Below are 115,343 nucleotides of genomic sequence, written 5' to 3' on the forward strand. Positions count from 1 at the left end.
GGCGCTCCTTTGGTCTGCGGGCTTTTCGACTGAGGCGCTTCTGTCTTATCTGATGGGATTGCACCAAATGTCGCCAATGTACGAAGCGGGCGATCTGAAAACATCGATAAGGCTAGCAATATCGTTAAGACCGCTAAAACTGTCACTTGAAATGCAGGTCCGAACAATGAGCGGCGTTTTCCGTTCTCTTGATAACGAGACACCTTTTCCGTCTTTTGTACGCCTTTTCTACCTTCTTTATGTTCCATTTGGTATTTTTGTTTTTCTTTCTTGGAAAGCTTGTTAAACCACTCAACAAACTCCTTATATTCCTTCACGACCTTTTTCGTATCATCAAACATACGAAGCTCACCATAATGCATCCAAGCCACCCGATCACAGATTTTTTGGATTTGGCTAATAGAGTGACTGACAAAAAAGATCGTCTTTCCTTGTTCCTTGAATTCTGTAATGCGGTCCACACATTTTTGATAGAAGGTTTGGTCTCCAACAGACAGTGCTTCATCAATAATCAGGATATCTGGATCGATATGCGCTGAAATGGCAAAGCCAAGACGTGATTTCATTCCACTTGAATAGCTCTTAACCGGCTGGTCAATAAAGTCGCCAATATCCGCAAACTCTACGATTTTTTCATAAAGCTCGTCTATCTCTTTATTCGTTAGTCCCATCATTAAGCACTTTAAACGAATGTTGTCTTTTCCGCTTAACTGGTTGTTCAGCCCTGCTGCAATGGCAATTAACGAAGGCTGGCCGTCCATATCAATTTCACCACTTGTCGGTGGAATGATTTTCGCTAGAAGGTTCGACATTGTCGATTTCCCCGATCCGTTAATTCCTACAAAACCAATTGTCTCGCCTTCATATACATCAAAGGACACATCACGAACAGCAAAAAAACCTTTTTCATTTTTATTAGGAAAAAACAGCCCTTTAATCTTATCTGACTGCTTTTTATATAGGACGTATTGCTTGGATACGTTTCGAAACGAAACCTTTAGTTTCATCGTATAATCTCCTTACTTTTTAAAGAAAATCGACAAATTTATCCCTAAATTTCATATGAAGCAATGAACCGACTGTTAAAAGAAGAAGCGTGATCAGCCAAAAATAAAGTGTGTATTTGACATCATGGAAGAACCATTCTCCCTTTAACAAACTATTTCTAAAACCATCAATAATGTAGAAAAGAGGATTCAATTTTAATATGTCCCCAATCCACGCTTTGTCTCCAGTGAGCTTCTCTGAGATATTCCAAAAAATCGGCAGCAAAAAGAAAAGTAATCGTGTCACAGATTGTAAAAGAAATTGATAGTCTCTCACGAGTACGCTAATCGTGGAATTAAACAAACTAAACGAAAACATAAACGCGATCATACAAATAAGATAGTATATATATTGCAGCCAATGTGCGTCAGGATAGATGCCATAGGAAATCAGCACAATCAGATAGACACCCATCATGACAAAGTAGCTGAACAAGTTGGACATAATCACCACAGACGGCAGCGCACTAATCGGAAAATTCATCTTCGATACCATATTAATGCGTTTAAACACACTGTTTGATCCATCAAGAATGGTCGGACTAATGAAAAACCACGGGATTAATCCGGCAAGCATCCAGATGATAAATGGAATCTCCACACCGCCAATGACAATTGGCTGTCCTCCGCGAATGCCCATACCAAAAACAAACCAGTAAGCCAGCATTTGAATCAATGGATTTAAAAACTGCCATAAAACACCTAAATAATTCATCTGATATTTTGATTTTGTTTCATAAACAGCAAGTCGCATAATCAGCGGAAATGAGCTGATTTGCTCCTTTAGTATCGTCAACATTGCGTTCATTGTTATCTTCCTTAACAAAAGTTTTGAGCACCAAAATTAAAAGCACCGCTCATAATTGTAACAGATGTTGTTTATTTTTTCACTTTAAAGACAAAACAAAGATGCTATCCTTCATAAGTATAGGAATTATTTGCTTGATCATAGGTTATAAGCAAATTTGGGATGATATTTACATTTCAGAATAATGTATGTTAAACTATCTTGACTATATAATCAGAGCATATTAATTGAATATCCATATTATAGTTATTCAGTATTATTTTTACTAATTAAAAGTAGATTATTAACTAGATTTTAAGGAGAGAGACTATGGTTTCTTTAGAAAGTATTTTAACTAGTAACTCTATCTTATCTTTGTTCATACATTCATATGATAAAAAAGACCTAAAAACAATAAATTTCATTCGTGATAATCAATCATTTGATTTTCCTCTACAGCAGAATAAAGATGGTTTTTACGTAGCAGAAATACGTGCTAAAGACATTCTCCCTCTAAAAGGTTCTTCTTTCAGTATCTTCGTAGCAGATCAAGGTGGAATACTCACTCCGCTGCAATATGCCGTTCATCACAAATGGCAAAGAAAGATTCTGCATAGAGAATTGGCTGTATTAATTAAAAGAACAAGCAATGAAAACTTACAAACAAAAATAACATTCGAAATTTTAAATGCTAAAAAAAGAACAAACTTATACAAAACCAATATGATTGATTTCATGCTTGAAAATTATACTCTCACAATAAATGGTGTTTCAAACATTTTAGACATTGATGCTCCATTAGATCAAAGGAAATTCTTTATTTCACTTCATAGAGTACCTTCAAAGGATAAAATATTATTTCCTGTTGATTCAATTTCAGAAGATGGAATTTGGTCTGCACACGCAGATTTAAGTTCACTTGGCCTTCATAATTTATATGAGGGTATCTGGCAAATGCATTTTTATGAAGAAGTAGAGGGTAAGTTACTAGGATCGTTTATAAAAGACAGAAAAAAATTGGTTTCTACAAATTCATTTAAGACTGCTGATCATCTCTTTCAATGTCAATTTAAAAAGAAAAATAGTGGCTTGATATTAGATGTCAAACAAGAGAGTCTACTCGTTTCTTTTAAAGAGAGCTATATTCAAAATCAAACGATGACTGCAAAAATATCTATAGCAAGTGAACAATTAGCATTAATAGATCATCATGTTTCTGAAATTCATATGATAAATAACAAAGACACAGAGAGTACTGTGTTAACTAGAATTAAACGTATAAATGATGAAGATTTTATTTTAAAGATACCTTTTAAACGCATCATCGAAGCCTTACAAGAAGGAAGTCAGAAACAATCTGACTGGCTCTTTTTGTTAACAAATAAGAAAAGCGAGAAGACTATTTTCGCCAAGGTCACAAATACCCCTTTGACTTTTGATGAGAATAACGTTCTGAATATATTTGAGAAAGTGCCTTTTGAAGTAGGACTACACCGAACTGCAAGTCAAAACTTGAGTTTTACAGTTAGGAAAGCTAGAACCGTAAGAAATCTCTATCAAGTCAAAAAAATACGCGGCCACTACTTAAAAGTTGAAGGCGCTGCTATCTTAAGAGGCTTAGAAATGCCTCATTCAGATTCTGTTAAGCGTTCATTAGTCCTAAAAGAACGCGCATCTTTAAAAGAAATAACCATTCCCGTACAAAATAAAAGAGACTTAACTTTTGCTTATCATTATAAACGGGACAAGAAAGACTATACGTACTGTGGGTTCAAAGTGTTATTTGATACATCCACACTTCCTGAAGAAAAAGGAGTTTGGGATTTCTTTATAAGATTCGATACAGAAAAATTTTCATTTAATAGACGTCTAGGGTTTGTTAAATATACTTATAAGAAAGACAAGTACCTTTCTATTATCAAATATAAAGGCAACGATAATAATAAGATTTTTAATTTTTCGTCAACGACACCTAAGGGAAATTTGAAACTAGAAGTGCTTCCCTTTAAATCTTCTATTTCAGAGGATCAAATTAGTGAAAGCAGAGAAGAAGTTTGGATTATAGGAGAAAGACCAGATACTGCTCAAGATACTGGTTATCACTTTTTCAAATATTGCAGAGAAAAGCATCCTGATAAGAAAGTTTATTATGCTATCGAAGAAGGAAGTAAAGATATTCGAAATATCGAACATCTTGGAAACGTTCTGATCATTGGCTCAGCTGAACATATTGAAAAAACACTGCAAGCTACACACTTTATCGGTTCTCATGATCTAGAATATTTCCTTCCATTTAAAATACCACAATATCAACATACGAAGAAAGCAAAAAGAATCTTTCTTCAACACGGTGTAATGGGAAGAAAATCAGCCGAATATCATCGATTTTTCTATCAATATCCTTTTCATATAGTTTGTGTCAGCTCGGTTTATGAAAAGAAAATGATGATGGATCATTTTGGTTACAAAGAATCAGAGGTTAAGGTGACTGGCTTATCAAGATTTGATCATTTAGCTAATTCTAAGACAACAGATCATAATGGTGATAGAGAGATTTTAATCATGCCAACATGGAGAGAATGGCTCAATACAGAAGAAACTTTCTTAAAATCGGATTATTACGAGAAGTATATTTCGATTCTAAAAGATGAAAAACTGCTTCAAGAATTAAAAAAACATAGAGTGAAACTCTTATTTTATCCACATTATCGAATGCAGCCATATATTTCTTATTTCAACAAATATAAGAGTGATGTAGTGTCTATTTTAGAATTGGGTGAAGTAAACGTTCAAGAATTATTAATGAGAGCCTCTCTCCTTATTACCGATTATTCTAGTGTGTCATTTGATGTCAGTTTTATGAAAAAACCAGTTATATATTATCATTTTGATTTTGAAGAATTTTTCAATAAGGGTATTTTAAGAAGTAAGGAAGAAACTTTCCTAGGTGAAATTGTAGAAGATCAAACAAGCTTAGTTAATGAGATTATTCATACGATTCATAATGGTTTCCGGGAAAAATTATTTGTTGAAGAAAGAAGAGATTTAATTCTAACGTATACTGATAACAAAAACTGCGAAAGAATTTTCAATGAAATATCTTCTTTAAAAGATGATGATTTCTCAATCATTGCTTCCTTAACAAGAGTTTCTAAAGAAACTCTTCAAAATATAAAAATAGCGACCATTCAAACACTAGTCCGTAACTATATTTTCACAATCAGTGTTAAAAAAGTAAAAGTGTTAAAAAGTAAATCTCGAAAAACGCTCAAAGCTCTTAAGACAATTAAAAGACATCTAAAAAGAAACATACACAAAAGAAACTTTTCTAATTAAATATTTATTTTTTGAAGATGCCAGTCCGAGACAATCGACTGGCTTTTTTTGTTTACTAATCGAGATAAAAAACACCTTTAAGTGAAATCAACTTAAAGGTGTTTGTCTCTTGATCAAAATCTTGTTCATACAATAATGCAAGAATTTTAAGCATTATGTTTTTTATCAAACACTACTTCAACGACCCGCTTCGAAGATTCTCCAGTCTCTAAGTAACAGAATTTCTCATAAAACGGTGCAAATGAAGCTGGTAGTGTAAAGTCTGGCTGTTCTGTTTCTCTCACACAGTCAATGACACTTGCTGTCTCTTTCACAAGTGGTCCAGGTGCTTCTTGTTCAAAGTCGAAGTAGAAGCCTCTGAGCTTGTCACGATATGTTTCAATGTCTGGCACATAGAACAGCATCGGACGTTTGAGGTTTGCATAATCAAAGAACACCGATGAGTAATCTGTGATGAGCAGATCTGAAATCATATAAAGGTCTCTAATGTCTTCGTAATGAGAGAAGTCATAGGCAAAGCCTTCATACGGCCCTAAATCAAAGTTTTCAGCAACTAGATAGTGCATACGCAGAATGATGATATATTCATCTCCGATTGCAGCTCTGAGTTCATGCAGATCAAGGTCTAAATCAAATTTGTACTGCCCTTTTTTATAAAATTGGTCGTCTCTCCATGTCGGTGCGTATAAGATCAATTTTTTATCGAGCGGCAGGTTCATTTTTTGTTTCAGTGCTCTCATCGTTTCTTCATTGTTTTGATTGTGAAGGAAGTCATTTCTCGGATATCCTGACTCAATCATGGTCTTTTGGAATTGGAACGCACGTGTAAAGATTTCAGTCGAGTAGGCATTTGGAGAAATGAGATAATCCCAATTCGATGCTTCTTTTGTGAAATTCTTTTTGTATTTCTTCGTGTTTGTTCCAGGCATATGCACCTCGTCCATGTCCATTGCCAGCCGTTTTAACGGCGTACCGTGCCAAGTCTGCAAGTATGTTGTGTGATCTGGCTTTGGAACCCATAGCGGCAAACGGCTGTTTACGACCCAATACTCGGCTCTTGCCATCGCAAAGATCCATTTTAATGACAGACGATTGATATAGTAGATGCCTTTTTCCTTAAACGGTGCTTCATGACCCTTTTTAACGCTCCAGATCAGCGTATATTCAGGGTGATGTTCTTTCATATACTCATAAATCCCACGCGGGTTACAACTGAATTGTTTTCCGTTAAAACTTTCAAAAACAACCGTTTTCTTTTTCACAGACAGCTTACTCGCCAGTTTAAAGGTCGTTTTAAACGTTCTTGTCACAAGACGGTTACGGACTTTTTTGATTTTACTGATCTTCTTTTTGAATTTCTTCCACTTGCTTTTGACGTAATACTTGGCACGTGTTTTCATTGTGTAATCATTAATACGGATGCCAAGCGTTTGTCTTTTTTTCTTTCGGTACACTTCATATCGAATCGGTACATCGTTTCGTTTATGAATTTGAACAAGTCCTTTGAGTTTGTTCGAGCGGTCTCCAAGCACTAAAGAAGTGGTTGTTAATGTTTCCTCTACTCCGTTTACATCGCAGATAAATTCAAGATAGAAGCGATATACAAAGCGTTTGTTTAATGAATAGGTCAATTCCTCTAAAGGGACTTCTGCTAAAAATTGATAAAGCTGTGGTACATGTTGATCATCACGGTATTCGATCACTTCGTCTTTTATATGGGTAATATTAACCGGAAAGCGATGTTCAATTGGTTCTTCACCATTTTTCTTCAATAGAAGCTTTGCTTCTTTGATCTCATACGGATGTTCTGCACTTAGAACGCCTGCATAACCAGACAAAGCTAACATACATCCTTTGTTGAGCTCGATATGATTGAATTTCACAACCTTTAGCTCACGCTTGATTTTCAAAGAAGCATTCCCTTTGTCTGTACGGTATGGAATGATACACAGCATGGCGTCTTTATTTTCTAAAAAGGTCAGCTCAGGCTTTTCTATTTCCATTTTTAAACGGCGTTTATAGTTTGACGTTTTCTCTTCAGATTCAATATCTGTATTGATATCCGCTTCTTTTACTTCTTCTTCCTCTTCTTCGGAATCAGAATCATAAGCTGAGTCCTCAAGCTCGTCCTCATCCTCTTCTTTGTTTGTGCTCAAATAGTCCGTGACATACAAGTTATATGTCTGGCCTTGCTCTAACGCAAGCGGCAGCGATGCTTCATTCAATACCAATTTGAATAGATTCTCTTCTTGATGAACAAGCGGAAGGAAAAGTTCTTGTTTCGAAACTCTCTCCCTCATAAACAAATAAAATTCTCTATCTGTTAATGGCATGTCATCGTTGATGCGAATCAGCATTTCTAGTTTCTCATGATGATTTTTTAACCCTTCAACGACACTCTTCTTATGAATTCCCTCTTCAATCATTAATCGTTAATCTCCTCTGTTCAGAAATCTTACCGTTATGTTATATCACTATTTCACTTTCCAAGAATAGTTGCCTTGTTTCGTTTGATATGACCATCCATCGATGGACGATGGTTTATTCGTAAGCAGCTCACCTTCTATTTCTAGACGCTGCAAAACCTCTTGAAGTTCTTCTGTTTTAAAACGAATGTAAAAATCCACAAATTTCGTTTGGTTGATTTCAATGTTTTTCTTTGTTTGAAAATGGCCGATTGGGAAGCTGACTTGATGGTTCTCATCGATTGTTTGAGAGATGATTTCAGCTCCATTCACTCGATCATATCCTGCGAAATCAATTTGCACATGATCCGCATGACTCATTTCACCTTTTAACTGGAGTTGAAGGTGAAGAACATGATGCTCAGAGCTTAGATCACGCAAGACCCATTTCATGCTGTCAACGATCCCTCTCAGTTCATCTTTATGCTCACGATTTTCGAGCATATGATGAATCGCCGTATTCCAAACAGTCTCTTCGTCAGAAGGAACAAGATAAAAATAGGCTTGTTCCCCCAATAGTTTTTCGACATCTTCTTTATGTTTAGTATCCCCAAAAAAGACAGCATCCACTTGCTGTTTTCTTATTTGTTTAAATAATTCTCCATATTGAGAATTGACTTGATGCAGGTCTTCTTCATAATGTGCGTGATGCACAAATGCAGCGTAATAGGTTGTTTCAGGCTGATCGATTTTAAACAGGTGGCGGTCCTGATCACGATCCTCTGTGATCATCAGTTTCAAACGGTCATTTTGTGATTGAATGCTGGATAGCCATAATTGTTTAATATCCGTCTTCTTTGTAAATGTTTGAATTCCTGTTTTTTTATACCAATTAATATGCCGAACTGGATTCTTTTTTGCATCACCAGGATAAATGATCTCCATATAGATGCTGCCTTCGTCATTGATTAATTCCTCTAAGTATAGAGCACCTGTATGTGGAACAAAGCTTTGTACTCTGCACAAAATGCCCTGCCAATTGTATTCTTCCCTCTTCACTAATTGCTGGATTTCATTATATTGATCAATATAACAAATGGGAGAAGAAGGCAATTCATATCTCGTCACTTGAATCGCGGACGTATCTTCTGGAAAAATAGCTTCATTGATCTGATGTGACGATTCACCAGCAATAAATTCTGAGTAACGTCTTTTACTTCCGCTTTCCGGTAAGATGTAGTGTTCAAATACATTCAAGATGTCCACTTGGCTAGGAAATGTCTCCTCCAAGCTGTGAATACGTTCCTTCACATTTGCATCGTAATTTAAAGTTAAAATTGCAGTACGTTTATGTTGATCAGCCAAAGGCTTAATCCTTGTCTTTAAAGACTTCGTTAAGCTCTCATCCTGTTTTGGCACATCACCCACAATAAAGTAATAGTCCATATCAGGCACGTCCATTGATGCCATCGTTTCATGTTGTTCAGATTGATCCAATGTGTCTTCAACTTTTTTCTTCATCCAATTTTGAAACAAAGGAAGCTCTCCTTAAAAATAATGATGACTTGCTCATTGTATTTTACATGAAAAAGTACTTCTCACCAAAAGATAAGAAGTACTTTTTTTCGATCTATTAAAGTCCCGCAATTTCTTCCTTAATTTGTGTTGTCGAGATGCCTTCTGTTCTCTTCAAGTATACGACTTCGCAATGTTCTTTTAAGAAATCGAATTTACCTTCCCAGTCATCTCCCATGACAAACACATCGATATCATGCTCTTGCACGTCACGGACTTTTTGATCCCAGCTGTTTTCTGGAATGACTTCGTCTACATAACGAATGGTTTCAAGAATCAGCTTTCTATGCTCGTAGCTGTGATAAGCTTTTTTTGATTTTTGTAAATTAAACTCGTCTGTAGAGATGGCCACCACTAAGTAATCTCCGAGCTGCTTTGCACGTTCTAGCAGCTTAATGTGCCCCCAGTGTAATAAATCAAATGTACCGTAAGTAATAACTTTCTTCATTGCAAACATAAACTCCTTTCTTCAATCCTTATTCGACTGCATTCGTGCAGTAATTTATCCGTAATTCTGTGATATTCGATTCGCTCTTCGGAACCTCATTATATCACAGCGCCCACCAAACGTTAAGCGGATGTAAAGACAAACTATTTCCAATTTATTGGGCGCAGGAGGAAAAGTCCGAAGAATCAATGTTTCACAAAGGATCGTCCAGATGAAATGATGAAAATGTCATGAAATTTAAAGGTTTGTAAAGTTATTGTTAATATTTCATGGAGCATCTGTGATAAAATGATGAGTAGGCGAAGAATGAATTTACAATGAACGTTCATAGATAACAAGTTAAAAAGGAGGTCTAAACAATGCAAACAGAAGTGGTCTCTAACCTTTCTTATGTAAACGGCGACTTAGATGAATTTATCAGCTATATGAACCAGCATCATATTTCTCAGAGAAGAGGCGCCATGATTGCGACTGTCAATCCAGAGATAGGCTATGCCGTCATGAAGGATCATGCGTACCATCAAGTCGTCTCATCTGCGGATTATGTACTGCCGGATGGCGTAGGCGTCGTATTGATGTCCCGCATGACCCAAAGTCCGCTTAAGTCTAGAATTGCCGGCTTTGATGTCTTCATGTCTATGCTTGATCTAGCAAACAAGCAGTCTAAAAGAATCTTTTTATATGGTGCGAAAAAAGAAGTGCTTGAGGCAGTGAAACAGCGAATTGATACGGAATATCCAAATGTGGTCCTTGCCGGAAGCTGTGACGGCTATCAAGCAGATAAACGTTTCGTAGCGAAGCAAATCGCGCGCTCGAAACCTGATATGGTGTTTGTTGCATTAGGTTATCCAAACCAAGAGAACTTTATTTACGAATACCGCCATTTATTCCCGCAGGCTGTTTGCATCGGTTTAGGCGGAAGCTTTGATGTATTTAGCGGAACGGTGAAGCGTGCACCACGCTGGATGATTAAGACAAATACAGAATGGCTGTACAGATTGATTGTGAATCCATGGAGATGGAAACGAATGCTCAATATTCCTAAGTACGCTTTTGCCGTATTAAAAGAAAGCAAAGGAAAAAAACGTTACTATCCTGAGCAAGTAAAGGATCAGACGAAGCAGCTGTGAGAGACTGAAAAATGATGAATATACGCTCAATGATGATTTCATGTTACGCAGCTTTTATTTCTTTCATTGGATGGCTGATGAGCGGCGTGAAGCCTCGTGAAAACCAGGTGACGCTGCTTGTTTCATTCCAAGAGAATGCGGCTGCTCTCATTCATACTTATCAACAACAGGCGAACATGACAATGAAGCTTACTGTCCTCTATACGAAGCATGCTTCTGCGATAGAAAAGGACGAGCCTCATCTGTCATTTCGCTATTTTCATGAAAAAAATCCTCTCCATCTCATTCAATGTCTGTATACGATGTTTAAAAGCAAGGTTGTCGTGACAGATAATTATTTTCTCATGACGAGTGTGCTCAGAAAACGGCCTTCTACCACCTGTATTCAAGTATGGCATGCCAATGGGGCTTTGAAAAAATTCGGGCTCGAAGATGCTTCAAATTCTGAACGAAGTCCCCGTGACATCGAACGCTTCAAACGTGTCTATGCGTCTTTCGATTACATTGTGACAGGCTCAGATCACATGCGTGAGATTTTCAAGACCTCGTTTGGGGTCAAAGATGATTGCTTTTTACCAACTGGTGTACCACTGACGGATGTGTACTACGAACAGCACCAGCCTTCCTTGAAGCTAAATGATATCCCAAAAGGGAAAAAGATCCTGCTCTATACACCAACTTATCGAGACTTTGCAATGGACGGTCTTCTGCTGCCTTTTTCAAAAGAGCAGTTGCAAACTGAGCTGAATGGCGATTATATTCTGCTCGTCAAGCTTCATCCTGCGGTCAAACATTTGGCGAAAGCAGAAACAGACGGTGAATGGATATTTGATGTGTCCGATCAGCCGCTCTATCCATTGCTTTGTGCTTGTGATGTCCTGGTGACAGATTATTCGTCCATTGTGTTTGAATATGCACTGCTCGAAAAGCCTGTGTTGTTCTTCACTTATGACTTAGACACTTATCGAGAGAAACGCGGCTTAGTCGATCGGTATGAAAATATCATTCCTGGTAAGGCTTGCGTCACTCAAGACATACTCTTGCAGGAGCTTTTGCGCCTAAACGGATCAACCAATAAAGAACGAATCAAAACCTTTGCTGAGGAATGGAACCAATATTCAAAGGGACAATCCAGTCAGCAGCTCCTCTCATTTATTGAACAGCAGCTGCTCTTACACAAAAAACGTCCGGCTTCTCATTAGGAAGCACGGACGTTTTTTTATTTGTTATACACCGGGATATCATAATACAGCGTATAGTCATCAAGCAGGTTATACAAACTATACATGCGAGTGACTTGCTTAGAAGCCCAGCCAATATCTGTTGCATATTGATGAGTCGCTGCAGCCGACCAGCGCATTTTATAAATTGTATCTTGCTTGTATGTGGCATTATTGATATAGCTGTTGCCAATGAATTTTGCTCCGCCAATAATGGCCGCCTCTGGCGTGAACCATTGTTGTTCATACGCATACTTTGCACCAAGATAATTTGGATTGCTGTCATATGCGCCAATGCCATACATGTTATAAACTTTCTTTCCATTATACAATGTACCATTCGCTAAAATGGAACTTCCGTTACCCGTTTCAAGCAGCGCATGAGAAATAAGATAAATTTCGTTGATATGATACGTTTTTGCTGCTGTAATAAAGGCTTGTCCTTTACCCGCAAGAATCCCTTTTCCTGCTAAAATCTTTGAATTGACCTCTGCTGGATTGAGATTCGCAGCTTCAGAGAGTTTCAGAAATTGAAAATAAGATTGCGTGCCTTCGGCAATATTAGCTGGATCTACATATTTTTGCACCTCTGCTGCACTTGCATTTCTCCAGCCGAGGTTGATCCTGATCCAGTTCCCTTCTTTCCCAAGCTGTTTCACTTTTGCTCCTTTATTGAGCTGTGCCACAATGTTGCTTGCAGAGCTAGAATCAGGTGTAGAACGGACATTTAAGCCATCCGTATTCACTGTCGATGTGGCTTGGTCTACATATGGTGCATAAACATAGGCCGCACCATCTGTCTGTGGTGATACCTTCATTTGTTTGTTGACCATCTCATTGACAGTAAGGTTGTAGTTCGTTTGCATGACCATTGGGCCATTTTTAATTTTTACGGCTGTGGCGGTCCAGCCATATTGGCTTTTCACAAATGCAATGGCTTCATTTACAGTTGGTAACCCTGTAAATTGCTGCGTAATGTTGATTTTGTAAGTTGGTTTCGTTGTTGTTGTATACGCAGCGGTTTCATTCCGTTTTTTGAAAAATGCCAAGCCTTGGTCACGCAGTGCAGCGGTGGAGATGACACCTGTTTTGATCTGATATTGAGCATAATCGGCTGCGCCTGTTTTTTGAGCAGCGGCCTTCATTTTTTGTTTCGTCAAATAGCTGAGTGCTTGATTCAGTTTTGTCTGATTCACTGTCGGCTCTGTCGTGATACGGTATTGCTTGACCGCTTCTGTCAGCGTTTTTGTACTGCTGGCAATGCCATTTTTCTTGATGATCTCTTGAGCCTGCTTCACTTTACTTTGTTCATATACAGGCGTTGTCTTGAGACTATACGTTTTGCTGACAGCTTGTCCCTTACTTGTCTTGATGCTGCTTGTCAGCTTCTGCGTTTTTAAGTAGGCGGCACCTTTATTCACTTTCGCTTGGTCCACTGCTTGATTGACGACGAGTCGATACGTGCTGTCTGATACCTTGCCTGTTTTTTTCGTTGTCGCAGATACTTTTTTCTTTTGGAAGAAAGCCGCTGCTTTTTTCGCCTCGTCATCTCCTAAAAGGTTTCCCGTCACGACTTGATATGGCTGTGTGGAAGAAATCTTTTTGGACGTGTAGCGCCATTTCTTTTTCTTGAAAAAGGCTACCGTTTTGCCGTAAGCTGTATCGTTCAATTGATTGAGCTTCACGATATAATTTTTTGTTTTTCCCACTCGCTGGACAGCACCTGCAGCACCGGTTTGTTTCTTAATCTGAGCTGCAGCTGAAGCTGCTTGTTTGTTGTCTTTAAAATAGCCTGATTCCAAGCTGTAGACATTTTTTAAGGCACCAGTCTTTTGAATCTTCCCGCTGATCTTTGCTTCTTTTTGCAGCTGGGTAAGGAGCGTCTGTGCTTTCGACTGGTTCGCTTGTGCAGCGGATGTGACGATGTAATACGGCTTACCCGCTGTCACCGTTTGAAGCACTGCTGTTAAGCCGGATGCCTTTTGAAAGCCTTGCAGAATGGTATTCGCCTTACTTTGTCCAACAATACCGCTTGAAATCAGCTGATACACAGTGCCAGCTTTCGTTTCGGTTTGGTATGTACTGGTGACACCTGCCTGCTTTTGCAGCTCAGTTTGAATATTTTTCACTTTCGTTTCAGAATCAATGGTTCCTGATATGACCTGATAAGAAGGTTTGCTTTGATTGATGACTTCATAGGAGCTATTGAGCCCTGATGTTTTTGTTAGCTCAAGTGAGAGCTTTTTCGCCTGACTTTCATCATTGACTGGGTCAGATACGACCTTTTGTAAAGGAAGGCGGTCACCTACTGGAGACACCGTACCACTCATGCCCACTTCTTTTTTTAATGCAGCTGCACTTGCATTCGCTGCTGCTTGCGACTCATATCCTGAAGCAGTGAGCTGATAGGTCGACGTAGTTCCTGAGGTTTGATAAGTGGCTGTCCACTTTTTGTCTTTCTTTAGTGTTTCCACTGCTTTTTTCACTTCTGCTTCTGTTGTAAATACCTTTGAGGTGTTCATCGTATAAATGGATTGATCGACATAGGAGGCTGCTTGCGCTTCTTTACCCGTGTGTAATGTCATACCAAAGGCAGCTGCGAGTAACATAATCTTGATGGTTTTTTTCACGTTCCCTGTCCCTCTCTTAACTTTGCATAATAGTCTACTAATCTCTTTATCGACAAAAACAAGTACTCTTTCAAGTCATTTATGCAATAGAAAAATAGAGGACCCTCTCGAAGTCCTCTTTTCCTTATATATGCGACACAATCAGTTCACAAGATCCTTCAATTGAGAAGCTTCCTGTTTCAGCCGGCAGAATAAAATGAGCGCCCTTTGGCAGTGGATATGTGTGTCCGTCATGCTCTAAAGACCCTTCTCCATGAATCACACTGCATAGCAAAAACGGATAATCCTGCGTAAGCTCTACTTTTTGATCAATTTCCCATTTATACACAGAGAAATATTCTGCTTCGACAAATGTACGAATGGTCACTCCCCGGCGTGTTTCAACTGATTCATCTGCATACCCGTCTACATGAGGAACTGTTGTGACATCAATCGCTTGCGCAAAATGAAGTTCACGTTCGTTGCCATCCTGGTCTTTTCGTTCATAATCATATACGCGATAGGTTGTATCTGAGCTTTGCTGCGTTTCAAGGACAAGCGTTCCTTCGCAAAGCGCATGGATGGTACCGCTTGGCACATAATAAAAATCACCAGGCTTAATCTTCACCCGCCGCAAAAGACCTTCCCAATCTCCACTATTCATCATGGTGACTAGCTCAGTTCTTGTTCTTGCATTGTGCCCATAGATCATTTCTGCTCCTTCTTTGCAGTCAATGATATACCAGCACTCTGTTTTTCCAAGCTCGCCATTTTCATGTCTTTCCGCATAATCATCATCTGGATGAACTTGAACGGACAAGTCTTGGTTTGCATCTAATATTTTAGTTAACAGCGGGAAGCGGTCGCCTTCTATCCCCCCGAACAATTCTCTATGATTGTCCCAAAGTTCGATCAGCGTTTTCCCTTTATATGGACCGTCTTGCACGACACTTGGTCCGTTTGGATGAGCAGAAATTGCCCAGCATTCTCCCGTTTGATCAGAAGGAATATCATAGCCAAATTGATCCCTTAAGGCTGTACCTCCCCATATTCTCTCCTTCAATTCAGGCAGTAAAAAAATTGGTGACTGCTTCATTCAGGATGACTCCTCCCTTTGCTACCCTTTGATAATCCTTACCTAGCTTGATGAAAACTAGTAAGTCTCAACTTTTATTATGACGCTATCTAAAGAGAAGTCAATCCTTTCAGTACACCGAATGAAAACGATAACACAAAAAATATTTTACCCTTTGACAGAGCCTGCGAGAAGCCCTTTGACAAAGTATTTTCCAAGAAGAATATAGACGAGTAGTGTCGGCAGCGCAGCCAATATCGCTCCTGCCATTTGGACGTTCCATTGCACAATTTGACTGCCTGATAGATTTTGCAAGGCAACCATCACCGGCTGATGCTCCGCAGTGGTCATTGTGACCGCAAATAAGAATTCATTCCACACATTTGTGAACTGCCAAATGGCCACCACAACAAATCCTGTGATCGAAAGCGGAAGAATCATATGTCTGAAAATCCCGATAAACCCTGCACCATCCATTTTCGCCGATTCAATCATTTCATCTGGGATGCTCAAATAGAAATTTCGAAACATGAGTGTTGTGATCGGAAGTCCGTATACGACATGGACAAGCACAAGCCCTGGAATTGAATTATACAATCCGACTTCACGCAAAAATTGAATGAGCGGGATCAGGATACTTTGATATGGAATAAACATCCCAAACAGCATCAGCGTAAAGACGACTTCTGATCCTTTGAAACGCCATTTTGATAGGACATAGCCATTCATTGCACCTAATACAGCTGACAGTAAAGTAGCAGGAATGACAAGATAAAGAGAATTCATTAAATTGGGCGCCAGCTTTTCAAACGCGATTTGATAGCTTGAAAAATCGATAGTAGATGGCAGTGACCACATTCGCTCAAGGGTGACTTCACCTAATGGCTTCAAGCTTGTGACGAGCATGACATAAACAGGCATCAGAAAAAAGAGACTGCACAAAATCAATAAAGCATAAAGAACTGGACGGACAAACCATCTGGCTGTCATGATGAAGCCCCCTTCCGGCTCGACAGGAGATATGGCACGATAAAGACCGCAACAGAGATCAGCATGACAACCGCAATGGCGGCACCGCCTGCATAATGGTTTCCTCTAAAGGTCATTTCAAACATATACACGCCCGGAACATCCGTGACAAAGTTCGCACCCGGCCCTGTCATCGAGTAAATCAAATCGAAGATCTTTAAAGAAATGTGAGCCATGATGATAACAACACTTGCAGTAATCGGTTTTAAAAGAGGGAAAATGATTTTCCAGTAAATCTGCCACTCCGTTGCACCATCCATTCTAGCAGCCTCTCTTACTTCCTCTGGAATTCCTCTTAGACCCGCCAAATACATCGCCAGAGAGAAACCTGTCATTTGCCAAACAGCTGCAATGACAACAGCAATCATGGCCGCAGGTACACCAAACTCAATTTTCCCCCAGACAAATCCGGCCAATATGTTCGTATCCGTGTACCATTTAGGCTGGATACCGAGCGTTTTCAAAAATAAATTCACCCCAGTTGACGGGTTTAAAATCCATTGCCAGACGACTCCTGTCACAACGAAGGAAAGGGCCATCGGAAAGAAGAATAAATTCCGAAAAAGAGATTCCCCCTTGATCTTCTGGTCTAGTAAAATCGCAAGTGCGAGACCAGAGACAATGACCGCTCCAATAAAAAATAAAGTGAAAAAGACCGTGTTTCGAAGATCTGATTGAAAGCGGAAATCTTGAAACAGCATGACATAATTGCGAAGACCTGCGAAAGAGAAATCAGGAACAAGTGTGGTCCAGTTTGATAATGACACATATCCTGTCCAGCCAATAAAACCGTAAACAAAGATGAATAATAAAACCGCTGACGGGGCTAAAAAGAGCAGCGCCAGCAGCTGGTCTCCATTCCATTTTTTCCGCATACGTTTGACTTTGGGCACAGGTGTTTTTGTCATCGGCGATGTGTCTATGCGCATGAAACTGCACTCCTTTTTAAAAAAGAGGCGGTGCCTAGCCGCCGCCTCCTTCGTCTTTATTTCATTGCATCTTTTAAAGATGAAACAAACTGACTGCTGTCTTTTTGTGTCACGAAGATATTGACGGCTTGATTTGCTTTTGTCACAAACCCTTCTTCAGCAGCTGAGCCATGAGCAAGAGACGGCGCCAGTTTTGACTCTTTAAATGCCTTCATCGCCGATTTTCCGTATTCATCATATTTTGATACATCTGCATCCACACGTGCTGGAATCGATCCTTTTAGCGGATTAAACGCATCCTGTCCTTCCACAGATCCTAAAACGGATAAGAATTTCTTCACGTTTTCTGGCTGTTTCACACCCTTTGGCAGTCCAAATGTATCGGTGATCACCATAAAGCTTCCTTCCGTTCCAGGAGTCGCCGCGTATCCAAAGTCTTGATTCACCTTCAAATCAAGATCATTCACAAAGTACCCCTTCGCCCAGTCGCCCATGACATTCATTGCCGCTTCTCCTTTTGCCACGAGCTGTGAGGCATCCTGCCAGTTACGTGAACTGTGATCGTCATTGACGTATTCGAGCATACGTCCAAAGATGTCTGCCGCTTCCTTCACTTTCGGGTCATCCATTTTCATGTCGCCAGCCCAAAGTTTTTGATAACCATCTGCACCTAATACACCCAGCAAGACACTTTCAAACAAATGAGTCGCTGCCCAAGGCTCCTTATCTCCAAGTGCAAGTGGTGTGATTCCTTTTTTCTTTAATGCATCTGCTGTTTTGAAAAATTCATCAAATGTCGTTGGCGGCTCTAAGCCTGCATCATCAAATACCTTCTTGTTATACCAAAGCACATTGCCCCTGTGAATGTTCACTGGCACGGAATAGATTTTCCCATCTTTGCTGACAAGGTCAATCAGTGATTCTGGAAATTTGTCTTTCCAGCCTTCTTTTTCATATAAATCATCCAGAGGCTCCATTTTGCCTGCCGCGACCCAGCTCTCATTCAGCTCCGCCCCGCCATGCACTTGAAACGTAGCAGGCGGATCATTTCCCTGCATACGGCTAGTCAGGACAGCCTTTGCATTCGTACCAGCACCACCTGCGACGGCTGCATTTTCAATTGGAATGTCTTTATTCTTCTCTTCAAACAATTGGATGAGTGCCTTCAGCCCGTCTTCCTCACCTGCTCCTGTCCACCAAGAGAAAATTTCGAGTTTTTCCGCTCCGCCTTCTTTTTTTGCCTCTGAGTTCGTCGATGAGCTGCAGGCAGTGACGATAAGCATACAGAGTGCCAGCAGTGTAAAGCCTAATTTAAACTTCATAATTGATCCCCCTATCCCCATTTTGTAAGCGTTATCAAAATAAGTATAATGGAAGATCCTTGCTTTTTTTCAGGCAAACTTCTTCACTTTTTTATGAAATTCTTCATTTTTTTACGGCCCGTTTTCGATATTCCTTCGGTGAACAGCCGACCATCTTCTTAAACACACGGCTGACGTAATTAGGATCTGTATATCCTGCCTGAAAGGTAATTTCTTTTAAGCTAAGCGTGCTGTCTTTGAGGAGCTTTTTGATCTTATCCAGCCGGCAGGCTGTCACATACTCTTTAAATGTCAGACCCGTCTCGTCTTTAAATCGTTTTGTGAAATAGGTGGGACTTAAATCAACATAAGCCGCCGTTTGCTCAAGCGTGATCTGTTCACAATAATATGTTTTGATGTAACGTTTTGCCCGCTCGATGTCATTGATGGTCTGGGTTCTCGCTTCATACACATCAAATAGGTGTTCACAGCACTGGCGGCATTCAGCTGCGGTGCTGATTGTCAATATCGATAGGTCTGTACGGAGTCGTGATTTGAAGAGAATCAGCAGTTCTTTTACCTGCGAAATCGTCGCCCCCTCTAATTGAAAGGCATCAAATAAAGCCAGCGCATCCTCTCTTCTTCCTTCCTCGAGCGCCTGCATCATGCTGTCTGCAAGCTCCGGCAGATGAATCAATGGACCGGGCTTCACCTCTGTTTGGTAAAAGCCATAACGAACAACGCCGCCACTCTTTTTTCGCTGATAATAGGAAAGCTTCGCCTCTGCTGCACTTTTCTGAAGATGAAGCGGGTTTGAGACTGGGTGCCCTATGCCAACGACAGGTGAAGGCTGACCGTTTGTCATGGCAGCTCGAATGGCTTGCAGCACCTCTGCCTTTAGCTGACCTGGTCCCTGCTGACTATAAATGAGGCATGTAAACAGTTCTCCCCCCATCTGAATAGGCACCGTATGAAATCGTGCAGATTTCTGTAAATCGATCAACAGCTGGTCTCCTTCTGTCCGCTGAACAGCAATGATAAGACCTGCTTCATATTCGGAGAATAGTTGTTGAAACTCCATGGATGTATAGGATTGACCGTTCATGACATGCGCTTCAAGCCACTTTGACTGCTGATCGGCCGCTGCCGCCTGCCGCAGAGTCGCCTCCTGCTGAATCTCTGCTGCTACAAATCGAATGGCTGCGATGGTTTCATCTTTGTCAGCTGGTTTGACGAGGTATTGTTTCACCCCTTCCTGCATCGCTTGCTTGGCATAATCGAATGTATCGTAGGCTGTCAGCATAATGAATTTTGTATGAGGACTGATTGCTTTGATCTGTTTGATCGCTGTCAGTCCATCCATGCCAGGCATCTGAATATCCATGAGCACAAGATGAATGGACTCAGATCGCACGAATTCAACCGCCTTCTTTCCATTTTCCGCTTCTCCTGCTATATGACACTCTGGAAGCCATTCGGTTAAGAACTTCCTCATCGCTAGCCGTTCTATTTTTTCATCATCGACAATCAGCACGTTCAGCATGCCGGTCCCTCCTTCATCGGAATAGCCAATTGTATGGTGGTGCCTTCGTTTGGCTTTGAATCAATTTGAAGGGCATCTTGCACCCCGTAAAACAAGCGCAGTCTTGACATTACATTTCGAAGACCGATTCCTGTCGAGTGGCCTTTACTCAGTATGTTCGGATCTTCCTCTTCTTTTTCTGACAGCAATCTTCTTTTCTCCTGTTCATTGATGCCCATCCCATTGTCCCGAATCCGAATCATCACATAGCCGCCTTCTTGATAGATCGAGAGCTCGACAAGTCCCTCTTCCTCCTTTGGCTCGACGCCATGAATAAAGGCATTTTCAACAAGCGGCTGTAAGGTAAGACTTGGGATATGCACAGATAAACACGATTCATCGATGGACATTTTGCACGTAATTCGATCGGCAAATCTCGTTTCTTGTATATGAAAATATTCTTTCACCACTTTCACTTCTTGTTCCAATGTAACGGATGTACTAAGAGCAGACAGCGAATACCGCATCAGCGTGGAAACGGATTGAATCAACCTCGATGTGGCTTCTGCTGATTCTAAGTAAGCCATACGTGAAACGATGTTTAATGTGTTAAATAAAAAATGCGGGTTCATTTGGTTTTGCAGCGTTTTTAGCTTCATGTCTTTGATTTTTTGATCCAATGCTGCCTTTTGTTTGATCTCTTCAATCATCATTTTCATCTCTTGCCGCATTCGCTGAAAGGCTTCATTTAAAACAGAAATTTCATCCTTTGAGGTGACATGCAAATTCGCTCCATCAAAATTTCCTTCTGATACTTCTTTTACGCTTCGGGACAGATGAACAATGGGTCTTGATATCCCGCCAGCAATCATATAAGCCATCCATAAGGCGACCCCGATTGATAACGTAAACAGGCACAAGGTAAAGAGCGCATAGGTATGATGCCTTTTTTGAAGAGATTGATAGAGTACTTGGTATTCAGATAATTCATCATCAAGCAGGGTCATCGTCTGCTCTTGTATATAGGAGGAGACGGTTCTCACTTCCTTCACACTTGCAGCATATTCTTCGATTTTCCCTTCTTTTACATGCGTCATGGTCGCATCACTTTCATTGATGAGCGTCCGCATCATATATTGATATTTTTCAATAGAAGGAATCGCCGCATGAAGCCCGGCATCCTTTCGCAGCGCTTGATCGTATGATTTCATTTTCTGCTTTGACGTAAGATATTCTTTGGCAAACTTCCGATCCTTTTCAATGGCATAGGCATTGACCTTTTCATACATCGTTTTCGCCTCTGTCGAGATATCATTGAGCAGGAGAAAAGAACGAAAGCTCCGGCTATATTCTGATGTGATTTTTGAACTGCTCCAGTAGACAAAAAAAGCGGCTACGTTGCCAAGAAGCACAAGGATTAAAAATGCCAATAACAGCTTACTTCGAATCCTTCTCATGGCTGCATCCCCTGCTTTCTGTCTGTTTGCTGAAGAGGCAGATCCCCGCGCCGGATCACACTCGTTCCCGTGTACTGAAGCGGTTCTTCTTTTTCACCTTTCTGCAAACGAACAAGCGATTCAACCGCTTGATAGCCCATTTCATAAGGATGCTGCACGACCACAGCATCAATTGTCCCATCATCAAGCGCCTGAATCGTATCAGGCAATGTGTCAAATGCAAGCACATAAAAATCAGTGGATGATCGATACTGTGCGATTGCTTGAATGATGCCTGCACCATCTAACGCACTTGTACCATAAAATGCGGTGAGCTTCGCATGATCGTTTAATAGTTTATAAGCCGCACCTGAGGCGCCTGACTTCGTAATGGCTGATTCTTCTATTCCAGCAATATGAATGCGTTTTTCAGCAGAGACTGCATCTCGAAAGCCTTTGACACGCAGCTTTTGATGAATGGCATCCAGCCTGCCTGTGACAATTCCTACATACTGTTCACCTTTTGTATCTGCGATGAGTGCCTGTCCTGCGATAAAGCCTGAATAGTAATTGTCCGTCCCTACATACACTTGTCGCTTGCTCCCCTCTGCATCTGTATCGACGGTGACAACATCAATTCCTTTTTCCCTCGCCTTCTGAAAAAGCGGTTTGTATTTTTTCGCATCAAGTCCCTGTGTCATAATGCCGTCAACATGTCCAGCGATTGCCATATCAATAGTTTTCAGATGATCGTCTACATCCGCTTGCTTTGGGCCCAAATATTCTAGATACACGTGATGAACGTCTGCCGCATCCGCAGCTCCCTTTTGTACAAGCTGCCAATATTCATTATCAAGTTCCTCCGGTACAAGGACAAAATGATATTGATACGTTGACTCCGCTTTATCGGAAGCGCTTTCAATTTTAAATAAATCTTGACCTAATAACGTTAAGAAGATGACAGATACCACACAAAATGTGAGAAATGCGCTCATTCCAATCCACTTAGATAATTTCACCGAGTCCTCCTCCTTTCCACTATTTCCGCATAAAAAAAAGAGCTGCTTATAAGCATACTCTCTCGACCTCTATAATTCCTTTGTCATAAATAAACTGTTTGGATCTTCTTGATATGTACCAAAAGGCGGACAATACTGAAACCCAGCGCTCTCATATAGTTTTCTTGCTGGTTCAAAGAAAGCCATTGCGCCTGTCTCTAAGCTGACACGTGTGTAGCCGCGCCGTTTTGCCTCTTGGAGAAGATGATTCAGCATATATCTCGCTACACCTTTTCGCATATGGAGGGCTGCGGTTCTCATCGATTTGATTTCCCCATGTTCACTTGACAGTTGCCTTAACGCTCCGCAGCCAAGAAGCTCCTCTCCATCTCGCACACTCCACACGGTGACATCTTGCTTTTTTAAATCAGTTAATGGAAGGGCATGAATGCTTTCTGGCGGCGAATGCTCCTTCATCTCTTCTATATGTGCGGTAATCAGCTGGTCAATTCGTCCATCCGTGAGTTCATCTTGTAGAATGTACATTCAATCACTCCTTCATGATCATTGTACGTGAAGAGTTAAATGTTTACCTGCTGTTATGTCAGATAAACGAACAAACAACCGGCATCAACGAGCCAGTTGTTTGTTCGTTTGACAAGTATTTATGAAGAAAGAACGGCTTGTAATTCCTCTGCTGTACTGCTTTCAAGCTGACTTCCGACACCAACAGCCACCGCGCCTGCTTTGAGCCACTTTGGAACATCAGCTGGATGAATGCCGCCCGTAGGGATAAATTCAATTTCTGGAAATGGACCTTGTAAGTTTTTCATATAGGATAAACCGAAAGAGCCGCTCGGAAAAAGCTTGAGCAAGCAATAGCCATCTGCTTTTGCCTGCATGATTTCACTCGGGGTGAGAACCCCTGGTACATAGAGTGTGTCGTAAAATGAAAGATGTTCTCCAATCATAGGAAGGTATCCTGGACTAACGATAAACTGCGAACCTGCCTCAATGGCTGATTGCGCCTGCTCCAGCGTCGTAATTGTTCCCGCTCCTACTATGAGGTCCTGCTCCTCCTGAAAGGATGCGATGATGCGTTCAGCATTTGGCGTGGTATACGTCACTTCAATGGCACGAACTCCTTTTTTCTTTAAACGCTCAATCATTTCAATACCTTCTGCTTCACTACCCGCTCTCACAACTGCGATCAATTTACAAGACGCGAGCTGCTTTTTAACGCTCAAACTTGCTGACTTTCCCATATCTCTCATCCCCTTTCATGTACTCCCGCCTTTGATATCGTTTGGCTTCTTTCATAAAAGCCTGAAGCTCCTCCCGGGTAGGCAGTCCGTCCTTATCGCCAGGAGACATCACTGCAAGTGCCCCGACCGCATTGCCTCTTGTCACGGATTTTTCATGTGATAAGCCGTCAAGCAAGCCGCTGATGACCCCCACTGCAAATCCATCACCAGCTCCAACTGTGTCTACGACATCCTGCACATAAAACCCATTCACAATTCCCTGACCGGCTGCACTTTTATAAAAGGCACCTTCTGCCCCTAGCTTAATGACCACTAGCTTGACACCTTTTTGCAAATAAACATCTGCAATCTCTTCTGGCTCGTGATAACCTGTGAGCCTTTGCCCTTCTGCAAGCCCTGGAAAAAACCAATCCGATTGTGAGGCGATATGATTCACCGTCTGAATCATATCTTTCTCCTCTTTCCATAGCTGAAGCCTTAGGTTTGGATCAAATGAAATGGTTTTGCCCGCTTCCTTCATTTCTTGAAGAGCATGAAAAGAAAACGCTCTCATTTCACTGGATAGGGCAGGCGGAATACCAGTCATATGAAGATGGCCTGCCTGTTTAAAATAGGCGGCGGGAAAGTCGCTTGGACTCATTTTGCTCGCAGCAGAGCCTTTCCGATAATACGTGACGTCAGGGTCTCCTTCCGTCACTTTTGATTTAAGTAAGATTCCCGTTTGAGACCCATCATTTGAACGGAGCACTGCACTTGTATCGACCCCTTCTTTTTGAAGCTCTTCTAAAATAAATGTGCCAAGTGAATCTGCTCCGACTTTGCTCACCCATCCCACATGAAAGCCCAGCCTCGCCAAGCCGACAGCCACGTTACTCTCTGCACCAGCAAGCGCCTTTTGAAATGTATGCACTTGATGAAGCTCTCCAACTTCTTTTGCATAAAACATCGCCATTGATTCCCCAAATGTGACCGCATCCAACGCTTTCACTCATTTCTCCCCTTTCTTGGTACCGGTTTCAAATCGGTTGAAAAAGAGAGAGCATGCACGTATGTATACTCTTCTCTGCCTATCATTTATAAAGATTTCCTCACAATGATTTCTCCATCAAGCTGAATCGTTTGGGGCGCACTTTCATCCCCTTCTAGCCGCGACTTGATTTTTTGCATGGCTGCTTTCCCCATTTCATGAGATGGCTGGGCAACCGTTGTGATTCCAGGTCCAATCAGCTTATACCATTCTGTATCATCAAACCCTGCAATGCCTATCTCTTTAGGTATCTTCACCCCAAGCTCTACAAGTTCACTAATCAGCTTCAGCATGAGTAATCCATTACCGGCTAAAATCGCTTTTTTCTGTTCGTTTGATTGTAAAAAACGGACAATCTCTTCACGCATTTGTTCCTTTTGCTTTAAATCAATTTCTGCAATGATCGGCTTCTTATGTTTACTCAAAGCTGTCTGTTCATATGCTTCCTTTCGTTCTTCACGAGGGCTGATTCCATCGACAGGCTCAGTAAAGAAAGCGATGTGATCATAGCCTTTCTCATACATTTTTTGAAGCAAACGGATGGTGATATCACGGTTGTTCGTGGTCACTGTGTCGACTTTCAGTTCAGGCAGCTTCCGGTCCACAAGAACAATCGGTACACCGTTTTTCTTAAAATCCTCCAGAATGTCATTGTTCTGTCCTGTCGTATTGATGATGAGCCCTTCAATATAATGTGCATTCAGCTTTAGGAGCATTTCCCGTTCTTTTTCTGGACGATTATCTGTGTTGCACACCATGATGCTGTATCCATTTTCATCACAAATCTCTTCGACCCCGCGAAGTGTTGCCACAGAGAATGGATTCGTAATGTCGGCTACAATAAACCCAATGACCTTGCTTTTTCTGACCTTCAATCCTTGAGCAAGCTGACTCGGACGATAATGGAGTTCTTCAATGGCTTTCTTGATTTTTTTTACCTTTTCTGAAGAAATTTCATTTGTTCTGCCATTGATATATCTTGATACAGTTGATTTTGAGACCCCTGCATAAGCTGCAACTTCATTAATGGTGACTTTCGTTTGCTTTTTCTCTTTCATTCAAAAAAACTCCCACAATTGATCTTCTCATTTGGTTCGAAACCGATTTCAAATAAACTCAAAAAGAGCATATCATAATTGAACGCATTTCAGAAGATTTTTTTGCATGATGATAGAAAAAATTCGTTTAATCAGAGGAAAAGAAAGCGATTTCAAAATAACGGTTGACGACGCTCTCTTTTTCCTCTAAAATTTTCCTTGAAACCGATACCAAATAAAATATCAATATTTGTTTCAGATGGAAAGGGAGGCTTATCCAAATGGAAAATCGTTATGCTGTACATCCTGAGCAGGTCAAACGTTTTACTACAGAGGAACTTCGTCGTCATTTTCATATTCCTACGCTGTTTGTCAGTGGTGAATTAAAGCTCTATTACTCGCATGAAGACCGCGTGGTGATTGGCGGAGCGATGCCGGCAGCTGAGCCAATCACACTAGATGCCGGAGACTTTTTACGGACGGAGTATTTTCTTGAAAGACGAGAAATCGGGATTGTGAATGTCGGCGGACAAGGAACGGTCACTGTTGATGGTGAGGCCTTTGTGCTGGAGCATAAAGATTTCTTATATATTGGCCTTGGTCACGAAGATGTACAGTTTACTAGTTCATCAGGCGAGCAGGCCAAGTTCTATTTAGTATCAGCCACGGCTCACAGGGCGTACCCTACGCAAAAAGCAGCCATCGCTGAATTAACACCAAACCACTTAGGGGAAGCAGCTGCTTCCAACGTACGAAACCTGTATCAAGTCATCCATGCAGACGGCATCCAAAGCTGTCAGCTCATGATGGGCATCACTCAGCTTGAAACCAATAACACATGGAACACGATGCCCGCTCATATTCATGATCGCCGGATGGAAGTGTACTTATATCTTGATATCGAAGAGGATGCACGGGTCTTTCATTTTATGGGGGAGCCATCTGAAACGAGACATCTTGTGGTGGCAAATGAGGAAGCAGTCATTTCACCTGCCTGGTCCATTCATTCAGGCTCAGGAACAGCGAATTATTCATTTATTTGGGCAATGGCGGGCGAAAACTATACGTTCAAAGATATGGACTTTGTCCCAATGGATCAGCTGAGGTAACGAGGATGATGACAACTTCATATGCAGCGTCCCTCTTTTCCCTTGAAGGAAAAACAGCCCTTGTGACAGGTCCTGGAACCGGCATTGGGCAAGGCATTGCCGTCGCGCTTGCCAAATCAGGTGCAGATATCATCGGTACGTACCATCACACACCGCTTGAAGAAACAAAGACACTTGTCGAACAGGCAGGCCGATCATTTCATGCGGTTCAGGTTGATTTTTCTAATCCTCAGTCTGCAAAGCAGGCTGTCGATGCCATATTAAAGAAGCATACGATTGATATTTTAATCAATAATGCTGGAACCATTAAAAGAGAGCAGGCGGCTCACTATTCAGAGGAAGATTGGCATACGGTCATGGATGTGAATATCAACAGTCTCTTTTTCCTCACGCAAAAGGTTGGACAGCAGATGCTGAAAAATGGGCAAGGGAAAATCGTTAATATCGCCTCCCTTCTATCGTTTCAAGGCGGCGTCTTTGTCCCTGCTTATACAGCAAGTAAGCATGCTGTCGCTGGGCTGACGAAAGCTTTTGCCAACGAATGGGCAAGCCAGCATATTCAAGTGAATGCGATTGCGCCTGGGTATATTGCGACTAATAACACACAAGCCATTCGTGACGATGAAAATCGAAATGAAGAGATTCTGAAACGAATTCCCGCCGGGCGCTGGGGAAAGCCTGAGGATCTAGCCGGTGCTGCTGTTTTCCTTAGCTCACCAGCTTCTGATTATATGAACGGCCACATTTTAGCTGTTGATGGCGGATGGCTTGCAAGATAAACAAACGAGAGAATTCCTATCCAGGATTCTCTTTTTTCTATTTGTATAATTCTCCACCTTCCGAGTCACTCTATAAAAAACATGTGATGAGGGTGAGGTATTATGAAAAGTCGTATTGAACAAGATATAGCGTCCGTCATTAAGCGTGTCAAAAGCTTTGCCGGAAGAAGTGATGATATCGTGTTCCACTCTTTTTCATTTGGTCCTTCCACTATTTCTGCATGTCTCGTGTACGTTGAAGGACTCACAGAATTTGAGATGCTTTCTAAGCAAATCATTTCACCAATGCAAAAGGAACTCGACATCACTGAGGTTGGTTCTACTACACTTTCCTCCCTTTCAAAAACGTTCTTTGGCATTCAAAATGATGTGCTGGATGATATGAACCTTGCCATCGAGCAGTTATATAGCGGCAAGGCTATTTTATTTGTAGATGGAGCGGCTCAAGCGCTTGCGCTCCATACAAATCTTTTTCAATTTAGGGAAGTAGAAGAGCCGCAATCTGAAGTTCTAGTGAGAGGACCACGGATCGGATTTATTGAGAATCTTGAAAAAAACACGGCTTTACTCCGTGAACGGGCAAACGACCCAAATCTTGTGATTCAAAAGGTGAGTATCGGTACTCGCAATAAAAAATCCGCTGCTCTTGTGTATGTTCGCGATATTGCTGATCCTAAACTAGTAGAAGATGTTCTATCACGCATGACCGAAATCAAAATGGATGACATCCCTGAAACCGGCTATATTGAACAGTTGATTGAGGACAGTCACATCTCCATTTTTCCACAAATTCAAAACACAGAACGTCCTGACCGGGTGATTGCATCTGTGCTTGAAGGAAAAGTCTCCATTTTGCTCGATGGGACTCCTTTTGCCCTTATTTTACCTATGACACTTACAGCTTTAATGCAATCTCCGGAAGATTATTATCAGAGGTGGACAAGCGCGACTCTTTTGCGTTTACTTCGTTATATTGCCGTGCTCCTCACGATTTTTTTACCCGGGCTTTACATTGCACTTGTCTCTTATCATCCCGGTTTATTACCGACAAGAATGGCACTCACCATCGCAGGCAGCAGGCAGAATGTTCCCTTCCCTCCTGTTGTCGAAGCCATTCTCATGTCTTTTACGATAGAGCTGCTGCGTGAAGCTGGACTACGGCTTCCAAGAGCCATCGGACAGACAATTGGGCTCATTGGCGGCGTAATTATTGGTCAGGCAGCTGTCCAAGCTAATATCGTCAGTGCCTTAATGGTGATTATTGTGTCACTGACTGCATTGGCTGACTTCACGGCGCCGTCATATGACTTTAGTTTCCCACTGCGTATTTTGCGGTTTATGGCGATTTTTAGTTCAGCATTGTTTGGATTATACGGCTTAATCATGTGTTATTTATTTGTGCTTTGTCACTTGATGCAATTAAAGACCTTTGGTTTTGACTATTTCACACCAGTGTTGTCTTCACCGTTTTCAGATCTAAAGGATACGTACGTTCGTTTACCAATCGGGCTATTTAAATCCAGACCAAAAACAGCAAAAATAAAAAATCTCAAAAGACAAGGAGATTAAACGATGTACAGACCTGAAAGGCTATCATTGTTACAAGTCACCATCCTCTGCAGCTCTACAATGATAGGCGCTGGAATTTTAACCATTCCACGCAGTTCTGCCAATTCAGGATACCCTGATGGCTGGATCATTGTATTAATACAGGGCGTCATCTTTGCTTTCGTTGCTTTTTTGTTGGGGTGGATTGCCGAAAAAAATGCACCAGACACCATTTTTGAGTCAAATACAAAAGGAGCAGGGGCATTCTTCGGGACGATCTTTAATTTAATGCTGGTCGCCTATTTACTAGGCATTGTCGGCTTTGAGGCACGTGTTCTTGGCGAAGTGGTCCAGTTTTTCCTGCTGCAATCGACTCCCATGGCAGTGATTGTAATGATTTTTCTACTTGTGGCGATCTATCATTTGAAAAGCGGTATCTTTCCAGTTGTCAAAATGGTGACCTATATTTATCCAATCACCATGGTCATTTACATAGCGCTCATGCTGTTTTGTTTGAAAATATTTGATTTTGATTATTTGCGTCCTGTGATGGCGCATGGTTTTAAAGATTTTAGTAAGCTGTTCTCTCAAACCTTTATTCAATTTACAGGCTTTGAAGTGATTTTGTTTATCGTGCCACTCATTTATAAAGACAAATGGTCGAAGGCAAAATGGGCAGCTGCCATCGGCGTTGGCATTACGTCTCTCGTGTACTCCCTCACACTCTTTATAGTGATTGGCTCCATGACCGTGGGTGAAACGAAATCTCTCACCTGGCCAACCGTGTCCCTCATTCAAGCGCTTGAAATTGAAGGGGTGTTTATCGAACGATTTGATATTTTCTTACTGACGATCTGGACGTGTCAGCAGTTCATTTGTATGCTGGGCTTTTTCCAGTTTGCGATTAAAGGCTGTTTCACCGTTTTTAAAACAACCAATTTAACGAGACTGTTATGGCTGCTATTTTTGATTACATCAGCACTCTCACTTTTCCCTAAAAATATTAATGAAGTCTTTTACTATTCTACTTTACTCGGCTACGCATTGTTCGCGGTTTTAGCCATTCCTTTTATTACTGCTATCCTGCTGATGATACGCAAAAAATGGGGAGGTCGTTCTGCATGAAAAGAAGGCGTATACTGTTATTCTTTTTTTCCTGCTGCCTTATCCTTTTATCAGCAGGCTGCTGGGACTTAAAGGATATTGAAAAACTATCGTTTGTACGCGGTGTTGGCATAGATGAGGAAGAAGAGAATGAAGTTAAGCTGACCTACCAAAACCTTGTACCGAAAACGGGTGGAACACAAGAAGCCGATTCTCCCGGCTATGTGAATGTCGTCTCGAGGGGAAAAAATGTGCTTGAGGCTGTCAGTAATGTCGCCTTGAAGGACCCGCCGATCTATAGTGATCACCTGAAAATCTTCTTGTTTGGCAGAAATCAAGCGGAGCATCACGATATTCAAGGAACACTTAATCATTTTATTCGAGATGATGAGGTTCGGCGCAGCAGCTATCTCCTCGTGTCACGAGGAGATGCGTCAAAAGTCATCAACCAAAAATTGAAATCACAGCAAAAGGTTCCGGTTGAACATATCTTCGAAACATCCAAAAACCGAAGCTTTAACGGAAAAATCGCACTGCCAACACGTATTGGCCGGGCGTCTGATTACTTTCAGATGGGCGTTAGCTTCCTTGTGCAAAGTGTAGATGCGGTAGACGGTGAACTTATTTATGATGGGGCAGGTATCATTCACGGAAAAACAAGAAAGCTGATCGGTTTCATCTCTTCAAAGGATGTCCAATATTTAAACTGGGTAACGAATCGGATCTCAGGCGGAGTTGTACCTGCCACCTACAAAGGTTACCCGATAACGTATGAAATAAAAAAAGCTAAAACGAAGGTCGAGCCCTATCTGAAAGATGGAAAGGTTTCCTTTAAAATTAGCGTACAAACAAATGGAAAATTGTCAGAAGATCAATATCCCCCTGAAAACTCATACGATGAACAGTACATCAAACGATTTGAGAAGGTTTTTTCTCGTAAAATTAAAGAGCGCATACAAAAAACGGTCAGTCATATGCAACATGAAGTAGGTGTTGATCCTATTTTTTTAAGCCGGCAGTTTCGTATTAAGTATCCTGAATATTGGGATCAGCATCGAGATGAATGGGACAAACTATTTCAAGAAGCAGACATAACGTATGACATCAAAGTGAGCATCTTGAACTTTGGCGCAGAAGGCGCAACAAAAAGCTTCAAATGGTAATACCAAAAGGCGGTTATCCCGATGAGGAACCGCCTTTTTTACGTACAACGATTAGAAGCTGGTATAGCGTCACTTGATCAGACAACTCTTTTGTTTGAAAGCCAAGTGATGCTCCTATCCTCGCCACCTCGTCAAAAAACAATTGGACGTTTTGATCAATCTGTACATTGATCGGCTGCTCGATCACGCGTTCAAACAATGGGTCTGGAAAAAGCGCACGCATCGTGTTTGGTGTGAAGAACCGTATATGGGTTCGGTCTAAAATTCCTACATCTTGATACGTAAAATCCCCTGTCATCAAAGGAAGAAGTACCTCTGCATGCATCATGTTAGGCAAACAGCAAATGATGACACCGCCTGGCTTTAAAGATGCGTGGGCTTGCTCAATGATGTGCCAAGGATCTGACACATGCTCTAAAACATCTGAAAAAATGACCGCATCAAAAAAGGCCTCTTTCTCTGACCATGGGTATTCATCTGCATTTGCCTCGATGACTTCTTCATAATACGCCTTTGCGACCGCTGCTTTTAACGTATCCGCCTCTACCCCGTACATGTGTACAGACTGACGTTTCATTAGTTCAAGCCCGGTAGCCCCTGCGCCGCACCCAACATCCAGCACGCGAGCAGCGTCCTCAGGGAGTAATTCCGCAAAATACGGATGAGGGGTGATCAAATTTAGATCTATGCCCCACTTATCTAAAAATCGAAGTCTATTCTCAGTAAACAGTGTAGAGATGTTCGTTTCTTGATTGGCATTGAAGGTAGCATGGCCATGATGATGCACAAAGGAATCATGCACAATTTGCAGCTGATATCCTTTTAGTAATGACCGCAAACATAGATCGTCATCCTCAAATGATCCATATACAAACCGCTCATCAAATAACCCCACATCCTCGATCAGCTTTCTTTTCACGAGCAAGCAAAACCCTACAAGCCGGTGCACATAAGTTCTCTGACCTTTTCTCTTAGACGTATACTCTTTAGCAAAGGCTGGGAGCTCCTTCACATCTGTATACGACGGCTGGACCATCTGAGGGCCGCTCACATAATTAGAGACGGGCCCCACCATCCCAATCCGTTCTGATGCAAATAACGCCTCTTTTAATGGAGGCAGCCAATTTTCCGTCACGATCGTGTCATTATTTAAAAAGAGAATGCTGTCTCCTGAAGCTTTTTTTGCTCCTTGATTACATCCCTTTGCAAAACCTTCATTCTCTTCATTATCAATGAAAATCACATCATCCAGCTCTCTTACATATTCCTTCGTGCCGTCAGTTGACGCATTATCGACAATGATGAGTTCATATTGGTCGCTATCCGTATGCTGTTTCATGCTATCGATACATTTTTTCGTCAAATGCAGTTCATTGTACGTCAGCATGACAATGCTTGTTTTCCCTTTCATCTCATTTCCACCTTTCTCCCGCCTGTTCCATATGTATGTGATAGGCAGCACGTTCAGAAGATGAGGGAATGTCCTTTCTTGATTAAACGTTTGTTTAACATAGAAAAGCCAGCTGCACACGCCAGCTGGCCATTGTTCATACCGTTTTTCCTTCGCCACTTGCGACGGCACGATTTCTCTTTTTTAAATCTTCTTCGATTTCTTCAAGACTTTTTCCCTTCGTTTCGGTCACCAAGTATTTCACAAATAAGAAGGCGCCTACGCCAATGACCGCATAGATGAGGAAAAGATTACTGATACCAATCGCGCTTAATAAAGCTGGAAATGTCAGCGAGATGATTAAATTTCCTGTATGAAGAAGGAAGGTGGAGACACCTGTACCGATTCCCCTGACGTGTACTGGGAACAGCTCTGGGAGCATCACCCAAACGACTGGCCCCCAGCTGACAGCAAAGATGACGATAAAGAGACCTAAACAAATAACGGTTGTCCATCCTGCAGCTGTCGACCCTTCAAAAAATCGGTTGACCACTGACAGGACAATTAAACTAAGGACCATTCCTGCATTCCCAAATAGGAGCAGCGCTTTACGCCCTACACGGTCAATGATTTTAATGGCAACAAACGTCATAATGACATTCACTGCACCAATTCCAACAGTTCCTAAAATCGCTGCTGAATTCCCAAAACCAACACTTGTGAATGTTTTTGGCGCATAGTAAATGATCGTATTTGTACCGATAAACTGCTGCAGAAAGGCTAGGCCGACACCGGCAATCAATGCTGGGCGTACCCACGGCTCAAATAATTCCTTAAAACCGCCTTTCTCTTCACTTTCCGCCTTTTGAATATCTGAAATTTCTTCTTCCACTTCTTGCTGACTTTTTCTGAGTTTCGATAATATCTCCTTCGCACGGTCAGCCTGTCCGTGCACAAACAGCCAGCGGGGACTTTCCGGCATAAACAAAATCCCGAATAATAATAGAACAGAAGGAACAACCGCAATTCCAAGCATCAAGCGCCATGCCTCTGCATCCGCTAAAGCGTAGTTCACAATATAGGCAAGAAGAATACCAAATGTGATCATGAGCTGGTTTAAAGAGGACAGTGCCCCTCGTGATTCCTTTGGCGCAAGTTCAGATAAATATAATGGAACAATCGTTGTCGAGCACCCGACAGCGAGCCCTAGCACAATTCGGAATAAGACCATCACTTCTGTATTCGGTGCAAGAGCTGTACCAAATCCGCCGATAATAAACAAAATAGCTGCGGCGATGATGGCTTTTTTCCGCCCAAATTGGTCTGTCAGCTTTCCAGAAAGAGAGGAACCGAGCATCGCCCCGATTAAAATCGAGCTGACGACAAGCCCCTCTGTAAACGCATTTAAACCTAAATCCTCTTTCATAAATAAGATGGCGCCAGAGATGACACCTGTATCATAGCCATATAAAGCACCGCCAAGGGCGCCGAAGAAATAAAGCCATCCATTCCGATTTTTCATATACATAACCCCACTTTTGTCTCTGTACTCTTATGAAAAGTCATTTTCCTCACTTCCTGTCATTTCAAACATTTCGATGTTTTATGACAAATATATTTCATTTGTGTATCTTTGAAACTTTTTACGAGAAGAAAACGTCAATTAAGCGTTAGTGAAAAAAATGTCGCACTATATCCCGTTTTAAGGTATATTTGTTTTAGTTTGTAAGCATAAAGAAGGACATCTTTACTATAAAATCATAGCGAGGGTTTAAAATATATGGATCAATCACGAAGTAAACGCAAAGGAAAAAAGCGTTTAAAACCATGGGTGAAAGTCACTCTTTTTATCATTAGTATTCTTTTACTGACAACTGCTTCAGTCACAGGCTATGCCTACTACAAAATAACAAATGCTGCCAAAAAGGCTCAAGTATCTCTTGATCGCGGCGCACAATCTGTGAAACGAATTGAAGCATTCGATCCAGGAAAAGACAGCTTTTCTGTCTTGCTGCTTGGAATTGACAGCAGACCGGGCGAAACAGTGAAACAAGCACGAAGTGACGCAATGGTTTTGGCAACCATTAACCGCACAAATAAAACCGTTAAATTATTAAGCATTCCTAGGGACTCATACGTTAATATTCCAGGCCACGGTTTTGATAAAATTACTCACGCACACGCATTTGGCGGTGCAGATTTAACAGTGAGCACAGTCGAAGATTTACTAGATATTCCGGTCGATTTTGTCATCCAAAGTAATTTCGTAGCGTTTAAAGAAATCGTCAACGAATTAAACGGTGTTCCTATTAACATCAAGGATGAGTATCTTGTGAAACAGATTAAAAAGGATACAAAAGGCAAGGTTGTGCTTCAAACTGGAACTCATACACTAGATGGTGATCAAGCGCTCGCATATGTGAGAACGAGAAAAGCAGATAGTGACTTAATGCGTGGACAGCGACAAATGGAAGTATTAAAAGCCATTTTTGATAAATCAAAATCATTAACATCTATTCCGTCATACGACAATATCATTGATACACTCGGTGATAATGTGTCAACCACTCTTTCTATGAAAGAGTTAGTCGGTCTTTTCCCGCTTCTGACTTCATTGAAATCGGTTGATACCATTCAGCTTAAAGGATCTGATTACCAGCCAAACGGCATTTATTATTTCCAATTGGATCAAAACCAGCTGAACGAAGTAAAAACAGAATTGAAGAAGCAGCTTGAATTATCATAAATAAAAGCGTCCCTTTGGGGCGCTTTTTCTTATTTCCTTGATCATTCACTCATTTTTGTTTAGCCTTGATAGTGAGGAATCAACCATCCTTTTTTTATGAGAATGAAGGAAATCGTACATACTTTGAAGAGGCTATTGCATGAATGAAGGAGGATTTGACAGCGATGAAAAAAATGATTGCGATTGATTTAGACGGTACACTCTTAAATACAAAAAGTGAAATATCCGCTCAAAACCGAGAGGCATTGATTCGTGCGAAGGAAGCTGGATATATTGTGACGATCTGTACAGGGCGGGCAACTTTTGATGTCAAGGAGCTGCTTGGCGATTTGGACATCCCCATTATTGCGGCAAACGGCGGGACTGTCCATACAGAAGGATACGAGCTCTTCAGCCGAATCACACTGGATCAAGAAGCAGGCAAGCGGGCTGCAAAGGCATTAGTGGAACGAAACATTTACTTTGAAGTCTATACAGATGATGCTCTCCTCTCTCCTTTTGATGGAAAAGAGAAGCTGAAAGCAGAATTTGATCTGATCAAAAGTGCAAACCCAAATGAGGATCTCGCTGATCTATGGGAAGGAGCCATGACGCAATTTAAACAATTTGGCATCAAACCAGTAGATGATATCCGTGAGATTTTTGAGTCGAACGAACCGACCTATAAATTACTCTGCTTCTCTTTTGATATGAACAAACTGAACGAAGCACGAAATCTTCTGGCAGACATGCCCGAGCTTTCATTGACCTCGTCTGGAAAACATATTATTGAGGTGCTGCCAAAAGAGTCTGGAAAAGGACATGCCCTGAAAAAGCTCGCAGCCCATTATGGTGTAGACCGCTCACATATTTATGCAATTGGTGACAGCCCAAACGACCTTTCTATGTTTGAAGAAGCAGGCCACCGCATTGCAATGGGGAATGCTGTTGATGTCATTAAAGAAAAGAGCACCTTCATCACAAAAGGAAATCATGAAGACGGTGTCGCTTATTTTATTGATCTTCTTTTACAAAATCAATTCCATGAAAAAAAGACGCTTGTCTGATCAGCGCCTAGAGAGAAGTCCAGAAGTCCGATACAAGTATTGATCGGGCTTTTTCTTTATTTTTTGATTCTAACAGCCGTTTCATATTTGTCCTTCCAGTACGTACTTGTTTTCATATTGGTTAAGACAACACCGTTTGAGACAGTCACATGAATGACTTGATTGGATCCTGCATATATCGCCGGCATCAATGATGTTCCGCTGAAGAAGACAAGATCTCCCGGCTGAAGTTCAGAACGTTTCACAGATGTACCTGCTTTAACTTGACCTGATGCATAGCGGGGCAGCTCAATGCCAAGCACTTTTTGATACACGTACTGCGTGAATCCTGCTGTATCAAATCCTTCCTTTGGGTTCGTACCGCCTTTGACATAAGGGACTTCACCAATATACGTAGCGGCTTTTGATACGATAGGGTCCTCTTTCGCAAGCTCCAGATCTGTTAACCGTTTCGCACCTGTCCATTTTTCGCGCCAATACGATTCAGACAAATAAGAAATTGTCACACTTTCAGAACGGCTCGCATGAATAAAGCGGTCGCCTCCAATATACATACCTACATGAGAAATTCCGGGCTTATATGTGTTGCTAAAAAAGACAAAATCCCCAGGGCGGATATCGTCTAATGCCACTTTTTCTCCAACGATCCACTGCTGTTCAGCACTTCGAGGTAAATAAATCCCAAGCGATTTTTCAAATAAATACTGTAAAAATCCTGAGCAGTCGAATCCAGTCTTTGGATCTGCTCCTCCAAATTCATAAGGAATTCCTAAATAGGTCAGCGCATCTTTCACAAGAGGATCATCAGAAATTTCTTGCGTGCCGGGCAGGCGTTTGACCGCATAAAATCGGTCTGTCCAATATTTGCTTTTGCTGACATCCGTTTTCACCACACCTTGACTAAGCGTGATGTGGATGACCTGATTGTTCCCCGCGTACAACGCCACATGTGTTGGGATATCCTTTGTTTCTTCAAGGCTTCGGAAATACACAAGGTCACCGGGCTGCGCTTTATCCCATGATACCTTTTTTCCAATCTGATATTGGTCGATTACCTTCCGTGGCAAATCAAATGTTTCGGATGTCTTGTACACATATTGAATAAACCCAGATGCATCAAAGCCCGTTTTTGGATCGGTTCCTCCTTTATGATAAGGTGTTCCAATCAGCTTTTCCGCTTGCTCCAAAAGAGATGGTGTTTGAGCAGATACCGCTGATTGAGACATGAACATCAGCCCTACAAGCGCACACCCTCCTATCAATATTCCTTTCCATTTCATGATCCTTTCCCTCCAATCTTCTATAGTTTCGGCATGACACCTTTCATTTTACACCCTTTTTCGACAAAAAAAAGAGCACGCGATGTGCGTGCCCTTTATCCTTTTTAGGTTATTTACCTGCTTCCGCTTTTGACTGCTTTTGCTGTTCAATTTTCTGCATTTCAACCGAAATCTTTTGTTTTTCGTGATCTGTCAGACTGTCACTAAATTTAAAAGCAGACATAAAGACAAAGACTAAAATTAACGCAACAAACGGCCAGCTTGCTTTTAGGAATTTCATTTCTTCTCTTTCCCTCCGTTTTCTTTTAAGTTTTTAACTTTATCAGCGTGATCTACTTCAAAGAAAATGTGTCCGTCTTTTTCTTTCCAATCCGCATTCGTTCCATTGGTCAGCATACGGATAATGGCTTTTGATTCTAGAGATCCTGCTTTTACTGGAGCAGGTGTTGCTTCTTTGATGTACATTGGGACAACTTCAAATGTCGCTTTTCCATCTTCATTCAGATGATACTGAACAAGTGCAGAATCACGTGTTCTTGACCAGCCTTGGTCAAAAATAAAGTTGCCTAGGCTATAGAAAATCGCTGTTCCGTTATAGACTTCCATTGGTTCAAGGACGTGCGGGTGGGCACCGATAATGATATCAGCTCCGGCCTTAGACATCGCTCTTGCCAATTCTCTTTGTCTGTCGTTTACTTCATTGTTGTACTCCTGTCCCCAGTGAGCATGAACAACGACGAGATCTGCCTTTTCAGCAGCCTGCGAAATCATCGGAATAAAGATAGATGGATCGGCTGGCAGAATACCCGCCTGGCGATTCGTTGCTTTGAAATCTTTCCCATACACATCTGTAAAACCAAGTGTAGCAATTTTGACACCATTTACTTCTTTGTACGAAATGTTCTGCTTCGCATCTTGGAGGTTACGGCCTGCACCTGTATAATCCATGCCATTTTGTTCAAAGGCATTGATCGTGTTGTTCAGCCCTTTTTCACCATAGTCTGCCGCATGGTTATTCGCAAAGTTTAAGACAGAAAAATTTAAATCCTTCAACGCTTGGACAGAATCTTCATCTGTTTTTAAATGAATATTCTTTTGGGCTGCCTGTTCCTTATCTGATGCGACAGGATGCTCAAAGTTACCTGTCACATAATCTGACACATCAAAATATGGCTTGGCATAACGAAAGAGATGCTCTTTTCCATAGCGTTCTGTTACTTTCTCTACATTTCTTCCAAACATAATGTCACCGACAAACGAAGCGGTCAGGATGTTTTCTGGATTCTTTTGTACAGTTGGCACTTGTGCTTTCCCGATAAACGTAAATAGAAATGTACAAGCAATGACGATCGGTAAAGCAATGAGTACGTGTTTATTCGTCTTTTTCTTTTGATTCTTTGTGATTTTCAGCAGCTTTTCCTGAAAGCTCAATTTTTTATTCATCATTGGACACACCTTATCTTAAAATAGATAGTAAACATACATGATGGCAAATGTTGCACCACTTAGAAGTAACGTGCTTCCAAGGGTAATCGTAAGACCTTGCTTTTGAATCGTATTTGCAATCAATCCAGGGACGATGATTCCGATTCCGCGGAATTCTGCTATTTCAAATGGGACCACTGGATAGAAGAAATCAAATATCAGCTTTAAGGCAATTCCTGTAATCAGCATCGCAGCAAACTTTCTGCGTCCGTATAAAATCATGAATTTTGATAAGCCAAAGCGAACGATCACATACGTAAGCAAGCTGACAGATAAGACGATTAAAATGAAGACTGGCTGGTTAAATACGAGCGCCAGATAACCCGGGACAACAAGTCCAGCTGGTACGATTCCTGTTTTTTCTGCAAAGATTAAACTAAGTAGAACACCTAAAATTAACGAGATATAAAGATCTGATCCGAACATTTTCTATATTTCCTCCTAGCTGACAAGCTGCTTAATTTTGTATTCTTGAATTTTTTCGATTAACGGTTCAGCGGCACCATGGATATTGCCGACTCCATAAACCACTCGATTATGAAGCTTTTTCTCAAGCATATTCATAATTTCTTCTGTAGATTGATATTCAAGGTTGTGTAAGTGGTCAGCCGGAATTTTCCCTTCCTCATATGCCTTCACAATTGGATCAGTTGTTTCACCAATTAAGACAAGATCACTTGCTTCAATATATGGAAGTACATCCTCCGCAAACTGGATCGTTCTATCTACCCGATCTGCACGACAGTTCATAATAATAATCGGTTCATCTGTTGGATATCCAATTTCTTTCACACGCTTCCAAATGTTCAATGTAGATGCTGCGTCATTTGCCGCAAATCCATTTACAAAGTGTCCAGGTGTTTTCGCGTCCATTAATGGGAGAATTCTCATCGCTCCTGGATCAGGCGGCGCATTTAACATTCCTCTGAATGCCGTATCTTCATCAATCCCTAAAGCTTGGGCAACCCCAAGTGCCAGTGAAGCATTATCTGGGAAAACCATGTACTCAAATTTCCGCAAAAACTCATCAGAAATCTTGGAATTATCCGCAACAATGACTTCTGTGTTGCGTTTTTTCGCAATCTCTTTAAAGAAATCTGTATATTCACTATCCGTAATAACCAAGTGTCCATTGTAAGGAATTGTCGCTGTAAAGGCTTCTGCTATTTCATCAAGTGTCGGTCCCATAACGTCCATATGGTCTTCAAGAACGTTTACGATCACGCCAATATTTGCTTGAAGCAGCTCTTCCTGAAAGATAATTTGGTAATCTGGATTTACCGCCATACATTCACTGACGATGGCATTTGCTCCTCTTTCAACTGTTTCTCTCATAACTTCTTTCTGCTCTCCGATATTCGGTCCTTGCGGTTTCCTTTTAATCGGTTTCTCCTCTGGCGTATCCCAATAAATCATTCTTGCATCCGTTCCCGTTGTTTTACCGACAGTTTTATAACCTGCCTCCATTAAGATACCGGTTGTCAATCTTGTGACGGTAGACTTTCCGCGAATACCATTAATATTGACGCGCACCGGCAGGGCATCGATATTTTTCTGATGACGCTTCTTTTCAATAAAGCCAATCCCTAACATGATGACACAGGCTATAACGATTAACCACATCGCTATCTACATCTCCTTTTTTTATGAGTGTGATATGTAAATTCAATCAACAGTATATCTGTTCAGCATAAAATCACAATCGGTATTATGTAACATAATCTTTCACTTCCTCGTATGCCAAATTCCTCTAATCAGAAGGCTTTTTTGCCTACCCATCCTTTAAATGAAAAGGCCAAAAGGCGGACAAAAATCAATCTGAATTTCTGCTGAATTCATGAGAAAGCGTTACCATCAATGATCCGAAAATCTTTTGTCCTTTTCTCCCTAAATTTTTTGACAATTATTAAGATGTATTTTGAATCAATGTTTTAAAGCCCGCTCTTCTCTATAACATCAGTCATATCAGCGCTTTAAATGAATAGTGCGTGTTTTAGAATATTTTATATTTTTGAACGAACAGGTTAGAAAGTCATCCTCATTGGTCAGATTGCTATGTGTTGACCTATGACAAAGGTCACCTCTAAAAAAATCAAGTCATATGCTTATTTTTAGGTCACGAAAAATTGGGATAAGATGTAAATATTTGATCATTTCGGTGTACCTTCTCTTTACGATATTCGCACCTTATGACCTAAACAATGAAACATTATTCATTTGTTTTTATCAAGATTCATCATTTCTTAACATTTTTAATGTGAATTTAGTTGAAAGTTGTCAGCTTATGTCATGCTTTCCCCAATGAAGACGAATAAAATCCGCTTCTCCGCTTACACTATGGGTAAAAAATCTGTGAGAGGAGGCTAAAGATGCCAAACACCAATGAGCAGACACGCCTGCATTTTTTATCAGGCAGCTTCGAGGAAAAAATCCGTATCCTAAAAAAAACATTTCAGCAAAGCGGCGATTTTGAATACCGAGAGTTAATGGTGAATGAAACAAAATCTGTGCTGTTCTTTATTAAAACAAGAATAGATGAAGGCAAATTAAATGATTTCATTATCGGTAACTTGTTAGGCTCTCCTGGAAAGCAGAATTATATAAAGTCTCTTAGCACACTTGAAACAGGCGACTTGACGCTGATCACAGACAGTATTATTGCGGGAAGTATTGCCTTTCTTGATGAAAACTCCTCGCAAATCAAGCTGTTTGCTGTCGGACAGCCGCCGCTGCGCTCTATTACTGAACCGTCTTCTGAAAGTATTATCGCGGGTGCACATGACGGGTTTGTTGAAAGTCTTGATACCAATATCTACTTACTGCGTTCGCATTTAAATGATCGGAAGCTCGCCATTCAATATCATAAGGTCGGTACAAAATCGGAAACAAGGCTTGCAACGGTTTATATATCTGATATTGCCAATCAAGAAAAGGTCGAAGAAGTCAACAGACGGATTTCTTCTATTAAAGTAGACACACTGATAAGTCCCGGCTCTATCGTTGAGGCAATTGAGGAAGATTCATATTCTATTTTCCCGCAGCTGATTGATACAGAACGTCCGGACAAGGTAAGATCTGCGATTCTTGAAGGCAGAATAGTCGTACTCATGGATGGCAGTCCAATGGCCATCATTCTGCCTATCACGTTCTTTAGTTTTTTTCAGTCGCCGGATGATTATAACAGCCGCTGGATTCCTGCTACGTTTATTCGTATTCTTCGTTATCTTGCCTGCATCATCGCAGTCATATTGCCATCTTTTTATATTGCTGTTATTGCGTTTCATTATGAGGTTGTCCCAGATGAACTAGCTATTACGATGAAAAACTCTATTATTGGCATTCCCTTCCCTCCATTGATTGAGGCTATGCTGATGGAGATCACAATTGAACTTATACGTGAGGCTGGGGTGCGTCTGCCTAAACCGATCGGGCAGACCATTGGCATCGTAGGAGGTTTGGTTATTGGGGATGCGGTTGTACAAGCAGGACTTATTTCGAATGTCCAAGTGATTGTAGTCGCTGTGACGGCTGTAGCTTCATTTGTACTTCCGTCGTTTGAAATGACGTCCACCATCAGGATGCTTCGTTTCCCGCTCATGTTTATGGCATCGATGTTTGGATTTATTGGCATTTCATTTGGACTCGCCATTATGCTCATGAATTTATGCCGCCTAGAATCACTAGGGGTGCCATATTTATCACCTGTTGCTCCATTTAACTGGCAGGACTTAAAAGATACGGTGGTTCGACTCCCAATGTGGATGTACAAAAACCGCCCTGTTTATTTAAATCCGCAAAAGAACAAACAAATTGAACAACTGAGAGGGTGGAAAAAGAAAAATGAAAAATAAAATATCTCCACCTCAAGCTGTTTTTTTTATCATCCAATCTCAAATTGGTGTTGGTATTTTAGCGCTCCCCCACTTGCTGATGAAAGACATGGGACACGATGGCTGGATGGCAATAATTGTCGCGTGTTTTTTTATCCAGATCATCAATACCATTTTTCTTTATATCATCTACAAATATCCAGAAACGTCATTTTTCCAAGCGCTGATTGAGGTCTTTGGAAAATGGATTGGACGCACCTTGGTCGTGCTCTATACGGTATACTTTGCTTCGGTTTGCATTGTTGTCCTTTCTATATTCACAAGGATTCTTGGCATATGGGTGCTCCCGCTCACACCAAACTGGGTGATTAACCTATTACTGATGATATGCATTGTCTATATCGCAAAGGAGCAAATTACAGCCATTGTCAGGTTTAATTTTATCTTAACTCCCTTTTTGCTCATGCTCTCTCTATTGATGTTCTATTCATTGAAAGGAACCAATATTGATTACCTCCTGCCTTTTTTTCAAACGGATATCTCTCAATTTCAGCTTGGATTGAAGGACGTGGTACTGTCAATGAATGGATTCGAGATGATTTTGATCATCTCTCCACTGATGAAGGGCACCATTAAGCAACGATATAAAGTGATGACCATTTCAAATATATGCACGACGCTTTACTACCTATTTATTACATTAATTTGTTTTATGTTTTTCAGCCCGGCTGAGCTTGATGTCATCCCGAATCCTGTTTTGTATCTATTAAAAACCATTACATTCGGTGTCATTGAGCGGACAGATTTAATTTTCCTAAGCTTTTGGGTCTTTGTCATTTTAGCCACACTGAGTAATTATCTGTACTTTTGTGCAAATGGTGTGTCCAGTATGCTGAAGAAAAAAAATCACAAAAAATATGTCTACTATTTTGCCATTTTGATTTATGCTGCAAGCTGTTTTCTTTCAACTGATAACTTTAAAATTCAGCGCTTCAATGACTTTACCACCGCTGCACAATATTCATTTATATACACACTTCCGATCATGATGGCCGTTATCATCTTTATCAAACACCGCAAAAAGAAGGTGAAATCACATGCATCATAGGTACATATTGACACTGCTTATGTGTGTTTCCCTCATTTTCATGCCTGGCTGCTGGGATCAAAACCTATTAAAAGACATCTCTCTCGTATTAACTTCAGCTGTTGATCAAGGAGAGGATGACAATGCGAGATATTCGATTACCTATCGAAAGGTGCAGCAGTCTCAAAGTATGCAGCAAGGGAATTCAGGCAGCTATTTAACCACTGTTCTCACAACCGATGCGCCTACTTTAAGAAAAGCAAGAAGCAACTTTAGCCGGAGTGTAGACCAAAAAATTGATATGTCTAAAATGAGGGTCCTGCTGATCGGTGATGAATTTGCCCAAAACCGGCTGCTCCCTTACTTAGATATGTTTTATCGCGATCCCAAAAGCCCTTTGCTCGCAAACTTGGCAGTGGTGCAAGGCGGGAGTTGTGTGGACTTAATCAATTCTCTGCTCAAGGAAAAACTCATTGTGAGCGACTATTTAAACAACCTGATCACTTCTGCATCACGCTCCTCACAAGTTGCACCTAAGAACATTCAAAATATCCGGTCCAAAATGCTGCAAACCGGCGAGGATTTCACACTGCCATTACTCTACTACGATAAATCAAAAAAGTTAACGAGTGTAAGGGGGGTCGCCTTATTTGATAATGAGAAAATGAAAGGAGAACTTTATGCGCAAGATGCCATTCTGCTCACCATCATGGATGGAAAAATGGGCAGTTATGCAAACTTCACAAAAAAAGTAAGAAGTGATATGAAATCAAAAGAGAACAATTACATCAGCATTCAAGTTACCGATACAAAAAGAGACATTAAAATCGTCAATCCTGATCATCGAAACGTAACCTTCTCTCTTGAGTTTGAATTCAATACCTCTGTTATTGAATATCCGAAAGATAATTTAGATACAGACAAGAAAATTAAAATGCTAAATAAAAGGCTGTCAGCTATTTTGACTAAAGATGCCGAAAGAGTCATTGCGGCCCTGCAAGAAGCAAATTCTGACGTCCTAAGCCTTGGCAGAAAATATAGGGTAAAACACTATGATGAATATATGAAAATGAACTGGGTCACCGATTATCCGAAGGTGAAAATCATTCCAAAAGTGAAAGTGAACATTACACAAACAGGTATTATTAGTTAAGAAAAGGAAGAAGCCTTCTTTCTTTTCTTTTTTTATTTTTTTTAGATTGTCATTTCGATGCTTTCGTGATAATCTATGTGTGTAAACGGTTACACATTCATGAAGGGAGGCTCTCCATTGGCTACAATTAAAGATGTCGCAAAAGCTGCACAAGTGTCTGTTGCCACTGTTTCACGCGTGCTCAATGATACTGGATATGTTCATTCAGATACGAAAACCCGCGTGACGCAAGCGATGCAGGAGTTGAACTACTTTCCCAATGAAGTGGCTAGATCCCTTTTCAAAAGAGAATCACGCTTAATCGGCTTAATCTTGCCTGATATCACAAACCCCTTCTTTCCTCAGCTTGCTAGAGGCGTTGAGGATGAGATTCATGCGCACGGTTTTCGGTTATTATTCGGAAACAGTGATGAAGATCGAGAGAAAGAAATGGCATACTTGCAAACCTTTAAACAAAATCAAGTGGTCGGTGTCATCGCGGTCACAAATGAACCTGAGTCAGATATATACAATGATGATGATCTGCCTGTTGTGTTTTTAGATCGAACAGTTCCACATGCACCTTCTGTTTTTGCAGATGCTGCAGCTGGCGGGAAAATGGCGGCAATGGAATTAATCAGACGCGGCAGCCGGCAGATCACACTGTTAAAAGGACCTGCCCATCTGCAAACAGCGCGGCAGCGATTCAAAGGCGCACTCGATGTTCTCACGGAAACAGGTGTCGACTTTCATGTGATGTCTAATGCCTCCTTTTCCTTTCAAGAAGCCCGAAAAAGTGCCAAGGCCCTTTTCCAGCTGTACCCAGAAACAGATGGGATCATTGCCAGCAATGATATCGTCGCAACAGCGGTCATCCATGAAGCGCTTCGAATCGGAAAAGCGATTCCAGGAGACGTTCAAATCATTGGATTTGATGATATTCCGCAAAGTGAGCTGCTCTTCCCTTCCTTATCGACCATAAGGCAGCCCGCCTATGAGATGGGAAAAGAAGCGGCACAGCTGTTAATCAAAGCGATTCAGAAACAACCGATAGATCAACCAGTTATTCAAATGCCCGTCTCTTTTATTGAACGAGAGACCACAAGAAAGGTGGATTCACAATGAGTCATATTGTTGTAGTAGGAAGCTGTTCAATGGATTTAGTCGTCACTTCAGATAAACGGCCAAATGCCGGTGAAACGGTTTTAGGCGAATCGTTTAAAACGGTCCCAGGCGGGAAAGGTGCCAATCAGGCAGTCGCAAGCGCCAGACTCGGTGCAGATGTATATATGGTCGGCCGAGTTGGTGATGACGCTTATGGCCATGATATTCTCAGCAATTTACAAGCACAAGGTGTCCGTACCTCATATATGAAACCGGTTACCGAAATGGAGAGCGGCACAGCTCATATCATTTTAGCAGAAGGTGATAACAGCATTGTAGTGGTCAAAGGGGCAAATGACGAGGTTACTCCTGACTATGTAAGTACTGCTCTTTCTACAATTGATGATATTGGGATGGTTCTCATCCAGCAGGAAATACCTGAAGAAACGGTCGAAGCGGTCTGCGCCATTTGCAGTGAAAAAGAAATCCCTGTCATTTTAAACCCTGCACCAGCCCGTAAAGTATCGAAGCAGGTTTTAGATCAGGCTGCTTACATTACACCGAATGAACATGAAGCTGTTCTGATGTTTGATGGTCTGCCAATTGAAGATGTCTTGCGTCAATACCCCAACAAATTACTAGTCACAGAAGGTAAAAATGGGGTTCGATACTTTGATGGAACGAAAGACGTGTTGGTTCCAGGCGTTCCTGTCGAAGCAGTCGATACAACAGGAGCTGGCGATACCTTTAACGGAGCGTTGGCTGTCGCTCTAACAGAAGGCAAATCCCTCTATGACGCACTTGCCTTTGCCAACCTTGCAGCATCAATGTCCGTCACAAAGTTTGGCGCACAAGGCGGCATGCCAACAAGAGAAGAATTGGAGAAAAAGAAATGAAAAAAAACGGCATCCTAAACAGCCATATCGCCAAGGTGCTTGCTGACCTTGGCCACACAGATACAATCGTTATCGCAGACTGTGGTCTCCCTATCCCAGAAGGTCCAGTCAAAATCGACCTGGCGTTATCAATCGGCACACCATCCTTTCAGGAGGTCACCTCCCTCCTTCTTCAGGAAATGGCCGTTGAAAACATCACTGTAGCTAGTGAAATCAAAGAAGCCAATGAACGAGATCATTTATTTCTTAAGAAAGCGCTCTCAAAACCGTTACATGAAGTAGACCACGAGACGTTCAAAGACATGACCAAACAGGCAAAAGCAGTCATTCGAACGGGTGAAGCCACCCCATACGCAAACTGCATTCTTCATGCCGGTGTCATCTTTTAAAAGGAGGAGCCAGATATGAACATAGAGATGCATAACATCCATAAGGCTTTTGGAAAAAACACCGTTCTCTCCGGGGTCTCCTTTGACCTCGTCACAGGTGAAGTCCACGCACTCATGGGTGAAAATGGTGCGGGAAAATCAACTTTAATGAATCTGCTTACAGGTCTTTATTCTTTAGATAAAGGAACGATACAAATCGACGGAAAAGAAACCGCTTTCAAAAATCCGAAGGAAGCGGAGCAGCACGGCATCGCCTTCATTCATCAGGAGCTCAACATATGGCCGGATATGACCGTCTTGGAGAATCTATTCATCGGGAAAGAAATCTATACGAAACTCGGACTGCTAGATACTAAGAAAATGAAGACCCTCGCCCAAACGCAGCTGGACCGTTTGTCTGTGAATCTCTCACTTGAACAAGAGGCAGGCAGCTGTTCTGTTGGACAAAAACAGATGATTGAGATTGCAAAAGCATTAATGACCGATGCAAAGGTCATCATCATGGATGAGCCGACAGCAGCTCTTACGGAACGGGAAATCGAGAAGCTCTTCCAGGTCATTGAATCTCTCAAAAAAGAAGGCGTTTCCATAGTCTATATTTCTCACCGTATGGAGGAAATCTTTGCCATCTGTGACCGGATTACGATCATGCGTGATGGGAAAACGGTCGATACGAAAGCCATACCTGAAACGAATTTCCATGAAGTCGTCAAAAAAATGGTCGGCCGTGAATTGACAGATCGATATCCTGAGCGAACGCCTTCTACAGGAGACATTGTCCTTGAGGTGAAACAAGCAACGAGAAAAGGACAATTTCAAGATATCAGCTTCTCAGTTAAAGCTGGAGAAATCGTCGGTGTTGCAGGCTTAATGGGTGCTGGCCGGACTGAAATGATACGGTCGCTGTTTGGCCTTGACCCTCTTGATCAAGGAGAAATATGGGTTCATGGAAAAAAGGCTGTTATTAAAAAACCAAGTGATGCCGTCAAGCTCGGCATCGGCTTTATCACAGAGGATCGCAAGGATGAAGGATTGATGCTTGATGCATCCATCCGTGAAAACATCGGTCTGCCAAACTTAAAAAGCTTCTCTCCAAAGGGATTGATTGATAAGAAAACAGAACAGGATTTTGTCGACCTTCTCATCAAACGACTGACGATTAAAACGGCTTCCTCTGACATCTCTGCCCGAAGCTTGTCTGGGGGAAATCAGCAAAAAGTCGTCATTGCCAAATGGATCGGCATACAGCCGAAGGTCTTGATTTTAGATGAACCGACACGAGGAGTCGACGTCGGAGCGAAACGAGAAATCTATCAGTTAATGAATGAGCTGACCGATCGAGGCGTTGCCATTTTAATGGTCTCCTCTGAGCTCCCAGAGATACTCGGGATGAGCGACCGGGTGCTCGTCATTCATGAAGGAACCATCAGCGGAGAATTAGACAAAGCAGAAGCAACGCAGGAACGAATTATGACACTAGCTACAGGAGGGAAGTAACATGAAACCACTTACTTCAAATGGACGATTTGATCACATCATGCAAAAGCTTGGGCCATTCTTAGGACTCATCATCCTTGTCGCCATTGTTTCTATTTTAAACCCAGCCTTTTTAGAGCCATTAAACATCTTAAACTTACTGAGACAAATCTCCATTAATGCCCTCATTGCCTTTGGCATGACGTTTGTTATTTTAACTGGAGGTATTGATTTATCAGTCGGTGCTATTCTTGCACTGTCCAGTGCCCTGACTGCCGGCTTTATCGTTTCTGGCATGGATCCGATTTTAGCCATTATCGTCGGCTGTATCATCGGTGCCGTTCTTGGGATGATCAACGGTCTTTTAATCACAAAAGGCAAGATGGCTCCATTTATCGCAACGCTTGCCACAATGACAATTTTCAGAGGTTTGACACTCGTTTATACAGACGGAAACCCGATTACTGGGCTTGGCTCTAACTATGCCTTTCAGTTATTCGGCCGCGGATATTTCTTAGGCATTCCTGTTCCAGCGATTACGATGCTTCTCACCTTTATCGTACTTTGGGTGCTGCTTCATAAAACACCTTTCGGCAGAAGAACATATGCCATCGGCGGGAATGAAAAAGCGGCTCTCATCTCAGGAATCAAAGTACCACGCGTGAAAATTATGATCTATTCATTAGCAGGCTTCATGTCTGCCTTAGCAGGTGCGATCTTAACATCTCGCCTAAATTCAGCGCAGCCAACAGCTGGTACGTCCTATGAGCTTGATGCCATTGCTGCCGTCGTACTTGGCGGGACAAGCCTGTCCGGCGGAAGAGGACGAATTGTCGGCACACTCATCGGGGTGCTCATTATCGGTGTCCTGAACAATGGTATGAACTTACTTGGCGTTTCATCATTCTATCAATCTGTTGTGAAAGGGATTGTCATCTTGATTGCAGTCCTATTAGACAGAAAGAAATCTGCTTAAGGAGGCAGCCGCTATGAAAAAACATCTTATTCTCATCCTGACTCTTTCATTGTTCATGCTTTCTGCCTGCTCACTTGAACCGCCGGAGTGGGCCAAGTCATCAAAGGATGGCAAGAAAAAGGACATCAAAATTGGGCTGTCGATCTCGACGTTAAATAACCCATTCTTCGTTTCTCTGAAAAACGGTGTGACAAAAGAAGCGAAAAAGCTAGGCATTGAAGTCGTGATTGCAGATGCACAAAATGATTCAGCTAAACAAACAAGTGATGTTGAAGACCTTATTCAGCAAGGCGTCGACGCATTGCTCATCAACCCAGCGGATTCATCTGCCATATCAACCGCTGTCGAATCAGCAAACGCTTCAGATATACCTGTCATCACATTAGACCGCTCAGCCGAAAGTGGAAAAGTAGAAGCACTTGTCGCCTCAGATAACGTCAAAGGCGGTGAAATGGCAGCTAAATTTATCATCGACAAGGTTGGCAAAGGAGCAAAAGTCGCTGAATTAGAAGGCGTACCAGGCGCTTCCGCTACACGTGAGCGTGGAAAAGGATTCCATCAAATAGCGGATAAAGATCTAAAAGTGACAGCAAAACAAGCTGCCGACTTCGACCGGACAAAAGGACTGAATGTCATGGAAAACCTCCTTCAAGGAAACCCTGACATCAAAGCCGTTTTTGCCCACAATGATGAAATGGCACTTGGCGCACTAGAAGCGATTCAAAGCTCTGGGAAAGACATTCTTGTCGTTGGCTTTGATGGAAACGAAGATGCACTCAGCTCAATCAAAGCAGGAAAGCTCTCTGCAACAGTCGCGCAGCAGCCTGAGCTGATCGGTCAACTGGCAGTCGGTGCTGCAAACGACGTATTAAAAGGGAAAAAGGTACAAAAGAACATCGCAGCTCCACTCAAACTAGAACAGAAGAAATAAACAGAAAACCCCCGATTTCCCTCGGGGGTTTTCCTATTACTGTGGTCTTTTCAGCACAAATGACGTGCCTAAATGGGCATAATCATTACCTGCTAGGCGAGCAACTGGTTTCAGTTCATTAGTAGAAACATAGCCTTTTTCTGCATCATAAACACCCTCATCTAAATGTGCACATACAACCCGGCCAATGATATGATCAACTGTGATCTCCCCTTCATCATTTTGAAAGGTCAGATGTTTTTCCAGCTGACATTCAAAACGAATGCGCGCTTCCTTGATTCCCGGCACTGAAATGACATTACTCTCTACTTGATGAAGTCCGGTGCGATCCAGCTCACTCTCTTCCCGAGGCAATGTAGCAGCTGTTTCATTAATATCTTCTATCATGTCTTCATCACTCACATGGACGACAAACTCTTCCCTGTCAATGATATGCTGCGCAGTATCTTTCATCTGACCATCACGTCGTCCGATAGAAACCGCAATGAGCGGCGGGTGTCCGCTGATGACATTAAAGAAACTAAATGGTGCGGCATTGACAACATCTTCTTTAGACAGACTTGTAATAAACGCTATCGGTCTTGGAACGATAGAACCAGATAATAATTTATATGCCTCTTTTCGTGACAGCTGATCCATTTGCAATGTAATCAATTCAAGTACGCCTCCTTTTCATGTAACGACATCATACCATAACCCTTTCTCTATACCTCTTATTCCAGCTCGGTGCGATGCAGGATATGGTGGACCAGATGAAATAAAGCAGGATTATGATTTTCACGTCTATAGGAAATCGTCCATTCCGCCAGAAGCTGTTCATCCTCAATGGCCCGATATACAACATCCAGATTAAATAAACGCCGGGCTGATTTTGGAATCACTGCAATACCGATCCCTGCTGTGACGAGGCCAATGATCATTTGATATTCCGCCGCTTCCTGCACGATATTTGGAGAAAACCCGTACTTTTCACATAGCAGGACAAAGTGCTGATAAAGAGACGGCCATGATTCCTGTGATAAAGAAATAATCGGTTCATGACGGATATCTTCAATCGCGACCGTCTCTTTATTAGCCAATCGATGATTTTTTGGAATCGCAAAAATACATTCACTTTGCTTCATCAAACGACTGACTAGTTCTTCATGCGGCGGTGTAGGATGTAAAAAACCGATATCAATCTCACCATTTAAAAGTGCCTCTAGCTGCTGCGGAACAGAAAGCTGCTGCAGCTCAATACTGACAGAGGGATACAGCTCCCTGAATTCACGTACAACGGGCGGCAGAATATCATACGTCGCCGTTCCAACAAAACCTATGATGATTTTCCCCAGCTCTCCTCTTGCTGTATGACGGGCATGATCAACGGCTTTATCAAGCTGCTGCAGCACTCCCCGAACCTCATGTAAAAAGACCTTTCCAGCTGCTGTTAGCTCCACCACCCTCTTCGACCGGTGAAATAAAGGAAAACCCAATTCTTCCTCAAACTGCTTAATTTGCTGACTAAGTGGAGGCTGTGTCATATTCAACCGCGCGGCTGCTCTGCCAAAATGCAGCTCCTCCGCTACTGTGACAAAATACTGCAAATGTCTCAGTTCCATCCTTTCACTCCTCACACACTTATTCGTGAAACATATCAAAACCACGTTAAACATATATTGGAAAATTTATTTTATGAAATGTATAGTAAATCATATCATGAAAATATATTTTCATAAAAAATTTTACTTGCCGAAAGGAGTGCGGGGTAAATGAAATCTCAAGCACAACCCCTAACAAGACGAGGAGCAGAGTTGATTGTTGATACGCTGATTGCTCAAGGTGTGACCCATGTTTTTGCGATTCCAGGTGCAAAAATTGACGCTGTATTTGATGTATTAAAAGACAGAGGTCCAGAGCTTGTCCTATGCAGACACGAACAAAATGCAGCCTTTATGGCAGCTGCTGTCGGACGTTTAACCGGCAAACCAGGTGTTTGTCTCGTCACATCAGGTCCTGGTGCATCTAATTTAGCAACAGGTCTATTAACAGCCAATACAGAAGGTGATCCTGTTGTCGCAATCGCCGGAAACGTCAATCGTGCAGATCGTCTGAAACGAACACATCAATCACTCGACAATGCGGCATTATTCAAACCAGTCACAAAATATAGCGTTGAAGTACAAGACGTTCATAATATACCAGAAGCATTAACGAATGCTTTTCGCGCGGCACAAAAAGGGCAGGCTGGAGCAGCATTTATCAGCTTTCCACAAGATGTCGTGACAGAACACACCACACAAACACCAGTGTCTGCTCACCCTTCTCCAGAATTAGGTCCTGCACCAGATGCTCTCATCAGTTCGGCTATCGCCAAAATTCAAAATGCACACTTACCTATTGCGATTGTGGGAATGAAAGCTAGTCGTCCAGCTGCTGCAAATGCCACAAGAGCATTATTAAAAACACTTGGTATCCCATTTGTTGAAACGTATCAAGGAGCCGGCGTTCTCTCAAGAGAGCTCGAGTCTCAATATGTAGGCAGAATCGGCTTATTCCGTAATCAGCCGGGTGATCTTCTCATTGAACATGCAGATGTCCTTTTGACCATTGGCTTTGATCCAATTGAATATGATCCGAAGCATTGGAATCTTCAGCCGCAGCAGCGTCAGATCATCCATGTTGATGACATGCAGGCAGATATTGACCATTTTTATGAGCCAGCGCTTGAGCTTGTAGGCAATATTTCTGAAACCGTCAAACATCTAACGCATGACAGTGTCCCCCTTTCTCTAAGCAAAGAGAACATAGAATTCGTCACTGAATTACAGGAACTATTAAGCGACATCGAAAAGACACCAGAAAGAGAAAGTCATCGATCTCACCCTCTGGATGTCATTCATACATTGAGACGTCTGATTCCTGATGACACGAAGGTCACGTGTGATATCGGATCTCACGCGATTTGGATGTCCCGTCACTTCCGCGTCTATGAACCGAACTCATTCCTGGTGAGTAACGGCATGCAAACATTAGGCGTCGCATTACCATGGGCAATTGCGGCCTCTATCATGAATCCAGATGAAAAGATTATCTCGGTCTCAGGTGATGGCGGTTTTCTCTTCTCCGCAATGGAGCTAGAAACAGCAGTCCGAAAGAAAACAAACCTCGTTCACCTTGTTTGGAACGACAGCACATACGACATGGTCGCGTTCCAGCAGGAAATGAAATATGAGCGTACATCCTGCGTTGAATTCGGGCAGATCGATTTAGTGAAATATGCGGAAAGCTTTGGAGCAACTGGACTAAGGGTCAACTCACCTGAGGAGCTTTCAACCGTCCTTCAAAAGGGTATAAACATAGAAGGACCCGTGATTATTGATATTCCGATTGACTATCAAGACAACCCTGACCTCGCCAGTCAAAAATGGCCAGAAGTCTTTCGCAAAAAACATGCAATGAACGTTAGATAAGACTTCGATACATTACATTAAAGGAGTGAGCGGTTATGGGTATGATGCACCCAATGAATCAACAGAATGACACAAGACAGCATGACAAACAGCAAGAGGTCTATCAAGTATCGACAATGACCTCCCTGCTGGAAGCCGTATATGATGGAGATTTCTCCCTCGCACATATTCCTGAACACGGTGATTTTGGCATCGGTACATTCAATCAATTAGATGGAGAACTGATCGGCTTTGACGGCGCATTCTACCGGCTGCGCTCGGACGGAACAGCGACACCGGTCACCAATCAAGATTATTCACCATTCTGCTCTCTAGCATTCTTTGAAACAGATATCGTTCATCGAATTGATGCACCTATGACGTCCAAAGAACTTGAAGAAGAAATCGATCGCATTTTACCAAGTAAAAATATCTTTTATGCGGTCCGCATTGATGGATCATTCAAAAAGGTTCAAACACGTACGGTTGAAAAACAGGAAAAACCTTACGTTCCAATGGTAGAAGCAGTCAAGTCTCAGCCTATTTTCGACTTCGAGGATATTCAAGGTACGATCGCAGGCTTCCGTACACCGCAGTATGCACATGGCATTGCGGTGAGTGGATATCATCTTCATTTTATTGATGAAGATCGAAGTGTTGGCGGACACGTATTTGATTACACCGTTGATCAAGTCACCATCCGCATTTCTCAAAAACGCCATATGAATTTACACCTGCCAAATACGCAGGAATTCTTCCAAGCAGACATTGATCGTGCTGATCTTGCACAGCAAATTGCCAGTGCAGAAAGCAGCCCGGATCAATAAATGAAGACACCCCGATGATTCCGGGGTGTTTTTTTATGCATAAAGATAATTTCTTGCATACAATGTTTTCGTTTCGATAGCAAATGATAAATTATCCATTCTATTCGTAATAAAATATGATAGAATATCAACAGAAGAAAGGTGGTTATACGGTGTCAAAAGACTATAGCATTCCAAACCTAACATTAGACGAAAGAGATAAACAAATTTTATCCCTATTACACGAGGACGGGCGCATGTCTTATACAGATCTCGGCAAACAGGTCGGTCTGTCACGTGTTGCCGTACAAGCCCGCATTCAGCAGCTCGTTGAAGCAGGGGTCATTGAACGATTCACCGCTGTAATTAACCCCGCGAAGGTCGGCATTCATGTCTCTGTCTTCTTTAATGTAGAGGTAGAGCCGAAATTTTTAGAAGCGGTAGCCCTTCAGCTTGAAAAGGAAACGGCTGTCACAAGCCTTTACCACATGACAGGACCAAGCAAGCTGCATATGCATGGCATTTTTCAACATGAACAGGAAATGGAGACTTTCCTGACAAAAAAGCTATACCCGCTAGAAGGCGTTGTCAGTGTGGACTGCCAAATGCTCATTAAACGATACAAAAGCCGCATGGGCATGAAATTGTAGACAGGAGTTGAACCACTTGCAATCATATATCGAACTCATTATCGCTATGGTGCGAACCGGTATTCTCGGTTTTGGCGGAGGCCCTTCCGTCATACCGCTTATTCGCCATGAAGCGGTGGTGAAATACCAATGGATCAACGATGACGAATTCGGAGAAACACTCGCCATCGCCAATGCATTACCAGGCCCAATCGCAACGAAAATGTCAGCATACCTCGGCTATCGATTAAAGGGCGTATCTGGCGCAATTGTCGCCACAGCTGCTCATATTTTACCAACATGTCTCGCCATGGTAGCCCTTGTTACACTTGTCAGCGTTTTAAGCTCCTCACAAATCATTCAAAATATGATTGGCGCTGTGACCCCTGTCATTGCTGTTCTGTTAGGTATCATGGCATATGAGTTTGGACAAAAAGCGCTGAAAGGCTTCGGCATGATCTTCGGGATCGTTCTATTTCTTCTTGCCTTTATTGGGCTGCAAGTGCTGTCCATTCATCCAGGAATTATTGTCATGATCTTTTTACTTTATGGCGCCTTTCATTTTAAACTGAAAAATCGCTGGAATCGGCCAAATAAAGAGAAAGGAGTGTCTTCATGATGCTGATTCTCTTTTTATTCTGGGCATTCTTTTTATCCAATCTATTAGGATATGGCGGTGGCCCTGCATCCATCCCGCTCAATTATGAAGAAATCGTCAATCATTTTCATTGGATGACGAACGAAGGATTCTCCAATATGCTGGCTTTAGCCAATGCACTGCCGGGGCCAATCGCTACGAAGATTGCAGCATATGTCGGCTATGACGTCATGGGCTGGCCAGGCTTTATCGTGGCACTGCTTGCAACTGTCCTGCCGTCCGCTGTTGGGCTGATTTTATTGCTCAAGCTCATTAACCGCTTTCGTCAATCTCCCGTCGTAAAAGGCATGACCTTATCCGTTCAGCCTGTCATTGCGATGATGATGCTTTTATTAACATGGGAAATCGGCGGAGATGCAGTGAAAGCCATCGGCTGGACACAATCGCTCGCCATTGCTGCGATCTCCTTTTTCTTGATGACCAAATTCAAGCTGCACCCTGCTTTTCTGATTGTGGCTGCATTTTTATATGGCGGATTCATTCTGCCGCATTCATAAAAACCGATAACATTCACTGTTATCGGTTTTCTTTTACATATAAATTGGAGAAACTGATCTGCGCCCAATCGAATGATACTCGACCCCCGCTTGTTCTGCCGCTTCAAGTGTATGACAGTTTCTTCCATCGAAAATAAGCGGCCGCTTCATCCATTTCTTATAGGAAGCGAGTGGAAACGACTGAATATCCGCCCACTCTGTTAATAGACAGACCGCATCGGCATCCTTGATCGCTTCCTCAATCGTTTGAGCAAATAAGACTTGATCCGGCAGCTCGCGAGCTGCATGCCGGGCAGCAACAGGATCATATGCCACAAGCTCCGCACCTAATTGATGGAGCTCATGAGCGATCGGAATAGATGGCGCCTCCCTCATATCATCTGTATTCGGTTTAAAGGACAGACCAAGAAGCGCAATTCGCTTCCCTTCAAGAGCTGCCCCCAGCCGCTCCTGAATATTGCGGATAAAACCTGCTCGCTGCTCATTATTTACTTTGATGACAGCCTTTAACAGCTCAAAATCATGGGACACATGCCCTGCAATTTGGACAAGGGCATTTGTATCCTTTGGAAAACAAGAACCTCCATAGCCAATGCCCGCTCTGAGAAAGGAAGAACCGATCCGCTGATCAAGCCCCATTCCCTGCGCCACCCATTCAACATCAGCCCCTGTTTTTTCACAAATGGAGGCAATCTCATTCATAAAGCTGATTTTTGTCGCAAGAAATGCATTTGATGCGTACTTGATCATTTCAGCACTTTTACGGTCTGTTTTCACCAACGGAAGGTGGAAATCAGCATACATGTCCTCTAACTTGTCTAATACGGCTTTTGTTTCAGCTCCAATCACTAGCCGATCCGCCCTCAATGTATCTGAAATGGCAGAGCCTTCCCGTAAAAATTCTGGGTTAGATGCAATCGCTAATGGTTCCTTCCGTCCTAATTCTTGATGGATCAATTGATCGATTTGATCACCCGTTCCGACAGGCACCGTACTTTTCACCACAAGAATCGCCCCTGACTTTGCTTTTAAGCCCATCTCTTTTGCAGCCTGAAACACATACTGTAAGTCAGCTTGGCCATCTGCCTGCTGCGGGGTGCCGACTGCAATCATTAACACATCAGCCCGCGGGTAGACTTCCGCTCCATTTATGTGAAAATGAATTCGTCCCTGCTCAAGGTTGCGTTTCAATAACTCTTTTAACCCGGGCTCATACATTGGGGGGGTTCCCTGTTTCAGCTGCATGACCTTTCGGCGGTCAATATCAATACACGCCACATCATGACCTGCCTCCGCTAAACACACACCTGTCACAAGCCCCACATACCCACAGCCTGCAATTGCAATATTCATGACACCATCAGCTCCCCATACTCCTTATGCTTGTAATGACATCGTATGCCGGGAGCTTTCATTCCATTCTTAAAAGCATACAAAAACCCCCTGCCATCACTAGCAGGGGGTTACTTTTATGAAACAAGACCATTTCGAATATGAGCAATCAGATTTTCAAGCATTTCTTTTGTTGTGACATCATTTGAATTTTCACCAATATCATGAGCGTACATCAAAATCTTTAAAAATTCTTCTTGATTTAAACCCTTATTATCCATGTCTGTATCCTTTCGATTCCACTAATTTCATTATTATATGCTGTAAGGTTGGTTTATGCAATACTCTATTACATCATTCGACAGCTTTTGAAATTTATGACCATTTTCATGAAAAACTTTTTTATAAATCCCCATTGAGCTATAATAAAAGAATTGGAATCTTTTACTTGGTTAGGAGCGGATCAAATGCTTCAGCACAACATCAACGAAGAAGAAATCAAACAAACAGCCGAACAGATCAAAGAACTTCTTCCTGCAACAGATGAAAACAAACAACTCATCAAAAAAGCATTGATTACTTATAGACAGGACAGCGTATATCGGCTCAAGCAAGAGTCTGATACCGAATGGTCAGCTTATGTACATGACGTCGTGGCAGCAAAGGTCCACCTTCATGTGCTGTTTCCAGTGAGAAGCAGCTGTTCATGTCCAGCAGATGGACTTTGCAAACACATTCTCGCTGTCTTCTTTTCGCTATACGCTCAAGTAGAGAGTGTGACCGGATTTACAGAAAATTGGTCAGAGAAGGATGAATTACAGCGCAGCAAAGAACTGATTCGCCAGCACTTCCAAGTGAAGCGCCCAGACGAACAATCACTCCAAAGCTGGCTGACTTTTTTCCAAGAGGAATTTAACCTCTGGCTGAAACGGACACCGAAGCACCAGCAAACACCGCAGCATTTATATTACGGCTATTTATCGATCCTAAAAAAACACGCACCTGCTTCACCTGAATTCAAGAGCTTGTATGCGATTCATACGTCGATCGATGTATGGCTGAGGCTTCATGAACTCGTCGACCTCGGCCGGCTTGATGCCGAAAAAGACTTTTATTCCATGAATCCCTATGTAGAACAGCTCATGAACACCATTTTCGATTCAGTGGATCATTTGAAGACATACGCCCTTTCCTTTTCCCTCGATCCGTTTCTTGAAAACACACCAACTGCCGTTCGCACACTTCTTCAAATCAATGGACCTTTCCAGCATGAACGAGTAGCGGTCTTTATGGAGATTTGGGGCACCATATTAAATAGAGGGAAATGGGTCAAAAAAGAAACAGAATTACTAAAGAACGCCCAGAAGAAAGAACAAACGGTTGAACGTATCATCGGGCTGATGCACATGGATTATTTACTGAAAGAAGACGACAGCCTCTTTCAGCAATTACAGCTGCTCAATGCGGATATGCTGCCAAATGTGCTCAATTGGCTGAAGGATCTCACAAACCGAAAGGACTGGAAGCGGCTCAAGCTCTGGTATCATGAAATCACCTATATATTAGAGGAATATTGCCAGCTCGACCTTTCCTACAGAGAACTGCGGGGAGCTGTCAGTGATTTCTTCTTTTATTTAGATGCATACTTTAAGCAGACGAAGGATCATCATTTATATGAACGTTATCTCCAAATCTGTATGCCCTATGCGTTTACAGAATACAGTCAGCTCTTGTATGCACAGCAGCGTTATGCGGAATGGATTGAGATTCACAGCCTTGTTGGTTTCTCCATTAGTGAACTGGAGAAGGATTTGATCAAACAGATTGCAAAAGAGGAGCCAGAAGCCCTCATTCCATCGTACCACCGTGAAATCTCACTGCTTCTCGATCAAAAGAATCGAAGTGCTTATCGAGAGTCTGTGAAGATGCTGAAAAAACTGCGCACGCTTTATCATAAAACGAAAAAAACCGCGATCTGGGAAAGGTATGTAAAGCAGCTGCAAGATTCAACAAAACGGCTGCGTGCGTTCCAAGAGGAAATGAAGAAAGGAAAATTGATTGATGACACGCCATAAACAAATTGTCATTCATGCAGAACAAACTGAAGATTTCTCTTTCACCATTTCAGCGCAAGCAGAGGACGGACACCCTGTTCCGCTTAATGAAATGAAGAGGCAGCTTTTCCAATGGCACGAATCTTCTTTCTACGGAACATTTTTAGAAGATGTCAGCTTTATTGGCACTCCTGCCTTTCTGTTAAGCCCTTGGATGACCGTTGAATTGCTAGGAAAAAATTCATTTAATACGTTTAGTCATGTGACATTAACGGATGAAACGGAACCACTGATGAAGACAGCCTCCACCATTTACGAATTCATCGAGGACGAAGATTACGTTCCCGATTACGAGGCGTGGACAAAAGGCGAACTTCGATTTAAAGACAAAGAAGGCCTATTAGATGGCTATACGGCTGATTGGTTCTCCTTTGCTGTACAGGATTACATTCAGTATGATGATGCCTTGCAGCACAAATGGAACCGTATGACTGCACAATCGCCTGCGCTCTCATCCTTCCAAGGACATTTTTTAGATGAGCAGGATTTCCTGGAGACGATTGGCTGGATTGATGACGAGACGCCGTTCACTGTCGGCTTGCGCTTAAACGAGCCTGATTTTGACGGTGATGATTGGAAAATCGAATTGTTTTTACGTGATAAGAAAAACAGCGACCTTCACTTTTTTGAAGGCATTCGTTCATTGAAAAGGTCTTGGCATCCGTATCAAGATAAAATTTCAAGAGAGCTGGAACGATTCAGTCAAATCGTCCCTTGGCTTTCTTTCACATCTGGCACCACACTTATGTCAGAAGAAGAAGCATGGCTCTTCCTATCTGAAGCAAGTGAAACACTTGTCAATATGGGCATTGAGATTCTGCTCCCATCATGGTGGCAAATTGTTAAAGACAGCACGATGATGTTAAAAGCAAGGATTTCTTCTACACCGCGAGGCGAATCGCATGTCGGAATGGACGCATTAATGGACTTTAATTGGCGCTTTGCTACAAACGGCATTGAACTGACAGAAGATGAGTTCAACGAGCTTGTCCAAAGCAAACGGCGCCTTGTCAACATTCGAGGACAATGGATCAAAATAGACCCGACCTTCATTCAGCAAATGAAAAAGTGGATGGAGCGTGCCGAAAATGAAGGGCTTCACATGTCTGATATTTTGTCACGCGAACTGGCAGATCAAGAAGCTTCCTCTGAATCGATTCCAGAACTACTAGACAGTTCAGCATTTGCCCATATTCAATTTGAACTTTCATCGCAATTAAGAGGGCTTGTCCACTCATTAAATGATTCGCACGAGCTGCCTTCTTACGAAATGAGTGAGTCCTTCAAAGGCACACTGCGTCCGTATCAGCAGCATGGCGTGAATTGGCTTTTATTTTTAAGATCTCATGGATTTGGGGCTTGTTTAGCAGATGATATGGGACTTGGAAAAACGATTCAAATGATCGCGTATTTCACGTATTTGAAGGAGCAGGAGCAAAATGCCGCTCCATCTCTCATCATTGCGCCGACCTCTGTTTTAGGAAACTGGCAGCGAGAGCTCGAAACATTCGCACCACATTTGAAGGTTGCCCTGCATTATGGCCCATCGCGTCCACAGGGAGAGGACTTCACAAAAGCATACGAGTCAACAGATATTGTTCTAACGTCTTATGGACTCTCACATTCTGATCGTGATGAATTAACGGCAGCAAAGTGGAATACCATTTGCTTAGACGAAGCCCAAAACATCAAGAACGCCCATACGAAACAATCGAGAGCGATTAGACAGCTCAAAGGACAACATCACATTGCCCTCAGCGGGACACCAATGGAAAACCGTTTGACAGAGCTTTGGTCCATATTCGACTTCGTCAACAAAGGATATCTCGGCAGCCTGACCAGCTTCCATAAAAAGTTCGTCCTTCCGATTGAAAAAGACCGTGAAGAAAAAAGAATTGAACAGCTCCAGCAGCTGATCAAACCATTTTTATTAAGACGAACAAAACAAGATGAAGAGGTTGCCCTAAACCTGCCTGAAAAACTCGAAGAAAAAGAATTCATTCCGCTCTCAGCTGAGCAGGCGTCTTTATATGAACAGCTCGTGAAGGATACATTTGAACACATGGCATCATTAACAGGGATGCAGCGAAAAGCCATTATTTTAAGTATGCTTGGCAGACTCAAACAGATTTGCGATCACCCTGCGCTCTATTTAAAAGAGAGCGGAACAGATGTGAAACTGCTGAAACGCTCGTTAAAAATGGATAAACTCGCAGAGCTGTTAAAAGCGATACATGAGCAAGGAGAAAGCTGCCTCATATTTACGCAGTATATTGAAATGGGCAACATGATCAAGCAACTGGCAGAAAAGATGTTTGGAGAACCGGTCCAATTTTTAAATGGCAGCCTCTCAAAACAGGAGCGGGACAAAATGGTGGACCGCTTCCAGAAGAAAGAATTCAACATCTTAATTCTCTCTTTAAAAGCAGGAGGAACAGGACTCAACCTAACCGCCGCAAATCATGTCATTCACTACGATAGATGGTGGAATCCTGCTGTGGAGAATCAAGCGACAGACCGAGCTTATCGGATTGGACAAAAACGATTTGTTCACGTCCATAAGATGATCACAACGGGCACAATCGAGGAAAAAATCGATCAAATGCTCGAAACAAAACAAACATTAAATGATCAAATTATCCAAAGTGAAAGCTGGATTACAGAGCTATCGACAAACGAACTAGAAGATTTATTTACCTTAAGTGCCGCCGCTCAATCATCTTAATCACAGCAAAAAGAGGACTTTTCTCAAACTTAATGAAAAGTCCTCTTTTTTCATTTCATATAAACGTATGCTAAATGTTTAATTTTTTCAATGCAGATTTCACATTCATATACGTATTTAATTCACGGAAGTCCTCTCTCATTTCTCCCATTTTCATTGCAAGATTCGGTTTAATTCCTGTCACAATGAGTTCAGTACCTGTCATTAAAATCAAATCGTTCAGCTTAAAGATCGCATCTGCCACAAATGAATCCACTTCTAATAATCCGGACAGATCGACAATAAAATAATCATCCTTGGATTGAGAGATATAGGTGGAGACCGTTGAAATGATCTTATCAAATCTAGGCGCTGTTAACGTACCAATGATCGGTAACACAGAGATACCATCTTTCACCGGAACGATTGGGACAGAAATATTCAGCACTTCATCAATTGATTGCTCAAGAAGCTCCTGCTGTTCCTTCTCTTTCGTGACATCCTTTTGCAGACCAACGAAATAAAGACGTTTTCCTTCCTTTTCGTCAATCCAAAGAGGAGCGACACTTAACTCGTTCCAAAACATTTGTCCAGATTTTTTATAATTTTTCAGCTGAACCGTGACAGCCTCTTTGTTCTCAATGGCTGTTCTAATTTGCTTGAGAGCGATTTGTTCAGTTTCATCTCCCTGAAGGAAACGACAATTCCTCCCCAATACTTCGGTTTCTTGATAGCCTGTCATATCTAAAAAGCCCTTGTTCACATATATTAAAGGATTATCAGGTAAAGACGGGTCCGTCACCGTCAGGCCAACCTGAGTATAGTCCAAGGCTTCCTTGATTAAATGCAGATTTTCGGACTTATAAGATTCCAGCGCCATTCGTTTACTCTCCTTATTTTCCTTACAAGCGGGTTATATTCATAATTAAATTATATGATGTTCCACATCATGTGTAAATAGAAGTGGTTCTGAATTCCTCTTTTGTAGAATGCGCTTCATCCTATGTGATTTATACCACGACATCTGATTCATCTATTTCAAAAGGTGCCGGATCATATGCGCGACTCCGTGTTCATCATTTGATAACGTCACGTGATCAGCGATTTCTTTTATATCCTGTCTCGCATTCCCCATTGCAACCCCAACACCAGCAGCTCGAAGCATTGATTCATCATTTAAACTGTCTCCTACAGCCGCTGCCCTACTTAAAGGAATACCTAGTCTTTCTGCCAGCCTTGTTAATGCCTGCCCTTTAGACGCGTCCTTTGAACCAATTTCAAAGTTATGATCAGCCGAACTGACCAATGTTAAATCTGAATCATTACCAAACATATCCCATCCGGCTTTCAATCTATCTTGAAAAAAAGAAAAACCTAAGATGTTGTAAAATGAAAGCTTTCGATCCTCACGAAACAATTCTTTATATGTATCAATATAAGAAAAACCCGACTGGCTGTATTGAACTTCTGCCGCTTGTTTTAAAACATTTTGATCCGTTTCTGGATTTGCACTTTTTAAACGGTCCATTTCAATCGCAAGAAGCTCTCTGCCGCGATTTGGTGTGAAAATGGCTTCGTTTGTAAAGACTTCATAATAATAATCACGTTCTTCAAGCCATGACAATATGTGTTTAGCCTTTTCTGCTTGTAAAGCAGCTGAATGGTACACTTGTCCAGTTGGATCATGAATCACAGCTCCATTGGCACTAATCACCCATGTATTCATACCAAGCTGGTCAAAAATAGACCTCACATCAAAATACGCTCTCCCTGTTGACACGACAACCTCAATTCCATTCGCAGCTGCTTCCTTTAATGCCTGCTCGTTTTCCTGACTCACTTTGTGTTCACTGTTCAATAAAGTTCCATCTAAATCCGTTGCGATTAATTGAATGTTTGTCATCGTTCTCTCCTTTTTGTCTTTATTTTCAACCGACATACCGTTAACAAAATCCATCATCATTATGAAATGAGTATCCACTATTTGCAAGAGCTGATCGGTTAAACAGTGAATAAAAGGGTATCCGGCCACGCAAATATGACCGGATACACACATAGGGGATTCACAAGGGGACACATGACCTATACAAAGAAGCATTGGTTCTATATTACGCAGTGTTCATATGAACAAGGCAGCATCTATCAGCTTTAGCTAGAGGGGGGCTGTCAGATGATAGACGTTACCTTTTGATTTGGGACTTGCCTCCTTTCCTTTCAGCTACCCCTAGTCTACGGAGAAAGGCCGTATGTGACAAAACAGGAAAATAGCAAAATAGGTCTTCAAATTCTCTATATCCTCATTAATTTCTGTTTTTTACGGCTTGCGTATAAAACATCATCTTGTTTTGTTTGATGAAATACTTATTTTTCATAAATTGATAAAAAATATCTGAATGAATCCAATTACTAGAAGGCATGTGAATATAATCAGATCCGTCCCACGCAAACCAATAAAAACAAAGCCGGCCATCATGAATCGACAGCTGAAACTCAAAACAGTCCATTTGATCCTCGGTGACATATTGAAACGTGAGTGACTCTCCTTCTTCCATATACACATCACAAAATGAAAGAATGTCTCCCCACGAATAAACACGTATATCACTCTTTGCCTTGTCGTCGCCAATATGAATGTTTCTCAATTGATAGGACTCCATAAAACATCTCCTTTCACTCATGTGCAGCTAGTTCTAAGCAGGCAGCGGTTTCATTTATACAGATGTTGTATGCTATAATAATACTTACGAATAATGAACGCTTGTGAGGTGATAAATATGAAAACCTTTAGGCTGATTGATTTAAAGATTGAACTTGATCCACAGCAAGATAAAATGTCCAGCATTCCCCTTCGTGACGGTTTAATCATTAATAAAGAAGACGGTGAAAATCACTGGATGATTGAGGCACTCATTCCAAAGAAACATAGACAGGTGTTTGAGGTACTCTTTCAGCAGCACACAGAAGTGAAGATTCTTGTAACGATCACTAAAGAAAACAACCGCCCTGTTCATCTATCTGTCCAAGTCAAAAACATCGTTGCCTTAGAAGAAAACATTTCTGTATTACTCGATGGTAAAATGATTACAAATCGTTACAGAACAGAAACTGAAGAAGTATTAAAAGACCTCGTCAAAGAGGGGCTGTCAGGAGAAAAACTACTGGATGCTTTTAAACAAAACACATAAAAAAGAGCGGGATCAGCCGCTCTTAGATTGTTGACAAAGGGCTAAAATGAACTTGATTTTAGCCCTTTGTCTTCTTTTCAGCGTGTTTGAAAACCTTTGAAGTCTAGGAAGGGCGAGCACTGGAACGGAGCGAATTTAACATTCGTGAGTACCGGAGCGCAGACCTGACACCGAATGCAAGGGTTTGTCTACACGCTGAGAGCGGGATCAGCCGCTCTTTTTCTATTGCACATCTTTAGACTGGCTTTGATTTTTCAATAAATCTCTAATTTCAGTTAGCAGAACTTCCGTTTGATCCGGCGTTTCCACAACCTCTTCTTCCTCAACCTTTTTCCGTTTTAACTTATTCAAATAACGAATAAAGATAAAAATGGAAAACGAGATAATTAAGAAATCAACCACTGTTTGAATAAAGTTCCCATATAAAATTTGAGCAGCTCCGATTTTAATGGATAAACCGCTAAAATCATGTCCTCCAATAATAATACCGACAAGCGGCATGATTAAATCATTCACAAGAGAAGTGACAATTTTGCCAAATGCTCCCCCAATGATGACACCTACAGCCAAGTCAATGACATTGCCCTTGACGGCAAACTCTCTAAATTCTTTCAGCATCCTTTATCACCTTCATCTTTTTTTGTCTAATATGACGTTTTTTTGTCAAAATTGCAAGTCCTTATCCGTTCTAACTGAACGTTTCTAAATAAAAAAGCGATTCATGCTTAATGAACCGCCAGGAAAATCATGATACTTTAGGACCGATAGAAAATGTCAGTTCTGCTTCACATGCAACTTCGCCATCTACTGTCGCTACTGCTTTTCCTTTTGCAACCGGCCCGCGGAGGCGCGTCACTTCAACCTCTAAACGAAGTTGGTCACCAGGCTTGACCTGTCTTTTGAAGCGGCATCCGTCAATCCCTGCAAACAAACCAATCTTTCCTTTGTTTTCTTCCTTGCCTAACATAATCACACCAAAAACCTGTGCGAGTGCTTCTACTATAAGCACACCAGGCATGACTGGATAACCAGGGAAATGGCCATTAAAAAATTCTTCATTCACTGTAACATTTTTAATTCCAACCGCTCTTTTTTCTCCCTCAACCTCTAAAATACGGTCGACCAATAAGAATGGATAACGGTGTGGAATAATGTCTTGAATTTGCTGAGCATCAAGCATATCTTGATCTCTCCTTCTTTTCTATATCGCTGATCTTCATTTGATTCCTATAGAAGTATATTATGAATGCTGGCATTTTTCAATATTCGCCTTATGCATATGGTAAAAAATAGAATATACCATTACCAATTGTCATCAAATATAATCCACACTACACTCATTGTTTTTTCACAAATATGGTAATATATATTACAACATTGATTGAATAAGAGGGTAAAAATGAATTTTATGAGCGATAAATCCATAAAAAAACTTCTCCATTCCTGGTATACAATGCTAAAGCATCGACATTTTTCGAAGGCTGAAGAAATCAAAAAAACACTGCTAAAATATAAACGCAAATTATCAAAAAAACAGGAACTCTATTTCCATTATCAGCTGATGCTTTTCCGTCATCAGCTCTGGATGAATCAGACAGAGGACTTAGAAAAACTCAAACATGAACTGCTGCCTCACAAAGATGATATGAACGAAGAACTGCAATATTATTTTTATTTCTTTCTCGGATTATATGAATCTTTAAAAAGTGATCAAAATGATGCGATTCATTATCTCGAAAAGGCAGAGGAACGACTGCCATTACTTGACGATGAGCTGGAGGAAGCAGAGTTCCATTTCCGTACAAGCGGTGTTTATTATAACAACCGTTACTCGTTGTTATCGATTCGTCATGTTCAAAAAGCCATGGATATTTTTGCAAAGCACGGAGATATCCATAGCATCTATCGGTGTAAAATTGTGCTCGCTCTTAACTATAGCGACCAAAAAAAATATAAGGAAGCAGAAGATATTTTCATTGAAATTATTGATTATGTGAAAAAGATTGATGATCAAGAGCTGCTCGGTATCGTTTATTATGATGCTGGCTTTATTCAGTCAAGACAAAACCGTCATAAGGAAGCGCTAGAATACTTCAAAAAAGCGCTTCGTCTTCCAGCATACCGAAAGTCAGCACACTCCTATGTATCGTGCCTATACGAAACTGTGCGTTCCTGTTTTAAAGAAAATTTAACCGATGAAGGGATGAAATATATTCAAAAAGGACTGAAAGAAGCCGTTGCTTCCCAGTTTGATATATTAAGAATGAAGTTTCAAATCTTATCTCTTCTCTACAGCCAAACGCCAAAGGCAGATGAGCAGATCGCCACACTCGTCACATGTCTTGAACGAAAAGAAGCCTGGATTGATCTTGAGGATCTGCTTGCTGATGTCTCAGATTTTTATAAAAAAAAGGGCGACTTTGAGCGAGCCGCCTTTTTTATCATGAGAGGCTGATACCAGCCTGCTGATTATCGAATTGTATTAATTAATCCCAGCATTTGATCGCCCATCGTGATCGTTCTTGAGTTCATCTGATAGGAACGCTGTGTTGTCATGAGGTCTGTTAATTCTTTCGACATGTCCACATTTGACGTTTCCAGTGCACCTTGCTGGAGCTGAATCGCCTCTCGGTTTGCTCCATTTAGTGCTGTTAATGCATCTTGATAGGTTCCGTCGACTGAGAACAAATTATCTCCTTCAGAGGCAAGTGCTGAAGAATTATTGACTTGTACAACGCCTAGATTCACTTGCTGATTCGGTTGATTATCTCTTGAAATCGCCGTAAGCCGTCCATTTTTATCGATTGAAATATCACGGAAATTCGCATTTAAGACGATTGCATTTCCGTTTTCATCAAGAATCGGATAGCCTTCGCTCGTGACAAGCTGCACTTGGTTACGGTTATTGCCCGGCTGTAAGTAAAGTGAACCATCTCTTGTATAACGGATATTACCGCCGGCGTTGACCTGTAAATACTGCGACGGCGCTCCGAATGCAACATCAAGATCACGTCCTGTTTCTTTAATCGAGCCTTGCAGCGAGTTAATGGACGCATTGACCATTGTCCCCGTACCAAGCCTTAACCCAGCAGGTGTCAGACGACTGTTTGCCACCTGCTCATTTTTTTCATCTACCTGATTAAACTGCTGTCTGATCAGCTCTGAGAAACGGGTGTTTTTCGCACGGTATCCTGTTGTTTCACTGTTCGCGATGTTGTTGCTGATGATGTCAAGCTGCTTTTGCACTTCATTCATCGATACAGCTGCATTTATCATCGTTCTAAGCATAATTTTCCTCCTTTCTTTTTCATTTCTTGATTAGTACACTCTGCCAATTTCATTCACTGCTTTTTCTAAGCTTTTATCATACGCCTGAACCACTTTTTGGTTTGTTTCAAATGCTCGGTAAGCCGTTGTCATATCTGTATATGATTTCGTCACATCCACGTTCGACAGCTCCGATACGCCTTGGCTTAACGTATAGGATATTTGACCGTTATTGACTGCACTTGGCAGGGGCTGGTTATCAGCTGTACGGTATAAATCATTTCCTTCACGCGCTAGGTTTCTTGTATCCATCGCAACACGCACATCGATTTGACCAAGATTTTGGCCATTTTCAGACACAGTACCATCTGCATTCACTTTGAAGTTCTCACTCTGAACCGTAATCGGCTGACCCGTCACGGAAAGAAGAGCGCGTCCATTAATCGTCAGCTGCTTTTGTGCGTTCAATGTAATAGAGCTGCTTTTCGTATAACGAACGCCTTCTGGTGTGTTGACCGCATAAAATAGCGCTGATTTCTGATTGGTCTCCGGATTGGTCGGCACATTATTTTCAACTAGTGCTACATCTGTTGTTTGATCTGTTGTTTTTAAAGTTCCCTGTGTAAATTGAGGGATTAATTCCTGCATATATGTCCCAGTATTGATTCCACCAATCGGCGATTGCAGTGGAACACTAAAGCCTTTGCCTGAAGATGTTTGGAAACGTCCTGATTCCATTCGGCTCAGCAGCATTTCTGGAAATGCACGCATTGCCCCTTCATCCGCTTTATAGCCTGGGGTATTCGCATTTGCGATATTATTTGAAAGCATTTCTGTCCGCCGCTCTTGAGCGATCATGGCAGATGTTGCGGTGTATAGTCCTTTTAACACGTGCTCACCTCATTCAAATTCTTTCACATGACCTAAACACAATCTTCTATGAAATATATCGGCTGATTAGCAGGGTTCTTTAATAAAAATCCCCCATTCTTTCTAAAAAGAATGAGGGAAATCATTAGCTGAGTTTACGCTTTGGCAGCTTGTCCATATTATCAAGCATCACGCCCGTACCAACTGCTACACAGTCCATTGGATTTTCAGCAACGAAAACTGGTACTTTCAGCTCTTCTGCAAGCAATTGATCAAGCCCGTTTAGAAGAGCTCCGCCACCTGTAATGATGACGCCGCGATCGATAATATCAGCTGATAATTCAGGCGGTGTTCTCTCAAGAACTTGCTTCGCAGCCTGAACAATCGCAGATACGGATTCACGCAATGCTTCTTCTACTTCTTTGCTTGTGACGGTAATCGTTCTTGGTAATCCTGTCACCATGTCTCGTCCACGAATCGAAATCTCTTCGTGACGTGCGTCTGGGAATACCGTTGCAACTTGGATCTTAATATCCTCAGCCGTGCGCTCACCGATCAACAGCTTGTACTCTTTTTTAATGTAGTTTAGAATTTCCAGATCAAATTTGTCTCCAGCCATTTTAATAGAAGAGGCGGTTACAATGTCACCCATTGAGATGACAGCGATATCTGTCGTTCCGCCTCCAATATCTACGACCATGTTTCCACTTGGCTGAAAAATATCCATACCAGCACCAATCGCTGCTACTTTTGGCTCTTCTTCAAGAAATACATGCTTACCACCGCTTTTTTCAGCAGCTTCTTTGATCGCCTTCTGCTCAACAGATGTAATATTTGTCGGGCAGCAGATGAGCATACGCGGCTTAGAGAACAGCCCTTTCACATTTAATTTGTTAATAAAATGCTTGAGCATCGCTTCAGTTACTTCAAAATCAGCGATTACGCCGTCTTTTAATGGACGAATCGCAACAATATTCCCAGGTGTACGTCCAACCATACGTCTAGCCTCTTCTCCAACAGCCAAAACTTTCCCGCTGTTTTTGTCAAGAGCTACCACAGATGGTTCATTTAACACAATTCCTTTTCCTTTGACATGAATCAGTACATTGGCAGTACCAAGATCAATTCCAATATCCCTAGCAAACATCTATATATATCCTCCTTGAAAATCTGTTTCCATAGCAAATACCACATTCTGCCCTAATTATATATTCTATCATAATTTGCAGAAAAAAAGATATTTCTTTACAAAAGTCTTTACAAAATTTGTGGTTAGAAACTACCGATATGAGGAAGATATATATATTATGTTTATGAACAAAGAACTAAGCTTACTGTTTCACAGGTTCGCCTTCTAAAATTTCTTCTTTTTTATACTTTAACTTGGTGGCTTCTCCTCCTCGCAAGTGGCGGATTGATTTATGATAATCCAGTATCTCCTTTACTTCATTAGCCAGATCTGGATTAATTTCTGGCAGTCTTTCTGTTAGATCCTTGTGTACAGTACTTTTAGAGACTCCAAATTCTTTCGCAATAACACGAACGGTTTTCTTTGTCTCCACGATATACTTTCCTATCTTGATTGTTCGCTCTTTGATGTAATCGTGCACACCACTCGACCTCCCTAAAATGGATGTGAGAAGTGTGAAATGAGATCCGTATGAAGATTATCCATTTTCAGCGGCGCTTGTTCGTCGTAATTTCTCATCCATTAGGTAGTAAATGCCAAACACGATCCCTCACCTCAAACACTCTCTTTGTCAGGTTTGTAACAGTGTATTAGCATTGAATAGGGAATATGCTAAAAATGAAGATGGGACAAGGGATTTATCAGAAAAGGCAAAACAAAAAATCATTTCGGGGCGCGAAAATTTCTACTTTACAAGAAAGGATTCAGCACGTAAAATAGAAAAGGTGAATTTATTTACCTAGCTAAATATTTAAAAAAGGTGAGCATATGGATACGTTAAATAGAGAGTGTTTACATCAAATACATCAAGGCGCGCGGCTGCTGTCTAAAAAGGCGAACGAAGCGCTTGCTGCTTATGACTTGTACATGTCCCAGTGGACTGTGCTTTTTTGTTTGGATACATTCGGCCCAAAAACCCAAAAAGACATCTGGACATATTTAAACGTCGAAGCACCGACCATTACCAGAACCGTCACCCGCTTAGAAGCAAACGGCTGGGTGAAACGTGTACAAGGCAAAGACAAACGTGAGAATCTGATCGTGATGACAGATGATGCAAAAGCCCGATTTGAAGAAATCAAACGCACGATGGAACAATTTGAAGAAGAATGTCTTTCAGATTTTACCTACGAAGAAAAACAACTCCTCCATACACTTTTACACAAATTATCTACTGAATAGGAAGTGACATACATCATGAACGAACGCATATGGACAAAAGACTTTATCATGATTGTCCTGGTGAATTTATTTACGTTCACCTCTTTTTATGCCCTTTTGACATTACTGCCCATTTACACAATGGATGAACTAAATGGAACAGAATCACAGGGCGGTCTCCTTGTGACGGTCTTCTTATTATCTGCTATTGTGACAAGACCGTTTTCTGGCGCCATTATTGAAAAATTCGGCAAAAAACGGATGGCGATTTTCTCTTCTACAGCCTTTGCCTTACTCACTTATTTATACATTCCGATTGATCAATTCCAAACGCTCCTTGTGCTGCGTTTCGTACAAGGGATCTTTTTTAGTATTTTGACGACAGTTGCCAGTGCCATTGCGGCTGATATGATCCCGAAACATAAACGCGGGGAAGGACTCGGATACTTTGTGATGTCCATGAACCTCGCTGTTGTCATCGGTCCGTTTATCGCACTGAATCAAGTAGGAAAAATAGGATTTCATTCCTTATTTCTTCTCTTTTCCATTATCGTGACGATCGGAGCTGCTTTTACGATGCTGATTAGACAGCCAGAGCCTGAAAACGGTGGAAGCATCGTCTTCCGATTCACGTTTTCTCACCTGTTTGAAAAAGGCGCATTAAAAACAGCGGCCGTCGGCATTATTATTTCCTTCTGTTATTCGCCGATTATTTCATTTATTTCAGTTTATGCCAATTCACTCCATTTGATGGGTGCAAGCAGTTATTTCTTTATTGTGTTTGCGGCTGCAATGCTTGGATCACGTCCATTTACAGGCAGACTTTTTGACCGGGTTGGAGCTCACGTTGTGATCTATCCTTCGATTGCCCTTTTTGCCATTGGTTTATGGATGCTGACAGCGACACATTCAGCCACAATGCTTCTTCTATCAGGCGCTGTGATTGGACTTGGCTACGGTTCGCTCGTGCCATGTTTACAAACACTTGCAATTCAGCACTCACCAGCTCACCGTACGGGATATGCGACGGCTACTTTCTTTACTCTGTATGATACAGGCATTGCGGCTGGCTCATTTGTCTTTGGACTTCTTGTCAGCTTCACAGACTTTTCAAATGTGTACCTCATTGCGGGTATTGTAGTCTTACTGAGTATGGGCGTTTTTTATTGGAGCGAACGAAAACCCCAAGAATCAAAAGCACAAAAGGTCTCCCTTTCAGAATAAAAGGGTACTATTTTAAACTTCGCCGGAAACATGCTAATATATAGGATATTCCAAATAGAGCATACAAGCTTTGTTGAAAAATAGTTAGCATTAAGCGAAAGTATAGGTGATGTTTTGAATTACGAATTGTTTAAAGTCATACACGGGATGGCTCACCATTCTGAGTTTTTAGATCAGGCCATGATCTTTATTACGAAAAAGGCCATTCTTGTGTACGCCCTTGTCTTATTGATTTGCTGGTTTTTAGGGAATCACAAATTTAAGAAGCATGTCTTCTTTTCCGGTGTAACAGGCATTGCAGCACTTATCGTCAACTTTGCCATTACATTGTTTCATTATGAAGAGCGGCCGTTTGTGGCGCATAAAGTCGACACACTCATCCCGCATTCAGCAGACGCTTCCTTCCCAAGTGACCATACAACAGGTGCATTGGCTCTTTCACTAGCCATTCGATCCCGTAATAAAAAGCTCGGCAACATATTGCTCGTCTTTGGATTACTTACAGGATTCTCCCGCATCTGGGTCGGTCATCATTATCCATTTGATGTTTTAGGCAGCTTGGTCGTATCGATTGTGGTTGTCTTTATCATGAATAAATTATGGAAGTTCTTTGACTCTCCAATTGATCGCATCGTGACATTTTACGAGACAATTGTAGGGAAAATTTTCAGAAGGAAGACAAAGGATCAGGGCTCAGACCTGTCCAACTCTTAAGCGGCCTTGCGATAACGTGATGAAGATTCTTCTCTCACTTATCGCGCCGCTTTTTTTATTGGCTGTCTCCCTCTAACCATATTTGAAAAATAAAGACTGACGCCAATGCCAATAAGAGAAATGATGATCAACGTCCAGCCTAATTGCGCAAAATGAGCACCAGCAATTTCATCCCCAAACAGCATACCAAGCACAGCAGACGATAGAATAGAACCAAGGTAGCGGCATGTTTGAAAAAGTCCAGAGGACGTGCCAATCATTTGCTGAGGACTTTCCTTGAGCATCGCAGCTTGAAGCGCAACATTCCCAATCCCATAACTGAGCCCAAGCAGCGCCAGAACCAATCCTTTTCCCCATAATGGCGCAGGAATAAAAAAGAAAGTCATAGCAGACGCTCCAGCCAGCATCAATACAGCACTCGCTAAAACTGGATGGCGTTCATCCCCGCGATCCACCCACTTTCCTGTCAGCGGCGACACAATAATGCTCACCCCTGACATACACAGCATAAAAAGACCCGTCATCTCCACACGCCAGCCTAACTCATCCTGAAAATAACTCGGCAAACCAAAAAAGAGACAATAGAAAAAGATATTTAAAATGATAAATTGCACATACACAAGTGACAGCCGCTGCTCTTCTCTGAACATCCGTATTTGAATAAACGGTTCATCCACCTGATACTCCCACCAGATAAAAGCGCCTGCACTCAGGAGACAAAGAATGCCTTGAACATATTGAATGCCATCACCCAGTGATAATAAAAATGAAAGCAGGAGAACAATGCAGACGGTAAAAAGAAGCATCCCTGGCAAATCGAGTGTTCGCACAGTTTCGCCTATGCGCAGCTTTCTCTTTTTCTGCTCCTTCGGAAACAACAATAGACCAAGAAAGAAACTGATCAAAATAAACGGCAGATTCACTAAAAAGATAGCCGGCCAGCCGCCAATGGTCATCAGAAATCCGCCAAGCGTCGGTCCAAGCGCCGTCATCGCTGAAGCAAAAATGGATAATACCGCTAACGCCGAAGCCTGTTTTTCTTGAATATGATCCCGAATAAGTCCAACCCCAGAAGGATAAATGGCACTGCTTCCAATCGCCTGCAACAAACGGATCACAATCAGCACCGCAAACGTTGGGGCAAACGGCGCGCAAATGGCTGAGACTGCGACAAGAACGAGACCGAATAAAAATAAGGTTCTCCGGCTCATCACATGATCCCCAATCCGGCCGCTCACTGGCTGCGTTACTGCACTGGCTAAATAAAAAGAAGAAATAAGCCAAGATACGGTCGTAAAAGACAAACCGAATTCATGCTGAATTTGATGCAAGGCCAAAGAAATCATTGATGAATTCAGCGGATTCAACATCGTTCCAAAGGCAATAGCGGTTAAAAAAACTTTTCGATTGTCTCTCCACTTGTTCATACACTGACCTCCTTTTTGCAACCCTTTCGTTATTATGAGATTCATTTCCCTTTTTTACCCTAATCAATTCAAGTTCTCTCTTAGAAAAGCAAGACATACATTCTAAAAAGGACGATTGTTGGAATAACACATATAAAATTGAGAATATGAGGAACAAATGGTAAGATGCTACACATATTGAAAAGCCTACTTTCTCCTTATATGGAGAACGGCTGAAAAGGAGGAGAAGCTTATTATTAAAAAAAGACGGTTTTGGGTCCCAGCCCTTTTCTCGGTTGCAGTATTACTTCTGTCTTCGTGTGGTTCAAATGAAACAAATGGGAACGGAGATAAACGTAATTCTACAGCGAAAGGGTCGCCAATTTTGGAGGATGGAAAATTTATTTTTGCAGCATCAGGTGAATTTCATCCGTTTAGTTACATGGATGGAAATCAGATGTCCGGCTTTGATATCGATGTAGGCAATGCGATTAGTGACAAACTAGGTCTCGAACCTATACAGAAAAAATATAAATTCGCAGGCATCGTCGAAGGCGTGAAAGCAGGTAAATTTGATGCGGCAGTTGCAAGTCATACCATCAATGAGGAACGAAAAAAACACGTCCTTTTTTCTAAGCCCTATTACTACTCTGGACCGCAAATTTTCACAAGACCCGGGTCAGACATTCAGCATGCTAATGACTTAAAAGACAAAGAAATTGCTGTATCCAAAGGATCGTCCTACGCTGATATTGCTAAGGAACATAGCGGGCAAGAACCAAAATATTATGATAGTGATGTCGTCGCCTTAGAAGCACTGGCCAACGGAAAACACGATGCAGTCGTAACAGATTTCGCCACAGGTGCAGAAGCGATGAAGAAAAAATTGAACATCACAGCGCAAGAAAGACTCGGACAAAGTGAGCAGGCAATTGCTGTATCAAAAGAAAATGAACAGCTCATAAAAGAGATCAACGATGCGATTGACGCACTAAAAAAAGACGGAACATTAAAACAAATTAGCGAAAAGTACTTTGATGAAGACATCACGGTCAAACAAGATTAAAACCACGATTGTGCGCCCTTTTTATAGGCGCACTTTCTTCAAATGGAGATGATTGTTTTGCCTACCCTATCACACTTTTTTCAGACGCTGATTGATTCTAGAGGTATTTTCTTAGAAGGAATGCTGATCACCTTACAGCTGACGGTGATCAGCATCTTCATCGGTATGTTCATCGGGCTTTTCTTTGCTTTATTGAAAATATCCCGCATAGCCGTTTTCGGTTATATCGCCAATGCCTATATCTTTCTTGTACGCGGAACACCACTGATTGTTCAAATTTTCATCCTATACTTCGGCCTCACAGAATTGAATATACCCGACTTCTGGGCTGCTTCCATTGCGCTCGCCTTTCATAATGGGGCCTATATAGCCGAAATATTTAGAGGTGCTATCCAATCCATCGATCAGGGGCAAAAAGAGGCAGGACGCTCTCTTGGCATGGGTCGTTTTTTAACAATGAGGCGCATCATTCTCCCGCAAGCGATGCGGCGTGCCCTCCCCCCTCTTGGCAACCAGTTCATTATCGGCTTAAAAGATTCATCACTCGCCGCCTTTATCAGTGTCAATGAACTATTTAACGTCGCCACCACGCAAGGCTCCAACAGTTTTGATAATATGACGTATTTACTTGTTGTCGCCGTCTATTACTTAGTTCTTGTCCTGCTGTTAACATTCGCTGTCCAAACCTTTGAGAAGAAACTATCAGCCAGTGACCAATAGGAGGAGAAGCATGACAGAATCAAAGGAAATCATTCGTGTTGAAAAACTCAATAAATACTTTGGAGAGCTTCATGTTTTAAAAGATATCGATCTCACTGTTTATGAAAATGATGTGGTCGTCTTAATTGGCGCAAGCGGTTCTGGAAAAAGCACCTTGCTCCGCTGTATGAACTTTTTAGAAATAAAAAATGATGGAGATATTATCATTGATGGCAGTCCTGTTCATCCAAAGCGCGATCAATTAAACGAAATGAGACAAAAAATAGGAATGGTGTTTCAGCATTTTAATCTTTTTCCGCACAAAACTGTTCTTGAAAATATCATCGAAGCGCCTGTTATGGTGAAAAAAACAAAGAAAGCACAAGCCAGCGCTGAAGCCAGCGCCTTGCTAGAAAAAGTCGGACTTGCGGATAAAGCCAACGTATATCCTTCTAAACTATCAGGCGGCCAAAAACAGCGTGTAGCCATAGCCAGATCTCTCGCCATGAAGCCTGATGTCATGTTATTTGACGAACCTACATCTGCCCTTGATCCAGAGCTTGTAGGCGAAGTGCTGCAAACGATGAAAAGCCTCGCAAAAGAAGGCATGACCATGGTCATTGTCACACATGAAATGGGCTTTGCGAAAGAAGTTGCCGATCGTGTCGTCTACATGCACGAAGGCCGCATCGTCGAAAAAGGCGTCCCTTCGGAATTGTTTGACTCTCCTAGGGAGGAACGTACAAAACTGTTTCTCAGCTCCATTTTATAGGTCAAACGCCCTTCATTTTTAGTGCTTAACTTACGTTTTTGCTCATTTTTTACGAACTTTTCATCCATTTATATTGAACTTAACCAAAAAACCATGTCAGATAAACTTACATGTATATGTTATATATGACTTTTCTCTCTATAATGAAGAATTAAGAAAACAATAATTCTGAATGATTCGGGGGAATGCAGCATGCAAATGGGTGATACAGTATTTATGTTCTTCTGCGCACTACTCGTGTGGTTAATGACACCGGGTTTAGCTTTATTCTACGGAGGACTCGTGAGAAGTAAAAACGTGTTAAGCACAACCATGCACAGCTTAACGTCACTAGCGATCGTTTCAATCGTATGGATCGTATTCGGTTATTCCTTAGCTTTTGCACCAGGCAATGCATGGATCGGAGGATTAGACTGGGTGGGCCTGAAAGGCGTAGGTTTTGAGCCTGGTTCCTATAGTGAGACCATTCCACATTCATTGTTCATGATGTTTCAAATGACCTTTGCCGTCTTAACAACAGCCATCATCTCAGGGGCCTTTGCTGAACGAATCCGCTACTCAGCAGTCGTTGTATTTACACTCCTTTGGGTCACATTTGTATACGCTCCAGTCGCACACTGGGTATGGGGCGGCGGTTGGATTGGCGAGATGGGTGCACTTGACTTCGCAGGCGGAAACGTGGTTCACATCTCATCCGGTGTTGCGGGTCTTGTCGTGGCGATTGTGCTCGGGAAGCGTAAAGAAGCGGCAAGCTCTTCTCCGCATAACTTGATCTACACCCTTCTTGGCGGAGCAGTCATCTGGTTTGGCTGGTTTGGTTTTAACGTGGGTAGTGCTCTTACATTAGACAGCGTGGCCATGTTTGCCTTTATTAACACCAATACAGCTGCTGCTGCAGGAATCATCGGCTGGCTGCTAGTAGAGTGGATGATCAACAAAAAACCGACCATGCTCGGCGCGATCTCTGGAGCCATCGCAGGTCTTGTCGCCATTACACCTGCCGCAGGTTTTGTTACACCGTTTGCTTCTATTATAATAGGAATCATTGGCGGGATCGTCTGTTTCTGGGGAGTCTTTTCACTCAAAGCCAAATTTGGCTATGATGACGCACTAGATGCATTCGGCCTTCACGGAATTGGCGGTACTTGGGGAGGAATTGCAACAGGACTTTTCGCCACAACTTCTGTCAATGACGGCGGAGCCAATGGTTTATTTTACGGAGATCCCAGCTTACTTTGGAAGCAAGTGATCGCGATTGTCGCCACGTACGCTTTTGTTGCCGTTGTGACATACGTGATCATCAAAGTGGTCAATGTCTTCTTCAAAATTCGTGCAACCGAAGAAGAAGAATCAGTGGGTCTTGATTTAACCATGCACGGTGAAAAAGCTTATCAAGATTAAAGAAAAAGGGGTGTCTCTATGAGCAAAATGTATAAAGTGGAGATTGTCACACGTCCAGCTAATTTTGAAACATTAAAGGTGGAGCTTGGAAAGATTGGTGTCACCTCGATTACCTTTTCAAATGTACACGGCTGCGGCTTACAAAAGGGACATACAGAGCTATACCGCGGCGTCAAAAAGGAAAGCAACGTGTACGAACGATTAAAGATCGAAATCGTCCTAAGCAAAGTACCTGTCGAACAGGTCGTTGAAACAGCTCAAAAGGTACTTCGTACAGGCGAACCAGGGGATGGGAAAATTTTTATATATGAGGTAGCGAATACAATCAACATCCGGACAGGTGAAGAAGGACCTGCCGCCCTATAGTGTATCCTCCGCCGAGTGGCGGAGGATCTTTTTAAGCAGAAAAAACCTCTGCATATTCATATACACAGAGGACCTTGTAAGACATTAAGATTGTTTTGTTTCTTCTGACTGACTGCTGTCTTTAGAGGAATCAGAAGACTTTTCTTGATCAGAGGATTTACCCTTCTCATCAGACTTTTCTTCAGATTTTTCTCCAGCTGGCTCTTTGGCTTTATCTTCAGCAGCAGGTTCTTTCGTTTTTTCCTCAGTCTTTGGCTGAGCAGGTTCTTTTGCTTGTTCCGTCACTTCTTGCGCTGCTTTTTCAATTGTAGAAACAGGCTTGTCAATGAAGCTAAGCGGATTAAGCGCTAAACCTTCCATACGAATTTCAAAATGCACATGGTTGCCGCTTTCAGCACCATATAGATTTTTACCAGAAGCACCAATGACATCATTCTGCTTGACTTCATCGCCTTCTTTGACACTCACATGTGACAACGATTGATAAACAGTCGATAATCCATCTTCATGTTCAATTTCAACAACGTGACCAAGAACTGGATCTTTTTTCGCTTGAACCACTGTTCCACTAAGAGCAGCTGTGACATCAAACACTTTGCCATCTTTATCTGCAAGATCAATACCTTTGCTCAAGGTATAGGTGTTATTATAGTTTACAAGTGCTGCTTCTTTTTCTTTTTGGTCAGCATCTGCTTCATAGAACTTTTTCACGACAGAAACATTATCAGAATTCTGGACCGGCATTGCGACATTTTCAATTGGCTTTCCAACTTCAACGGCATCATCGCGCTGTTCTTGCCCTGTTTGATTTCCATCAGATAGTTGGTCTTTCACATCTTTTGATACAGCTTGATACCAAAGAACGGCTGTTAACACGACCGCTGCGCTGACCAAGTAAATAGCAGGGAATACCCAGCGCTTACGGAAAAATTGCTGAACTTTTGTGATTTTGGAAGTACGTTTCTTTTCTTCCTCTCTCATTTTTCATCACCTCAGCAACATTCTGAACACTTTTCAAAAAATATATACACACGAAATCATTTTTCTTTTTATTTTGCGCAATCGCATCAATAATATGTATGATAAATGAAAAAAAGATGGGAGACTTAATTGTGAAAACTTTCAACCGTATAGCAACAGAAGATGACCTCAAAGCGATCGTTGATATCTACAATTCAACCATTGCTTCAAGAGAAGTGACCGCAGATACAGAACCAGTTTCTGTCGAGGACCGCCGGCAATGGTTTTTGAATCATTCCGAGAAAAGACCTCTCTATGTGAAAACAGATGAGGATGGAAATATCTACGGCTGGCTCAGCTTTGAAACCTTTTACGGAAGACCTGCATACAACGGGACCGTTGAAATGAGTATCTATTTAAACCAAGAATATCGAGGAAAAGGCTTAGGATCACTTTTCTTGCAAGAAGCCATTGATTTAGCACCCTCATTAGGCATTCGAACGTTACTTGCCTTTATTTTCGGGCACAACGAAGCTAGCATTCGACTATTTAAAAAGCACGGCTTTGAGACATGGGGCCACCTGCCACGTATCGCAGAAATGGACGGCAGCAGATACGATTTAGATATCCTAGGAAAAGAATTATAAAACAAGCGTCTCCCTGAAAAAGAGACGCTTTTTATGACGCATGTAACAGCTGTTCAAACTGTTTCGCATTTTGAAGAGATTTTCTTTGCAGAATGATACCATGTTCATCAATGAGAATCGCTTGTGGAACAACCGTTACCCCGTATAGCTCCATGATTTGTGAAGAACGAGTATACACAGCCTGGGACGGCAGCAATTCAAGGATCTGCGTATCATCCGCCTGTTCATCCCCATTAATAAAAATGAATTGAGTATCATCAACAGCGATTTGCTGCTGCAAGTCTGCTAAAATGCTTTTGCACGTCATACAAGTAGAGTTCACAAAGAACAGCATCACAGCACTCCCGCTTTGAACATATTCCTTCAAAATGACCTTCTCGCCTAAATGGGAATAGCTTCGAAATAACGGTGCAGGATCCCCCACATCCGCTTCCTTTAATTCAATTCCATCAAGGGTTTTGATCTTATTTATAAATTTTCCGATAAAACGAGCGAGCAAAAATATCACAGCCAGCTGAGCAATGACAATGAATAACACAATAATCAATAGAATATCTGTCATTTCACATCGTCTCCTTCTATAAATAATTCAAATTGATTGATCCATTTTCTTTTAAACATTAAGACTTCTTGACCCACCGCTATTATGAAAGAGACAGCCACGGCAATGAGAAAACAAATGATGTTATATTGCCATGGAATGGTTTCTGCATAGGGATGCACATAAAACAATCCGATCACAAGAGCCAGCATCGACACATTGCGAATCACAATTCCCCAGTGAAGGCGTTCATTATCAAGCAGTCCACCACAGCCGCAAGAAATATCACGATGTCCTCTCAATAAATTGAAGGTCACCGCTCCAGTATAAATACTTAAAAGTGCTGTAAGACCAATCGCAGGTACAAGAGTCATATGCCATACGAATAAAAAAACAGTACAAACCAATTCTGCAGTTAAAAACAAATAAAACATGGGTCCCGTGAAAGAAGAAGGCAGCAGCCGATAAGCATTCATCTGCTGCATATGTGCCGTCTGTTTTTTTACTTTATCAAGCCAAGCACCAGCAAAAATGATACCTAATAAATAGACACCTATGTAATAAAAGACACTCACCTTACGCCATCTCCTTTTGTTGGAATAATTGAGATTGTGCCTCGTAAAGCCTTTTGTACTCTCCATTTAACACCATCAGTTCATCATGGTTCCCCTCTTCAACGAAAGCACCATCTTTCATTACGATTATACGGTCTGCTAAACGGGCTGCTCCCATTCGATGTGTGATAAACAAGACACCCTGATCCTGCGTGTGATCGAATAGCTTTCGAATGAGTGAAATTTCCGATAGTGGATCAAGAGCAGAAGTTGGTTCATCTAAAATGATAAAATCACTCTCTCTAAAGAAGGTTCTAGCCATCGCGAGCTTTTGCCATTGTCCGCCAGACAGTTCATGGCCTTCTTCAAAAAATCGGCCAAGCTGCGCATCATACATTTCTTCCATTTGATGAATTCTTTTCTCTATGCCTGCTTGCCGTGCAGCTGAGATCATCCGCTCTCCCTCGTCCATATGATCAATACGGCCAAACCCGATGTTTTCTTTCACAGTGAACTCGTACTTCATAAAATCTTGAAAAAGAACAGCCATTCTCGCATGATATGACTTTTTATGAATAGTAGAAATGGACTCACCGTTGACTTTTTGCATGTTCGGCTGATCTGGATCATATAAACCGGTCAAACATTTGATCAAGGTGGTTTTACCTGATCCGTTATCTCCCACCAATGCAATACGTTCCCCTTTATTGATATGAAAATGTATATGCTCAATGGCAGGTGTTTTCATATTCGGATAAGTAAAAGAGAGATTTTCAAGTGTAATGGACTGAATACACTCGATTTTTCGAAGCGATGCTCCTTCTTCTGTCTGCTCATGAATTTCTTCTTCTCTCTTTTGAAAAGCTCTCATTTCATCAACATAAAGACTTGTTTCATATAAACTAGAACACTCTCTTGTTAAGTCTTGAAAACCACTTTGGATGTTTTGCACCGCTTGCAGCACAGCGACAAATGTCCCGGCAGCTAATTTTTTTTGAAAAATAAGAAAGACAATAAAAAGACCGCAGCATACATAGGCAAATGTCATAAGCAATCCGCCCGCCATCTCCCAGCGGACTTGCCGCTTAAGCAGTTTATATTTTTCATCTGCACTTTTTACATAATGATCTTTCCATTTCTGAAGAAGATAATTCCCGATTCCATATAAACGGATTTCCTTCAATGAATCCCGTTGTGCGACAAGATCGGACACATACATTTCTCTTCTGTCATTGGCTGTTAACATACGGTTTAATTGATAACGCGCTCCTCCAAAGAAAAGCTCAATCCACAAGACAGGCAGGGTAAACACGATTAGAATGACCGCCAAGCCCCAATGGATACCGATCATATAGATAAGAAGTGATACAACAGTAATCAATGCGCTCATGATGGTAAAGATACTTCTAACCATGCTCAGAACATGCTGATGACTGTTCATCACACGTTGACTTTCATTGTAAAAAGACGGGTGTTCAAATGTAATAAACGGCAGCCTGATCGCCTTTTGAAGCAATTCACCCTTCAAATGCAGACCAATCAAATTTGTCGCTTTCTGCTGGCTAAGCTGAAGAATGAATTGAAGCCCATATCCTAAAACCACAATGACCATTTGCAGCCCAAATAACCACAAAACCTTTCGAATGTCTCCTGAAGACGTCATGAATAAAATAATTTCATTAATCAAAGTTTGAATAATCCAGACACTAGCCAAAGGCATAAAACCAACGATCACTTGGATCAACAAGGTTAAAAGAAGATACGATCGGCTTCTTTTCCAAGTATAGGAGATTGCATATAAACAATGGTTCACTGTACTCATCAAACGCTCCACCTTACACCATTTAGTATAATTGACATATTTTTGATATTTATATTATGATAGCTTTGCGTAACTTTACTCTGAGAGGACGATATACGATGAATTCAATCCTACTTTTACAGCTCACTCTTATTCTTTGCAGCCTATTATTAACGATCGGAGTCATCATCTATTTAAAACAACAAATGGAACTGATCATCTTACCGATACAGCATGTTGGACAAAAACTTGTGCATCCGCTGCTTGAAAAACCATCACCTATTCCAGTGAATGATTTACTGCAAACCAACAACAAGCAGCAGCTACTTATTTTCACTGATACATCATGTCCGCATTGCATCCCATCACTTGAACAATTCCTAGAAACGAAAAAGCAGCGTAAATTGGACGTTTCATTTAGTATTTTGCTAAAGAATGGGCAAAAAGAGGATCAAGAATTATATCGTGATAATAAAACCAACATGCGAATTATCCCTGTGGACGAGCAAATGATAGACGCATTCCAAATTGAAGAATTTCCTTATTACATTATGGTAGAAGATGAAATCATCTCATACGCAGCACCTTTTCCGGATGGTCTTTATTCAAGGATATCTGCAAAATAAAGATAAATGAGGCATGTGAAGACTATCAAACACATGCCTCATTTTTTTATTGTGGATCTGACTGAACATCTTGATCTTTTTCTCCTGCAGCAGCTTCACTCGCTTCACCTGAAGCCTGTTCCTCAGCTTGTTCAAACTCACTCCGAGCCTCATTTGAAATGTCTACTTGGTCACCATGCTCATTCACAGTAACAGACGAAGAAGACGTCTCTTTTTGAGCCTCTTTCTCTAGTTCCTTTAATTTAGAAACATGAAGTTCTAAATCTTTTCCTTGCTGAACTAGAGTAAGTTGTTGAAATAATGCCTTTCTCTCTTCTGGAGAATGGTCACCTTGAACAATTTGAGCCGCTTGGGTTAAAAAAGAATTTGATGTTTGACCCGCTTGACGTCTATTTGACGTCTGCATAGCATTTGTTAAGAATGAAATTGAAGATATGCTCATGCGTTCACATCCTATTAAATATGATCCTTAGATTTAGCAGCCACATCTAACGCGTTCTTGACTAGTACAAATCTCACCTGTGTCACGATCCACGTAGTAACGGAAAGTTCCAACACCTTGAAGGAAACAAGTCGGTGCTGATTTACATGAAGTGACTAATTTTTGCAAAATACATCTTGCAGCTGCAGGTTGAACATTGGTCATCTTGTTTAAGAAACGATCTAACATATGAATTCCACCTTCCAATTTTTATGGTAACACAACACAATAATAACCAATTACTAGACAACTAACAACATATTTTGATAAATTTACTAATTATTTATTACTACCAATCTTATTTATGACATAATTTGTTGATAATTTTTATAGTAAATGTTACTTTTTTCTTATTTGAAAATAATTTATTTATCTGTAAATAATGAAGTGAAGATAGAAACATTTTAATTAAACAACATTCACTCTTCCTAAAGCACTACTTACTCAAGTATGATAAAGAGTGAATACATAAAGGAGTGAACACCATTGCAACAAACTGAGAAAATCATTCAATCTCTTCATTCAATCGTAAAGTGGGGAAAGGTTGGTAGTATCTTTCTCTATATTTCAGGCGGTCTGGCTATTCTTATTGGTTTTTGGCTTGTTCTTCCTGCAGCCCTTGGCGTCTTCCTCATTATGATGGGAATTCATGTACAAAAATCTGTAAAAGCAGCTGAACACTTGATTCAGGCTCCAGATACTTCTTACGAAGAATTATTAGAACAGTACGCTAAGATGATGAAAATGCAAACACTGTTTGCCATTTCAAGTATTGCCGCAGTTATTCTTTCATTCATTGCTATCGTTTTGATACTTATACTAGGCGGGTTAGCCTTCCTTCAAGAAATTCCTTATGATGTCCAGCAGTATGAAGGTGATTACGAACAAGAACTCGGTGACTTTTATTAATGGAGAGGGGTATCAATAGTCATTCGATACCCCTTTTGTTTTTATCATTTGACTTGGATCATTCTCCTATGCTTGACATTCAGTCTTGATCATTTTAAAATACAAATCGTAACTATTACGAATTAAGGGAGGATCCTATTACTTATGCGCGTGAATATTACGTTGGCCTGTACTGAAACAGGTGACAGAAACTACATCACAACAAAAAATAAAAGAACGAATCCTGACCGATTGGAGTTAAAAAAATATTCTCCTCGATTAAAGAAATATACCCTTCATAGAGAAACAAAATAAATTTTTTAGATTACAAATCGTAATGATTACTTTTTAAGTGAGGCGGAAAACAAAATGATCGTTTTCAAAAAGGACAAAAACAAATGAATAAGCGTATACCTGTTACAGTATTAAGCGGCTTTTTAGGAGCAGGAAAAACAACGATATTAAATCATGTTCTTCAAAATCGCAAAGGATTAAAAGTGGCTGTGATCGTCAATGACATGAGCGAAATTAATATTGATGCAGAACTAGTCAAACAAGGCGGCGAGCTTTCTCGTTCAGATGAGAAACTCGTTGAATTATCTAACGGCTGTATTTGCTGCACTTTGAGAGAAGACTTGTTAATCGAAGTAGAACGCCTTTGTAAAGCGGGTAATATTGATTATATTGTCATTGAATCAACCGGAATTAGTGAACCAATTCCCGTCGCTCAAACGTTTTCTTATATTGATGAAGAAATGGGTATAGATTTGACCCGCTTTTGCCGTCTAGATACGATGGTCACAGTAGTAGATGCAAATCGTTTCTGGACTGATTTCCAGTCAGGAGAGAGTTTATTAGATCGTAAAGAAGCGGTTTCCGATGACGACGAGCGAGAAATTTCCGATTTACTCATTGATCAAATTGAATTTTGTGACGTGCTTATTATCAATAAATGTGATCTAGTATCTCCCTCTGAATTAGATCGACTTGAGCATGTGCTGAACAAACTACAACCAGAAGCATCCATCATCAAAACCTCAAAAGGTATAGTACAGCCAGATGACATTTTGAATACTGGTTTATTCGACTTTGAAAAATCAAGTGCCTCTGCTGGGTGGATCAAAGAAATCAACGCAGGACATGGTCAGCATACACCGGAAACAGAGGAATACCAAATTTCATCTTTTGTTTACGAAAGAAGACTCCCTTTTCATACCGGCAGACTGAATGCTTGGTTAGATCAAATGCCTGAGCAGATCGTTCGTGCGAAAGGTTTTACTTGGCTTGCCACACATCATGATTTAACCATTTTAATTTCACAAGCTGGGAAATCTGTTGCGATTGAACCAATTGCATACTGGATTGCTGCTTTGCCTGAACAAGAAAAAGCACGGTTATTAAATCAGGAACCAGAGCTTCTAGATGAGTGGGACGCAGAGTTTGGTGATCGCCATACAAAACTTGTGTTTATCGGTGTAGATTTGCCTAAAGCAGAAATCATTCGTACTCTTGATCAATGCTTGCTCACACCTGAGGAATTTGATCAAGATTGGACTACATTTGAGGACCCCTTTCAATGGAAAATACAAAATTAGGCCAGGAGGGTTTTAATTGGCAAAGAAATCTAAGATTGCTAAAGAAAAAAAACGACAGCACCTTGTATTGAAATATGCAGAATTAAGGAAAGAGTTAAAAGAAAAAGGTGACTATGAAGCTTTACGAAAATTACCTAGAGACTCTTCCCCTACCCGCTTAAAAAACCGCTGTGAATTAACGGGCCGTCCCAGAGGTTATTTACGAAAATTCAAAATGTCTAGGATTGCTTTTCGTGAGCTTGCCTATAAGGGTCATATCCCTGGAGTGAAAAAATCGAGCTGGTAAAGAATGATTTGATCTTATCACAGCACTCGTAAAAGTAAAGCCGCACACAATGAGGGAAAATCTATTTTCCAATCTTATCTCAATCTTTTTGAGGTGCAAAATAGCAATTTAAAAACCAGCAGAAATTCTGCTGGTTTTTTATAGTGACTGAGTTCATAAGATAAAAAGACCTGTTTTCAAAAAAGGATTTTCAACCACGATTATGACATTTTCTCTTCTTTTCAAAAATACATGATCATGATACTTTATTGTCATTACCCACCGATGTATGACATCTCAACCTTTTTCTGATCTTTTTTCTGCTCTCTCTCGGCTGAATATTGGTCATGTCTATTCGACCATAATTCCTTTAACCTGTTCGTTAATTCTTCATTATCTTTTGTCGTACGAATCATCTGTTTCAGATCAAAACCCGATGATGCAAACAGACATGTAAATAATTCCCCCCGTGCAGACAGCCTTGCTCTGTTACATGTTCCACAAAAAGCATCTGAAACGGAAGAAATAATGCCTATCTCTCCTGAACCATCTTTGTAAAAAAATCGTTTGGCTACTTCACCTGTATATTGAGGAGGTTCTGGTTTGATAGGATATGTTGAATCAATTAATTCAATTATTTCTTTCTTTGTCATGACATGTTCTAGATTCCATTTATTCGTATTACCGACATCCATAAATTCAATAAATCTGAGAACGTGTCCTTCTTTTTTGAAGTAAGCTGCCATTGGTAAGACATCCTGATCATTCACACCTTTTTGAACAACCATATTAATCTTGATAGCAAGTCCAGCCTTTTTTGCAGCCTCAATACCATCAAACACTTTTTGGATAGAAATATGCCTTCCGTTCATTTGCTTAAAACGGTCGGGATTTAATGAATCTAAACTAATGGTGACTCTATTAAGACCAGCTCTCTTCAACTGATCAGCATATAAAGGTAAAAGCGTTCCATTGGTTGTCATCGCAATGTCTTCAATCCCTGGAATGTTTGCGAGCTTTTCTATTAAGACAGGCAGATCCTTCCGCATTAAAGGTTCTCCGCCCGTGATGCGTATTTTTACCACACCTAGGTTCTTTACAAAAAGGGTAGCAAGTCGTTCTATTTCTTCGAAACTAAGCAGTTCTTCTTTTTTCAAGAAAGGATAATCCGGTCCAAAAATTTCAGCAGGCATACAGTACGTACATCTAAAGTTACAACGATCAGTTACTGATATTCTTAAATCGCGCAATGGTCGATGTCTTTTATCTAAAATACTGACCATACTTTGCCTCCTATTCTGTAATACGCTGAGGATGCGTGTAAATGTTAAAGGATTTCCCTCTGACGAATCCAACTGTCGTAATATTTAATTCTTCTGCCATTTTAAGCGCCAGCTCAGTAGGTGCTGATTTTGAAATGACGATAGACACTCCTAGTTTTGCTGCCTTCAATAGAACTTCTGACGATATCCGGCCGCTGAAAACAAGGATTTTATCTCTAAGTGGAATTCGCTGAAGTAAACAATATCCATAAATTTTATCTAAAGCATTATGTCTTCCTATATCAGTTCTAGTGATGAATAGCTTCTCTGTGTCACACAGACCAGCATTATGCACTCCACCAGTATGTTGAAATAATTGGCTTTCTTCTTGCAAACACTTCATGAGATGCATACAGGTATCAGCAGAAATACTGATTCGATCAATGGCCGTTTTTGCCGTCTTCACATCTTGAAGGAAATAAAAGTGTCTTCCTTTCCCGCAGCATGAACCAATCACTCGTTTTGTAAAATCTGATGAATCAAATCCACTTGAGTGAACTAAATCAACATAGGCAAAACCCATACTTTCATCTATTGTAAACCTTTTAATCTCATTTTCAAATCGAATGACCCCTTCTGAAGCCAAAAAGCCGATAACCAATTCTTTCAGGTGCTCTGGGGAACAAACAAGTGTCACAAATTCTTCTCCATTCACCATCACAGTTAAAGGATATTCTTCTACAATTTCATCAGTTTTGCAGGTAAACTGGCCTTCACGGTATTGGTGTATGACTCGTTTCTTTTTAACAGATGAATTCATTGTATGATCTTCCTTTCAATGCAAATTTAGTTATATGATCCAATCAAATTGTGATATTATTTTAAAAAGTCATAAAAATGTAACATATTTCTATCTTATCAAACTTCTTGATTGCTTTATATGGGGGGAACAAAATGAACAAATCGAAAAATCGCTGGCTCATCGCAGCAAGTGCTGTAGGAATTCATTTATCTATTGGGTCTGTTTATGCTTGGAGTGTTTTTACGAATCCTTTACATGAAGCCTTTCAGTGGTCATTAACAGAAATAAGTCTCACATTCAGTATTGCTATTTTATTTTTAGGTTTATCTGCTGCTTTTATGGGACATTTCGTTGAAAGGTATGGTCCAAGGGCATCGGGGCTCTTCTCAGCTATTTTCTTCGGCATCGGAATGACTGGTTCAGGATTCGCTGTCCACATGTCCTCACTGCCTCTCCTCTATTTATTTTATGGTGTACTCGCTGGAATTGGTTTAGGGGTAGGCTACATTGCACCTGTATCAACTCTAGTCAAATGGTTTCCGGATCGAAGAGGTCTTGCAACCGGCTTAGCCATTATGGGGTTTGGGTTTGCTTCTCTTATTTGCAGCCCAATTATTCAATATCTCATTGAAAAAGTGAATATCGCAAATACTTTTTATATTCTTGGAATCTCCTATTTTATTATCATGGTGATCTCATCTCTTTATTTATCACCACCAACGCCTGATGACGTCAAACAATTTGACGTATTCAAAACAAAGAAAAGAAAAATCCCTCAAGATTTATCACAGCTTACAGCAAATGAAGCGATCAAAACAAGACGTTTTTATTATTTGTGGCTTATGCTTTTTATTAATATCACATGCGGAATCGCTATTATTTCAGTAGCGTCACCTCTTGCCCAAGAAAGTGTTGGGTTCACTGCAGGTGCTGCAGCTACTCTTGTGGGCATTTTAGGTGCTTTTAATGGTTTAGGACGCATTGGCTGGGCATCGTTTTCAGATTATATAGGAAGACCGAATACGTATACGATTTTTTTCAGTATCCAGCTCATTGCTTTTCCTTTACTCCCCTATTTAAAAGAACCGCTCATCTTTTCAATCGTTATGGCGATCATTTATACGTGCTATGGAGGAGGATTTGCTTCAATTCCAGCCTATATTGGGGATTTGTTTGGTACAAAGCAGCTTGGTGCCATTCACGGTTATATTTTGACTGCTTGGGCCGCTGCGGGATTAGCAGGACCACTATTTTCATCCTTCATCCGAGATATAACAGGTAATTACACACAAAGCCTTATGGTGTTCTCTGGCTTATTTTTCATTGCTTTTATCATATCACTTCTCATTCGAAAGGATATTCAGCAGCTAAGAGAAAAAAACCTATCTGCTGCTTCCTCTGTCTCAGCCCGATCTTAATTTGAATTTGACAGAATCACAATCTAAAGGTAATTTTTAGATATGAAAACGCTTTACAAAGTAATAGGAGGGTGATGATCTCATGGGGAAAACAAAACATAAGGGGCCTGTTAAACTCAATAAAAAACCCTCACCAAAGCTATGGGCCTCTTTTGTACCAATGGGGCTTGGCAAAGTGAAACCGAAACACATTCGAGATACGATGAAAGTGGCATGGGAGAACAAAGATAACCTTCCCTACGCGTACCGTATTTTAACGCAGGGTGTTTGTGACGGCTGTGCCCTTGGCGTCTCAGGACTGTATGATCAAACGCTCGCAGGACCTCATATATGCACCACAAGACTAAATGTGCTTCGTCTTAACACAATGCCAGCTATTGATCCAAAATGGTTTGAAGATATTCAGCAGCTAAAGCAAATGGACAGCACCTCTCTTCGCAAGCTTGGGCGGATTCCTTATCCATTGATCCGAAAAAAAGGTGACAATGCCTTTACACGTATTTCTTGGGATGATGCACTAGATCAAATCGCAGCTAAAATCCAATCAATTGATAAACGGCAGCTTGCTTTCTATTTAACCGCCAGAGGAATTACAAATGAAGTTTATTATACGGCTGCAAAGGCTGCTCGATTTATAGGGACGAATCATATTGATAATGCTTCTCGCATTTGCCATTCACCAAGTAAAACTGCTCTTAAACGGTCCCTTGGCATCGGTGCTTCCAGCTGTAATTACAGTGATTGGATTGGAACGGATGTATTAATTTTTTGGGGATCTGTTGCAGCAAACAATCAGCCTGTTTCCACTAAATATATGTACGCTGCTAAAAAGAAGGGAACAAAAATTATCGTCATCAATCCGTATAAAGAGCCTGCTATGGAAAAGTATTGGGTTCCTTCTATTCCAGAGAGTGCTTTATTCGGTACAAAAATTGCAGATGATTTTTACCAAGTCAATATAGGCGGAGATATTGCGTTTATGAACGGCGTCATCAAGCATTGGTTTGACATGGAGCAGCATGCTCCCCATTCGGCTCTTGATCACGAATTTATTCAAAAACATACAACGGGCATCCAGGATTTAAGGAAGCATGTCACACAATTGAAGTGGGAGGACCTAGAAGCATCATCAGGTTTATCAAAAGAAAGAATGAAGGAATTTGCGACACTGCTTGCCAATGCTAATTCAGGCGTTTTTATTTGGAGTATGGGCCTTACTCAGCACCGCTTTGCAACTGATAATATATCACAGGTTGCCAACCTTGCCATGCTGCGCGGATTTATCGGCAGAAAACATTGTGGTGTCATGCCAATTCGGGGGCATAGCGGCGTCCAAGGTTCTGGTGAAATGGGTGCTGATCCATTCGTTTTGCCGGGTAGTGATTTTGATGAAGAGAATATTGAAAGAATCGAACGTATATGGGGGTTTGACATTCCTAAATGGCATGGTGACACGATTGGGCAATCCTTTGAGAAGATGGCTCTCCCAAAAGACCATCCACAAAAACTCAAAATGCTGTTTACGAGTGGCGGAAACTTTTTAGAAACGATGCCAAATCCGGAAGCGATCGAAAAAGCATTATCTGAACTTGAACTCCGTGTTCACCAAGATATCATTTTGAATACCTCTACGCTGGTAGACGCTGAAGAGGCGGTGATTGTGCTGCCTGCTATGACAAGGTATGAACAACCAGGCGGCGGCACATCAACCAGTACGGAACGCATGGTATATTTCAGTCCAGAAATTGAAGGACCTCGTATTGAGGAAGCCAGAGCGGAATGGGAGATTTATGTTGATCTTGCGAAAAGAGTCCGGCCAGAAGATGCCGAGCTGATACATTTTGAAACAGCTGAAGACATTCGTCGTGAGATTGCGGTCGCCAACCGAAATTATGATGGCATCCAGCATTTACGTCACAAGGGAGACGTTTTTCAATGGGGAGGCGCATGGCTTTGTGAAGATGGCGTGTGTCCAACACCAGACGGCAAGGGACATCTTCTTCCTGCCCAGCTGCCTCAATATCGAAAAACCGAAGGACATTTCAATATCACGACAAGAAGAGGAAAGCAATTCAACTCCATGATCTACAGTGAAAAGGATGCCTTTAACGGTGGAAAACGTCATTCTATCCTAATGAATGAAGAAGATGCAAAAGAGCTTTACGTCCAAGAAGGTGATCCAGTGGTTCTCTTTAATCAATATGGATCCTATCAAGGAGTGGCTCAATTCGGAGAGTTGAGACGCGGCAATATCGCAGTTTATTGGCCGGAAGGGAACGTTTTAATTCCTAAAGGTGTGTATGAGAGCTACTCACAGATTCCCGAGTATAATACAGCTGCCATATTAGAAAAAGCCGAAACCTTCCATGCAAGAAAGGATCAGCATTATGTAGAGAAACGAATTGATGAATTAGAAACGACTTTGAATTAATCGTCAACTTAAAAACAGCTGGGGTTGTTTTCCCCAGCTGCCATTCACTCTCTACCGACCAAAAGCGCTCGCTTCCTGTTGAAGAATATGGTTCAATTCTTCGGCATTTGCAGCCGGTTGATATTGTCCTCCACCCGCTTTTGCAACAGATTTAAGACTTTTTGCTTCCTTTTCATTCACATCGAAGCCAATGATATTGACGATTGTATCTATTCCGTCTTCATGTAATTCCTTTGCTGCTTGTGAAGGGCTTCCACCACAAGTTTCTTCACCATCACTGACAACATAGACAATATTTTTCCCTTCAGCTTGGTGATCTTCAAAATCTTGTTTCGTATCCGTTAATGCTTTTGCAAGTGGTGTCCAGCCAGTTGGCTTATACACATTCAGTGCTTGTTGAAATGTTGATGGCTCATATGATCCAAATCCGTAAACGGCTTCAGAGCTTGAACAAGAAACGGCTTTCCCTGCATTTTTATTGGTTCCTTCATGACCAAACACTCGAAGCAGAACTTGTGTATCTTCTGATAAAATACTCGCAAAGCTTTGAATAGACCGTTTGGCGATTTCAATTTTCTTTTCACCTTCAACTGACTGTGCCATGCTGCCGCTTAAATCGAGTAATATCACCACATGAGCAGGCGGCTCCTGTTTTGTTACAGCATGAGCTGGTGAAGAAAGAAGCAGGACAAGGCTAGCCAAAATGGTTAATACGATATTTCTTTTCATCAATAAAGACCTCCCTTTTTTACTTTTGTACAGAAAAAGAGAAACGAAAGCATGAATCAATCGTTTCCCTTTTGTTCAGCAAGTTATTCGTGTAGTTTTAATGATTCTGCTGAAAAGATAGATCCCATTTCTTTACCTGTGCTTGCTTGGTAGTAATGGCCTTTACCAGCTTTGGCTACTTGCTTCAATTGACCTTCATAGCCATCGTTAAAGTCTAACCCGATCACATTTACAACAGTTGATCCTTTTGAGTTATGCAATTCTTTTGCTACTTTTACTGGATCTCCGCCACAAGTTTCTTCACCATCAGTGATTAAGTACACAATATGCTTTGTTCCCTCAGTAAGCTGCTCATCCGCTTGCTTTGCATTTTCAAGTGCACGTGCAATCGGTGTCCAGCCAGTTGGCCCAAGTCCGTTTAAAGAGTTCTCAAAGCTGTCTTTTTCATAAGGCTGTACGCCGTAGACGCCTCTAATGACTTCACATGATTGAGCTTTACCTGAATTTTTGTTGTTTCCTTCAGAACCAAACAAGCTCATACGAATTTTAGCGTCTTTTGGAAGTGACTGAGCAAATTTAAATACCTCTTGTTTAGCGAGATCAAATTTGCGCTCTCCCTCTACTTTTCTTGCCATACTTCCGCTTGCATCAAGCAAGATTGTCACTCTTACATCTTTGTTATGTTTTTTAACTGTAGATGCTTCTGCAAATACTGGTGAAGAGATTGACATAGATAATGTCAATACAGCTAAGGTTACGAGTGAGAATACTTTTTTCAACATAATTTTCCTTCCTCCTTATGTATTTAATTGAAACACCTTAATCGTAAATTATTCTGTCTTGGAATGGTATAGGACTCGGTCCCTTTTTCTCTTTCATCAAAATCACTAAAATTCTGTCAGATGTCTAGATATTTTCACCTAACACACCCATTATCCTCTCGTTTTCTCTGTCTTTCGAGGGACTTTGTATCGGCCATCGGTTCTTATCGGGACGTAAATGTTTAAGTTTTCCTGACCTGCGTCTTAAGTCGCGATTTGACACATTCTGTTCAAATCTCTTTGAACACACAAAAAAATGCCTCATTTCTGAGGCACTGTTGATTTATTTTTTAGCCATATACGTGTTGAGAAAACGATCGGCTGATTCGATTTGAATTCCTTTATAATAATGTTTCACGATGGCATCTACTTTCTTGCCTGACTGCGCCATATAATGTGCACCATATTGACTCATGCCTACACCATGACCATATCCTTTTGTTGTAATGACAATCTGCTGGCCTTGGCGTTCCCATGTGAAGTCCGCTGAATGAAGGCCTAGTGATTCCCGAATGTCTCGGCCTGACAGTGTTTTACCGTTGATCACGGCTTTCGCTACTTGGTTTCCTGGTGTCCGTTCTACAATCTGTCCGACCTGAGCCTGCTGAGTGAGCGTCACACCTAATTTTTGCTGAAATTCACTGACTGAGATGGTTTTCTTATTTTGAAATTTTGGCGATTTTTCGTCCCATTTACTTGAGACACTTTTCAAATAAGGGATTTCGTTTTTCCAATAGGCTTCGGCATTTTCCGTTTTTCCGTTACTTGTTGAAAAGAATGAAGCATCAATTGGTTTCTCGTCATAAGTCAGCACTTTTCCTTGTGTGCTGGCGACAGCTTCCGTGACCTTTTTTAATTTCCAATTGTACGCTTTCCCCCAAATTTTCTTGAGTTCCTGTTTGTTTTTGTAAACTTGGAACATTTGGGTATCATCTACAAGAGAGCCCTTAGGTGATTTGACAGTCTTATCACTGATCATTTGTCTGACGATATACGTTCTTGCTGCGAGCGCCTGTGCCTTGAGTGCTTCCATTTCAAAATCAGCTGGCATTTCAGATGCTACGACACCGATCACATACTCTTCTAAGGGGATGTTTTCTACCTGCTGATGAGCTGAGCGATAGACGGGGATAGCGACGGGCGATTGCTTCAATTTGACTGAACCCTTCACTTCTTTTTTAACTGATGGTTCTGCTGCTACGTGCTGGCTTGCCGCCGGTTTCCCTTGGAACGTCGGCAACACAAGTAATGTTGGAATCATTAAAATAATGATGCATATTCCTGCGATTGTCCATATCATTGGTTTCATATTTGGCTGCCCCCATTTGTCATTGAATCTCTTTTATCCTATGGGCAGGGACAAGCTAATATGACAGCTTCTTTCATTTAGTGGACAAGTCTTTTATGAAAGGTATGGGCCTGTTCTTAGAATGGATTTTACTGTTCGTCTGTATGAATAAAATTTAAGATGGTTGGATACACTAATGATAAGCTTCGTGAAATGAGGCATTCTATGATTCTAATAAAAAATCAGCATGCCCCAATGGACACACTGATTTCTTTCATGATTACGCGTTCAGATCTGATACAACTTGTTCTTGTGTCACATCTGCCGATTCATCGTTTACTCTTTCAATATCTGCACCGATTGCTGCAAGCTTTTGGTGGAAGTTCACATAACCACGGTCAATATGCTTCAACTCAGTGACACGTGTATGACCTTCTGCCACTAATCCAGCAAGTACAAGTGCTGCTCCTGCTCTTAAATCAGTCGCTGCCACTTCAGCACCTTGAAGTTGAACCGGCCCATTGATAATGACAGAGCGACCCTCAATTTTAATATCGCCATTCATGCGGCGGAATTCTTCAGCATGCATAAAGCGGTTTTCAAACACCGTTTCTGTGATCATGCTTGTTCCGTTCGCACGAAGCAATAGCGCCATCATCTGAGATTGCATATCCGTTGGGAACCCAGGATGCGGCATTGTTTTTAGATCGATTGGCTTGAGCTCAGATGGTCCAATGACTCTTAAACCTTCTTCTTCTTCAATGATCTGAATACCCATTTCTTCCATTTTTGCAACAAGTGATGTCATGTGCTCTGGCACTGCGCCTTTTACAAGAACATTTCCTTCTGTAATGGCTGCTGCCACCATGAAAGTACCTGCTTCAATTCTGTCAGGGATGATGTTGTGTTTTGCACCGTGAAGTGTTTCCACACCTTCGATTTTGATTGTACCAGTACCAGCACCGCGAACCTTACCGCCCATGGCATTGATGTAGTTTGCTAAATCAACAATTTCAGGTTCTTTTGCTACGTTTTCTAAAATCGTCGTTCCTTCAGCTAATGCTGCTGCCATGATGATGTTTTCAGTTGCCCCTACACTTGGGAAATCCAAATAGATTTTTGCACCTTTTAAACGGCCTTTTACTTCAGCCTCGATGAAACCATTACCTACTTGAATTTTAGCACCCATTGCTTCAAAGCCTTTTAAATGCTGATCAATTGGTCTTGAACCAATCGCACAGCCTCCAGGTAATGCAACTCTTGCATGACCTGTTCTTGCTAAAAGTGGTCCCATGACAAGCACGGATGCTCGCATTTTACGGACATACTCAAACGGAGCCTCAGTTTCTAGTGCATGAGATGCATCAACTGATACTTCGTTATTTTCAAAATGTACTTCTGCTCCTAAATGACGTAACACTTCATTGATTGTATATACATCGGAGAGCGTAGGTACATCACAAATTACGCTTTTTTCTGTACTTGCTAACAAAGATGCAGCGATAACTGGTAAAACGGCATTTTTTGCGCCTTCTACTTTAACTGTGCCGTTTAACTTTTGACCGCCGCGGACGATGATTTTTTCCAAGGTCTTCCCCTCCGCGTCCCAAATTCTCTATATTAATATTCAGTCGTTACGATTGGTGTGCCAACCGTAATCGTATGATTTTCGTTCATTTCCGAACTTCTGATGGCAATTTGAACATTCATTTTATCATTTGAAGTCATAATGAACTGTTCCCACTTATCTGTGTAAGCGGAAAGCGACACAAAATTAGACTCAACGAGATACTCAACTGGTTTTGCTTGAAATTCATTTGCTAACGTTTCAGCTTTTTTTTGCAAAACAACATCCATCATACCATTTACATGACCATCGAGACAAGTAAAAATTACAATTTTCTCTTGTAATATGCTTTTTGCATGACGTACGAACTGATCATATGTATGCTCCCAGGTATTCAGTGGGCGAGCACCTTTTTGCTCATATAATAAATACGACTTTTGATTTGATTTTGTGTCGGTCTTCACGAGTAAAATTTTCGATTCTGTATCATTTTTTTCATCTTTGTAAATTCCTGTGACTTTGGTGACATGTTGTTCTTTTTTTTCGGTCCACTCATACTGTCGTAGTTCGTCTTTCAAACGTTTCACTTTTTTTGAAAATTGTTCGGATGAAATATCTACATTTGTTTTGGCATGAAGGGTCCACCCATCGACTTCGATTTGCTGGTTTTTTAGACCTTCTGCTATTTGAGCGAGCGGGGAAGATTCTTCCGCACGAACACCTTGAATCATCAGAACAAAAAAAAGAATAAACGCAAATAATGGCCAACCTTTCAAATACTTTCTCACTTGTCATTCCCCCTTGCTACAAGTGTTGCCGCAAGGAGGGCAATGCATACGTGGAAAAGTCAACAAAAGGCAAGCCTTTTGACCCTTCCTTTTACGTTCCCGCAGAAGGCCGTGACCAAACCTTTTATGTTAGAACATATAAGGAATTTGTCTCGAGAAATTTAAGTAATCAAGGAAGAAATTGCTGACCGCAGATGCGATAGCAATGGTAATGAGCATCATCAGCAGCCTTGCTTGAACGATTTTCCCTTTTTTAATGAGTGGATCAATATTTACAGCAAGCAGTGCCCACCATGTAACCGCGATAAAAAATAGGTGGATCACAATGCCCACGATTGCTTGTTGTCCTACGTCTTCCATACAGTTGAATCCTCCTTTTATTTATTTCTGTAAAGGAAAACTCCCTTTCATTATATCCTCGAAAATCGGAAAGATGAATCATTTGGAAAAAAGAGCTACATTTAGTGTAAATCCCCTCTTATCCTGATGCCAAGGAGATGATATACTGCGTGTGGAAGGAGCTGAACACATTGAAAGATTCTTTTCCTGACTTTGTTGATTTGTACGGAGAATTGGTTCCCTCATTTGATCATGAATGGGAGGCCATTGCTTTCTACTTTGATTATAGACAGACACAGCTAGAAGAATTAGCACAATTGTGTCATTTTCATAACATTTCTTTGGATTACTCTGAGGAAAGCCTGTATCAGTTAGAATCACTATACTTTGATGCATTGACCAAGCAGCTGTTCGCTGAGTGGAAAATGCCAATAGATGCATTAGAAGCGATGATGAGTGTGTATTTAGGAGAGGTTGTCATCCGTCATCATTCAGATGCTGACTGGGTGGTGCGGCCTTATATGGACTCTCCGCACAAATATACGCTTGGTTTACGCAGAAACAATAAAACATGGCATTGCAGTACGCAATTTTGCGAGAACTTATATCTAGAAAAGCAAGCATCTCATCCTTATGTGTCGATGTATCAATCTCTCATGTCATCCTAAAAAAAACCTTCTTATCATTGTGATAAGAAGGTTTTTCTGTTTTATTTCCCTGCTACATTTAAACGGTTTAACGCCCGTTTTAATGCGAGTTCCGCCCGGCGTACATCACTTTCATTCGGGTGGTTCAAATGCTCTTCAGCACGCTGTTTCGCTGATTTAGCACGATCGACATCAACTTTGTCTGATGTTTCAGCGGCCTGAGCCAGAATTGTTACTTGTTCAGGGCGGACTTCAACAAATCCGCCACTTACTGCAACCAATTCAGTTGATCCACTATGTTTTAAGCGAACTGCACCGATTTTTAGCGGAGCAACCATTGGAACGTGGCCAGCTAAAATACCAAGCTCACCGCTTTCTGCTCTTACACTGACCATTTCCACATCCGCTTGATACACTGGGCCGTCGGGAGTAACGATATTGACTTGAACGGTCTTCATGCTTTTACCCTCCTAAGGACCAGATTAGGCCTCTACACCCATCTCTTTGGCTTTTTCAATCACTTCTTCAATGCGTCCAACTAGGCGGAATGCATCTTCTGGAAGGTGATCGTATTTACCAGACAAGATTTCCTTGAAGCCTTTAACAGTTTCTTTCAATGGCACATAAGAACCCTTTTGGCCAGTGAACTGCTCTGCTACGTGGAAGTTTTGAGATAGGAAGAATTGAATACGACGCGCTCTGTGTACCACAAGCTTATCGTCCTCAGATAATTCATCCATACCTAAAATGGCAATAATATCTTGAAGCTCTTTATAACGCTGCAATGTTTGCTGCACTTCACGCGCAATCGCATAATGCTCTTCGCCAACGATCTCAGGTGCAAGTGCACGAGATGTTGAAGCAAGAGGATCAACCGCTGGGTAAATACCCATTTCAGTCAGCTTACGCTCAAGGTTTGTCGTTGCATCAAGGTGAGCGAACGTCGTTGCAGGAGCTGGATCTGTATAGTCATCCGCAGGTACATAGATCGCTTGAATCGATGTAACCGATCCTACGTTTGTAGACGTGATACGCTCTTGCAGCTGACCCATTTCTGTTGCAAGTGTCGGCTGATAACCTACCGCTGAAGGCATACGTCCAAGAAGGGCTGATACTTCAGAACCTGCTTGTGTAAAGCGATAGATATTATCGATGAAGAACAATACGTCTTGACCTTGTTCATCACGGAAATGCTCTGCCATTGTCAAACCAGTTAGGGCAACACGCATACGTGCACCTGGTGGCTCGTTCATTTGACCGAAGACCATGGCTGTTTTTTCGATAACGCCAGAATCTTTCATTTCGTAGTAAAGGTCGTTTCCTTCACGTGTACGCTCTCCAACACCAGCGAATACAGAAATACCGCCGTGTTCTTGTGCGATGTTGTTGATCAATTCTTGAATCAGAACGGTTTTACCTACACCAGCTCCACCGAATAGACCGATCTTTCCACCTTTGATGTAAGGAGCAAGCAGGTCAACAACTTTGATACCTGTTTCAAGAATTTCAACTTCTGTAGAAAGTTGATCAAAAGAAGGCGCTTGTCTGTGGATTGGATCTCTTTGAGCTTCCACACCAAGTGGCTCATCTAAGTCAATGTTATCTCCCAGTACGTTGAATACACGTCCAAGTGTTACGTTACCAACTGGTACTGAAATTGGTTTTCCAAGGTCTACAGCTTCCATACCGCGCTTCACACCGTCTGTTGATGCCATTGCGATGGTTCTCACTGTATCGTCACCTAAATGTAGTGCTACTTCTAAAGTTAAGTCGATATCAACTTCACTTTCGCTTTCCGCTTTATGCGAAACTTTGATCGCATTATAAATCTCAGGCAAGTGACCGTCTTCAAAACGAACGTCTACGACTGGTCCCATGATCTGACTGATGCGTCCTGTTTTCATTGCATTCCCTCCTGACAATTATTTCTATTCTAAGGCAGCTGCTCCGCCGACAATTTCTGTAATCTCTTGTGTAATCGCTGCTTGACGAGCACGGTTGTAAGAGAGTGTCAGGCTGTCGATCAATTCTTTTGCGTTGTCTGTTGCACTCTTCATTGCTGTCATTCTTGCAGCATGTTCACTTGCTTTGCTGTCAAGAAGCGCACCGAAAATCAAACTCTCTGCATATTGAGGAAGGAGAACTTCAAGAATCTCTTCTTCAGAAGGCTCAAACTCATAAGATGCGGAACGTTTATTTGGTGTCGCTGCGGCCGAAAGGTCCGTTAGCGGCAATAATTTCTTCTCTGTTACTTCTTGTGAAATCGCACTGACAAAGTGGTTGTAGAACATGTAAAGTTCATCAAACGCTTCATCAGAGAACATTTGAACGGTACTGCTTGCTAATTCTTTAATATCAGCAAACGCAACTTCGTCTCCAAGCCCTGTTACTTCAGAAATAACTGGAATACCACGCTTTTTGAAGAAGTCGCGTCCGATTTTACCAATAACAATCACCGCATATTCATCAGCGGATTGATGACGAGATTGAATGGTTTGGTAAGCGGCACGCAAAATCGAGCTGTTAAAAGGTCCTGCAAGCCCTCGATCAGATGTAATAACGAGATACCCTGTTTTTTTGACAGGTCTTGAAAGAAGCATTGGGTGCTTAGCACTTGTTCCAGTTGCGATTGCAGCAACCACTTCCTGGATTTTCTCCATGTAAGGAACAAAAGACTTCGCATTGTTTTCAGCACGATTCAGTTTCGCAGCTGATACCATTTGCATCGCTTTTGTGATCTGACTCGATTTTTTCGTTGACGTGATCCTTGACTTTATATCGCGTAATGAGGCCAAAGATTTCACCACCTTTTTTCAGGAATCCGTGTTCATTTACGTGAAAAGAGAGAAAAAGAGAATCTTTTTCTCTCGGAAAGATTACTAATTAGTTGCTTGGTGCAAACGTACGTTTAAAGCCTTCGATTGCTGTCTTCCACTCTTCATCAGCAGGCATATTTCCTGTTTGAGAGATTGTGTCAAACAAGCCTTTATGGTTTTCTTCAATGTACAAGAATAACTCAGCTTCAAAACGTTTAACATCAGCAATGGCTACATCGTCTAAGTATCCTCTTGTTAGTGCGTAAAGAATCGCTACCTGTTTTTCAACTTTAAGCGGTTTGTTCAAGTCTTGTTTTAAGACTTCCACTGTTCTTGCACCACGGTTTAATTTCGCTTGAGTGGCTTGGTCTAGATCAGATCCAAACTGAGCGAATGCTTCAAGCTCACGATAAGAAGCAAGATCCAGACGAAGTGTACCTGCTACCTTTTTCATCGCTTTGATTTGTGCAGAACCACCTACACGGGATACAGACAATCCTGCGTTTACCGCTGGACGTACGCCTGAGAAGAAGAGGTCAGATTGTAAGAAAATCTGTCCATCTGTGATGGAAATAACGTTTGTTGGGATATATGCAGAGATATCGCCAGCCTGCGTTTCTACGAAAGGCAATGCTGTGATAGAACCGCCACCCTTTTCGTCACTAAGCTTCGCTGCACGTTCTAATAAACGAGAGTGAAGATAGAAAACATCACCAGGGAATGCCTCACGACCTGGAGGACGACGAAGCAATAATGAAAGCTCACGGTAAGCTGCCGCTTGTTTAGAAAGGTCATCATAGACAACAAGTACGTGCTTGCCGTTATACATGAATTCCTCACCCATCGTTACACCTGCATAAGGAGCAAGGTAAAGAAGTGGAGCCGGCTGTGATGCAGAAGCTGTGACAACGATTGTGTAGTCAAGCGCACCATGCTTACGAAGTGTTTCAACAACACCACGAACCGTAGATTCTTTTTGTCCGATAGCTACATAAATACAGACCATGTCTTGATCTTTTTGGTTTAGAATTGTATCGATTGCAACAGATGTTTTACCTGTTTGACGGTCACCAATGATCAATTCACGCTGTCCGCGGCCGATTGGAATCAAGGCATCAATTGCTTTAATTCCTGTTTGAAGCGGCTCATGTACAGATTTACGATCCATAACGCCAGGTGCTTCACTTTCGATTGGACGTGTTTTGCTTGTTAAGATTGGACCTAGTCCATCAACAGGCTGACCAAGCGGGTTCACAATACGTCCGATTAACTCTTCACCTACTGGAACCTCCATGATACGACCTGTACGTTTTACGTCGTCACCTTCGCGGATATCTTTGTAAGGTCCTAAAATAACGATACCTACGTTAGACTCCTCAAGGTTTTGAGCCATACCCATTACACCGTTAGAGAACTCAACCAGCTCTCCTGCCATAATGTTGTCAAGGCCATGTACACGCGCGATACCGTCCCCTACTTGAATGACTGTACCGACATCTTTTACTTCAATTTCTGATTGATAGTTTTGGATTTGCTGCTTTATCAGCGCGCTAATCTCTTCAGCTTTGATACTCACTAAGGTTTCACCCCTTCTAACGATTTTCGCCTGCAAGCTGACGTTCAATGCGGGAAAGCTTTCCGCTGACACTGCCGTCATAAATGCGGTTTCCGATACGGATTTTCACTCCGCCTATTAGATCCTTGTCAATCACATTTTCAACACGCAGTGATGTGACTCCGGCTTTTTTGGCAAATACTTCAGATAAAGATTGAATTTCAGCACCGCTCAGCGGTTTCACTGAATACACGACCGCATCGTCTATTTGTTTCGTACGGTTTGCAAGTTTCACAAACTCAGACGTCATTTCAGAGAAAATATTCGTGCGTCCGCGGTCAATCAGTAAATACATTGTGTGCAATACATAAGTAGAAACACCTTTGAAAGCTTCAGCAATCAACTGTTTCTTTTTGTCTGCTGTAATCTTTGGATGAACAAGGAAGTCATTGAGTTCTTGATCAGCCTTTAGAACTTTTTTGATCTCATTCAGCTCTTTTTCAGTTTCGTCTACTGCCGAAGAAGCAAGAACGATGTCAAAAAGAGCAGAAGCGTAACGCTTAGAGACAATAGTTACGCTCATCGGCTTTCGCCTGCCTCTTTAAGGTACTCTTGAATCAATTTCTCTTGTGCCTGCTCATCAAGTTCTTTTTCAATCACTTTAGATGCAATCAGCACAGATAGTGATGCAACCTGCTCACGCAGTGCAGCCACAGCTTGTTCTTTTTCTTTCACGATTTCAGTTCTAGCAGACTCTTTCAAGCGCTCTGATTCTTGACGTGCTGCTTGAATGATCTCTTCTTTTTGTTTCTCACCAATCTTTTTCGCATTTTCGATGAGTGTATGTGATTCTTCGCGTGCTTCTTTCAATAAGACACGTTGTTCTTCAAGAAGCTTTTCAGCTTGAACGTGCTTTTGTTCAGCACTTGAAATTTCATTTCCTATATAATCTTCACGCTGCTTCATAATACCTAATAAAGGTTTAAGCGCAAATTTCTTTAAAAGTGCAAGCAAGATGAGCATAGCGATAAGCTGGAATAACATATCACCGGCGTTGAAACTTAAGCCCCCTGCTCCTAAAACCACTGGTAACTGAGACATTTAGTACGGCAACTCCCTTCTTTAAATAATATGTTAAGAAACAAAACATAAAGGAATGGCGAAGTTTCGAACTAATCTGATCTTCGCCATTAAAATTCATATTAGAACGCTTCTCACATATTAACCAAAGAATGCCAAGAATGCGATAACGACAGCGATAATTGGAAGTGCCTCAACTAAAGCGACCCCGATGAACATAAGTGTTCTTAGTTCTCTACCAGCTTCTGGCTGACGAGCGATTCCTTCAACTGTTTTAGATACGATTAGACCGTTACCAATACCTGCTCCTAGTGCTCCTAAACCGATTGCAATTGCTGCTGCTATTAAATTCATTAAAAAGCTCCTCCTTTAAAATAACGTCCTTTTTGGACTCTCAATTTTTTAGTGTTCGTCGCTGACTTTATGGGAAATGTACACCATTGTCAGCATGGTGAAGATAAATGCCTGGATTGTTCCGACAAACAAACTGAATGCCTGCCATACAATCATCGGCACGATGGCACCTAATGTACCAACGATACCAAGCGCAATATTTTGCGTGTAGAAATTGGTCGCAAGTCCTGCAAGTAACCCAAGAAGAATCTCTCCAGCGAAAATATTTCCGTAAAGACGCAAACCAAGTGTTAGCGTGTTTGCAAATTCTTCAATAAGTTTCAATGGTACTAAAAGTGGAATTGGTCTAAAGTAGTCTTTCGTATATTCCTTGACTCCTTTTGCCTTGACACCGTAGAAGTGTGTAAGTCCCATGACCATAATTGCTAGTGTCATTGTGATTGCAGGATCAGCAGTTGGTGATTTCCACCACAAGTTGTGATCGACCGTAATCGAGAACGGCAGTCCAAGCATGTTTGAAACAAATATGTACATGAGTAATGTAACGCCAAGCGCTAGAAATGGGGCTCCTGTTTTCATGTCCATCGAACTACCTATGATATTTCGAACAAAATCAACGATCCATTCCATGAAGTTCTGCGCCTTAGTCGGACGAATAGACAGAACACGAGTAGTCAGCACCGCTATGAGAAGAACGATGATACTAGCAATCGTAATCATGAGAACATTGGATAAGTTGAACGTTAACCCTAAAAATTCTGTAGTTTTTGAACTGTGACCCAAAGAGTATTCACCTCTCTTCCATAGTAGAACGTTTAAGTTGAATGAAGGAATCTATCATAATGACAGGATATATTGTCATTAATCCTATAACAACACCTGCCAGATGAACTTCATTAGGGTAACGCCAAGCAATCGCTACTGCGAGAATCGCGTTGGCCCACCTGGCTGTACTTCCCATTGAACGAATGGATTTTCCTTTTTTAACCGCTCGATCAAAAGCGTGCATTCTCCGTATAAGTAGGAATAAATTAAAGAAAGCAAAAATTGTGCCGATAATGAAACCAAGAAACAATGGTTTAAAACCAGGCATGGCATAGCCAAACACAAAAATTGCCAATAGATAGAACATGTATTTACTCTGTCTGCGGAAAATCGCGTTTGGATCGTTCATTCATCTGACTCCCGATGAAAAGTATTGTAAAAAAGGTGATAAATGGTGATGAAAACTGCGTAGAAGACGCTGATGATAAGCCGTCCTATTCGAAAAAAATCAATCACCCATCGGTCTAATTGCACAATCAGACTTGAAATCTTTAGATCTATGGGATGCTGCTTCATTCGTTGATACAAACCCTGATTATTAAAGGGTTCACAATGAGGATTAGTAGAGTGCTATAGGCTATGAAAACCTTACCATAATACCCTCGTTTAGCATACAATAGCGTCTATGATGTGTCAATCGGTTGAAAGTTAAAAAACTTTTCTATAGTGATAGAGCACACAAAATGTTCACAATTTCATCAAACTTTAGGAGAGATGTGACATTCATTGAAAAAAACAGCCAATGTTCAGTATACATTGATTTTTCTAAGAACGGTATCAATCCTTTGTCATATATTTCAAAAAGCCCACATGCACGTTTGCATGTGGGCTTTTATTAAGACTTTCTTATTTCGTTCCGTACATACGGTCACCAGCATCCCCAAGACCTGGGATGATGTAACCTTTTTCGTTTAGTTTCTCATCTAATGCTGCAATGTAGATATCAACATCTGGATGATGCTTTTGCATTTCTTCTACACCTTCAGGGGCAGCAATCAGACACATAAAGCGAATGTTTTTCGCACCGCGTTTTTTCAAGCTGTTTAACGCTTCGACTGCTGAACCGCCAGTTGCAAGCATTGGGTCTACTACGATAAATTCACGTTCTTCCACATCTGATGGAAGCTTCACATAATATTCAACAGGCTTTAATGTTTTCGGATCGCGGTATAAACCGACATGTCCCACTTTAGCAGCTGGAATGAGTTTCAAAATCCCGTCTACCATTCCAAGACCTGCTCTTAAAATTGGCACAACCCCGAGTTTCTTCCCTGAGATCACGTTTGATTTCGCTACTTGTACAGGTGTTTCTACATCTACCTCTTCAAGCGGTAAGTCTCTTGTGATTTCAAATGCCATTAATGTTGCGACTTCATCCACTAGCTCTCTAAATTCTTTAGTTCCTGTATGAACGTCACGAATATATGTAAGTTTGTGCTGAATAAGCGGGTGATCAAATACATAAACCTTTGCCATTGCTTGCTACAACTCCTTTTCTGTCATCTTCCGGTGAACTTTGCACACTTCCTACAATTCTACATAAAAAGACATCATCTTTCAATATGATTCGCAAATCCTACAAAAAAAACCCACATGCCAAAAATAGGCAAATGGGTCTGTTTTTTAATAATCTAATTCGTTATATAGAGGGAAACGGGCCGTAAGATCAGATACACGCTTTTTCGCCTCTTCTAATTTCGCTTCATCTTCATGATGTTTTAGCGCAAGTGCAATAATGGAACCGACTTCTTTCATCGCTTCTTGATCAAAACCGCGGCTTGTTACTGCTGCTGTACCTACACGTACACCGCTTGTGACAAATGGTTTCTCTGGATCATAAGGAATTGCATTTTTGTTCACTGTAATACCGATTTCATCAAGAACGTTTTCTGCAATTTTTCCTGTGATGCCAAGAGAACGCAAGTCGATGAGAACAAGATGGTTATCTGTTCCGCCAGATACAAGCTGAATATCTTCAGATAAAAGTGTTTCAGCTAGTTGTTTTGCATTATTAATGACGTTTTGTGCATATGTTTTGAAATCTCCGTTCAATACTTCACCGAAAGAAACAGCTTTTGCAGAGATGACATGCATCAGTGGGCCACCTTGAATACCAGGGAAGATCGATTTGTCGATCTTTTTACCAAACTCTTCACGGCATAGGATCATTCCGCCGCGAGGTCCGCGTAATGTTTTGTGAGTTGTTGTTGTCACAAAATCTGCGTAAGGAACTGGATTTGGATGAAGACCTGCTGCAACAAGACCAGCAATGTGAGCCATGTCGACCATAAAGTAAGCACCGACTTCATCAGCAATCTCACGGAACTTTTTGAAATCAATTTGGCGTGGGTATGCACTTGCACCCGCAACGATGAGTTTCGGCTTATGTTCACGTGCTTTTTCAAGTACATCTTGATAGTCGATATGCTGAGTTTCTTTATCTACACCATATTCTACAAAGTTGTACTGTACACCACTAAAGTTTACAGGGCTTCCATGTGTTAAATGCCCGCCATGTGATAAGTTCATGCCAAGTACTGTATCGCCATGCTCAAGAATTGTAAAGTATACGGCCATGTTCGCTTGAGCACCTGAGTGAGGCTGTACGTTCACATACTCAGCGCCAAAAATTTCTTTTGCGCGGTCACGTGCGATATCTTCCACAACGTCTACATGTTCACAGCCGCCATAGTAGCGTTTACCAGGATAGCCCTCAGCGTATTTGTTTGTTAATACAGAGCCCTGTGCTTCCATGACTGCTTCGCTTACGAAGTTTTCTGATGCAATTAATTCGATTTTGTCCTGCTGGCGTTTCCGCTCTAGTTGAATTGCTTTGAATACTTGTGCGTCTTGCTCAGGTAAATGTTTCATCAGCGAAATCCTCTCCAATCTATTTCCATTCGATGTTTTCACCATCTCATTGTACACGGTTTTTGAGTAAAATGTAAAAGTTTTTTTTGGAAAATCGACTTCTTTTTTATGAAAACCCGAATATTCAAGTGGTAAAGCGTCTTCATCATTCAACATTATATTAGAAATATATCGAAGCTATGATCTTGTATAAACGGCTCGTTCTCCGCCAATCAGCTTCGGACGCGTTTTCGCAAAAGTCACATGTGCATGTCCTAATCGATGACGACTGAGGCGGACAGGTACAGCGACTCTCTTTAAGTGCATCCCAATTAACGTATCGCCGATATCAATTCCAGCATGTGCCTCAATGCATTCGACTAATACAGGATGTTCCATTTGCTGATATGCATGAGCCGCCATCGAACCACCCGCTTTACGGACAGGTACTGCAGCTACGATCTCCAGGTTAAAACGGAAAGCCACTTCTTCTTCAACAACAAGGGCACGATTTAGATGTTCACAGCATTGAAAGGCGAGTTCAATCCCGGTCTCTCGTCTTAACTGATCCAATTCTTGATAGATAGAGGCAGCAATTTGCTCACTTCCTGCAGTACCAATATGCTCACCAGCCACTTCTGACGTACTGCAGCCAATGACTAAGATTTGCCCGGCACGCAATTCAACTGTTTGATGAAACTCTTTTAACATTTCAAGCCAATCTTGACCAATGTTCATGTTAAGCGCTCCTTATAGGTGCTTTTCTTCGTAATCAGCAATTTTGCCAATCCGCACAGCATGGCGTCCTGCTGTAAACTCTGTCGTCAGCCAAATGTGCGCAATCTCACGTGCTAATCCTGGTCCAATCACTCGCTCTCCCATTGCAAGAACGTTCGTATCATTATGTTCTCTCGTTGCTTTCGCACTAAATGTATCATGAGCCAATGCACAGCGAATTCCTTTTACTTTATTTGCTGAGATGCTCATGCCGATGCCTGTCCCACAAATTAAAATGCCGCGGTCGACTTCTCCGTTTGCCACCATATTGGCTACAGGGAAAGCATAATCTGGGTAGTCTACAGAACCTGATCCGCATTCACAACCCATATCAATGTATTCAATCTTCAATTCATCCATCAGTTGTTTGATTTCTTCACGAATATTCGTTCCGCCGTGATCGGATGCAATGGCTACTTTCATCGGGCAATTCCTCCTAAGGGTGAGTTGATCTGTTATGTCTTACATTCATTCTTTATTCACAGTTATATTTTAACCTCTACCTAGTGATTTGCAAACAATAGCAGAAAAACCGTTGAGGCAACGGTTTTACAGGTTATCTATTATGATGATCTTTTTTCAGCTTCTCAGCGAGCTGATACAGTAAGGCTTCTAGTTCATCTCGAGTTTCCTGATAAACAGAAAGACTTCCTCCAAACGGATCGGATACATCGCCTTCTGTTCCTGTCGCAAATTCCTTTAAAGTGAAGACCTTGCCTTTTGCATGCGCATATTGCTCTGCAATCAACTGTTTATGCTGCATCGTCATCGTGAAGACGTAATGAGCTTCGCGCAGAAGATCCTCTGTCAATTTTGATGATGAGTGATTCAGTGGAATGCTTTTCTCAAATAATGCTTCGATCGCTTGAGGAGAAGCCTTCCCTTCATCGGAGGCAAAAATGCCCGCTGATTTTACAGTGACCTCTAAACCTTTTTCATCTGCAATGGAAGCAAAAAGGGCTTGAGCCATTGGACTTCTGCATGTATTTCCCGTACAAACAAATAAGATTTTCATCTTTCGCCCTCCTTTTCTTCTATTATATAGCATTTCATTCTACATGTTATGTAAGGAGACTGGCTAGAGCGGAAATAATAATTTGATACCAAAGGCTAGTAAAATGATTCCGCCAAGCGCGCCGCTATATGAACCCACCCATGACCGAACCTGTTTACCGAGTAATAATCCGAGCCATGTGAGGAGCATACTAAAAAAACCAAACAATAATATAGTCATCCACACCTGTGAACCATAAATCCCGAGGCTTAAACCAACGGAGAAGCTGTCTAGGCTTACACTTGTCGCAAAAAGAACAAGACCAGCCCCAACAGGTGCGATAAAGGGCTTATCCTCTTTGCGGATAGAAGCAACAATCATTTGCAGTCCCAGCACCAAAAGCAGCGCCCCGCCAATATAGGTGGCAAGAAGACCGAGCCATCCAGATAAGAGCTGACCTGTCAGCATGCCAAAAAGCGGCATAAACATATGAAATATCCCAATAACAAGTCCAATATAAATGATCTGGCGGAACCTCAGCTGAATCATTCCCATACCAAGTCCAACCGAAAAAGCATCCATCCCAAGTGCAAAAGCCATAATGCTGAGTGTCAGCAATTCGCCAGCTAGTTCGTTCATGTAAATCCCCCTTGGACACACATTCTTCTTTAACCTATGTTTGTCCAAGAAAGGTTAGAACTATTGGAACGAAGGGAGTGTACGCCCTCCTGCGGCTTTTTGCAGACGGTTCATAATGGCAGAACCAACTCCCTCTTCTGAAAAGGCTTCTGAAATGATCAAGTCTACATCTGTTTCATCAAATTGTCTCAGTACACGATAAAGGTTTGCAGCAACCGTTTCAGGTTTTTCTCTCCATCCACAGCTGTACACAACATCTGCCGCAAACAGCGATTTCTTTTCTTCTGTTGTCAGCACTCCGACTTTTAGCCCTTCAGCTTTGTATTTCTGTATGTGACGCTGCATGTCTTCATCACTTCCATGAAAGATATACATCTTGGCTTCAGGTGCATAATGTGTGTATTTCATTCCCGGCGATACAGGCGCTTCGTCCTTTTTTGTCAGCCCTGGGTCCACACTCACCGTCCCCACGACCTCTTCTAATGCTTCCTTTGTAATTCCGCCTGGTCTTAAAATCACTGGGGTCTCACCGACACAGGATACAACCGTTGACTCAACGCCAATTCCAGTTGAACCGCCATCCACAATCCCAGCGATTCTTCCTTCGAGATCACTCGCTACATGATCAGCTTGTGTTGGTGAAGGTTTTCCCGAACGATTGGCACTTGGTGCAGCAATTGGCAGACCAGCTGCTCGGATGAGCTCAAGCGCAATGGGATGATCAGGCATTCTCACACCTACTGTGGATAAACCTGCTGTAACCTGCTTTGATAAAGTGCCTGGCTTACACGGAAGAACGATGGTTAAGGCGCCCGGCCAAAAGGCATCCATCAGCGCCTTCGCTTTTTCACTTTCTATTTGTGCAAATTCGTGAAGCTGCTGAACCTCCGCAATGTGAACAATCAACGGATTATCACTCGGACGCCCTTTCGCTTCATAAATTTTCATAACGGCTTCTGTCTCTTTCGCATTTGCCCCGAGTCCGTAAACGGTCTCCGTCGGGAAAGCAACCACTTCATTTTGCTGCAGCAGATCGGCCGCCTGTTTAATTTGTGGATAGTATGTGGATAAATCCTTTTCTAAATCCACAGACCACCTTTTTGTATTTAACATCCTACAAACTCCTTTTAAAAAAGATAAAACTGTTGATATATCTCAATTATCCTTTTGAAAGTATAAAAGATGATGATCAATAAAACAAGCGTTGTCCACAATTTGTGGATAACGCTTGTTTTGTAGTGGATAAGTATGTGTATAAGTCCATCATTTTGTGATTAACTGCCTTTTTTTTGCAGGACCACAGCCTGTTCTTTCCCCAATGTCTCTTTCGCATGTGCAGAGCTCCATATGCTTTCTGGAATTTCCTTTAAAGGCGTAAAGCCCATTAATGCCAAAAAATCATGGGAAGAGGAATGGTTTGCGACGACATAAAAAGTATCCACACCCATTTTTTCACCGAGCGTTTGAACACTTTGGAACAAAGAGACAATGTGTCCCTGACCGAGCTTATCTGATATGACAAGAGACCGCAGCAATCCCTCTTGTTCATTGAGCTGTTCAAGACCTAAGCAGCCTGCCAGCTGACCATCCGCATCTTCCATCACTACAAATGCCGTTCGCTCCGCAAGTGTTACTCCGCCTTTTGCTTGTCCCTTTTCAAGAAAAGCATTGATCGCCGGGACATCTTCTTCTGTAGCTATTCTTAATTGATAATACATGCTTTCACCTCTTTTTGATCTCTTACTTCAACTCTATGAGGCAAAAACCGATTTATACCTTTTTTAAGAGAAAAGACTAGAGACCCATTCGAACAAAAAGAACTTCACTTCACCTGTCTCTTCTTCCTCTTCTTTCACCACTTCATTA

The 115,343-nt window shown here is 41.5% G+C and carries 114 protein-coding genes (2 of these 114 running past the window's edge); 45 read left to right on the forward strand and 69 right to left on the reverse strand.

The genetic code is table 11. From position 1 onward, the window contains the following. Nucleotides 1-1,007, reverse strand: partial view of a teichoic acids export ABC transporter ATP-binding subunit TagH gene (tagH, locus tag NSU11_RS17230; protein WP_198456603.1) — the 5' portion only. Its footprint begins 595 nt before the window's first position; the window shows 1,007 of its 1,602 coding nt (coding positions 1-1,007); it begins with the start codon at nucleotides 1,005-1,007; its stop codon lies beyond the left edge, outside the window. A 19-nt stretch (nucleotides 1,008-1,026) separates the two neighbouring features. After that, nucleotides 1,027-1,854 (reverse strand): ABC transporter permease, encoded by an 828-nt coding sequence (locus NSU11_RS17235; RefSeq protein WP_024423644.1) that lies wholly within the window; start codon nucleotides 1,852-1,854, stop codon nucleotides 1,027-1,029. A gap of 309 nt (nucleotides 1,855-2,163) precedes the next feature. Here NSU11_RS17235 and NSU11_RS17240 point away from each other — a divergent pair, with 309 nt between their 5' ends. Next, nucleotides 2,164-5,169, forward strand: a complete 3,006-nt coding sequence (locus NSU11_RS17240) for a CDP-glycerol glycerophosphotransferase family protein (RefSeq protein ID WP_024423645.1) — start codon at nucleotides 2,164-2,166, stop codon at nucleotides 5,167-5,169. Between the two features lie 146 nt (nucleotides 5,170-5,315). On the opposite strand, the gene NSU11_RS17245 is transcribed toward NSU11_RS17240, so the two are convergent. The 3 genes from NSU11_RS17245 to tagD all read right to left on the reverse strand — a co-directional run bounded on the left by NSU11_RS17245 (nucleotide 5,316) and on the right by tagD (nucleotide 9,597). Next, nucleotides 5,316-7,595 (reverse strand): CDP-glycerol glycerophosphotransferase family protein, encoded by a 2,280-nt coding sequence (locus NSU11_RS17245; protein ID WP_342493688.1) that lies wholly within the window; start codon nucleotides 7,593-7,595, stop codon nucleotides 5,316-5,318. Nucleotides 7,596-7,643: 48 nt separating this feature from the next. Continuing rightward, complete coding sequence (locus tag NSU11_RS17250; RefSeq protein WP_342493689.1) at nucleotides 7,644-9,110, reverse strand: alpha-glucosyltransferase N-terminal domain-containing protein; 1,467 nt, start codon at nucleotides 9,108-9,110, stop codon at nucleotides 7,644-7,646. 97 nt (nucleotides 9,111-9,207) lie between these two features. Next, a complete protein-coding gene (gene tagD / locus NSU11_RS17255) occupies nucleotides 9,208-9,597 on the reverse strand; it encodes a glycerol-3-phosphate cytidylyltransferase (protein WP_008343212.1) in 390 nt (129 codons plus the stop codon). 359 nt (nucleotides 9,598-9,956) lie between these two features. On the opposite strand from tagD, the gene NSU11_RS17260 reads away from it, so the two are divergent. Together NSU11_RS17260 and NSU11_RS17265 are read left to right on the forward strand one after the other, a co-directional pair. Further along, the gene (locus tag NSU11_RS17260) at nucleotides 9,957-10,727 is read left to right on the forward strand and encodes a WecB/TagA/CpsF family glycosyltransferase (RefSeq protein WP_024426277.1); all 771 of its coding nucleotides are present in this window, start codon (nucleotides 9,957-9,959) and stop codon (nucleotides 10,725-10,727) included. Between the two features lie 11 nt (nucleotides 10,728-10,738). Further along, entirely contained in the window at nucleotides 10,739-11,929 is a 1,191-nt protein-coding gene (locus NSU11_RS17265) for a CDP-glycerol glycerophosphotransferase family protein (RefSeq protein WP_342493690.1), read from the forward strand. 17 nt (nucleotides 11,930-11,946) lie between these two features. On the opposite strand, the gene NSU11_RS17270 is transcribed toward NSU11_RS17265, so the two are convergent. The 12 genes from NSU11_RS17270 to NSU11_RS17325 all read right to left on the reverse strand — a co-directional run bounded on the left by NSU11_RS17270 (nucleotide 11,947) and on the right by NSU11_RS17325 (nucleotide 26,196). Next, entirely contained in the window at nucleotides 11,947-14,577 is a 2,631-nt protein-coding gene (locus NSU11_RS17270) for a glucosaminidase domain-containing protein (RefSeq protein WP_073207622.1), read from the reverse strand. A gap of 124 nt (nucleotides 14,578-14,701) precedes the next feature. Further along, nucleotides 14,702-15,652: a mannose-6-phosphate isomerase, class I gene (manA, locus tag NSU11_RS17275; protein WP_044333314.1), complete on the reverse strand. Its 951-nt coding sequence runs from the start codon at nucleotides 15,650-15,652 to the stop codon at nucleotides 14,702-14,704. A gap of 147 nt (nucleotides 15,653-15,799) precedes the next feature. Next, nucleotides 15,800-16,621, reverse strand: a complete 822-nt coding sequence (locus tag NSU11_RS17280) for a carbohydrate ABC transporter permease (RefSeq protein WP_024423650.1) — start codon at nucleotides 16,619-16,621, stop codon at nucleotides 15,800-15,802. After that, nucleotides 16,618-17,589, reverse strand: a complete 972-nt coding sequence (locus NSU11_RS17285; RefSeq protein ID WP_034624582.1) for a sugar ABC transporter permease — start codon at nucleotides 17,587-17,589, stop codon at nucleotides 16,618-16,620. Before NSU11_RS17285 ends, NSU11_RS17280 begins: the two co-directional genes overlap by 4 nt. Nucleotides 17,590-17,645: 56 nt before the next feature. Further along, on the reverse strand, nucleotides 17,646-18,911 hold the full coding sequence (locus NSU11_RS17290; protein ID WP_029706335.1) for an ABC transporter substrate-binding protein: 1,266 nt from the start codon (nucleotides 18,909-18,911) through the stop codon (nucleotides 17,646-17,648). 103 nt (nucleotides 18,912-19,014) lie between these two features. After that, nucleotides 19,015-20,433, reverse strand: a complete 1,419-nt coding sequence (locus NSU11_RS17295) for a response regulator (RefSeq protein WP_342493691.1) — start codon at nucleotides 20,431-20,433, stop codon at nucleotides 19,015-19,017. Further along, nucleotides 20,427-21,869 carry a histidine kinase gene (locus tag NSU11_RS17300; RefSeq protein ID WP_342493692.1) on the reverse strand — a complete coding sequence of 481 codons (1,443 nt, stop codon included), beginning with the start codon at nucleotides 21,867-21,869 and terminating at the stop codon, nucleotides 20,427-20,429. The genes NSU11_RS17295 and NSU11_RS17300 overlap by 7 nt, the downstream gene beginning before the upstream one ends. Then, a complete protein-coding gene (locus tag NSU11_RS17305) occupies nucleotides 21,866-22,867 on the reverse strand; it encodes a sugar-binding protein (RefSeq protein WP_198456609.1) in 1,002 nt (333 codons plus the stop codon). The genes NSU11_RS17300 and NSU11_RS17305 overlap by 4 nt, the downstream gene beginning before the upstream one ends. A gap of 69 nt (nucleotides 22,868-22,936) precedes the next feature. Beyond that, nucleotides 22,937-23,392 carry a GNAT family N-acetyltransferase gene (locus NSU11_RS17310; RefSeq protein WP_044333324.1) on the reverse strand — a complete coding sequence of 152 codons (456 nt, stop codon included), beginning with the start codon at nucleotides 23,390-23,392 and terminating at the stop codon, nucleotides 22,937-22,939. A 119-nt stretch (nucleotides 23,393-23,511) separates the two neighbouring features. Continuing rightward, the gene (locus tag NSU11_RS17315) at nucleotides 23,512-24,111 is read right to left on the reverse strand and encodes a bifunctional 4-hydroxy-2-oxoglutarate aldolase/2-dehydro-3-deoxy-phosphogluconate aldolase (RefSeq protein WP_044333326.1); all 600 of its coding nucleotides are present in this window, start codon (nucleotides 24,109-24,111) and stop codon (nucleotides 23,512-23,514) included. After that, nucleotides 24,083-25,099: a sugar kinase gene (locus NSU11_RS17320; protein WP_342493693.1), complete on the reverse strand. Its 1,017-nt coding sequence runs from the start codon at nucleotides 25,097-25,099 to the stop codon at nucleotides 24,083-24,085. Before NSU11_RS17320 ends, NSU11_RS17315 begins: the two co-directional genes overlap by 29 nt. A gap of 86 nt (nucleotides 25,100-25,185) precedes the next feature. Next, nucleotides 25,186-26,196 (reverse strand): LacI family DNA-binding transcriptional regulator, encoded by a 1,011-nt coding sequence (locus NSU11_RS17325; RefSeq protein ID WP_024423658.1) that lies wholly within the window; start codon nucleotides 26,194-26,196, stop codon nucleotides 25,186-25,188. Nucleotides 26,197-26,456: 260 nt separating this feature from the next. Between NSU11_RS17325 and kduI the strand changes: the two genes are divergently transcribed. The 5 genes from kduI (at nucleotide 26,457) to NSU11_RS17350 (ending at nucleotide 31,878) form a co-directional block, all read left to right on the forward strand. Continuing rightward, nucleotides 26,457-27,284 (forward strand): 5-dehydro-4-deoxy-D-glucuronate isomerase, encoded by an 828-nt coding sequence (gene kduI / locus NSU11_RS17330; RefSeq protein WP_024423659.1) that lies wholly within the window; start codon nucleotides 26,457-26,459, stop codon nucleotides 27,282-27,284. 5 nt (nucleotides 27,285-27,289) lie between these two features. Beyond that, nucleotides 27,290-28,063 carry a 2-dehydro-3-deoxy-D-gluconate 5-dehydrogenase KduD gene (kduD, locus tag NSU11_RS17335; RefSeq protein WP_024423660.1) on the forward strand — a complete coding sequence of 258 codons (774 nt, stop codon included), beginning with the start codon at nucleotides 27,290-27,292 and terminating at the stop codon, nucleotides 28,061-28,063. A 102-nt stretch (nucleotides 28,064-28,165) separates the two neighbouring features. Further along, nucleotides 28,166-29,632, forward strand: coding sequence for a spore germination protein (locus NSU11_RS17340; RefSeq protein WP_024423661.1), 1,467 nt, complete (start codon nucleotides 28,166-28,168; stop codon nucleotides 29,630-29,632). Nucleotides 29,633-29,635: 3 nt separating this feature from the next. Further along, a complete protein-coding gene (locus NSU11_RS17345; protein ID WP_024423662.1) occupies nucleotides 29,636-30,736 on the forward strand; it encodes a GerAB/ArcD/ProY family transporter in 1,101 nt (366 codons plus the stop codon). Beyond that, the gene (locus NSU11_RS17350) at nucleotides 30,733-31,878 is read left to right on the forward strand and encodes a Ger(x)C family spore germination protein (protein WP_024423663.1); all 1,146 of its coding nucleotides are present in this window, start codon (nucleotides 30,733-30,735) and stop codon (nucleotides 31,876-31,878) included. The genes NSU11_RS17345 and NSU11_RS17350 overlap by 4 nt, the downstream gene beginning before the upstream one ends. A 13-nt stretch (nucleotides 31,879-31,891) precedes the next feature. Here the strand turns inward: NSU11_RS17350 and NSU11_RS17355 are convergent, their stop codons facing one another. Together NSU11_RS17355 and NSU11_RS17360 are read right to left on the reverse strand one after the other, a co-directional pair. Continuing rightward, nucleotides 31,892-33,289 (reverse strand): bifunctional glycosyltransferase family 2 protein/class I SAM-dependent methyltransferase, encoded by a 1,398-nt coding sequence (locus tag NSU11_RS17355; protein ID WP_024423664.1) that lies wholly within the window; start codon nucleotides 33,287-33,289, stop codon nucleotides 31,892-31,894. 136 nt (nucleotides 33,290-33,425) lie between these two features. Next, entirely contained in the window at nucleotides 33,426-34,790 is a 1,365-nt protein-coding gene (locus NSU11_RS17360) for a sugar porter family MFS transporter (protein WP_116344276.1), read from the reverse strand. Between the two features lie 258 nt (nucleotides 34,791-35,048). Between NSU11_RS17360 and NSU11_RS17365 the strand changes: the two genes are divergently transcribed. Together NSU11_RS17365 and NSU11_RS17370 are read left to right on the forward strand one after the other, a co-directional pair. Then, nucleotides 35,049-36,014: an LCP family protein gene (locus tag NSU11_RS17365; RefSeq protein ID WP_024423666.1), complete on the forward strand. Its 966-nt coding sequence runs from the start codon at nucleotides 35,049-35,051 to the stop codon at nucleotides 36,012-36,014. A gap of 164 nt (nucleotides 36,015-36,178) precedes the next feature. Continuing rightward, a complete protein-coding gene (locus NSU11_RS17370) occupies nucleotides 36,179-37,060 on the forward strand; it encodes a Cof-type HAD-IIB family hydrolase (protein WP_025093926.1) in 882 nt (293 codons plus the stop codon). 56 nt (nucleotides 37,061-37,116) lie between these two features. Here the strand turns inward: NSU11_RS17370 and NSU11_RS17375 are convergent, their stop codons facing one another. The 5 genes from NSU11_RS17375 to pgsB all read right to left on the reverse strand — a co-directional run bounded on the left by NSU11_RS17375 (nucleotide 37,117) and on the right by pgsB (nucleotide 41,448). After that, nucleotides 37,117-38,340 carry a C40 family peptidase gene (locus tag NSU11_RS17375; RefSeq protein ID WP_341319647.1) on the reverse strand — a complete coding sequence of 408 codons (1,224 nt, stop codon included), beginning with the start codon at nucleotides 38,338-38,340 and terminating at the stop codon, nucleotides 37,117-37,119. Nucleotides 38,341-38,449: 109 nt separating this feature from the next. Continuing rightward, complete coding sequence (locus NSU11_RS17380) at nucleotides 38,450-38,620, reverse strand: hypothetical protein (protein ID WP_087976066.1); 171 nt, start codon at nucleotides 38,618-38,620, stop codon at nucleotides 38,450-38,452. Beyond that, entirely contained in the window at nucleotides 38,617-39,783 is a 1,167-nt protein-coding gene (locus tag NSU11_RS17385; protein WP_024426300.1) for a CapA family protein, read from the reverse strand. The genes NSU11_RS17380 and NSU11_RS17385 overlap by 4 nt, the downstream gene beginning before the upstream one ends. An 18-nt stretch (nucleotides 39,784-39,801) precedes the next feature. Then, nucleotides 39,802-40,251 (reverse strand): poly-gamma-glutamate biosynthesis protein PgsC, encoded by a 450-nt coding sequence (pgsC, locus tag NSU11_RS17390; protein WP_024426301.1) that lies wholly within the window; start codon nucleotides 40,249-40,251, stop codon nucleotides 39,802-39,804. Between the two features lie 15 nt (nucleotides 40,252-40,266). Then, nucleotides 40,267-41,448 carry a poly-gamma-glutamate synthase PgsB gene (pgsB, locus tag NSU11_RS17395; RefSeq protein ID WP_024423670.1) on the reverse strand — a complete coding sequence of 394 codons (1,182 nt, stop codon included), beginning with the start codon at nucleotides 41,446-41,448 and terminating at the stop codon, nucleotides 40,267-40,269. Between the two features lie 746 nt (nucleotides 41,449-42,194). Between pgsB and NSU11_RS17400 the strand changes: the two genes are divergently transcribed. From NSU11_RS17400 to rbsB, 9 genes are all read left to right on the forward strand, one after another. Next, complete coding sequence (locus tag NSU11_RS17400) at nucleotides 42,195-43,676, forward strand: spore germination protein (protein ID WP_135031358.1); 1,482 nt, start codon at nucleotides 42,195-42,197, stop codon at nucleotides 43,674-43,676. Beyond that, nucleotides 43,666-44,763 carry a GerAB/ArcD/ProY family transporter gene (locus tag NSU11_RS17405; protein WP_268415698.1) on the forward strand — a complete coding sequence of 366 codons (1,098 nt, stop codon included), beginning with the start codon at nucleotides 43,666-43,668 and terminating at the stop codon, nucleotides 44,761-44,763. Before NSU11_RS17400 ends, NSU11_RS17405 begins: the two co-directional genes overlap by 11 nt. Next, the gene (locus tag NSU11_RS17410; protein ID WP_024423673.1) at nucleotides 44,753-45,895 is read left to right on the forward strand and encodes a Ger(x)C family spore germination protein; all 1,143 of its coding nucleotides are present in this window, start codon (nucleotides 44,753-44,755) and stop codon (nucleotides 45,893-45,895) included. Before NSU11_RS17405 ends, NSU11_RS17410 begins: the two co-directional genes overlap by 11 nt. Nucleotides 45,896-46,012: 117 nt before the next feature. Continuing rightward, the gene (locus NSU11_RS17415) at nucleotides 46,013-46,999 is read left to right on the forward strand and encodes a LacI family DNA-binding transcriptional regulator (RefSeq protein WP_024423674.1); all 987 of its coding nucleotides are present in this window, start codon (nucleotides 46,013-46,015) and stop codon (nucleotides 46,997-46,999) included. Then, nucleotides 46,996-47,874 carry a ribokinase gene (gene rbsK / locus NSU11_RS17420; protein ID WP_056765606.1) on the forward strand — a complete coding sequence of 293 codons (879 nt, stop codon included), beginning with the start codon at nucleotides 46,996-46,998 and terminating at the stop codon, nucleotides 47,872-47,874. Before NSU11_RS17415 ends, rbsK begins: the two co-directional genes overlap by 4 nt. Beyond that, nucleotides 47,871-48,263 carry a D-ribose pyranase gene (gene rbsD, locus NSU11_RS17425; RefSeq protein ID WP_025093920.1) on the forward strand — a complete coding sequence of 131 codons (393 nt, stop codon included), beginning with the start codon at nucleotides 47,871-47,873 and terminating at the stop codon, nucleotides 48,261-48,263. The genes rbsK and rbsD overlap by 4 nt, the downstream gene beginning before the upstream one ends. A 15-nt stretch (nucleotides 48,264-48,278) precedes the next feature. Further along, nucleotides 48,279-49,760: a sugar ABC transporter ATP-binding protein gene (locus NSU11_RS17430; protein ID WP_044333349.1), complete on the forward strand. Its 1,482-nt coding sequence runs from the start codon at nucleotides 48,279-48,281 to the stop codon at nucleotides 49,758-49,760. Nucleotide 49,761: 1 nt separating this feature from the next. Further along, nucleotides 49,762-50,715, forward strand: a complete 954-nt coding sequence (gene rbsC / locus NSU11_RS17435; RefSeq protein WP_024423678.1) for a ribose ABC transporter permease RbsC — start codon at nucleotides 49,762-49,764, stop codon at nucleotides 50,713-50,715. 13 nt (nucleotides 50,716-50,728) lie between these two features. Then, complete coding sequence (gene rbsB / locus NSU11_RS17440) at nucleotides 50,729-51,646, forward strand: ribose ABC transporter substrate-binding protein RbsB (protein WP_044333350.1); 918 nt, start codon at nucleotides 50,729-50,731, stop codon at nucleotides 51,644-51,646. A 36-nt stretch (nucleotides 51,647-51,682) separates the two neighbouring features. Here rbsB and NSU11_RS17445 read toward each other — a convergent pair whose 3' ends face one another. Continuing rightward, the gene (locus tag NSU11_RS17445; protein WP_341319646.1) at nucleotides 51,683-52,300 is read right to left on the reverse strand and encodes a flavin reductase family protein; all 618 of its coding nucleotides are present in this window, start codon (nucleotides 52,298-52,300) and stop codon (nucleotides 51,683-51,685) included. A 59-nt stretch (nucleotides 52,301-52,359) separates the two neighbouring features. Then, nucleotides 52,360-53,247 carry an acetoin biosynthesis transcriptional regulator AlsR gene (gene alsR, locus NSU11_RS17450; protein WP_024423681.1) on the reverse strand — a complete coding sequence of 296 codons (888 nt, stop codon included), beginning with the start codon at nucleotides 53,245-53,247 and terminating at the stop codon, nucleotides 52,360-52,362. 150 nt (nucleotides 53,248-53,397) lie between these two features. On the opposite strand from alsR, the gene alsS reads away from it, so the two are divergent. From alsS to NSU11_RS17475, 5 genes are all read left to right on the forward strand, one after another. Then, nucleotides 53,398-55,098 carry an acetolactate synthase AlsS gene (alsS, locus tag NSU11_RS17455; RefSeq protein WP_342493694.1) on the forward strand — a complete coding sequence of 567 codons (1,701 nt, stop codon included), beginning with the start codon at nucleotides 53,398-53,400 and terminating at the stop codon, nucleotides 55,096-55,098. A 35-nt stretch (nucleotides 55,099-55,133) separates the two neighbouring features. Next, on the forward strand, nucleotides 55,134-55,904 hold the full coding sequence (budA, locus tag NSU11_RS17460) for an acetolactate decarboxylase (RefSeq protein ID WP_024423683.1): 771 nt from the start codon (nucleotides 55,134-55,136) through the stop codon (nucleotides 55,902-55,904). Nucleotides 55,905-56,056: 152 nt separating this feature from the next. After that, entirely contained in the window at nucleotides 56,057-56,533 is a 477-nt protein-coding gene (locus NSU11_RS17465) for an Lrp/AsnC family transcriptional regulator (RefSeq protein ID WP_024423684.1), read from the forward strand. A 16-nt stretch (nucleotides 56,534-56,549) separates the two neighbouring features. Then, nucleotides 56,550-57,131 (forward strand): chromate transporter, encoded by a 582-nt coding sequence (locus NSU11_RS17470; protein WP_081372104.1) that lies wholly within the window; start codon nucleotides 56,550-56,552, stop codon nucleotides 57,129-57,131. After that, the gene (locus tag NSU11_RS17475) at nucleotides 57,131-57,667 is read left to right on the forward strand and encodes a chromate transporter (protein WP_034624488.1); all 537 of its coding nucleotides are present in this window, start codon (nucleotides 57,131-57,133) and stop codon (nucleotides 57,665-57,667) included. Before NSU11_RS17470 ends, NSU11_RS17475 begins: the two co-directional genes overlap by 1 nt. 33 nt (nucleotides 57,668-57,700) lie before the next feature. Here NSU11_RS17475 and NSU11_RS17480 read toward each other — a convergent pair whose 3' ends face one another. Together NSU11_RS17480 and NSU11_RS17485 are read right to left on the reverse strand one after the other, a co-directional pair. Then, on the reverse strand, nucleotides 57,701-59,020 hold the full coding sequence (locus NSU11_RS17480; RefSeq protein ID WP_342493695.1) for a UDP-glucose/GDP-mannose dehydrogenase family protein: 1,320 nt from the start codon (nucleotides 59,018-59,020) through the stop codon (nucleotides 57,701-57,703). 116 nt (nucleotides 59,021-59,136) lie between these two features. After that, on the reverse strand, nucleotides 59,137-59,280 hold the full coding sequence (locus NSU11_RS17485; protein WP_003214884.1) for a hypothetical protein: 144 nt from the start codon (nucleotides 59,278-59,280) through the stop codon (nucleotides 59,137-59,139). A 186-nt stretch (nucleotides 59,281-59,466) separates the two neighbouring features. Here NSU11_RS17485 and NSU11_RS17490 point away from each other — a divergent pair, with 186 nt between their 5' ends. Continuing rightward, nucleotides 59,467-61,074 (forward strand): SWIM zinc finger family protein, encoded by a 1,608-nt coding sequence (locus NSU11_RS17490; RefSeq protein WP_342493696.1) that lies wholly within the window; start codon nucleotides 59,467-59,469, stop codon nucleotides 61,072-61,074. After that, the gene (locus NSU11_RS17495) at nucleotides 61,061-63,838 is read left to right on the forward strand and encodes a DEAD/DEAH box helicase (RefSeq protein WP_024423688.1); all 2,778 of its coding nucleotides are present in this window, start codon (nucleotides 61,061-61,063) and stop codon (nucleotides 63,836-63,838) included. Before NSU11_RS17490 ends, NSU11_RS17495 begins: the two co-directional genes overlap by 14 nt. A gap of 70 nt (nucleotides 63,839-63,908) precedes the next feature. Here the strand turns inward: NSU11_RS17495 and NSU11_RS17500 are convergent, their stop codons facing one another. The 3 genes from NSU11_RS17500 to NSU11_RS17510 form a co-directional block, all read right to left on the reverse strand. After that, nucleotides 63,909-64,697 (reverse strand): STAS domain-containing protein, encoded by a 789-nt coding sequence (locus NSU11_RS17500; RefSeq protein WP_029706346.1) that lies wholly within the window; start codon nucleotides 64,695-64,697, stop codon nucleotides 63,909-63,911. A gap of 153 nt (nucleotides 64,698-64,850) precedes the next feature. Continuing rightward, on the reverse strand, nucleotides 64,851-65,711 hold the full coding sequence (locus NSU11_RS17505) for a Cof-type HAD-IIB family hydrolase (RefSeq protein WP_024423690.1): 861 nt from the start codon (nucleotides 65,709-65,711) through the stop codon (nucleotides 64,851-64,853). Nucleotides 65,712-66,117: 406 nt separating this feature from the next. Beyond that, on the reverse strand, nucleotides 66,118-66,474 hold the full coding sequence (locus NSU11_RS17510; protein ID WP_024423691.1) for a hypothetical protein: 357 nt from the start codon (nucleotides 66,472-66,474) through the stop codon (nucleotides 66,118-66,120). Between the two features lie 117 nt (nucleotides 66,475-66,591). Between NSU11_RS17510 and NSU11_RS17515 the strand changes: the two genes are divergently transcribed. Next, nucleotides 66,592-67,002 carry a YwpF-like family protein gene (locus NSU11_RS17515; RefSeq protein WP_024423692.1) on the forward strand — a complete coding sequence of 137 codons (411 nt, stop codon included), beginning with the start codon at nucleotides 66,592-66,594 and terminating at the stop codon, nucleotides 67,000-67,002. Between the two features lie 222 nt (nucleotides 67,003-67,224). Here NSU11_RS17515 and mscL read toward each other — a convergent pair whose 3' ends face one another. Together mscL and fabZ are read right to left on the reverse strand one after the other, a co-directional pair. Beyond that, nucleotides 67,225-67,620, reverse strand: a complete 396-nt coding sequence (gene mscL / locus NSU11_RS17520; protein WP_024423693.1) for a large conductance mechanosensitive channel protein MscL — start codon at nucleotides 67,618-67,620, stop codon at nucleotides 67,225-67,227. A gap of 127 nt (nucleotides 67,621-67,747) precedes the next feature. After that, the gene (gene fabZ, locus NSU11_RS17525) at nucleotides 67,748-68,182 is read right to left on the reverse strand and encodes a 3-hydroxyacyl-ACP dehydratase FabZ (RefSeq protein WP_012011512.1); all 435 of its coding nucleotides are present in this window, start codon (nucleotides 68,180-68,182) and stop codon (nucleotides 67,748-67,750) included. 219 nt (nucleotides 68,183-68,401) lie between these two features. Here fabZ and NSU11_RS17530 point away from each other — a divergent pair, with 219 nt between their 5' ends. After that, nucleotides 68,402-69,457, forward strand: coding sequence for a tetratricopeptide repeat protein (locus tag NSU11_RS17530; protein ID WP_024423694.1), 1,056 nt, complete (start codon nucleotides 68,402-68,404; stop codon nucleotides 69,455-69,457). A gap of 14 nt (nucleotides 69,458-69,471) precedes the next feature. Here NSU11_RS17530 and NSU11_RS17535 read toward each other — a convergent pair whose 3' ends face one another. From NSU11_RS17535 to spoIIID, 4 genes are all read right to left on the reverse strand, one after another. After that, the gene (locus NSU11_RS17535) at nucleotides 69,472-70,290 is read right to left on the reverse strand and encodes a flagellar hook-basal body protein (RefSeq protein ID WP_024423695.1); all 819 of its coding nucleotides are present in this window, start codon (nucleotides 70,288-70,290) and stop codon (nucleotides 69,472-69,474) included. 30 nt (nucleotides 70,291-70,320) lie between these two features. Beyond that, the gene (locus NSU11_RS17540) at nucleotides 70,321-71,160 is read right to left on the reverse strand and encodes a flagellar hook-basal body protein (protein ID WP_024423696.1); all 840 of its coding nucleotides are present in this window, start codon (nucleotides 71,158-71,160) and stop codon (nucleotides 70,321-70,323) included. A 124-nt stretch (nucleotides 71,161-71,284) separates the two neighbouring features. Next, a complete protein-coding gene (gene mbl, locus NSU11_RS17545) occupies nucleotides 71,285-72,286 on the reverse strand; it encodes a cell shape-determining protein Mbl (RefSeq protein WP_007497573.1) in 1,002 nt (333 codons plus the stop codon). A 184-nt stretch (nucleotides 72,287-72,470) separates the two neighbouring features. After that, entirely contained in the window at nucleotides 72,471-72,749 is a 279-nt protein-coding gene (gene spoIIID, locus NSU11_RS17550; protein ID WP_008343327.1) for a sporulation transcriptional regulator SpoIIID, read from the reverse strand. Nucleotides 72,750-73,096: 347 nt separating this feature from the next. On the opposite strand from spoIIID, the gene NSU11_RS17555 reads away from it, so the two are divergent. The 3 genes from NSU11_RS17555 to NSU11_RS17565 all read left to right on the forward strand — a co-directional run bounded on the left by NSU11_RS17555 (nucleotide 73,097) and on the right by NSU11_RS17565 (nucleotide 75,427). Then, nucleotides 73,097-73,510: a MarR family transcriptional regulator gene (locus NSU11_RS17555; protein ID WP_024423697.1), complete on the forward strand. Its 414-nt coding sequence runs from the start codon at nucleotides 73,097-73,099 to the stop codon at nucleotides 73,508-73,510. A 15-nt stretch (nucleotides 73,511-73,525) separates the two neighbouring features. Next, the gene (locus NSU11_RS17560; RefSeq protein WP_024423698.1) at nucleotides 73,526-74,713 is read left to right on the forward strand and encodes an MFS transporter; all 1,188 of its coding nucleotides are present in this window, start codon (nucleotides 73,526-73,528) and stop codon (nucleotides 74,711-74,713) included. A 114-nt stretch (nucleotides 74,714-74,827) separates the two neighbouring features. Beyond that, on the forward strand, nucleotides 74,828-75,427 hold the full coding sequence (locus tag NSU11_RS17565) for an undecaprenyl-diphosphatase (RefSeq protein WP_024423699.1): 600 nt from the start codon (nucleotides 74,828-74,830) through the stop codon (nucleotides 75,425-75,427). Between the two features lie 38 nt (nucleotides 75,428-75,465). Here the strand turns inward: NSU11_RS17565 and NSU11_RS17570 are convergent, their stop codons facing one another. After that, nucleotides 75,466-76,854 carry an MFS transporter gene (locus NSU11_RS17570; protein WP_025093910.1) on the reverse strand — a complete coding sequence of 463 codons (1,389 nt, stop codon included), beginning with the start codon at nucleotides 76,852-76,854 and terminating at the stop codon, nucleotides 75,466-75,468. Nucleotides 76,855-77,053: 199 nt separating this feature from the next. Here NSU11_RS17570 and NSU11_RS17575 point away from each other — a divergent pair, with 199 nt between their 5' ends. The 5 genes from NSU11_RS17575 (at nucleotide 77,054) to NSU11_RS17595 (ending at nucleotide 81,137) form a co-directional block, all read left to right on the forward strand. Next, nucleotides 77,054-77,899, forward strand: coding sequence for a transporter substrate-binding domain-containing protein (locus NSU11_RS17575; RefSeq protein ID WP_226015415.1), 846 nt, complete (start codon nucleotides 77,054-77,056; stop codon nucleotides 77,897-77,899). 42 nt (nucleotides 77,900-77,941) lie between these two features. Then, nucleotides 77,942-78,619, forward strand: a complete 678-nt coding sequence (locus NSU11_RS17580) for an amino acid ABC transporter permease (RefSeq protein ID WP_080652918.1) — start codon at nucleotides 77,942-77,944, stop codon at nucleotides 78,617-78,619. Between the two features lie 10 nt (nucleotides 78,620-78,629). Further along, complete coding sequence (locus NSU11_RS17585; RefSeq protein WP_342493697.1) at nucleotides 78,630-79,370, forward strand: amino acid ABC transporter ATP-binding protein; 741 nt, start codon at nucleotides 78,630-78,632, stop codon at nucleotides 79,368-79,370. A 192-nt stretch (nucleotides 79,371-79,562) separates the two neighbouring features. After that, a complete protein-coding gene (locus NSU11_RS17590; RefSeq protein WP_024423703.1) occupies nucleotides 79,563-80,771 on the forward strand; it encodes an ammonium transporter in 1,209 nt (402 codons plus the stop codon). Nucleotides 80,772-80,789: 18 nt separating this feature from the next. Beyond that, nucleotides 80,790-81,137 (forward strand): P-II family nitrogen regulator, encoded by a 348-nt coding sequence (locus tag NSU11_RS17595; protein ID WP_024423704.1) that lies wholly within the window; start codon nucleotides 80,790-80,792, stop codon nucleotides 81,135-81,137. 84 nt (nucleotides 81,138-81,221) lie between these two features. Here NSU11_RS17595 and NSU11_RS17600 read toward each other — a convergent pair whose 3' ends face one another. After that, nucleotides 81,222-82,118, reverse strand: coding sequence for a M23 family metallopeptidase (locus NSU11_RS17600; protein ID WP_342493698.1), 897 nt, complete (start codon nucleotides 82,116-82,118; stop codon nucleotides 81,222-81,224). A gap of 116 nt (nucleotides 82,119-82,234) precedes the next feature. On the opposite strand from NSU11_RS17600, the gene NSU11_RS17605 reads away from it, so the two are divergent. Further along, nucleotides 82,235-82,744 carry an N-acetyltransferase family protein gene (locus tag NSU11_RS17605; RefSeq protein ID WP_342493699.1) on the forward strand — a complete coding sequence of 170 codons (510 nt, stop codon included), beginning with the start codon at nucleotides 82,235-82,237 and terminating at the stop codon, nucleotides 82,742-82,744. A 31-nt stretch (nucleotides 82,745-82,775) separates the two neighbouring features. Here the strand turns inward: NSU11_RS17605 and NSU11_RS17610 are convergent, their stop codons facing one another. From NSU11_RS17610 to NSU11_RS17620, 3 genes are read right to left on the reverse strand one after another with little or no spacing between them, the layout of a single operon-like run. Next, a complete protein-coding gene (locus NSU11_RS17610; RefSeq protein WP_342493700.1) occupies nucleotides 82,776-83,306 on the reverse strand; it encodes a redoxin domain-containing protein in 531 nt (176 codons plus the stop codon). Beyond that, nucleotides 83,303-83,860: a MauE/DoxX family redox-associated membrane protein gene (locus tag NSU11_RS17615; protein ID WP_044333378.1), complete on the reverse strand. Its 558-nt coding sequence runs from the start codon at nucleotides 83,858-83,860 to the stop codon at nucleotides 83,303-83,305. Before NSU11_RS17615 ends, NSU11_RS17610 begins: the two co-directional genes overlap by 4 nt. Nucleotide 83,861: 1 nt before the next feature. Then, nucleotides 83,862-85,661, reverse strand: a complete 1,800-nt coding sequence (locus NSU11_RS17620) for an ABC transporter ATP-binding protein (RefSeq protein WP_172881637.1) — start codon at nucleotides 85,659-85,661, stop codon at nucleotides 83,862-83,864. 98 nt (nucleotides 85,662-85,759) lie between these two features. On the opposite strand from NSU11_RS17620, the gene NSU11_RS17625 reads away from it, so the two are divergent. Next, a complete protein-coding gene (locus tag NSU11_RS17625) occupies nucleotides 85,760-86,266 on the forward strand; it encodes a hypothetical protein (protein WP_025093903.1) in 507 nt (168 codons plus the stop codon). Between the two features lie 46 nt (nucleotides 86,267-86,312). Here the strand turns inward: NSU11_RS17625 and NSU11_RS17630 are convergent, their stop codons facing one another. After that, complete coding sequence (locus tag NSU11_RS17630; RefSeq protein WP_024423711.1) at nucleotides 86,313-86,708, reverse strand: hypothetical protein; 396 nt, start codon at nucleotides 86,706-86,708, stop codon at nucleotides 86,313-86,315. 525 nt (nucleotides 86,709-87,233) lie between these two features. On the opposite strand from NSU11_RS17630, the gene NSU11_RS17635 reads away from it, so the two are divergent. The 4 genes from NSU11_RS17635 to rpsN all read left to right on the forward strand — a co-directional run bounded on the left by NSU11_RS17635 (nucleotide 87,234) and on the right by rpsN (nucleotide 89,516). After that, complete coding sequence (locus NSU11_RS17635) at nucleotides 87,234-87,656, forward strand: DUF5362 family protein (protein ID WP_024426331.1); 423 nt, start codon at nucleotides 87,234-87,236, stop codon at nucleotides 87,654-87,656. 144 nt (nucleotides 87,657-87,800) lie between these two features. Then, a complete protein-coding gene (gene rpmG, locus NSU11_RS17640; protein WP_024423713.1) occupies nucleotides 87,801-87,950 on the forward strand; it encodes a 50S ribosomal protein L33 in 150 nt (49 codons plus the stop codon). Between the two features lie 83 nt (nucleotides 87,951-88,033). Beyond that, entirely contained in the window at nucleotides 88,034-89,230 is a 1,197-nt protein-coding gene (locus NSU11_RS17645; RefSeq protein WP_056765572.1) for a GTP-binding protein, read from the forward strand. A gap of 16 nt (nucleotides 89,231-89,246) precedes the next feature. Then, nucleotides 89,247-89,516, forward strand: coding sequence for a 30S ribosomal protein S14 (gene rpsN / locus NSU11_RS17650; RefSeq protein ID WP_024426333.1), 270 nt, complete (start codon nucleotides 89,247-89,249; stop codon nucleotides 89,514-89,516). Between the two features lie 254 nt (nucleotides 89,517-89,770). On the opposite strand, the gene moaA is transcribed toward rpsN, so the two are convergent. Together moaA and fdhD are read right to left on the reverse strand one after the other, a co-directional pair. Continuing rightward, nucleotides 89,771-90,778: a GTP 3',8-cyclase MoaA gene (moaA, locus tag NSU11_RS17655; RefSeq protein WP_029707486.1), complete on the reverse strand. Its 1,008-nt coding sequence runs from the start codon at nucleotides 90,776-90,778 to the stop codon at nucleotides 89,771-89,773. 10 nt (nucleotides 90,779-90,788) lie between these two features. After that, nucleotides 90,789-91,577 carry a formate dehydrogenase accessory sulfurtransferase FdhD gene (fdhD, locus tag NSU11_RS17660; RefSeq protein ID WP_024423717.1) on the reverse strand — a complete coding sequence of 263 codons (789 nt, stop codon included), beginning with the start codon at nucleotides 91,575-91,577 and terminating at the stop codon, nucleotides 90,789-90,791. Nucleotides 91,578-91,711: 134 nt separating this feature from the next. On the opposite strand from fdhD, the gene NSU11_RS17665 reads away from it, so the two are divergent. Next, nucleotides 91,712-92,977 (forward strand): OFA family MFS transporter, encoded by a 1,266-nt coding sequence (locus NSU11_RS17665; RefSeq protein ID WP_024423718.1) that lies wholly within the window; start codon nucleotides 91,712-91,714, stop codon nucleotides 92,975-92,977. A gap of 82 nt (nucleotides 92,978-93,059) precedes the next feature. Next, nucleotides 93,060-95,408, forward strand: a complete 2,349-nt coding sequence (locus tag NSU11_RS17670; RefSeq protein WP_149126195.1) for an FdhF/YdeP family oxidoreductase — start codon at nucleotides 93,060-93,062, stop codon at nucleotides 95,406-95,408. A 51-nt stretch (nucleotides 95,409-95,459) separates the two neighbouring features. On the opposite strand, the gene NSU11_RS17675 is transcribed toward NSU11_RS17670, so the two are convergent. From NSU11_RS17675 to NSU11_RS17700, 6 genes are all read right to left on the reverse strand, one after another. After that, complete coding sequence (locus tag NSU11_RS17675) at nucleotides 95,460-96,137, reverse strand: VWA domain-containing protein (protein ID WP_024423719.1); 678 nt, start codon at nucleotides 96,135-96,137, stop codon at nucleotides 95,460-95,462. Nucleotides 96,138-96,220: 83 nt separating this feature from the next. Further along, a complete protein-coding gene (locus NSU11_RS17680; protein WP_034622539.1) occupies nucleotides 96,221-96,919 on the reverse strand; it encodes a VWA domain-containing protein in 699 nt (232 codons plus the stop codon). A 322-nt stretch (nucleotides 96,920-97,241) separates the two neighbouring features. Next, nucleotides 97,242-98,267 carry a stage II sporulation protein D gene (gene spoIID / locus NSU11_RS17685; RefSeq protein WP_073207712.1) on the reverse strand — a complete coding sequence of 342 codons (1,026 nt, stop codon included), beginning with the start codon at nucleotides 98,265-98,267 and terminating at the stop codon, nucleotides 97,242-97,244. Nucleotides 98,268-98,526: 259 nt separating this feature from the next. After that, complete coding sequence (murA, locus tag NSU11_RS17690) at nucleotides 98,527-99,834, reverse strand: UDP-N-acetylglucosamine 1-carboxyvinyltransferase (protein ID WP_024423722.1); 1,308 nt, start codon at nucleotides 99,832-99,834, stop codon at nucleotides 98,527-98,529. A 32-nt stretch (nucleotides 99,835-99,866) separates the two neighbouring features. Continuing rightward, the gene (locus NSU11_RS17695) at nucleotides 99,867-100,601 is read right to left on the reverse strand and encodes a YwmB family TATA-box binding protein (RefSeq protein WP_073978872.1); all 735 of its coding nucleotides are present in this window, start codon (nucleotides 100,599-100,601) and stop codon (nucleotides 99,867-99,869) included. A 129-nt stretch (nucleotides 100,602-100,730) separates the two neighbouring features. Beyond that, nucleotides 100,731-100,961, reverse strand: a complete 231-nt coding sequence (locus NSU11_RS17700; RefSeq protein ID WP_024423724.1) for a DUF1146 family protein — start codon at nucleotides 100,959-100,961, stop codon at nucleotides 100,731-100,733. Nucleotides 100,962-101,098: 137 nt separating this feature from the next. Between NSU11_RS17700 and NSU11_RS17705 the strand changes: the two genes are divergently transcribed. After that, complete coding sequence (locus NSU11_RS17705) at nucleotides 101,099-101,608, forward strand: hypothetical protein (protein ID WP_232624124.1); 510 nt, start codon at nucleotides 101,099-101,101, stop codon at nucleotides 101,606-101,608. Nucleotides 101,609-101,649: 41 nt separating this feature from the next. On the opposite strand, the gene NSU11_RS17710 is transcribed toward NSU11_RS17705, so the two are convergent. The 18 genes from NSU11_RS17710 to spoIIR all read right to left on the reverse strand — a co-directional run. Further along, nucleotides 101,650-102,045, reverse strand: a complete 396-nt coding sequence (locus NSU11_RS17710; protein WP_003214592.1) for a F0F1 ATP synthase subunit epsilon — start codon at nucleotides 102,043-102,045, stop codon at nucleotides 101,650-101,652. A 24-nt stretch (nucleotides 102,046-102,069) separates the two neighbouring features. Next, nucleotides 102,070-103,491 carry a F0F1 ATP synthase subunit beta gene (atpD, locus tag NSU11_RS17715; RefSeq protein ID WP_024423726.1) on the reverse strand — a complete coding sequence of 474 codons (1,422 nt, stop codon included), beginning with the start codon at nucleotides 103,489-103,491 and terminating at the stop codon, nucleotides 102,070-102,072. Nucleotides 103,492-103,515: 24 nt separating this feature from the next. After that, on the reverse strand, nucleotides 103,516-104,382 hold the full coding sequence (locus NSU11_RS17720; protein ID WP_024423727.1) for a F0F1 ATP synthase subunit gamma: 867 nt from the start codon (nucleotides 104,380-104,382) through the stop codon (nucleotides 103,516-103,518). Between the two features lie 88 nt (nucleotides 104,383-104,470). After that, nucleotides 104,471-105,979, reverse strand: coding sequence for a F0F1 ATP synthase subunit alpha (gene atpA, locus NSU11_RS17725; protein WP_342493701.1), 1,509 nt, complete (start codon nucleotides 105,977-105,979; stop codon nucleotides 104,471-104,473). A 16-nt stretch (nucleotides 105,980-105,995) separates the two neighbouring features. Next, a complete protein-coding gene (locus tag NSU11_RS17730; RefSeq protein ID WP_024426340.1) occupies nucleotides 105,996-106,541 on the reverse strand; it encodes a F0F1 ATP synthase subunit delta in 546 nt (181 codons plus the stop codon). After that, a complete protein-coding gene (atpF, locus tag NSU11_RS17735; protein ID WP_008354935.1) occupies nucleotides 106,538-107,059 on the reverse strand; it encodes a F0F1 ATP synthase subunit B in 522 nt (173 codons plus the stop codon). Before atpF ends, NSU11_RS17730 begins: the two co-directional genes overlap by 4 nt. Nucleotides 107,060-107,179: 120 nt before the next feature. Continuing rightward, nucleotides 107,180-107,392 (reverse strand): F0F1 ATP synthase subunit C, encoded by a 213-nt coding sequence (gene atpE / locus NSU11_RS17740; RefSeq protein ID WP_003214968.1) that lies wholly within the window; start codon nucleotides 107,390-107,392, stop codon nucleotides 107,180-107,182. 48 nt (nucleotides 107,393-107,440) lie between these two features. Continuing rightward, the gene (atpB, locus tag NSU11_RS17745) at nucleotides 107,441-108,175 is read right to left on the reverse strand and encodes a F0F1 ATP synthase subunit A (protein ID WP_024426341.1); all 735 of its coding nucleotides are present in this window, start codon (nucleotides 108,173-108,175) and stop codon (nucleotides 107,441-107,443) included. 7 nt (nucleotides 108,176-108,182) lie between these two features. Further along, entirely contained in the window at nucleotides 108,183-108,566 is a 384-nt protein-coding gene (locus NSU11_RS17750) for an ATP synthase subunit I (RefSeq protein WP_024423731.1), read from the reverse strand. Between the two features lie 497 nt (nucleotides 108,567-109,063). After that, on the reverse strand, nucleotides 109,064-109,693 hold the full coding sequence (upp, locus tag NSU11_RS17755) for a uracil phosphoribosyltransferase (RefSeq protein WP_003214553.1): 630 nt from the start codon (nucleotides 109,691-109,693) through the stop codon (nucleotides 109,064-109,066). A 147-nt stretch (nucleotides 109,694-109,840) separates the two neighbouring features. Next, nucleotides 109,841-111,088: a serine hydroxymethyltransferase gene (glyA, locus tag NSU11_RS17760; RefSeq protein WP_024423732.1), complete on the reverse strand. Its 1,248-nt coding sequence runs from the start codon at nucleotides 111,086-111,088 to the stop codon at nucleotides 109,841-109,843. A gap of 177 nt (nucleotides 111,089-111,265) precedes the next feature. Then, a complete protein-coding gene (locus tag NSU11_RS17765; protein ID WP_024423733.1) occupies nucleotides 111,266-111,805 on the reverse strand; it encodes a TIGR01440 family protein in 540 nt (179 codons plus the stop codon). A gap of 12 nt (nucleotides 111,806-111,817) precedes the next feature. After that, nucleotides 111,818-112,267: a ribose 5-phosphate isomerase B gene (gene rpiB / locus NSU11_RS17770; protein ID WP_003214714.1), complete on the reverse strand. Its 450-nt coding sequence runs from the start codon at nucleotides 112,265-112,267 to the stop codon at nucleotides 111,818-111,820. Between the two features lie 133 nt (nucleotides 112,268-112,400). After that, nucleotides 112,401-112,859, reverse strand: a complete 459-nt coding sequence (locus NSU11_RS17775; RefSeq protein WP_024423734.1) for a low molecular weight protein arginine phosphatase — start codon at nucleotides 112,857-112,859, stop codon at nucleotides 112,401-112,403. A 63-nt stretch (nucleotides 112,860-112,922) separates the two neighbouring features. Then, entirely contained in the window at nucleotides 112,923-113,477 is a 555-nt protein-coding gene (locus NSU11_RS17780; protein ID WP_024423735.1) for a manganese efflux pump, read from the reverse strand. Nucleotides 113,478-113,537: 60 nt separating this feature from the next. Continuing rightward, on the reverse strand, nucleotides 113,538-114,590 hold the full coding sequence (locus tag NSU11_RS17785) for an L-threonylcarbamoyladenylate synthase (RefSeq protein WP_149126193.1): 1,053 nt from the start codon (nucleotides 114,588-114,590) through the stop codon (nucleotides 113,538-113,540). A 161-nt stretch (nucleotides 114,591-114,751) separates the two neighbouring features. Beyond that, nucleotides 114,752-115,195, reverse strand: a complete 444-nt coding sequence (locus NSU11_RS17790; protein WP_044330897.1) for a general stress acyl- n-acyltransferase — start codon at nucleotides 115,193-115,195, stop codon at nucleotides 114,752-114,754. 63 nt (nucleotides 115,196-115,258) lie between these two features. Continuing rightward, a protein-coding gene (gene spoIIR / locus NSU11_RS17795) for a stage II sporulation protein R (protein ID WP_281237594.1) crosses the window boundary here: on the reverse strand, nucleotides 115,259-115,343 show its final stretch. Its footprint extends 569 nt past the window's final position; 85 of the gene's 654 nt are visible here — the last part of the coding sequence; its start codon lies beyond the right edge, outside the window; the stop codon is at nucleotides 115,259-115,261.

The sequence above is a fragment of the Bacillus sp. FSL R5-0712 genome (genome assembly GCF_038593285.1).
Classification (GTDB): domain Bacteria; phylum Bacillota; class Bacilli; order Bacillales; family Bacillaceae; genus Bacillus; species Bacillus safensis.

Coding starts and splice junctions, on each gene's coding strand:
- NSU11_RS17360 (WP_116344276.1), bottom strand. CDS start 34,790: ATGAAAAATCGGAATGGATGGCTTTATTTCTTCGGCGCCCTTGGCGGT.
- rbsK (WP_056765606.1), top strand. CDS start 46,996: ATGAGTCATATTGTTGTAGTAGGAAGCTGTTCAATGGATTTAGTCGTC.
- NSU11_RS17315 (WP_044333326.1), bottom strand. CDS start 24,111: ATGGGAAAGTCAGCAAGTTTGAGCGTTAAAAAGCAGCTCGCGTCTTGT.
- tagD (WP_008343212.1), bottom strand. CDS start 9,597: ATGAAGAAAGTTATTACTTACGGTACATTTGATTTATTACACTGGGGG.
- NSU11_RS17790 (WP_044330897.1), bottom strand. CDS start 115,195: ATGTATTATCAATTAAGAATAGCTACAGAAGAAGATGTCCCGGCGATC.
- NSU11_RS17340 (WP_024423661.1), top strand. CDS start 28,166: ATGAAAAGTCGTATTGAACAAGATATAGCGTCCGTCATTAAGCGTGTC.
- NSU11_RS17265 (WP_342493690.1), top strand. CDS start 10,739: ATGATGAATATACGCTCAATGATGATTTCATGTTACGCAGCTTTTATT.
- NSU11_RS17510 (WP_024423691.1), bottom strand. CDS start 66,474: ATGGAGTCCTATCAATTGAGAAACATTCATATTGGCGACGACAAGGCA.
- NSU11_RS17400 (WP_135031358.1), top strand. CDS start 42,195: ATGCCAAACACCAATGAGCAGACACGCCTGCATTTTTTATCAGGCAGC.
- NSU11_RS17325 (WP_024423658.1), bottom strand. CDS start 26,196: ATGAAAGAGAAAAAGCAAACGAAAGTCACCATTAATGAAGTTGCAGCT.
- NSU11_RS17610 (WP_342493700.1), bottom strand. CDS start 83,306: ATGACAGATATTCTATTGATTATTGTGTTATTCATTGTCATTGCTCAG.
- NSU11_RS17430 (WP_044333349.1), top strand. CDS start 48,279: ATGAACATAGAGATGCATAACATCCATAAGGCTTTTGGAAAAAACACC.
- fabZ (WP_012011512.1), bottom strand. CDS start 68,182: ATGCTTGATGCTCAGCAAATTCAAGACATTATTCCACACCGTTATCCA.
- NSU11_RS17710 (WP_003214592.1), bottom strand. CDS start 102,045: ATGAAGACCGTTCAAGTCAATATCGTTACTCCCGACGGCCCAGTGTAT.
- mbl (WP_007497573.1), bottom strand. CDS start 72,286: ATGTTTGCTAGGGATATTGGAATTGATCTTGGTACTGCCAATGTACTG.
- NSU11_RS17405 (WP_268415698.1), top strand. CDS start 43,666: ATGAAAAATAAAATATCTCCACCTCAAGCTGTTTTTTTTATCATCCAA.
- NSU11_RS17350 (WP_024423663.1), top strand. CDS start 30,733: ATGAAAAGAAGGCGTATACTGTTATTCTTTTTTTCCTGCTGCCTTATC.
- NSU11_RS17580 (WP_080652918.1), top strand. CDS start 77,942: ATGGAGATGATTGTTTTGCCTACCCTATCACACTTTTTTCAGACGCTG.
- NSU11_RS17680 (WP_034622539.1), bottom strand. CDS start 96,919: ATGTTGAAAAAAGTATTCTCACTCGTAACCTTAGCTGTATTGACATTA.
- NSU11_RS17410 (WP_024423673.1), top strand. CDS start 44,753: ATGCATCATAGGTACATATTGACACTGCTTATGTGTGTTTCCCTCATT.
- moaA (WP_029707486.1), bottom strand. CDS start 90,778: ATGGTCAGTATTTTAGATAAAAGACATCGACCATTGCGCGATTTAAGA.
- NSU11_RS17495 (WP_024423688.1), top strand. CDS start 61,061: ATGACACGCCATAAACAAATTGTCATTCATGCAGAACAAACTGAAGAT.
- NSU11_RS17700 (WP_024423724.1), bottom strand. CDS start 100,961: ATGGAAGACGTAGGACAACAAGCAATCGTGGGCATTGTGATCCACCTA.
- NSU11_RS17585 (WP_342493697.1), top strand. CDS start 78,630: ATGACAGAATCAAAGGAAATCATTCGTGTTGAAAAACTCAATAAATAC.
- atpE (WP_003214968.1), bottom strand. CDS start 107,392: ATGAATTTAATAGCAGCAGCAATTGCAATCGGTTTAGGAGCACTAGGA.
- NSU11_RS17620 (WP_172881637.1), bottom strand. CDS start 85,661: ATGAGTACAGTGAACCATTGTTTATATGCAATCTCCTATACTTGGAAA.
- NSU11_RS17625 (WP_025093903.1), top strand. CDS start 85,760: ATGAATTCAATCCTACTTTTACAGCTCACTCTTATTCTTTGCAGCCTA.
- NSU11_RS17310 (WP_044333324.1), bottom strand. CDS start 23,392: ATGTACATTCTACAAGATGAACTCACGGATGGACGAATTGACCAGCTG.
- NSU11_RS17555 (WP_024423697.1), top strand. CDS start 73,097: ATGGATACGTTAAATAGAGAGTGTTTACATCAAATACATCAAGGCGCG.
- NSU11_RS17670 (WP_149126195.1), top strand. CDS start 93,060: ATGGGGAAAACAAAACATAAGGGGCCTGTTAAACTCAATAAAAAACCC.
- rpiB (WP_003214714.1), bottom strand. CDS start 112,267: ATGAAAGTAGCCATTGCATCCGATCACGGCGGAACGAATATTCGTGAA.
- rbsC (WP_024423678.1), top strand. CDS start 49,762: ATGAAACCACTTACTTCAAATGGACGATTTGATCACATCATGCAAAAG.
- spoIID (WP_073207712.1), bottom strand. CDS start 98,267: ATGAAACCAATGATATGGACAATCGCAGGAATATGCATCATTATTTTA.
- NSU11_RS17290 (WP_029706335.1), bottom strand. CDS start 18,911: ATGAAGTTTAAATTAGGCTTTACACTGCTGGCACTCTGTATGCTTATC.
- NSU11_RS17780 (WP_024423735.1), bottom strand. CDS start 113,477: ATGAACGAACTAGCTGGCGAATTGCTGACACTCAGCATTATGGCTTTT.
- alsR (WP_024423681.1), bottom strand. CDS start 53,247: ATGGAACTGAGACATTTGCAGTATTTTGTCACAGTAGCGGAGGAGCTG.
- NSU11_RS17590 (WP_024423703.1), top strand. CDS start 79,563: ATGCAAATGGGTGATACAGTATTTATGTTCTTCTGCGCACTACTCGTG.
- NSU11_RS17280 (WP_024423650.1), bottom strand. CDS start 16,621: ATGACAGCCAGATGGTTTGTCCGTCCAGTTCTTTATGCTTTATTGATT.
- NSU11_RS17665 (WP_024423718.1), top strand. CDS start 91,712: ATGAACAAATCGAAAAATCGCTGGCTCATCGCAGCAAGTGCTGTAGGA.
- glyA (WP_024423732.1), bottom strand. CDS start 111,088: ATGAAACATTTACCTGAGCAAGACGCACAAGTATTCAAAGCAATTCAA.
- NSU11_RS17750 (WP_024423731.1), bottom strand. CDS start 108,566: ATGAACGATCCAAACGCGATTTTCCGCAGACAGAGTAAATACATGTTC.
- rpmG (WP_024423713.1), top strand. CDS start 87,801: ATGCGCGTGAATATTACGTTGGCCTGTACTGAAACAGGTGACAGAAAC.
- NSU11_RS17285 (WP_034624582.1), bottom strand. CDS start 17,589: ATGCGCATAGACACATCGCCGATGACAAAAACACCTGTGCCCAAAGTC.
- NSU11_RS17530 (WP_024423694.1), top strand. CDS start 68,402: ATGAATTTTATGAGCGATAAATCCATAAAAAAACTTCTCCATTCCTGG.
- rbsB (WP_044333350.1), top strand. CDS start 50,729: ATGAAAAAACATCTTATTCTCATCCTGACTCTTTCATTGTTCATGCTT.
- kduI (WP_024423659.1), top strand. CDS start 26,457: ATGGAAAATCGTTATGCTGTACATCCTGAGCAGGTCAAACGTTTTACT.
- NSU11_RS17385 (WP_024426300.1), bottom strand. CDS start 39,783: ATGAATAAAAAATTGAGCTTTCAGGAAAAGCTGCTGAAAATCACAAAG.
- pgsC (WP_024426301.1), bottom strand. CDS start 40,251: ATGTTCGGATCAGATCTTTATATCTCGTTAATTTTAGGTGTTCTACTT.
- mscL (WP_024423693.1), bottom strand. CDS start 67,620: ATGCTGAAAGAATTTAGAGAGTTTGCCGTCAAGGGCAATGTCATTGAC.
- NSU11_RS17370 (WP_025093926.1), top strand. CDS start 36,179: ATGAAAAAAATGATTGCGATTGATTTAGACGGTACACTCTTAAATACA.
- NSU11_RS17295 (WP_342493691.1), bottom strand. CDS start 20,433: ATGCTGAACGTGCTGATTGTCGATGATGAAAAAATAGAACGGCTAGCG.
- NSU11_RS17730 (WP_024426340.1), bottom strand. CDS start 106,541: ATGAGCGTAACTATTGTCTCTAAGCGTTACGCTTCTGCTCTTTTTGAC.
- atpF (WP_008354935.1), bottom strand. CDS start 107,059: ATGTCTCAGTTACCAGTGGTTTTAGGAGCAGGGGGCTTAAGTTTCAAC.
- NSU11_RS17775 (WP_024423734.1), bottom strand. CDS start 112,859: ATGAAAATCTTATTTGTTTGTACGGGAAATACATGCAGAAGTCCAATG.
- NSU11_RS17630 (WP_024423711.1), bottom strand. CDS start 86,708: ATGAGCATATCTTCAATTTCATTCTTAACAAATGCTATGCAGACGTCA.
- NSU11_RS17485 (WP_003214884.1), bottom strand. CDS start 59,280: ATGGATAATAAGGGTTTAAATCAAGAAGAATTTTTAAAGATTTTGATG.
- NSU11_RS17380 (WP_087976066.1), bottom strand. CDS start 38,620: ATGAAATTCCTAAAAGCAAGCTGGCCGTTTGTTGCGTTAATTTTAGTC.
- fdhD (WP_024423717.1), bottom strand. CDS start 91,577: ATGAATTCATCTGTTAAAAAGAAACGAGTCATACACCAATACCGTGAA.
- NSU11_RS17245 (WP_342493688.1), bottom strand. CDS start 7,595: ATGATTGAAGAGGGAATTCATAAGAAGAGTGTCGTTGAAGGGTTAAAA.
- NSU11_RS17235 (WP_024423644.1), bottom strand. CDS start 1,854: ATGAACGCAATGTTGACGATACTAAAGGAGCAAATCAGCTCATTTCCG.
- upp (WP_003214553.1), bottom strand. CDS start 109,693: ATGGCAAAGGTTTATGTATTTGATCACCCGCTTATTCAGCACAAACTT.
- rbsD (WP_025093920.1), top strand. CDS start 47,871: ATGAAAAAAAACGGCATCCTAAACAGCCATATCGCCAAGGTGCTTGCT.
- NSU11_RS17240 (WP_024423645.1), top strand. CDS start 2,164: ATGGTTTCTTTAGAAAGTATTTTAACTAGTAACTCTATCTTATCTTTG.
- NSU11_RS17765 (WP_024423733.1), bottom strand. CDS start 111,805: ATGAACATTGGTCAAGATTGGCTTGAAATGTTAAAAGAGTTTCATCAA.
- budA (WP_024423683.1), top strand. CDS start 55,134: ATGGGTATGATGCACCCAATGAATCAACAGAATGACACAAGACAGCAT.
- NSU11_RS17260 (WP_024426277.1), top strand. CDS start 9,957: ATGCAAACAGAAGTGGTCTCTAACCTTTCTTATGTAAACGGCGACTTA.
- NSU11_RS17535 (WP_024423695.1), bottom strand. CDS start 70,290: ATGCTTAGAACGATGATAAATGCAGCTGTATCGATGAATGAAGTGCAA.
- alsS (WP_342493694.1), top strand. CDS start 53,398: ATGAAATCTCAAGCACAACCCCTAACAAGACGAGGAGCAGAGTTGATT.
- NSU11_RS17600 (WP_342493698.1), bottom strand. CDS start 82,118: ATGAGAGAGGAAGAAAAGAAACGTACTTCCAAAATCACAAAAGTTCAG.
- NSU11_RS17375 (WP_341319647.1), bottom strand. CDS start 38,340: ATGAAATGGAAAGGAATATTGATAGGAGGGTGTGCGCTTGTAGGGCTG.
- manA (WP_044333314.1), bottom strand. CDS start 15,652: ATGAAGCAGTCACCAATTTTTTTACTGCCTGAATTGAAGGAGAGAATA.
- NSU11_RS17705 (WP_232624124.1), top strand. CDS start 101,099: ATGATATACTGCGTGTGGAAGGAGCTGAACACATTGAAAGATTCTTTT.
- NSU11_RS17500 (WP_029706346.1), bottom strand. CDS start 64,697: ATGGCGCTGGAATCTTATAAGTCCGAAAATCTGCATTTAATCAAGGAA.
- NSU11_RS17365 (WP_024423666.1), top strand. CDS start 35,049: ATGGATCAATCACGAAGTAAACGCAAAGGAAAAAAGCGTTTAAAACCA.
- kduD (WP_024423660.1), top strand. CDS start 27,290: ATGATGACAACTTCATATGCAGCGTCCCTCTTTTCCCTTGAAGGAAAA.
- NSU11_RS17345 (WP_024423662.1), top strand. CDS start 29,636: ATGTACAGACCTGAAAGGCTATCATTGTTACAAGTCACCATCCTCTGC.
- NSU11_RS17560 (WP_024423698.1), top strand. CDS start 73,526: ATGAACGAACGCATATGGACAAAAGACTTTATCATGATTGTCCTGGTG.
- NSU11_RS17605 (WP_342493699.1), top strand. CDS start 82,235: ATGGGAGACTTAATTGTGAAAACTTTCAACCGTATAGCAACAGAAGAT.
- NSU11_RS17785 (WP_149126193.1), bottom strand. CDS start 114,590: ATGTTAAATACAAAAAGGTGGTCTGTGGATTTAGAAAAGGATTTATCC.
- NSU11_RS17515 (WP_024423692.1), top strand. CDS start 66,592: ATGAAAACCTTTAGGCTGATTGATTTAAAGATTGAACTTGATCCACAG.
- NSU11_RS17300 (WP_342493692.1), bottom strand. CDS start 21,869: ATGAGAAGGATTCGAAGTAAGCTGTTATTGGCATTTTTAATCCTTGTG.
- NSU11_RS17480 (WP_342493695.1), bottom strand. CDS start 59,020: ATGAATATTGCAATTGCAGGCTGTGGGTATGTGGGGCTTGTGACAGGT.
- pgsB (WP_024423670.1), bottom strand. CDS start 41,448: ATGTGGTTAATCGTTATAGCCTGTGTCATCATGTTAGGGATTGGCTTT.
- NSU11_RS17490 (WP_342493696.1), top strand. CDS start 59,467: ATGCTTCAGCACAACATCAACGAAGAAGAAATCAAACAAACAGCCGAA.
- NSU11_RS17595 (WP_024423704.1), top strand. CDS start 80,790: ATGAGCAAAATGTATAAAGTGGAGATTGTCACACGTCCAGCTAATTTT.
- NSU11_RS17675 (WP_024423719.1), bottom strand. CDS start 96,137: ATGAAAAGAAATATCGTATTAACCATTTTGGCTAGCCTTGTCCTGCTT.
- NSU11_RS17355 (WP_024423664.1), bottom strand. CDS start 33,289: ATGAAAGGGAAAACAAGCATTGTCATGCTGACGTACAATGAACTGCAT.
- NSU11_RS17570 (WP_025093910.1), bottom strand. CDS start 76,854: ATGAACAAGTGGAGAGACAATCGAAAAGTTTTTTTAACCGCTATTGCC.
- atpD (WP_024423726.1), bottom strand. CDS start 103,491: ATGAAAACAGGACGCATCAGTCAGATCATGGGACCAGTCGTAGACGTT.
- NSU11_RS17645 (WP_056765572.1), top strand. CDS start 88,034: ATGAATAAGCGTATACCTGTTACAGTATTAAGCGGCTTTTTAGGAGCA.
- NSU11_RS17475 (WP_034624488.1), top strand. CDS start 57,131: ATGCTGATTCTCTTTTTATTCTGGGCATTCTTTTTATCCAATCTATTA.